The sequence below is a fragment of the Desulfocurvus vexinensis DSM 17965 genome, assembly GCF_000519125.1.
GTDB lineage: Bacteria > Desulfobacterota > Desulfovibrionia > Desulfovibrionales > Desulfovibrionaceae > Desulfocurvus > Desulfocurvus vexinensis.
In genome coordinates this window covers 55764-167287 of the sequence record NZ_JAEX01000006.1, presented here as the reverse complement: position 1 = coordinate 167287, position 111524 = coordinate 55764, and the positions used below count along the sequence as shown (strand labels likewise).

General features: G+C 70.8%; 96 protein-coding genes and 3 tRNA genes (1 of these 99 only partly in view). 48 read left to right on the top strand and 51 right to left on the bottom strand.

The window, feature by feature from the left end:
- The 16 genes from rpmD to G495_RS22805 all read left to right on the top strand — a co-directional run.
- A protein-coding gene (gene rpmD, locus G495_RS0107765; protein ID WP_035251330.1) for a 50S ribosomal protein L30 crosses the window boundary here: on the top strand, positions 1-25 show its end. The gene continues 152 nt to the left of window position 1, outside the view; 25 of the gene's 177 nt are visible here — the last part of the coding sequence; its start codon lies off the left edge, out of view; its stop codon occupies positions 23-25.
- Positions 25-474, top strand: coding sequence for a 50S ribosomal protein L15 (gene rplO, locus G495_RS0107760; RefSeq protein ID WP_028587343.1), 450 nt, complete (start codon positions 25-27; stop codon positions 472-474). Before rpmD ends, rplO begins: the two co-directional genes overlap by 1 nt.
- A 5-nt stretch (positions 475-479) precedes the next feature.
- Complete coding sequence (gene secY / locus G495_RS0107755; RefSeq protein ID WP_028587342.1) at positions 480-1796, top strand: preprotein translocase subunit SecY; 1317 nt, start codon at positions 480-482, stop codon at positions 1794-1796.
- Positions 1797-1799: 3 nt separating this feature from the next.
- Complete coding sequence (map, locus tag G495_RS0107750) at positions 1800-2567, top strand: type I methionyl aminopeptidase (protein ID WP_028587341.1); 768 nt, start codon at positions 1800-1802, stop codon at positions 2565-2567.
- Positions 2568-2646: 79 nt separating this feature from the next.
- Entirely contained in the window at positions 2647-2760 is a 114-nt protein-coding gene (gene rpmJ, locus G495_RS0107745; protein ID WP_028587340.1) for a 50S ribosomal protein L36, read from the top strand.
- A 19-nt stretch (positions 2761-2779) separates the two neighbouring features.
- Positions 2780-3151 carry a 30S ribosomal protein S13 gene (rpsM, locus tag G495_RS0107740; RefSeq protein ID WP_028587339.1) on the top strand — a complete coding sequence of 124 codons (372 nt, stop codon included), beginning with the start codon at positions 2780-2782 and terminating at the stop codon, positions 3149-3151.
- Positions 3152-3193: 42 nt separating this feature from the next.
- Entirely contained in the window at positions 3194-3583 is a 390-nt protein-coding gene (gene rpsK, locus G495_RS0107735; protein ID WP_028587338.1) for a 30S ribosomal protein S11, read from the top strand.
- Between the two features lie 27 nt (positions 3584-3610).
- Positions 3611-4237 carry a 30S ribosomal protein S4 gene (rpsD, locus tag G495_RS0107730; RefSeq protein WP_028587337.1) on the top strand — a complete coding sequence of 209 codons (627 nt, stop codon included), beginning with the start codon at positions 3611-3613 and terminating at the stop codon, positions 4235-4237.
- Positions 4238-4250: 13 nt separating this feature from the next.
- Complete coding sequence (locus tag G495_RS0107725; protein WP_028587336.1) at positions 4251-5294, top strand: DNA-directed RNA polymerase subunit alpha; 1044 nt, start codon at positions 4251-4253, stop codon at positions 5292-5294.
- Positions 5284-5763 (top strand): 50S ribosomal protein L17, encoded by a 480-nt coding sequence (gene rplQ / locus G495_RS18215; RefSeq protein ID WP_035251327.1) that lies wholly within the window; start codon positions 5284-5286, stop codon positions 5761-5763. Before G495_RS0107725 ends, rplQ begins: the two co-directional genes overlap by 11 nt.
- Positions 5764-5872: 109 nt before the next feature.
- Positions 5873-6775, top strand: a complete 903-nt coding sequence (locus tag G495_RS0107710) for a selenium metabolism-associated LysR family transcriptional regulator (protein WP_028587335.1) — start codon at positions 5873-5875, stop codon at positions 6773-6775.
- 43 nt (positions 6776-6818) lie between these two features.
- Positions 6819-7868 carry a selenide, water dikinase SelD gene (gene selD / locus G495_RS0107705; RefSeq protein WP_084458002.1) on the top strand — a complete coding sequence of 350 codons (1050 nt, stop codon included), beginning with the start codon at positions 6819-6821 and terminating at the stop codon, positions 7866-7868.
- 32 nt (positions 7869-7900) lie between these two features.
- Positions 7901-9457, top strand: a complete 1557-nt coding sequence (locus G495_RS0107700) for an ASKHA domain-containing protein (RefSeq protein WP_028587333.1) — start codon at positions 7901-7903, stop codon at positions 9455-9457.
- Positions 9458-9483: 26 nt separating this feature from the next.
- Entirely contained in the window at positions 9484-10161 is a 678-nt protein-coding gene (lipB, locus tag G495_RS0107695) for a lipoyl(octanoyl) transferase LipB (RefSeq protein ID WP_028587332.1), read from the top strand.
- Positions 10106-10972 carry a lipoyl synthase gene (gene lipA, locus G495_RS0107690; RefSeq protein WP_028587331.1) on the top strand — a complete coding sequence of 289 codons (867 nt, stop codon included), beginning with the start codon at positions 10106-10108 and terminating at the stop codon, positions 10970-10972. The genes lipB and lipA overlap by 56 nt, the downstream gene beginning before the upstream one ends.
- Positions 10973-11079: 107 nt before the next feature.
- A complete protein-coding gene (locus G495_RS22805) occupies positions 11080-11622 on the top strand; it encodes a DUF2059 domain-containing protein (protein WP_028587330.1) in 543 nt (180 codons plus the stop codon).
- A gap of 146 nt (positions 11623-11768) precedes the next feature.
- Here G495_RS22805 and recJ read toward each other — a convergent pair whose 3' ends face one another.
- The 16 genes from recJ to rfbB form a co-directional block, all read right to left on the bottom strand.
- Entirely contained in the window at positions 11769-13466 is a 1698-nt protein-coding gene (gene recJ, locus G495_RS0107680) for a single-stranded-DNA-specific exonuclease RecJ (protein WP_028587329.1), read from the bottom strand.
- A gap of 72 nt (positions 13467-13538) precedes the next feature.
- Positions 13539-14495: a tetratricopeptide repeat protein gene (locus tag G495_RS18210; RefSeq protein WP_156939632.1), complete on the bottom strand. Its 957-nt coding sequence runs from the start codon at positions 14493-14495 to the stop codon at positions 13539-13541.
- A gap of 4 nt (positions 14496-14499) precedes the next feature.
- Positions 14500-15204: an orotidine-5'-phosphate decarboxylase gene (gene pyrF / locus G495_RS0107670; RefSeq protein WP_028587328.1), complete on the bottom strand. Its 705-nt coding sequence runs from the start codon at positions 15202-15204 to the stop codon at positions 14500-14502.
- Between the two features lie 8 nt (positions 15205-15212).
- Positions 15213-15830 (bottom strand): guanylate kinase, encoded by a 618-nt coding sequence (gene gmk, locus G495_RS0107665; protein ID WP_028587327.1) that lies wholly within the window; start codon positions 15828-15830, stop codon positions 15213-15215.
- The gene (locus tag G495_RS0107660) at positions 15823-16080 is read right to left on the bottom strand and encodes a DUF370 domain-containing protein (protein WP_028587326.1); all 258 of its coding nucleotides are present in this window, start codon (positions 16078-16080) and stop codon (positions 15823-15825) included. The genes gmk and G495_RS0107660 overlap by 8 nt, the downstream gene beginning before the upstream one ends.
- A 33-nt stretch (positions 16081-16113) precedes the next feature.
- Positions 16114-16995: a YicC/YloC family endoribonuclease gene (locus G495_RS0107655; protein WP_028587325.1), complete on the bottom strand. Its 882-nt coding sequence runs from the start codon at positions 16993-16995 to the stop codon at positions 16114-16116.
- A 72-nt stretch (positions 16996-17067) separates the two neighbouring features.
- Positions 17068-18555, bottom strand: a complete 1488-nt coding sequence (locus G495_RS18205) for a radical SAM protein (protein WP_051445177.1) — start codon at positions 18553-18555, stop codon at positions 17068-17070.
- A gap of 2 nt (positions 18556-18557) precedes the next feature.
- On the bottom strand, positions 18558-19601 hold the full coding sequence (mnmA, locus tag G495_RS0107645; protein WP_028587324.1) for a tRNA 2-thiouridine(34) synthase MnmA: 1044 nt from the start codon (positions 19599-19601) through the stop codon (positions 18558-18560).
- Between the two features lie 72 nt (positions 19602-19673).
- On the bottom strand, positions 19674-21137 hold the full coding sequence (gene gatA, locus G495_RS0107640; protein ID WP_028587323.1) for an Asp-tRNA(Asn)/Glu-tRNA(Gln) amidotransferase subunit GatA: 1464 nt from the start codon (positions 21135-21137) through the stop codon (positions 19674-19676).
- Between the two features lie 15 nt (positions 21138-21152).
- Positions 21153-21437 (bottom strand): Asp-tRNA(Asn)/Glu-tRNA(Gln) amidotransferase subunit GatC, encoded by a 285-nt coding sequence (gene gatC, locus G495_RS0107635; RefSeq protein ID WP_028587322.1) that lies wholly within the window; start codon positions 21435-21437, stop codon positions 21153-21155.
- A gap of 38 nt (positions 21438-21475) precedes the next feature.
- Positions 21476-23584 carry an ABC transporter substrate-binding protein gene (locus tag G495_RS18200; RefSeq protein WP_051445176.1) on the bottom strand — a complete coding sequence of 703 codons (2109 nt, stop codon included), beginning with the start codon at positions 23582-23584 and terminating at the stop codon, positions 21476-21478.
- Positions 23585-23721: 137 nt separating this feature from the next.
- Positions 23722-25620, bottom strand: a complete 1899-nt coding sequence (gene dnaK / locus G495_RS0107625) for a molecular chaperone DnaK (RefSeq protein ID WP_028587321.1) — start codon at positions 25618-25620, stop codon at positions 23722-23724.
- A gap of 214 nt (positions 25621-25834) precedes the next feature.
- Positions 25835-26413 (bottom strand): nucleotide exchange factor GrpE, encoded by a 579-nt coding sequence (grpE, locus tag G495_RS0107620; protein WP_028587320.1) that lies wholly within the window; start codon positions 26411-26413, stop codon positions 25835-25837.
- A gap of 18 nt (positions 26414-26431) precedes the next feature.
- Positions 26432-27463, bottom strand: coding sequence for a heat-inducible transcriptional repressor HrcA (hrcA, locus tag G495_RS0107615; protein WP_028587319.1), 1032 nt, complete (start codon positions 27461-27463; stop codon positions 26432-26434).
- 134 nt (positions 27464-27597) lie between these two features.
- Positions 27598-28485: a dTDP-4-dehydrorhamnose reductase gene (gene rfbD / locus G495_RS0107610; RefSeq protein WP_028587318.1), complete on the bottom strand. Its 888-nt coding sequence runs from the start codon at positions 28483-28485 to the stop codon at positions 27598-27600.
- On the bottom strand, positions 28482-29504 hold the full coding sequence (gene rfbB / locus G495_RS0107605; protein ID WP_028587317.1) for a dTDP-glucose 4,6-dehydratase: 1023 nt from the start codon (positions 29502-29504) through the stop codon (positions 28482-28484). Before rfbB ends, rfbD begins: the two co-directional genes overlap by 4 nt.
- A 253-nt stretch (positions 29505-29757) precedes the next feature.
- Between rfbB and G495_RS0107600 the strand changes: the two genes are divergently transcribed.
- From G495_RS0107600 to G495_RS0107590, 3 genes are all read left to right on the top strand, one after another.
- Positions 29758-29833 (top strand) — tRNA-Val (locus tag G495_RS0107600).
- 350 nt (positions 29834-30183) lie between these two features.
- A complete protein-coding gene (locus G495_RS0107595; protein ID WP_028587316.1) occupies positions 30184-30834 on the top strand; it encodes a hypothetical protein in 651 nt (216 codons plus the stop codon).
- A 74-nt stretch (positions 30835-30908) separates the two neighbouring features.
- The gene (locus G495_RS0107590) at positions 30909-31361 is read left to right on the top strand and encodes a tRNA (cytidine(34)-2'-O)-methyltransferase (RefSeq protein ID WP_028587315.1); all 453 of its coding nucleotides are present in this window, start codon (positions 30909-30911) and stop codon (positions 31359-31361) included.
- Between the two features lie 142 nt (positions 31362-31503).
- On the opposite strand, the gene G495_RS0107585 is transcribed toward G495_RS0107590, so the two are convergent.
- Positions 31504-33876, bottom strand: a complete 2373-nt coding sequence (locus G495_RS0107585; protein WP_028587314.1) for a methyl-accepting chemotaxis protein — start codon at positions 33874-33876, stop codon at positions 31504-31506.
- A gap of 358 nt (positions 33877-34234) precedes the next feature.
- On the opposite strand from G495_RS0107585, the gene cbiB reads away from it, so the two are divergent.
- From cbiB to G495_RS22945, 3 genes are all read left to right on the top strand, one after another.
- Entirely contained in the window at positions 34235-35185 is a 951-nt protein-coding gene (gene cbiB, locus G495_RS0107580; RefSeq protein ID WP_028587313.1) for an adenosylcobinamide-phosphate synthase CbiB, read from the top strand.
- 178 nt (positions 35186-35363) lie between these two features.
- Positions 35364-35690, top strand: coding sequence for a hypothetical protein (locus G495_RS0107575; protein WP_028587312.1), 327 nt, complete (start codon positions 35364-35366; stop codon positions 35688-35690).
- Positions 35691-36099: 409 nt separating this feature from the next.
- Positions 36100-37941 carry a DEAD/DEAH box helicase gene (locus tag G495_RS22945; protein WP_084458000.1) on the top strand — a complete coding sequence of 614 codons (1842 nt, stop codon included), beginning with the start codon at positions 36100-36102 and terminating at the stop codon, positions 37939-37941.
- A 555-nt stretch (positions 37942-38496) separates the two neighbouring features.
- On the opposite strand, the gene G495_RS0107565 is transcribed toward G495_RS22945, so the two are convergent.
- Together G495_RS0107565 and G495_RS0107560 are read right to left on the bottom strand one after the other, a co-directional pair.
- Positions 38497-38826 (bottom strand): carboxymuconolactone decarboxylase family protein, encoded by a 330-nt coding sequence (locus tag G495_RS0107565; RefSeq protein ID WP_028587311.1) that lies wholly within the window; start codon positions 38824-38826, stop codon positions 38497-38499.
- A 247-nt stretch (positions 38827-39073) separates the two neighbouring features.
- Complete coding sequence (locus tag G495_RS0107560) at positions 39074-39553, bottom strand: hypothetical protein (protein WP_028587310.1); 480 nt, start codon at positions 39551-39553, stop codon at positions 39074-39076.
- On the opposite strand from G495_RS0107560, the gene G495_RS21685 reads away from it, so the two are divergent.
- Complete coding sequence (locus G495_RS21685; protein WP_156939631.1) at positions 39527-39775, top strand: hypothetical protein; 249 nt, start codon at positions 39527-39529, stop codon at positions 39773-39775. The genes G495_RS0107560 and G495_RS21685 overlap by 27 nt on opposite strands.
- Here the strand turns inward: G495_RS21685 and G495_RS21680 are convergent.
- Both G495_RS21680 and G495_RS0107555 read right to left on the bottom strand, forming a co-directional pair.
- On the bottom strand, positions 39763-40392 hold the full coding sequence (locus G495_RS21680; protein ID WP_156939630.1) for a pentapeptide repeat-containing protein: 630 nt from the start codon (positions 40390-40392) through the stop codon (positions 39763-39765). The two genes, G495_RS21685 and G495_RS21680, sit on opposite strands and share 13 nt — an antisense overlap.
- 265 nt (positions 40393-40657) lie before the next feature.
- A tRNA-Pro gene (locus G495_RS0107555) sits at positions 40658-40734 on the bottom strand.
- A gap of 652 nt (positions 40735-41386) precedes the next feature.
- Here G495_RS0107555 and G495_RS0107550 point away from each other — a divergent pair.
- The 8 genes from G495_RS0107550 to G495_RS0107515 all read left to right on the top strand — a co-directional run bounded on the left by G495_RS0107550 (position 41387) and on the right by G495_RS0107515 (position 50644).
- The gene (locus tag G495_RS0107550; RefSeq protein ID WP_028587309.1) at positions 41387-42481 is read left to right on the top strand and encodes a protein-glutamate methylesterase/protein-glutamine glutaminase; all 1095 of its coding nucleotides are present in this window, start codon (positions 41387-41389) and stop codon (positions 42479-42481) included.
- 53 nt (positions 42482-42534) lie between these two features.
- On the top strand, positions 42535-44463 hold the full coding sequence (locus G495_RS0107545) for a HEAT repeat domain-containing protein (protein WP_028587308.1): 1929 nt from the start codon (positions 42535-42537) through the stop codon (positions 44461-44463).
- Positions 44464-45342, top strand: coding sequence for a CheR family methyltransferase (locus tag G495_RS0107540; protein WP_028587307.1), 879 nt, complete (start codon positions 44464-44466; stop codon positions 45340-45342). It abuts the gene before it with no gap.
- Between the two features lie 4 nt (positions 45343-45346).
- Entirely contained in the window at positions 45347-45766 is a 420-nt protein-coding gene (locus G495_RS0107535; RefSeq protein ID WP_245588388.1) for a PilZ domain-containing protein, read from the top strand.
- A gap of 30 nt (positions 45767-45796) precedes the next feature.
- The gene (locus tag G495_RS0107530; protein ID WP_035251321.1) at positions 45797-46582 is read left to right on the top strand and encodes a ParA family protein; all 786 of its coding nucleotides are present in this window, start codon (positions 45797-45799) and stop codon (positions 46580-46582) included.
- On the top strand, positions 46569-47282 hold the full coding sequence (locus G495_RS0107525) for a chemotaxis protein CheW (protein WP_028587304.1): 714 nt from the start codon (positions 46569-46571) through the stop codon (positions 47280-47282). Before G495_RS0107530 ends, G495_RS0107525 begins: the two co-directional genes overlap by 14 nt.
- Positions 47283-47293: 11 nt before the next feature.
- Positions 47294-47662: a response regulator gene (locus G495_RS0107520; protein WP_028587303.1), complete on the top strand. Its 369-nt coding sequence runs from the start codon at positions 47294-47296 to the stop codon at positions 47660-47662.
- A gap of 78 nt (positions 47663-47740) precedes the next feature.
- Entirely contained in the window at positions 47741-50644 is a 2904-nt protein-coding gene (locus G495_RS0107515; protein WP_028587302.1) for a chemotaxis protein CheA, read from the top strand.
- Between the two features lie 82 nt (positions 50645-50726).
- On the opposite strand, the gene G495_RS0107510 is transcribed toward G495_RS0107515, so the two are convergent.
- Together G495_RS0107510 and G495_RS20320 are read right to left on the bottom strand one after the other, a co-directional pair.
- A complete protein-coding gene (locus G495_RS0107510; RefSeq protein WP_028587301.1) occupies positions 50727-51206 on the bottom strand; it encodes a DUF3124 domain-containing protein in 480 nt (159 codons plus the stop codon).
- An 81-nt stretch (positions 51207-51287) separates the two neighbouring features.
- A complete protein-coding gene (locus G495_RS20320; RefSeq protein ID WP_051445175.1) occupies positions 51288-52235 on the bottom strand; it encodes a hypothetical protein in 948 nt (315 codons plus the stop codon).
- A gap of 316 nt (positions 52236-52551) precedes the next feature.
- On the opposite strand from G495_RS20320, the gene ybgF reads away from it, so the two are divergent.
- The 6 genes from ybgF to G495_RS0107470 all read left to right on the top strand — a co-directional run bounded on the left by ybgF (position 52552) and on the right by G495_RS0107470 (position 58289).
- Positions 52552-53496, top strand: coding sequence for a tol-pal system protein YbgF (gene ybgF / locus G495_RS20315; protein WP_051445174.1), 945 nt, complete (start codon positions 52552-52554; stop codon positions 53494-53496).
- 11 nt (positions 53497-53507) lie between these two features.
- Positions 53508-54839, top strand: a complete 1332-nt coding sequence (gene dprA, locus G495_RS22800) for a DNA-processing protein DprA (protein WP_028587300.1) — start codon at positions 53508-53510, stop codon at positions 54837-54839.
- Between the two features lie 176 nt (positions 54840-55015).
- Positions 55016-55453 (top strand): hypothetical protein, encoded by a 438-nt coding sequence (locus G495_RS0107485; RefSeq protein ID WP_028587299.1) that lies wholly within the window; start codon positions 55016-55018, stop codon positions 55451-55453.
- Position 55454: 1 nt separating this feature from the next.
- Positions 55455-56303 carry an HDOD domain-containing protein gene (locus G495_RS0107480; RefSeq protein ID WP_028587298.1) on the top strand — a complete coding sequence of 283 codons (849 nt, stop codon included), beginning with the start codon at positions 55455-55457 and terminating at the stop codon, positions 56301-56303.
- Entirely contained in the window at positions 56300-57352 is a 1053-nt protein-coding gene (locus tag G495_RS18175; RefSeq protein ID WP_084457998.1) for a GGDEF domain-containing protein, read from the top strand. The genes G495_RS0107480 and G495_RS18175 overlap by 4 nt, the downstream gene beginning before the upstream one ends.
- Positions 57327-58289: a tyrosine recombinase XerC gene (locus tag G495_RS0107470; RefSeq protein WP_028587297.1), complete on the top strand. Its 963-nt coding sequence runs from the start codon at positions 57327-57329 to the stop codon at positions 58287-58289. The genes G495_RS18175 and G495_RS0107470 overlap by 26 nt, the downstream gene beginning before the upstream one ends.
- Before the next feature lie 122 nt (positions 58290-58411).
- On the opposite strand, the gene G495_RS0107465 is transcribed toward G495_RS0107470, so the two are convergent.
- The 3 genes from G495_RS0107465 to G495_RS0107440 form a co-directional block, all read right to left on the bottom strand.
- Complete coding sequence (locus G495_RS0107465; RefSeq protein ID WP_028587296.1) at positions 58412-59611, bottom strand: RNA-binding domain-containing protein; 1200 nt, start codon at positions 59609-59611, stop codon at positions 58412-58414.
- Positions 59593-62256: a TrlF family AAA-like ATPase gene (locus G495_RS18170; RefSeq protein WP_156939628.1), complete on the bottom strand. Its 2664-nt coding sequence runs from the start codon at positions 62254-62256 to the stop codon at positions 59593-59595. Before G495_RS18170 ends, G495_RS0107465 begins: the two co-directional genes overlap by 19 nt.
- Before the next feature lie 654 nt (positions 62257-62910).
- Positions 62911-63207 carry a hypothetical protein gene (locus tag G495_RS0107440; RefSeq protein ID WP_028587291.1) on the bottom strand — a complete coding sequence of 99 codons (297 nt, stop codon included), beginning with the start codon at positions 63205-63207 and terminating at the stop codon, positions 62911-62913.
- 649 nt (positions 63208-63856) lie between these two features.
- On the opposite strand from G495_RS0107440, the gene G495_RS21675 reads away from it, so the two are divergent.
- Positions 63857-64045: a hypothetical protein gene (locus G495_RS21675; protein WP_169734367.1), complete on the top strand. Its 189-nt coding sequence runs from the start codon at positions 63857-63859 to the stop codon at positions 64043-64045.
- Positions 64046-64086: 41 nt separating this feature from the next.
- Here G495_RS21675 and G495_RS22795 read toward each other — a convergent pair whose 3' ends face one another.
- The 7 genes from G495_RS22795 to G495_RS0107405 all read right to left on the bottom strand — a co-directional run bounded on the left by G495_RS22795 (position 64087) and on the right by G495_RS0107405 (position 76421).
- Positions 64087-67038, bottom strand: coding sequence for a PD-(D/E)XK nuclease family protein (locus G495_RS22795; protein ID WP_035251317.1), 2952 nt, complete (start codon positions 67036-67038; stop codon positions 64087-64089).
- Positions 67035-67523: a 2-thiouracil desulfurase family protein gene (locus G495_RS0107430; protein ID WP_156939626.1), complete on the bottom strand. Its 489-nt coding sequence runs from the start codon at positions 67521-67523 to the stop codon at positions 67035-67037. The genes G495_RS22795 and G495_RS0107430 overlap by 4 nt, the downstream gene beginning before the upstream one ends.
- Positions 67520-70768, bottom strand: a complete 3249-nt coding sequence (locus G495_RS0107425) for a UvrD-helicase domain-containing protein (RefSeq protein WP_028587289.1) — start codon at positions 70766-70768, stop codon at positions 67520-67522. The genes G495_RS0107430 and G495_RS0107425 overlap by 4 nt, the downstream gene beginning before the upstream one ends.
- Entirely contained in the window at positions 70761-71663 is a 903-nt protein-coding gene (locus tag G495_RS0107420; RefSeq protein WP_028587288.1) for a DMT family transporter, read from the bottom strand. The genes G495_RS0107425 and G495_RS0107420 overlap by 8 nt, the downstream gene beginning before the upstream one ends.
- Before the next feature lie 69 nt (positions 71664-71732).
- Positions 71733-73901, bottom strand: a complete 2169-nt coding sequence (locus G495_RS0107415; RefSeq protein WP_028587287.1) for an AsmA family protein — start codon at positions 73899-73901, stop codon at positions 71733-71735.
- A gap of 102 nt (positions 73902-74003) precedes the next feature.
- Positions 74004-74483, bottom strand: coding sequence for a chemotaxis protein CheX (locus G495_RS0107410; protein WP_028587286.1), 480 nt, complete (start codon positions 74481-74483; stop codon positions 74004-74006).
- Between the two features lie 219 nt (positions 74484-74702).
- On the bottom strand, positions 74703-76421 hold the full coding sequence (locus G495_RS0107405) for a glycoside hydrolase family 3 protein (protein WP_035251363.1): 1719 nt from the start codon (positions 76419-76421) through the stop codon (positions 74703-74705).
- Between the two features lie 394 nt (positions 76422-76815).
- On the opposite strand from G495_RS0107405, the gene G495_RS18160 reads away from it, so the two are divergent.
- Entirely contained in the window at positions 76816-79371 is a 2556-nt protein-coding gene (locus G495_RS18160; RefSeq protein ID WP_051445172.1) for a sensor domain-containing protein, read from the top strand.
- 109 nt (positions 79372-79480) lie between these two features.
- Here G495_RS18160 and G495_RS0107395 read toward each other — a convergent pair whose 3' ends face one another.
- Entirely contained in the window at positions 79481-81664 is a 2184-nt protein-coding gene (locus G495_RS0107395; protein ID WP_028587284.1) for a glutamine synthetase III family protein, read from the bottom strand.
- A 470-nt stretch (positions 81665-82134) separates the two neighbouring features.
- Between G495_RS0107395 and G495_RS0107390 the strand changes: the two genes are divergently transcribed.
- The 4 genes from G495_RS0107390 to G495_RS20310 all read left to right on the top strand — a co-directional run bounded on the left by G495_RS0107390 (position 82135) and on the right by G495_RS20310 (position 88403).
- A complete protein-coding gene (locus tag G495_RS0107390) occupies positions 82135-82977 on the top strand; it encodes a sulfide/dihydroorotate dehydrogenase-like FAD/NAD-binding protein (RefSeq protein ID WP_028587283.1) in 843 nt (280 codons plus the stop codon).
- Positions 82970-84397: an NADPH-dependent glutamate synthase gene (gene gltA, locus G495_RS0107385; protein WP_028587282.1), complete on the top strand. Its 1428-nt coding sequence runs from the start codon at positions 82970-82972 to the stop codon at positions 84395-84397. The genes G495_RS0107390 and gltA overlap by 8 nt, the downstream gene beginning before the upstream one ends.
- A 106-nt stretch (positions 84398-84503) precedes the next feature.
- Positions 84504-85304, top strand: a complete 801-nt coding sequence (locus G495_RS0107380) for a substrate-binding domain-containing protein (protein WP_169734366.1) — start codon at positions 84504-84506, stop codon at positions 85302-85304.
- Positions 85305-85319: 15 nt separating this feature from the next.
- On the top strand, positions 85320-88403 hold the full coding sequence (locus G495_RS20310) for an ATP-binding protein (protein ID WP_051445171.1): 3084 nt from the start codon (positions 85320-85322) through the stop codon (positions 88401-88403).
- Here the strand turns inward: G495_RS20310 and G495_RS0107370 are convergent.
- Complete coding sequence (locus G495_RS0107370) at positions 88390-88806, bottom strand: secondary thiamine-phosphate synthase enzyme YjbQ (protein WP_028587280.1); 417 nt, start codon at positions 88804-88806, stop codon at positions 88390-88392. The genes G495_RS20310 and G495_RS0107370 overlap by 14 nt on opposite strands.
- A 220-nt stretch (positions 88807-89026) precedes the next feature.
- Here G495_RS0107370 and G495_RS20305 point away from each other — a divergent pair, with 220 nt between their 5' ends.
- A complete protein-coding gene (locus G495_RS20305) occupies positions 89027-89983 on the top strand; it encodes a PAS domain-containing protein (RefSeq protein WP_051445170.1) in 957 nt (318 codons plus the stop codon).
- A gap of 73 nt (positions 89984-90056) precedes the next feature.
- Here G495_RS20305 and G495_RS0107360 read toward each other — a convergent pair whose 3' ends face one another.
- From G495_RS0107360 to G495_RS18135, 5 genes are all read right to left on the bottom strand, one after another.
- Positions 90057-90566 (bottom strand): hypothetical protein, encoded by a 510-nt coding sequence (locus G495_RS0107360; protein ID WP_028587279.1) that lies wholly within the window; start codon positions 90564-90566, stop codon positions 90057-90059.
- 93 nt (positions 90567-90659) lie between these two features.
- Complete coding sequence (locus G495_RS18145; protein ID WP_051445169.1) at positions 90660-91571, bottom strand: zinc dependent phospholipase C family protein; 912 nt, start codon at positions 91569-91571, stop codon at positions 90660-90662.
- A gap of 77 nt (positions 91572-91648) precedes the next feature.
- Positions 91649-93010 (bottom strand): sensor histidine kinase, encoded by a 1362-nt coding sequence (locus G495_RS0107350; RefSeq protein ID WP_028587278.1) that lies wholly within the window; start codon positions 93008-93010, stop codon positions 91649-91651.
- Positions 93011-93070: 60 nt separating this feature from the next.
- Positions 93071-94657, bottom strand: a complete 1587-nt coding sequence (locus G495_RS18140; RefSeq protein ID WP_051445168.1) for a sialidase family protein — start codon at positions 94655-94657, stop codon at positions 93071-93073.
- Between the two features lie 10 nt (positions 94658-94667).
- A complete protein-coding gene (locus G495_RS18135; RefSeq protein ID WP_084457992.1) occupies positions 94668-96041 on the bottom strand; it encodes an ATP-dependent 6-phosphofructokinase in 1374 nt (457 codons plus the stop codon).
- A gap of 247 nt (positions 96042-96288) precedes the next feature.
- On the opposite strand from G495_RS18135, the gene cbiM reads away from it, so the two are divergent.
- On the top strand, positions 96289-96897 hold the full coding sequence (cbiM, locus tag G495_RS0107335; protein WP_028587277.1) for a cobalt transporter CbiM: 609 nt from the start codon (positions 96289-96291) through the stop codon (positions 96895-96897).
- Positions 96898-96966: 69 nt separating this feature from the next.
- On the opposite strand, the gene ilvN is transcribed toward cbiM, so the two are convergent.
- Entirely contained in the window at positions 96967-97284 is a 318-nt protein-coding gene (ilvN, locus tag G495_RS0107330; protein ID WP_051445167.1) for an acetolactate synthase small subunit, read from the bottom strand.
- The gene (gene ilvB / locus G495_RS0107325) at positions 97271-98956 is read right to left on the bottom strand and encodes an acetolactate synthase large subunit (RefSeq protein ID WP_028587275.1); all 1686 of its coding nucleotides are present in this window, start codon (positions 98954-98956) and stop codon (positions 97271-97273) included. The genes ilvN and ilvB overlap by 14 nt, the downstream gene beginning before the upstream one ends.
- A 613-nt stretch (positions 98957-99569) precedes the next feature.
- Here ilvB and G495_RS0107315 point away from each other — a divergent pair.
- Positions 99570-101978, top strand: a complete 2409-nt coding sequence (locus G495_RS0107315) for an SLC13 family permease (RefSeq protein WP_028587274.1) — start codon at positions 99570-99572, stop codon at positions 101976-101978.
- Between the two features lie 91 nt (positions 101979-102069).
- Here G495_RS0107315 and G495_RS20955 read toward each other — a convergent pair whose 3' ends face one another.
- Together G495_RS20955 and G495_RS0107305 are read right to left on the bottom strand one after the other, a co-directional pair.
- Positions 102070-103446 carry a bacteriohemerythrin gene (locus tag G495_RS20955; RefSeq protein ID WP_084457990.1) on the bottom strand — a complete coding sequence of 459 codons (1377 nt, stop codon included), beginning with the start codon at positions 103444-103446 and terminating at the stop codon, positions 102070-102072.
- Between the two features lie 259 nt (positions 103447-103705).
- On the bottom strand, positions 103706-105910 hold the full coding sequence (locus G495_RS0107305) for a thioredoxin domain-containing protein (protein ID WP_028587272.1): 2205 nt from the start codon (positions 105908-105910) through the stop codon (positions 103706-103708).
- A gap of 285 nt (positions 105911-106195) precedes the next feature.
- On the opposite strand from G495_RS0107305, the gene G495_RS0107300 reads away from it, so the two are divergent.
- Positions 106196-106477: a hypothetical protein gene (locus tag G495_RS0107300; RefSeq protein WP_028587271.1), complete on the top strand. Its 282-nt coding sequence runs from the start codon at positions 106196-106198 to the stop codon at positions 106475-106477.
- Positions 106478-106545: 68 nt separating this feature from the next.
- Here the strand turns inward: G495_RS0107300 and G495_RS0107295 are convergent, their stop codons facing one another.
- Both G495_RS0107295 and G495_RS18130 read right to left on the bottom strand, forming a co-directional pair.
- The gene (locus tag G495_RS0107295; RefSeq protein WP_028587270.1) at positions 106546-106809 is read right to left on the bottom strand and encodes a hypothetical protein; all 264 of its coding nucleotides are present in this window, start codon (positions 106807-106809) and stop codon (positions 106546-106548) included.
- Positions 106810-106985: 176 nt separating this feature from the next.
- Positions 106986-107198: a hypothetical protein gene (locus G495_RS18130; RefSeq protein ID WP_035251314.1), complete on the bottom strand. Its 213-nt coding sequence runs from the start codon at positions 107196-107198 to the stop codon at positions 106986-106988.
- Between the two features lie 215 nt (positions 107199-107413).
- Here G495_RS18130 and G495_RS0107285 point away from each other — a divergent pair, with 215 nt between their 5' ends.
- The gene (locus G495_RS0107285; RefSeq protein WP_028587269.1) at positions 107414-107593 is read left to right on the top strand and encodes a ferredoxin; all 180 of its coding nucleotides are present in this window, start codon (positions 107414-107416) and stop codon (positions 107591-107593) included.
- Positions 107594-107655: 62 nt separating this feature from the next.
- Here the strand turns inward: G495_RS0107285 and G495_RS0107280 are convergent, their stop codons facing one another.
- The 5 genes from G495_RS0107280 to G495_RS0107260 all read right to left on the bottom strand — a co-directional run bounded on the left by G495_RS0107280 (position 107656) and on the right by G495_RS0107260 (position 111396).
- The gene (locus G495_RS0107280; RefSeq protein ID WP_028587268.1) at positions 107656-108804 is read right to left on the bottom strand and encodes a sensor histidine kinase; all 1149 of its coding nucleotides are present in this window, start codon (positions 108802-108804) and stop codon (positions 107656-107658) included.
- Positions 108805-108922: 118 nt separating this feature from the next.
- Positions 108923-109141 (bottom strand): hypothetical protein, encoded by a 219-nt coding sequence (locus tag G495_RS0107275; protein ID WP_028587267.1) that lies wholly within the window; start codon positions 109139-109141, stop codon positions 108923-108925.
- Positions 109142-109323: 182 nt separating this feature from the next.
- Complete coding sequence (locus tag G495_RS0107270) at positions 109324-110154, bottom strand: tetratricopeptide repeat protein (protein ID WP_028587266.1); 831 nt, start codon at positions 110152-110154, stop codon at positions 109324-109326.
- A 215-nt stretch (positions 110155-110369) separates the two neighbouring features.
- Entirely contained in the window at positions 110370-110852 is a 483-nt protein-coding gene (locus G495_RS0107265) for a hypothetical protein (protein WP_028587265.1), read from the bottom strand.
- A gap of 467 nt (positions 110853-111319) precedes the next feature.
- Positions 111320-111396 (bottom strand) — tRNA-Arg (locus G495_RS0107260).
- Positions 111397-111524 lie beyond the last annotated feature (128 nt).

The following is a 111524-nucleotide window of genomic DNA, read 5'->3' as shown; positions in this document are numbered from 1 at the left end:
CCATCTCGTCGAGGTTGTGGAATAATGAGACTGCACGAATTGTACCCGTACCCGGAAGAAAGCCGGGACCGCAAGCGCGTCGGGCGCGGCCATGCCTCCGGGCAGGGCGGCACCTCCGGCAAGGGCCACAAGGGCCAGAACGCCCGCTCCGGCGGCGGCCGGCCCGCCCGTTTCGAGGGCGGCCAGATGCCCCTGGCCCGGCGCCTGCCCAAGCGTGGCTTCAAGAACGCCATGTTCCGCGTGATCTACCAGCCCCTGGCTGTGGGCCGCATCGCCGCCGCCTTCGAGGGCCAGGCCGAGATCTCCCTGGAAGACCTCTACGCCAAGGGATTGGTGCGCCGCGGCAGCCTGGTCAAGGTGCTGGCCGACGGCGAGCTCAAGGCCGCCATCACCGTGGAAGCGCACCGCTTCAGCAAGTCTGCGGCAGAGAAGATCGCTGCCGCCGGTGGAACCGCTAAGGCACTGGAAGGGTAACCGACGTGGCATTATCCGGGGTTGAGAATCTCGCCAGGCTGCCTGAACTGAAGAAACGGCTCCTGTGGACGCTGGGTCTGCTGGCGTTCTACCGCGTGGGCATCCACGTCCCCACCCCTGGTGTGGACACCGCCGCGTTGCAGGACTTCTTCGCCCAGGTTTCCAACACGCTGTTCGGCATCTTCAACATGTTCTCGGGCGGCGGGCTGGAGAATTTCTCCATCTTCGCCCTGGGCATCATGCCGTACATCTCGGCGTCCATCATCATCCAGCTGTTGACGGTGGTCAGCCCCGAGCTCAAGCGCCTGGCCAAGGAAGAGGGCGCTGCGGGCCGCAAGAAGATCACGCAGTACACGCGCTACGGCACGGTGCTGATCACCGTGGTCCAGGGCCTGTTCATCGCCATCGGCCTGGAAAACATGCAAAGCCCCACGGGCGCGCCCGTGGTGCTGGCGGCGGGCTGGGGCTTCCGGCTGACGACCATCATCACCCTCACGGCGGGCACGGTGCTCGTCATGTGGCTGGGCGAGCAGATGACCGAGCGCGGCATCGGCAACGGCATCTCGCTGATCATCTTCGGCGGCATCGTCGCCGGGCTGCCTGCGGGCGTGGGCAACACGTTCCAGCTCCTGGGCGCCGGCGAGCTGACCGTGTTCATTCTGCTGCTCCTGCTGGCCTTCATGGTTGCGGTCATGGTCGGCATCGTGTACATGGAGCGCTCGCAGCGCCGGATTCCCATCCAGTACGCCAAGCGTATGGTGGGCCGGCGCATGTACGGCGGGCAGACCACGCACCTGCCCCTGCGCGTGAACACCGCGGGAGTCATTCCGCCCATCTTCGCGTCGTCGATCCTGATGTTCCCGGCGACCCTGGCCCAGTTCTCCCAGGTGGACTGGCTCCAGGACGCCGCGGCGCTGTTCTCGCCGACGGGGATCTTGTACAACGTGTTCTTCGTGGCGCTGATCATCTTCTTCTGCTTCTTTTACACGGCGATCATCTTCGACCCGAAGGACATCGCCGAGAACATCAAGAAGCAGGGCGGCTTCATTCCGGGCATCCGCCCGGGCGCCAAGACGCACGAGTACATCGACCGGGTGCTGGCCCGCATCACGCTGTGGGGCGCCCTGTACATCTCGGCGGTGTGCGTGCTGCCGGTGCTGTTCGTGAGCAAGCTGGGCGGGCCGTTCTACTTCGGCGGCACCTCGCTGCTCATCGTGGTCGGCGTGTCCATGGATTTCATGTCCCAGATCGAGTCCTACCTCATCAGCCGCCAGTACGAGGGGCTCATGGGCAAGCAGGGCAGAATCAAGGGGCGGCGTTAGGCTTTGAAGAAAGTTCGGGGCATCTACATCAAGAACGGCGCGGAAATCGCGCTCATGCGCGAGGCGAACCGGATCGTATCCGTGATCCTCGACGCCCTGGGCGAAGCCGTGGCGCCTGGTGTCCCCACCATGCGCTTCGAGGAGATCGCCCAGGACATGTGCCGGCGGTTCGGGGTCCAGCCCGCCTTCCAGGGCTACGGTGGCTTCCCCTTCGCGCTGTGCTGCTCTGTGAATGAAGAGATCGTCCATGGTTTCCCGTCGCGCGAGCGCATCCTGCGCGAGGGTGACATCGTCAGCTTTGACATGGGCGTGATCTACCAGGGGTTTTACGGCGACTCGGCGCGGACCTACCCGGTGGGCGCGGTGAGCGCCCTGGCCCGCGACCTGATGGACGTCACCGCGCAATCCCTGGCGCGGGGCATCGAGAAGGCCCTGGCCGGGGGCAACCTGTACGACATCTCCCGGGCCGTGCAGGATTTTGTCGAGGCGCGCGGGTACAGCGTGGTGCGCCGCTTCGTGGGCCACGGTATCGGCCGCAAGCTGCACGAAAAGCCCGAAGTGCCCAATTTCGTGCCTGCGGGCATGGCGGGGCCGCCGCTCAAGCCGGGCATGGTGCTGGCCATCGAGCCCATGGTCTGTGCCGGGAGTTGCGAAGTGGAGATACTCGAAGACAAGTGGACAGCCGTGACGAAAGATCGTAAGTTGTCCGCCCATTTCGAGCATACGGTGGCGGTGACTCCCGAGGGGCCCGTCGTCCTGAGTGTGAGCTAAGCCGCAGGCTTGTGCCTGGGCATCGTCAGTCAAGTGCCGGAGCGTTCCGCCCGGTTGCAAGGTAAGTGGAGAACAGGTCATGAAAGTCAGACCCTCGGTCAAGAAGATGTGCCCCAAGTGCAAGGTGATCCGCCGCAAGGGCGTTCTGCGCGTGATTTGTGAAAACCCCCGGCACAAGCAGCGCCAGGGCTAAGGAATAAGGGGAAACCAAAGTGGCACGCATTGCTGGTATCGAACTGCCCAGGAACAAGCGTCTGGACATCGCCCTGACGTACATCTACGGCATCGGTCGCACCACCGCTCTGCAGATCCTGGACAAGGTCGGCGTGGACTGGAACCAGAGCACCGACGACCTCTCGGCTGAGGCCGCCAACGAGATCCGCAAGGAGATCGAGGACAACCACAAGGTCGAGGGCGACCTGCGCCGCGATGTGCAGGCCAACATCAAGCGGCTGATGGACATCGGCTGCTACCGGGGCCTGCGCCATCGTCGCGGCCTGCCGGTCCACGGCCAGCGCACCCACACCAACGCCCGCACCCGCAAGGGCCCGCGCCGTTCGGTGGTGGGCAAGAAGAAGAAGTAGCTGCGGCACGACACCATTTCAATAGTACGGAGATGAAGGACAATGGCTAGACCCCGCCGTACCGGCAAGAAGAAGGAAAAGAAGAACGTCCCGGTGGGCATCGCCCACGTTCGTGCTTCCTTCAACAACACGATCATCACCTTCACGGACCTGAAGGGCAACGTGATCTCCTGGGGCACCTCGGGCGCCCTGGGCTTCAAGGGCTCGCGCAAGAGCACGCCCTTCGCCGCCCAGGTGGCCGCAGAGGCCGCCGCCAAGAAGGCCATGGAGAACGGCATGCGCACCGTGGGTGTGCTCGTGAAGGGCCCGGGCGCCGGGCGCGAGGCCGCCATGCGCGCCATCAACAACGCGGGCATGAAGGTGTCCTTCATGCGCGACGTGACGCCCATCCCGCACAACGGCTGCCGTCCGCCCAAGCGGCGCCGGGTCTAACCGGCCCAATTTTCGGAGGAACGTGTTTTGGCTAGATATACCGATGCAAAATGCCGCGTCTGCCGCCGCGAGGGGCAGAAGCTGTTTTTGAAGGGTGACCGCTGCTTCACCGACAAGTGCTCCTACGAGCGCCGCCCCTACGTGCCCGGCCAGCATGGCCGTGGCCGCAAGAAGATCAGCGACTACGCGATCCAGCTGCGCGAGAAGCAGAAGGTCCGCCGCATGTACGGCATCCTGGAGAAGCAGTTCCGCAGCTACTTCGAGCAGGCCGACATGCAAAAGGGCGTCACCGGCACCAACCTGCTGGCCCTGCTCGAAATGCGCCTGGACAACGTGATCTACCGCATGGGCTTCGCCAACTCGCGCGACCAGGCCCGCCAGCTGGTGCGTCACGGCGTGTTCCAGCTCAACGGGCGGCGCGTCAACATCCCCTCCATGCAGGTCAGCCAGGCCGACGTGATCACCGTCCGTGAGGAGAGCCGCAAGATCCCCGTGATCCAGGAGGCTCAGGAAGTGATTGCCCGCCGTGGCTGCCCCGATTGGCTCGAAGTTGACGGTCCGAACCTCAAGGGCACCATCAAGGCCCGCCCGGTGCGTGAGGACATCCAGTTCCCCATCAACGAGCAGCTGATCGTCGAGTTGTACTCCAAATAGCTAGGGAGCCAAGATGATCATCCAAGACGGCGACAAACTGATCAACACGCGAAACTGGTCCGAACTGGTGAAGCCGGAGCAGATCCTTCGCGACTCCAAGAGCACGGGAACCTACGCCAGGTTCACCTGCGAGCCCCTGGAGCGCGGTTTCGGCACCACCATCGGCAACGCGCTGCGGCGCGTGCTGCTGTCCTCCCTGCAGGGGGCGGCGGCGGTTTCCGCGAAGATCGAGGGCGTCCAGCACGAGTTCACCACCATCCCCGGCGTGCTCGAGGATGTGACGGACATCGTCCTGAACCTCAAGATGGTGCGCTTCGCCATGAGCTCCGAGGAGCCCCAGCGCCTGGTGCTGGAGGCCTCCAAGCAGGGCAAGGTGACGGCCTCCGCCATCCGCGAGAACCAGCGCGTGACCGTGCTGAACAAGGACCAGCACATCGCGACCCTGACCGAGGACGTGAAGCTGCGCATCGACCTGGAGATCCGCATGGGCAAGGGCTACGTGCCCGCCGACATGCACGAGGATCTCCCCGACGAGATCGGCCTCATCCGGCTGGACGCGAGCTACTCGCCCGTGAAGAAGGTCGCCTACACGGTGGAACAGGCCCGCGTGGGCCAGATGACCAACTACGACAAGCTCGTTCTCGAAGTGTGGACCGACGGGTCCGTCTCGCCCGAGGATGCCGTGGCCTACAGCGCCAAGATCCTCAAGGACCAGCTCACGGTGTTCATCAACTTCGATGAGCAGACCTCCGACGAGGACCGCTCCCAGCCCGGCGGGTGCGACAGCGTCAACCCCAATCTGTTCAAGGGCATCGACGAGCTGGAGCTCTCCGTGCGCGCCACCAACTGCCTCAAGAGCGCCAACATCCGTACCGTTGGCGAGCTGGTGCAGCGCTCCGAGAACGAGATGCTCAAGACCAAGAACTTCGGGCGCAAGTCCCTCGACGAGATCAAGCGCATCCTGGCCGACATGGGCCTGGAATTCGGCATGACCGTTGACGGGTTCCAGGAACACTACGAGGACTGGCTGAAGAGGAAGGAAAGCGATGAGGCATAGAAAAAGCGGAAGAAAGTTCAACCGCACCAGCTCCCACCGGAAGGCCATGTTCCGCAATATGGCCAAGTCGCTGATCGTGTACGGGCGCATCCGCACCACCGAGACGCGAGCCAAGGAACTGCGTGGCGTGGTGGAGCGGCTGGTCCGTTTCGCCCTGCAAAACGATGTCCCGGCCCGCCGCGAGGCCTACAAGGTCCTGGGCAACCACTCCCTGGTCAAGAAGCTGTTCGACGAGATCGGGCCGCTGTTTGCCGGGGTGCCCGGCGGCTACACCCGCGTGCTCAAGCTCGGCCTGCCGCGCACTGGCGACAGCGCGCCCATGGCCGTGATCGAGTTCTCGCGTGCGGCTGGCCAGCCCGAGGCTGCGGAGCAGGCCCCTGCGGCCAAGCCCGCCAAGCCCGCCAAGGCCCCCAAGGCCGAGGCTCCCGCCAAGGCGGAGCCCGCCGCAGAGGAAAAGGCCGCCGAATAGGCTATAGCTTTTTCCGATGGAAGACGATAAGCAAGACAGGCCGCAAGGCCTGTCTTTTTTTCGTCCGGCGTCGTGCGCGGCGCAGTGCCCGCAGGGCAGGAGGGAGCCGATGGACATACGCCGCCTGGAAGCCTTCGCCAAGGTCTACGAGATGCGCAGCTTCTCGCGCGCCGGGCAGGAGCTGTACCTTTCGCAGCCGACCATCTCGGCCCATGTTTCGGCCCTGGAGGCCGAGCTGGAGGTGCGCCTGTTCGACCGCCTGGGTCGCAGCATCCTGCCTACCCAGGCCGCCGACGTGCTCTACCGCCACGCCCAGGACATCTTCGCCCGCGTGGCCTCGGCCCGGGCCGAGATCCAGCTGCTCCAGGAGCGCGTCGCGGGCGAGCTGCTGGTGGGCGGCAGCACCATCCCGGCCCACTACGTGCTGCCCTCGCTGCTGGCGCGCTTTGCCCGGCGCCACCCCGAGGTGCGCATGGAGCTGCGGGTGGGCGACTCCCAGGCCATCGTCCGGCGCATCCTGGCGGGCGAGGAGCTGGTGGCCATGGTCGGCGCCGGGGGCGACCACCCCGAGCTGGCCTTCGAGCCCATCCTGCGCGACGAGCTGGTCATCCTGGGGCCGGTGGAGGGCCCGGCGGCGGCGCAGGCCCAGTGCGACCCCCAGGAGCTGGCGGGGCTGCCCTGGGTCATGCGCGAGGCCGGTTCGGGCACGCGCCGGGCCTTCGAGCAGGGCCTGGGGCGCATCGGCGTGGACCCGCGCGCCCTGTCCGTGGCCCTGGCCGTGGAGAGCACCCAGGCCGCCCTGGCCAGCGTGCGCGCGGGCCTGGGGCTGACGGTGACCTCGCGCCTGGCCGCGCGGCCCCTGCTGGAGGCCGGGCAGGTGCGCGAGGTGCGCGTGTCCGGGCTGGACATGCCGCGCAACTTCTACCTCGTCTACCACGCCCGGCGCCACCAGTTCCCGGTGACGCGCTATTTCATCGACTTTTTGCGCAAGGAGTGCAGCCTGAGCCTGTAGGCAGGCCGCGCCCGCGCCAACGCAACCGAGAAGGAGCCCGGCCATGAGCGACACGCCCCGGCTGGTGGACACCGTCAAAGCGGCCGGTTGAGCCGCCAAGATCGCTCCCGGGGACCTGGAGCGAGTCCTTGCGGCGCTGCCCGTGCGCCCCGACCCCCGGCTCATCGCCGGGCAGGCCGTGGGTGAGGACGCGGCGGTGGTCCGCTTTCCCGCCGGTTGCGCCCTGGTGCAGACCGTGGACTTCTTCACGCCCATCGTCAACGACCCCTACCGCTTCGGGCAGATCGCGGCGGCCAACGCCCTGTCGGACGTGTACGCCATGGGCGGCCAGCCCCTGGCGGCCATGAACATCGTCTGCTTCCCGGCCAAGACCATGCCCCTGGAAATCCTTCAGGACATCCTGCGCGGCGGCTACGACAAGGTGCTGGAGGCCGGGGCCGTTCCGGCGGGCGGGCACAGCGTGGAGGCCGCCGAGATCAAATACGGCCTGGCCGTGTCGGGCACCATCGACCCCGGGCGCGTGGCCACCAACGCGGGCCTGCGCCCCGGCGACCAGCTGGTGCTGACCAAGGCCCTGGGCACGGGCGTGCTGGCCACCGCCGTCAAGGGCCGCTGGGACGGCGCCGACGAGCTGGAGCGCCTGGTCTGGGAGACCGCCGGGCGGCTCAACGCGGGCGGCGCGGCGGTGATCCGCGAGCTGGGCCTGCGCGGCGCCACGGACGTCACCGGCTTCGGCCTGGGCGGGCATCTGCTGGAGATGTGCCGCGCCTCGGAGCTGGACGTGGAACTGGACGTGGCCGCCGTGCCGCTGCTGCCCCAGGCCCTGGAGCTGGCGGGCATGGGGCTGGTGCCCGCCGGAAGCCACGCCAACCGCCATTTCTGCTCCTCGCGGGTCCAGGTCGGGCCGGAGGTGCCCCCGGTGCTGACGGACCTGATCTTCGACGCCCAGACCTCGGGCGGGCTGGTGCTGGCCGTGCCGCCCGGCCAGTTGGAGCGCGCCCGGGCCATGCTCCTGGCCGGGGGCGATCTGGCCGCCGTCATCGGCCGCGTGCGCCCCGCCGCCGGGGCCAAGGGGCGGTTGCACCTGCGCTGATTTTTCGTCTGCCTCCAGGCACCAAGGACGCCATGACCCTCGCCGCGACCATCGCCGTCACCGACGCCTGCGGGCGGACCCTGACCCTGCCCGCCGACCCCGCCCTGACCCTGGCCCAGGCCGCCTACCTGAGCGGGCATTGGAGCGCCCCGGCGCTGTGCTCGGGCCTGGGGCGCTGCGGGCGCTGCCGGGTGCGCTTTCTGGACGCGCCGCCCGCGCCCGTACCCGGCGAAGACGCGGTGCTCAGCGCGCAGGAGCTGGCCGCGGGCTGGCGCCTGGGCTGCCGCCACGCGGCCCTGCCGGGCGCGGCGGTGCTGCTGCCCGCGCGGCCCGTGGCCCCGGCCCCGGCCCCGGCCCCCGGCGGCCCGCCCCTGGCCCTGGCCGTGGATCTGGGCACCACCACCATCCACTGGCAGGCCCTGGGCCCGGACGGCGCGCCCGTGGCCGAGGGCGGCCTGCTGAACCCGCAGATGGGCGCGGGCAGCGAGGTCATGTCGCGCCTGGCCCTGGCCCGGAGCGGGGCGGCGCAGCACCTGCGGGCCCTGGTGCTGGACGCCCTGGCCGGGGTGGCCCGCGCGCTGCCCGGGCCGGTGGCCCGCCTGGCCGTGGCGGGCAATCCGGCCATGACCAGCCTGCTGCTGGGCCTGCCCGTGGACGGGCTGGCCGTGGCGCCGTACCGCCTGGACTACGCGGGCGGGCGCGAGGAGCCCCTGGGCCCCGGGCTGCCCCCGGCCTATGTGCCGCCGCAGCTGGCGCCCTTTGTGGGCGGCGACCTGTCCGCCGGGCTGGCGGCCCTGGCCCTGGGCGCCGCCGGGCCCGTGCCCGCCGCGCCCTTCCTGCTGGCGGACATGGGCACCAACGGCGAATTCCTGCTGGCCCGGGCGGACGGCGCCCTGCTGGCCGCCAGCGTGCCCCTGGGCCCGGCCCTGGAGGGCGTCGGCCTGACCCACGGCAACGTGGCCGGGCCGGGGGCGATCACGCGCTTCGCCCTGACCCCCACCGGGCTGGAAGCCACGACCCTGGACGGCGCCGCGCCCTCGCGTGCGGCCGGGCTCACGGGCACGGCCTACCTGTCCCTGCTGGCGCATCTGCTGCGCCTGGGGCTGGTCAACGCCCAGGGCCAGTTCCGCCCCGGGGCCACGCCCCTGGGCGCGCGGCTGGCCGAGCGCATCGAGGTGCGCGGCGGCGAGCGCGTCTTCACGCTCTTCGACGGCATGGCCCTGTCGGGCGCCGACGTGGAGGAGGTGCTCAAGGTCAAGGCGGCCTTCAACCTCGCCCTGTCGCGGCTGCTGGCCGAGGCGGGCCTGCGGCCCGGGGCGCTGGCCGCCCTGTGTCTGGCCGGGGCCCTGGGCGCCCATGTGGCCGTGGATGACCTGGAAACCCTGGGCTTCATCCCCGCCGGGCTGGGGACGCGGGTGCGCGCCGTGGGCAACACCTCCCTGGCCGGGGCGCGGCTGCTGCTGGCCGACCCGCAGGCCCGGGCCTGGGCCGAGGCCCTGCCCGCGCGGGTGCGCACCCTGGACTTGACGGGCGACCCCGCCTTCGGGCAGGAGTTCGTGGGCCGGATGCGTTTTTCTTTCGTGCCTTGAGGTTGCGAAGCCGTGGAGCCCCTTTGATGGAGATCGTGGATCTGGGCCTTGTGCCCTACCGGCAGGCCCAGGACCGCCAGCTCGAGCGCCACGCCCAGGTGCTGGCCGGGCAGGCGCCGGACACCCTGTTCCTGCTCGAACACCCGCCGGTCATCACCCTGGGCACGGGCGGGGGCCTGGAGAACCTGCATGTGCCTCCGGAGTTCCTGGCCGCCCGGGGCATCGAGCTGGTGCCCGTCTCGCGCGGGGGCAACATCACCTGCCATTTCCCCGGCCAGCTCGTGGCCTACCCCGTGTTCCGGCTGGACCGCCGCCCCGGCGGGGTGCGCAGCTTCTTCCACGACATGGAGGAGGCCGTCATCCGCGCCCTGGCGCGGGTGGGCGTGGCCGCCGGGCGCGCGCCGGGCCGCCCCGGGGTCTGGACGGCCTCGGGCAAGATCTGCTCCATGGGCATCGCCGTGAAGCGTTGGGTGACCTACCACGGCCTGGCCCTCAACGTGGCCCGCGACACGGCCCTGTTCGACCTGATCACCCTGTGCGGGCTGGCCGATGCGCGGCCCGCGTCGGTGCACGGCGAGCTGGAGGCCCGGGGCGGCGCCCCGGACGCCCCGGACGCGCCCCATTTTCCAGACATGCAGGAGATGAAGGATGTCCTCGCCCAGGAGTTCCGCGCGGTGTTCGAGCCGCATTCCCGAGTGGCTTAGGGTCACGCTGCCCAGCGACCCGGCCTTCGCCCGCACCGGGAGCCTGTTGCGCGACCTGGGGCTGAACACCGTGTGCCAGGGCGCCAAATGCCCGAACATCTACGAATGCTTCTCGCGCAACGTGGCCACGTTCCTCATCATGGGCCGCCACTGCACGCGCGCCTGCGCCTTCTGCAACATCGGCCTGGGCCGCGTGGAACCCCTGGACCCCGGCGAGCCCGCCCGCGTGGCCGAGGCCGCCGCGCGCCTGGGCCTGCGCCATGTGGTCATCACCTCCGTGACCCGCGACGACCTGCCCGACGGCGGGGCCGCGCATTTCGCGGCGACCATCGCCGCCGTGCGCGCCCGGATGCCGCGCTGCACCGTGGAGGTGCTCATCCCCGACCTGCGCGGCGATGCGGAGGCCCTGGCCACGGTGGTCGCTGCCGCGCCGCAGATCATCAACCACAACGTGGAGACCGTGCCCGAGCTGTACGCGGCCATCCGGCCCCAGGCCGGGTTCGAGCAGAGCCTGGAGCTGCTTGCGCGGGTCAAGGCCGCCGGGGTGACGTCCAAGAGCGGGCTGATGCTCGGCCTGGGCGAGACCGACGCCCAGGTCCGCCGCCTGCTGGAGCGCCTGGCCGGGGTGGGGGTGGATATCGTGACCATCGGCCAGTACATGCGCCCCAGCGCCGCGCACCCCGAGGTGGCGCGCTGGGTGCCCCCGGCGGAGTTCGAGGCCCTGGCCGCCCTGGGTGCGGAACTGGGCATCCCCCACGTCTACGCCGCCCCGCGCGTGCGCAGCTCGTACAACGCGGCCCTTTTCGCCTGATACCGGTCCGGCCCTGGCGCGCCCGGGCGTTCCGGGCCGCGCCGCCGGAGGTCGTCTGCCCGCGCCGTCTGCCCAGGGGCAACGGGGGGAACCCTGAGGAGGAGTGGATGTTGAGCTGTCGCGTTTCGTGCACGCATTTTTCGGCCCGGGCCGCGTGGGCGGCCCTGGTGCTGCTGGCCGCCCTGGCCCTGGGCCCGGCGCCGCGCGCGGCCCTGGCCGCCCCCGCCAGCCAGGACGACCTGGCCCGGCTGGCAGAACTCTCGGGCGGCGCCCAGATGGCCTCCGAGCTGTTCGGGCTCATGCAGCAGCAGATGGTCGCGGCCCTGCGCAAGAAGCATCCCGAGCTGCCGGACTATGTGTTCACCACGGTCCAGGAGGAGTTCCAGCGCGAGCAGGGTGCCTTCGTGCGCGAGGTGGTCGCGACCATCGGCCAGGTCTGGGGCCGCTACCTGAGCGCCGAGGAGGTCCGGGAGATGATCGCGCTGTACCAGAAGCCGGTGATGCGCAAGACCGTGGGGCTCATCCCCCAGGTCATGCGCGACAGCCAGCAGGTGGGCGCCAAGGTCGGCATGGACATGGCCGGGCGCGTGCTGCCCCGCGTCTTCCAGCGCCTGAAGGACGAGCACGGGCTGGACCTGCGCGGGAAATGACGCTGCGCGGGGGCGCGGCGATACGGCGGGCACGACCCGGCACGGCGCGCGCCGGGGATGCAGAAAGGGCGGCTCTGGCCGCCCTTTTTCGCGCCCTGCGTTCGCCGCTCCCGCGCCCCGGGCGGGGGGGGGGCGCCGCCTGCGCCCTACGCCGGCTGCCAGTCCTTGAGCAGCAGCTCGATGCTGGCCGTGCCCTGGTAGCGGTCGATCTTGGGGCAGAAGGCCACGCGGATGGTCTGGCCGCGCAGGGTCTGGGGCATGTGCGCGGCCTGGCGCCAGGCCTTGGCCTGGAGGATGGTGCCGCTGGTCTGGTCCATGAGCGAGAGCTTGACGTGGTCCTTGCCGAACACGCGCAGGTCGCGGACCTTCACCGGCGGCGAGGTGAACACGGGCTCCGCGTTGGCCGGGCCGAAGGGCTGGAGCATTTCCAGCTCCTTGAGCAGGTCGAAGCTGATGGCGCCAAGGGGCAGCTCGGCGTCCACCAGCAGGGTCGGGGTCAAGGGCGCGGGGCCGCACTGGGCGGTCACGGCCTCGTTGAAGCGCGTGCGCAGGGCGTCCAGGTTGTCCGGCGCCAGGGCCAGCCCGGCGGCCTGCTTGTGGCCGCCGAAGCGCTCCAGCAGCGCGGCGCACTCCCCCAGGCCCCGGTGCAGGTCGAATTCGCGGGTGCTGCGCCCCGAGCCCTTGATCCTGCCGTCCTCCTCGCACAGCACCAGCGTCGGCCTGTAGTGGCGCTCCACCAGCCGCGAGGCCACGATGCCGATGACCCCCGGGTGCCAGTGGGGCGCGAAGAGCACCAGCCCCGGGCTGTCCGGGAAGGTCTCGGCCTGGGCCAGGGCCTCGGCCAGGATGGCGTCCTCCTGGCCCCGGCGCTTGCTGTTCAGGGCGTCCAGGCGCCCGGCCAGGGGGCGGGCGGTCTCGTAGTCCGGCGCCAGGAGCAGGTCCAGGGCGGCCTGGGCGTGGTCCATGCGCCCGGCGGCGTTGATGCGCGGGGCCAGGGAGAAGCCCACCTGCCCGGCGCCCAGCTCCACCCCCGGGGCGTAGCCGCTGGCCTCCTTGAGGGCGGCGATGCCCGGGCGGCGGGCCTCGGCGATGAGCAGCAGCCCGTTCTTGACCAGGATGCGGTTCTCCCCCTGCAGGCGCACCACGTCGGCCACCGTGCCCAGGGCCACCAGGTCCAGCAGGGGGCGCATGTCCACGGGCTCGCCGGGCAGCAGGCGGTTGACGGCGGCCATGAGCAGGAAGGCCACGCCGACCCCGGCCAGGTCCGGGCAGGGGCAGGGCCCCAGGCGCGGGTTGGCCACGGCGTGGGCCGGGGGCGGCCCCTCGGGCCCGGGCAGGTGGTGGTCGGTGACCACCACGGTCATGCCCAGCTCGCGGGCGCGGGCGATCTCGGCGTGGCTGGTGACGCCGCAGTCCACGGTGAGCAGCAGGTCCACGCCCTGGGCGGCCAGGGCCTCGATGCCCTCGCGGCTCAGGCCGTAGCCGTCCTGCACGCGGTGGGGCAGGAAATGGCGGGCGGCAAGGCCCCGCCGGGCCAGGAAATCCGTGACCAGGGCCGTTGCGGTCACGCCGTCCACGTCGTAGTCGCCCCACACGCACAGGGTGCGGCCCTCGGCCAGACCCTGGGCCAGCACGGCGGCGGCCTCGGTCAGCCCGGGCAGGGAGCCCGGGGGGCTCAGGTGGCGCAGGCCCGGGCTCAGATACACGTCCATCTCGGCCAGGGAGGTGAGCCCGCGCCGCCAGAGCAGGCTGGCGATGAGCGGGCTGACCTCCAGGCGCCGGGCCCAGTCGGACAGCTCGGCGGGCTCCGGGGGCGCGGGGCGGGGGGTCCAGTTCTGTTTCATGGCGGCGGGGGGAGGCTGGGGGCCCGGGCGGCGGCCGCAAGCGGGGCCGCCGGGCGGCCCGGGGCACCCGGGCTAGAAGTTCATGTCGTAGCTGGTGGAGGGATTCTTCTTGGCCTTCTTGCGCTGGGCGGGCTGGGGCAGGGTCGCCCCGCTGATCTGGTTGCCGTGCGTGTCCACCAGGCCCTTGTCCAGCAGGAACTTGCGGAACTGCTCGGCCTCGGCGAAGCCGGGGTTCAGCTCCAGGGCCCGGGTCAGGCTCTTGAAGGCCTGGGCGAAGAGTTCCTTCTCGTAGTAGGCGCGGGCCACGTTGTAGTGCAGGTGCTCGTCGCGGTCCGAAAGCTCCATGGCCCGCTCGTAGTATTCCACGGACTGTTCGTACATCTTGTTCTTGCGCAGGTTGATGCCGAACTCGTTGAACAGGTGCTTGTGTTCGGGCTCGAAGGCCGCGTCGAGCTTCACCAGCCGCTCGAAGATGTCGTTGGCCCGCGTGTCGTCGCCGCGGTCGAGGTAGGTCAGGCCCAGGCCGAAGTTGGCGCGGATGTTCTCCTCGTCGATGGTCAGGGCGGTGCTGAACTCCATCTCGGCGCTGAAGGTTTCGCCCTTTTCGCGGTGCTTTTCGCCCTTGGCCACGGTGTCCGACAGCTCCTTCATCTTGGGGTAGACGGTGGAGATGTAGAACTCGGGCTCGGGGGAGAACTTTTCCAGGAAGTCTTCGGTGGGCACGCGGCGCTTGGGGCCGGAGGGCACGTAGTTCATGTTCAGGGGCTGGATCTCGACGTTGCCGTCGTCCAGCTGCTTGACGAACCAGAAGGACTTCTTGACCGTCTTGCGCGAGGTGGTGCCGGTGCCCACGCGCTGCACGATCTGGGTCGAGAACACGCCGGAGATCTTCTCCTTGTGCTCGGCGCCCTCGGCGCGCCGGGGCGCGGGCCCGCCCACGGGTGCGGCGGGGCCGTCGGGTGCGGCGGGGCCCACGGCAGCGGCGGGGCCCACGGGAGGCGGCGTGTCCTTGGTCGTTTCGTCCGTCATGGGCCTACCTTACGCCGGATTGACGCATTTGTTCAAGAAAAGAAAGGGCGGCGGCTTGCGGGTCCGCAGCCTGGGTCACGGGGCGCCCGGCCACCAGGAAATCCGCCCCGGCGGCCACGGCCATGGCCGGGGTCATCACCCGGCGCTGGTCGTCGTCGGCCCCGGCGGGGCGGATGCCGGGGGTCAGGCAGAGGAAGCCCGGTCCGCAGGCGGCCTTCACCGCCCGGGCCTCGTGCCCCGAGCAGACCACCCCGTGCAGCCCGGCCTCGCGCGTGGCCCGGGCCAGGTCGAGCACCAGGTCGGCCACCGTGCGCCCCGGCCCCAGGGGCAGGTCGCGCTCGTCCATGCTGGTCAGCACCGTCACGGCCAGCAGCAGCGGCGCGGCCCCGGGGGCGGAGGCCTCGTCCAGGCCCTGGCGCGCGGCATGCATCATGCGCGCCCCGCCGCTGGCGTGGACGTTGAGCATGTCCGCCCCGGCGCCCACGGCGCTACGCACCGCCCCGCGCACGGTGTTGGGGATGTCCAGGAATTTCAGGTCCAGAAAGACCTTGAAGCCCAGGCCCTTGAGGGCCGCGACCACGTCCGGGCCCTGGGCGGTGTACAGCTCCAGGCCGACCTTGACCCAGGTCACGGTGCCCGCCAGACGGGCGGCCATGGCCAGGGCGCTGGCCTTGTCGGGCAGGTCCAGGGCGACGACGAGCTCGGCCATGGCGCGCCTCATGCCGCCGGGCCGTGGACCACGGCGTCCAGCAGCCCGGGGTTCAGGGCCGGGCGCAGGCCCTCGGCCACGTATACGGCGCGCAGCCGGTCGTAGGCCGCGTCCAGGTCATCGTTGACGATCCAGTAGTCGAAGCCCGGCGCGCAGGCCAGCTCACCCGGGGCGTTGGCCAGGCGCTTCTGGATCACGGCCTGGTCGTCGCTGGCGCGGCCCAGCAGGCGGGCGCGCAGGGCCGCCAGGGACGGGGGCAGCAGGAACACGTGGCAGCCGCCCATGCTGGCCCGCAGCTGGGCCGCGCCCTGCACGTCGATGTCGAAGAGCACGTCGCGCCCGGCGGCGAGCATGTCGGCCAGGGCCTGGCGCGGGGTGCCGTAGCAGTTGCCGTGGACCTCGGCCCACTCGGCGAAGAACCCGGCCTCGCGGCGGCGCAGGAACTCGGCCTGGTCCAGGAAATGGTAGTCGCGCCCGTCCACCTCGCCCGGGCGCGGGGCGCGGGTGGTGCAGGAGACGGAGTAGCCCAGGCGCGGGAACTCGGCGCGCAGCCGCGCGGTCAGCGTGCTTTTGCCCGTGCCCGAAGGCGCGCAGATGACCAGCATCAGCCCCAGGCGGCTACTCATCGTCGCCCTCCTGGCTGAAGCGCTGGCCGATGGTCTCGGCCTGGATGGCCGAGAGCACCACGTGGTTGGAGTCCGAGACGATGATCGAGCGCGTCTTGCGGCCCTGGGTGGCGTCGATGAGCCGCCCGGCCTGGCGGGCATCCTCGCGCAGGCGGCGCATGGGCGAGGACGAGGGGTTGACGATGGCGATGACGCGGTTGGAGACCACGAAGTTGCCGAAGCCGATGTTGAGCAGTCCTGAGCTTTTCATGTCCGTTCCTTGCGGCTTGGCGCGCGGGGCGCGCTATTCGATGTTCTGCACCTGCTCGCGGCACTTTTCCAGTTCGGCCTTGAAGTCCACCACGATGCGGCTGACGGCGGTGTCCTGGGCCTTGTTGCCGCAGGTGTTGATCTCGCGGAAGCACTCCTGGAGCACGAAATCCAGGCGCTTGCCCGCGTCGGCGCCGTCGTCGAGCACCGCGGCCAGGGTTTCCAGGTGCGCGCCCAGGCGCGTCAGCTCCTCGGATACGTCGAGCTTGTCCGAGAGCACGGCGATTTCCTGGAGCAGGCGGTCCTGGTCCAGGTCGATGCGGTAGCGGTCGAGCATCTGCTGGATGCGGCCCTCCAGGGCCTCGAAGCGCTCCAGCTTGACCTGCGGGGTGCGCTCGCGCAGCTGGACCAGCCATTCGCCCAGGCGGATCAGGCGGTGGGCCAAGTCCTTGCGCAGGGCGGCGCCCTCGGCCAGGCGCGACTGGTCCCAGTCGTCCAGGGCGGCGCGCAGGCCGCGCTCCAGGCCCTCGGTCAGCTCGCGGGCGGGCTCGCCGCTGGTGTCGTCCCAGAGAAAGCCCAGGCCCAGCAGGCGCGAGAAGTCGGGCTTGAAGGAGTATTCCATGCGCGTGGCCAGGCGCTCCACCTGCGCGAACATGGCCTCGGCCAGGGGCACGTTGAGCTGCATGCCCAGAAGCTCGGGCCGCGAGATTTGCAGGTTCAGGCCGATGTTGACCCGCCCGCGCGTGGCCACCTCGCGCACCACGCGCTCCAGGCGCGTTTCCAGGGAGCGCACGTTGGCGGGCAGGCGCCATTTAATGTCCAGGTGGCGGCCGTTGACGCTCCTGATCTCCCAGTCCTGGGCCCAGTCCTTGTCTTGCAGGAGGAAGCGGCCAAATCCGGTCATGCTTTTCAACATGGTGGTTCCTGTGGGGTTTCCGCCGTGGGGCGGGTGGTGTGCGTGTCGTTCTCGCCCGGGCCGGGCCGGGGGTCAGGCCTGGTCCACGTCCAGCTCCGCGCCGCGTGCGGCCACGGGCCGGGCGCGGACCAGGTCGCGCGGGGCGGCCCCGGGGGCCGGGCCGGTCAGGCGGCAGGGCGTGAAATGCTCGCTCACGCCGCGTCGCGGGTCGCCGTATTCCAGGACCACGTCCACCCCGGGCAGGGCCGCCGCACGGCGGGCGAAGGCTTCGCTGGCGGCGCAGGCCACGGCGCGCAGGGCCGTTGCCCGTGCGGTCTTCTCCGGGCCGGGCAGCTGCCTGGGCAGGCGGGCCGCCGCCGTGCCTGGCCTGGGAGAATACGGGAAAACGTGCGCGTAGGAAAGGGGGAGTTTCGCGCAGCCCGCCAGCGTCTGGCGGAACTCGTCTTCGGTTTCGCCGGGAAATCCGGTCAGGATGTCCGCTCCCAGGCCGAAAACGGGCCAGATGGACCCCAGGCCCGCCACGGCGTCGGCCACGCCCTCGGGGCCGTAGTGGCCCCGGCCCATGCGCCGCAGCACCGCCGGGGCCAGGCTTTGCAGCGACAGGTGCAGATGCGGGCAGACCAGCCGCGCGGCGCCCAGCACGTCCAGGGCCCTGGGGCCGAGCTGGGCGGGGTCCAGCGAACTCAGGCGCAGCCGCGCGCGCCCGGCCCAGCGCGGGGCCAGGGCGGCGTCCACCGCCGCCAGCAGGTCCCAGAAGTCGCGGCCCTGGCCCAGGCCGTACTGGCGCAGGTTGACCCCCGAGAGCACGGCCTCGCGCCAGCCCGCCGCGAACAGGGCGTCCACCTCGGCGATCACCGCCCCGGGCTCGCGGCTCACCGGCCCGCCGCGCGTCAGCGGCACGATGCAGTAGGCACAGCCCTGGGAGCAGCCGTCCTGGACCATCACTGCGGCCCGGGCCCGGGCCGAGCCGCGCACGGCGAAGGGCGGGAAGGCCCGGGGGGCGGCGGGGGCGGCAAGAAGGCCGGGAGCGGCGTCACCCGGCGCCGGGGCGGCAGGGGCAGCGGCGGGAGCTGCCCCGGCGGGGTCCGGCGGGCGGGCGCCGGGCGGAGCCGGGGCGGGGACGGGGGTGCCGAATGCGCCGGGGGCGGTTGCGGCGGCTCGGGTGGTCGCGGGGAGGGAGGTGCCAGGGCTTGGGGCAGTCAGGGCGGGCGCTCCCGGGGGTCCGGGCGGGCCAGCCAGCAGTTCGGCCTTGCGCGCCTGGGGCACCACGGCCAGCCCCGGGAAGGCCCGGGCCAGCTCGGCGCCGTGGGCCTGGGCCGCGCAGCCCGTGAGCACCAGCCGGGCCCCGGGGCTCTGGCGCGCGAGCCTGCGCAGGGCCGCGCGCAGCCCGGCCACGGCCTTGGCCGTCACCGCGCAGGAGTTGACCAGGATGACTCCGGCCCGGCCCGGGTCGCCGGTTTCGGTGAGCCCCAGGGCGGCCCAGGCTTCGCGCAGGGCCTGGGTTTCGTACTGGTTGATGCGGCAGCCCAGGGTCAGGCAGTGGAAGCGCTCGGCGGGCATGGTCAGGCGATGATCCCGCCCGCGAGCACGGCGCCGTCCGGCGCGTAGACCACGGCCACCTGCCCGGGCGCGGGCAGGGACTGGGGCTCCAGGAAGGTCAGGGCCAGGCCGCCCGCGTGGTGCTCTACGGCCACGGGCTTGGCCTGCTGGCGGTAGCGCGTCTGGGCCGTGAGGGCCGCAGGCCACTCCCCGGGCGGCACCAGGACGTTGGCCCCGCGCGTGGTGCAGCCCCGGGCCTCCAGCAGCGGGCGCGGGCCCACCAGCAGGGTGTTGGCGGCCATGTCCTTGCCGATGACGTAGAGCGGCTCGCTGTGGGCCACGCCGATGCCGCGCCGCTGGCCCAGGGTGTAGCGCCACAGGCCCTGGTGGCGCCCGGCGCGGGCGCCGCCGGGCAGCTCGATGGGCCCCGGGCCGGGCAGGGCCACTCCGGCCCGCGCGGCGGCCCCGGGCAGAAAGGCGCAGTGGTCGTCGCCGGGGATGAAGCAGATGTCCTGGCTTTCTTCCGAATGGGCCGGGGCCAGCCCGCGCGCGGCCAGTTCGGCGCGCACGCGCGCCTTGGTCCAGGCGCCCAGGGGCAGCACGGCCCGGGCCAGGCGCTCCCGGGGCACCAGGGCCAGGAAGTAGCTCTGGTCCTTGGCGGGGTCGGCCCCGCGCAGCAGGCGCACGGCCTCGCCTGCGCCGTCCAGGCGCGCGTAGTGCCCCGTGGCCAGCCGGTCGGCCCCGAGGCCCTGCGCGGCGTCCAGCAGCAGGCCGAATTTCATGGCCGGGTTGCAGCGGGCGCAGGGGTTGGGGGTCAGCCCCGCCGCGTGGTCGCGCACGAAGGGCTCCACCACCAGGCGCCGGAAGGCGTCGGTGAGGTCCACCTCGTGCAGGGGCACGCCCAGGGCACGGCAGGTGGCGCCCAGAGCGCGCACGGCCTCGCGCCGCGCCGGGTCCGGCGGCAGGAAGTGGCCATGCACGGCCACGACCCGCTCCCCGGCCTCGCGCAGCAGGGCCAGGGCGAAGGTGCTGTCCGTGCCGCCGCTGACGGCCACGGCGATGGTCATGGGCGGGCGCCCTCCGGCGCTGGGGTCATGTCCGAAAAAGCGTTTGGCCTGGCGAGGGGGCGCAACAGGGGCCTAGAGCCCCGGGGCGGGCAGGGGGCCCAGGGCGCGTTCCAGCACACCCGCCACGGCCAGGAGCTCGGCCTCGCCGAAGGCCGGGCCCAGCAGTTGCAGGCCCACGGGCAGGCCGCTTTGCGCGCCCAGGCCCACGGGCAGGCTCAGGCCCGGCAGCCCCGCGAGGTTCAGGCTGATGGTGAAGATGTCCATCAGGTACATCTGCACGGGGTCGGCGTCCATGGCGCCCAGGGGCCAGGCCGTGACCGGCGACACCGGGCCGCAGAGCACGTCGCAGTGCTCCAGGGCCGCGGCGAAGTCCTGGCGGATCAGGCGCCGGACCTGGGCGGCCTTGCGGTAGTAGGCGTCGTAGTAGCCCGCCGAGAGCACATAGGTGCCGACCATGATCCGCCGCTGGACCTCCTGGCCGAAGCCCCGGCTGCGCGAGCGCACGTACATGTCCAAGAGCTCGCGGGCGTCCGCGTCGCGCAGGCCGTAGCGCACGCCGTCGAAGCGCGCGAGGTTGGAGCTGGCCTCGGCCATGGCGATGATATAGTAGGCCGCCACGGCGTAGGGCGTGTGCGGCAGGTCCACGGGCACCAGGGTCGCGCCCTGGGCCGTGGCGGCGTCCAGGGCGGCGCGGCAGGCGGCCTCCACCTCGGGGGCCAGCCCCTGGCCCCAATACTCGCGGGGCACGCCGATGCGCAGCCCGGCGAGGTCCGTGCGCGCGGCCATGGCCGCCAGGGCGTCGGGCACGGGGGTGTCCACGCTGGTGGAATCCTGGGCGTCGAACCCGGCGATGGCCTGGTAGAGCAGGGCCGCGTCCGGCACCGTGCGGGCCATGGGCCCGACCTGGTCCAGGCTTGAGCCGTAGGCCACGCAACCCCAGCGCGACACGCGGCCATAGCTGGGCTTGAGGCCCACGCAGCCGCAGAACGACGCGGGCTGGCGGATGGAGCCGCCGGTATCCGTGCCCAGGGCGCCGAAGCACTCCCCGGCGGCCACCGCAGCCGCCGAGCCGCCGCTGGACCCGCCGGGCACCCGCGCGGGGTCCCAGGGGTTGGTGGTCGGGCCGAAGGCCGACTTCTCGGTGCTCGACCCCATGGCGAACTCGTCCATGTTGGTCTTGCCGACGATGACCGCCCCGGCCTCGCGCAGCCTGCGGACCACGAAGGCGTCGTAGCAGGGCGTGAAATGCTCCAGGATGCGCGACCCGCAGGTGGTGGGCGCGCCCTTGACGGCGATGACGTCCTTCACGGCCACGGGCACGCCCCACAGGGGCCGCGCTGGGTCCGGGCCCTGGGCGTCCAGGGCCCGGGCCTCGGCCAGGGCCTGCTGCCCGGTGACGGTGACAAAGGCGTGAACCGTGGGCTCCACGGCGGCGATGCGCTCCAGGGTGGCGGCGGTGGCGGCCTCGGCGCTGACGCGCCCGGCGGCCAGGGCCTCGCGCAGCCCGGTCAGGGTCATGGTGTGCAACTCGGACATGGGCGGCTCCCCGGGCTAGACGATCTTGGGGACGACGAAATGGGCGCCGTCGGTTTCCGGGGCCGAGGCCAGAATCTCCTCGCGGGAGTAGCGGCTCTCGGCCTTGTCCTCGCGCAGGCGGGTGGGGCCGTCCACCGGGGAGTAGAGCGGCTCCACGCCCGTGGTGTCCACCTGGCCGAGCAGGGCCATGTAGTCGAGGATGTCGTTGAACTGCGCGGCGAAGGCGTCCAGGCGGTCCTGGTCGATGCCCAGGCGCGCCAGGGCGGCGATGCGCGCGACCTCTTGGGGGCTGACTTTCATGCGTGTCTCCTTGGGTGCGGGCCGGGCCGGGCTGCGGCTCACTGCGCCCGCTGCCGCTCCAGCAGCTCGTGCAGGCGCTGGTTCACTTCCTGGTTCTCGGGGTCGGCCTGCTGCATGCGGCGCAGGGTCTCGATCTCGTTTCGCTGGCGGATGGAGCTGGCGCGCTCGTCGTGGCGCGCGCGGGTGCGCTCGAGCTGCGTGGCCAGCCGCGCGAGGTCCACGGGCAGGAAGCCGCCCTGGACGGGCTGGAACAGGAACAGCTCCTGGCTGCCCTGGCCTGCGGCGTCCCAGCGCATGGGCGCCATGCTCCACTGCACCTCGCGGGCCCCGGCCAGGGCGTCGTTGACCACGCCCGGGGTCCAGCCAGCGGGCAGGGGCGCGATGGCCTGGGCCAGGTGGATGAAGTCGTAGCCCAGGGCGACCCACAGGTCGGGGGCGCCCAGGCCGTCGGCGCGCAGGGCCTCGTGCAGGGCACGGGCTCCAGGGGCCGGGTTCTCGGCCCACCATGCGCCGGGGAACACCGCCAGCCGGAAGTAGTTCATCTCCACGGCGGGGTCCTGCTCCAGGCCCTGGGCCCACAGGGCCGGGCCCAGCAGCAGCAGGCGGTCTTCGTCGTAGAAGAAGAATTGCGGGGCCAGCACCTTGGCCTGGGACCAGCCGTCGGGCAGGAACACGGCCTGGAACCCCGGGCGCGGCGGCACGCGGCGGTCCTTGGCGGCGCGCGGGTCGGTGCCCAGCAGGGCGGCCACGGCGGCGCCCCAGCGGGTGGGGTCGTCGCCCGGGTAGGTGCCCGTGGTCTTGATTTCGGCCTGATGGGCCGCCGCCTGCTGGGCGAAGGCCTGGGCGTAGCGCTGGCCGAAGGCCGCGTCGGGCGCCAGCACCGCGTGGCTGCGGATGCCCAGCTTCCCGGCGGACAGGTCCAGCAGCGCGCGCGTCTGGTCCTCCACGCTGCTGAAGAAGCGCCAGGCGTCCTTGCCTTCCTGGGGGCCCTCCAGGCGCGGCAGGAAGGCGAACACCGGGCGGCGGGCCAGCAGCGCGCGGCCCTGCATCTCGTGCAGGCGCTCCAGTTGCAGCGGCCCGCCCATGAGCGTGCAATCCGCAGGCAGGGCGGCGATCTCGTCCAGCCAGCCCGGGGTGTCGGTGTTCACGACGTGCACGACCATCTGCCCGCCCTGGGAGACGATGCCCCACTGGGCGGCGCCCGCGCCGCGCAGCACCTTCCAGCCGATTTCCCCGAAGGGGCCCGACAGGGGCAGGGCCAGGGCCACGCCGCCCGAGGGCACGCCGAAGCGCGAGCGCAGCGGGGTCAGCACGCCGCCCACCAGGGTCCGGTCGGCCACCTCGCCCTGGCGCGAGATGCCCGACAGGATGCGCCAGGCCGACGGCCAGTTCTTTTCCTGCAGGCCCAGGCGGCGGGCCTGCTCCAGGCGCACGATGGTGTAGGGGAAATTCCATTGCGACTGGGGCGGGGTCAGGCGCACCAGATCGGCCAGGATGGCGTCGTCCAGGTCCTGGAGTTCGGCCAGCAGCCCGGCTTCGAGCTGCCCGCGCGGCAGGGGCGAGGGCTCGGGGGAGTCGGCGTACAGGCGCTCCAGGGTGCGCATGGCCTCCTCGTAGCGCCGCTCGGTCCACTGGTCGCGGGCCACGGACAGTCCGGCGCGCAGGCGCAGGTCCCACGGGCGGGCGGAGTCGCGCAGCAGGCTGTCGAGGTGGGCCCGGGCCTGCTCGGGCTTGCCCGAGCGCACCAGGACCTCGACCAGGGCGCGGTTGTAGTCCCAGCCGTCGCGGGCGTCGGGGCGCAGGCGCGCGATGTTGTCCAGGGCCTTGCGGGCCAGGTCCAGGTGGCCCAGGGCCGCAGCGCTGTCGGCCAGGCGCTGCCAGGCCTCGGCCTCCTGGTCGGGGTCCAGCCCGCCGCGGTTGAGCAGGCGGCGGTGCAGGTCTTCGCTGGTGGCGTGGTCGCCGTCCTGGTGGGCCTGGAGGGCGCGCGATTCCAGGTCGCGCACGGGCATGCCCGCCTGGGCGTCGGGGGTGCGGGCCACGGGCGGCTTGGGGCCGCAGCCCGCCAGCAGGGTCAGGGCCAGCAGCAGGGCGCACAGGGCGGCGGGAAGCAGGAGGCGCAGGGGCCGGAGGGTCGGGTCGGGTGTCATGGCTTCGCAAAACGTCGGGCGGCAGGTGGCCGCCCGGTTGAGGATGGAAAAATGGCCTGCCCGCCGTATGGGCGGACAGGCCAAGCTATCCATGTTCCGGGCCAAAGGCAAGCCCGCGAGGGCCCGCCGGGCCGGGCTCAGACTTCCTTGTAGTCGGCGTCCACCACGTCGTCGTCCTGCTTGCGCCCGGCCTGGGGGCCCGCGTCGCCGGGCTGGTCGGCCCCGGGCTGCTGGCTCTGCTGCTGGTAGAGCTTCTCGGCCAGCTTGTGCGAGGCCTGGGCCAGCTCGGCTGTGGCCTTTTCGATGGCCTGGGCGTCGCCGCTGTCCATGAGGCCCTTGAGGGCTTCGACCTTGGCCTCGATGTCGGCCTTGGTGGCCGCGTCGAGCTTGTCGCCCAGGTCGCGGATGGACTTCTCGGAGGTGTAGATCAGCGTGTCGGCCTGGTTGCGGACCTCGATGAGCTTCTGCTTCTGCTTGTCCTCGTCGGCGTGGGCCTCGGCCTCCTTGACCAGGCGCTGGATGTCGGCGTCGGTCAGGCCCGAGGAGGCGGTGATGCGGATGGACTGCTCCTTGCCGGTGCCCATGTCCTTGGCCGAGACGTTGACGATGCCGTTGGCGTCGATGTCGAAGCTGACCTCGACCTGCGGCAGGCCGCGCGGCGCCGGGGGGATGCCCGTCAGCTCGAAGCGGCCCAGGGTCATGTTGTCGCCGGCCATGGGGCGCTCGCCCTGGAGCACGTGGATGGACACGCTGGGCTGGTTGTCCGCCGCAGTGGTGAACACCTGGCTCTTCTTGGTGGGGATGGTGGTGTTGCGCTCGATGAGCTTGGTGAACACGCCGCCCAGGGTTTCGATGCCCAGGGAGAGCGGGGTCACGTCGAGCAGCAGCACGTCCTTCACGTCGCCAGCCAGGATGCCGCCCTGGATGGAGGCGCCCATGGCCACCACCTCGTCGGGGTTCACCGAGCGGTTGGGCTCCTTGCCGAAGAGCTGGGCCACCTTCTGCTGCACCAGGGGCATGCGCGTCATGCCGCCCACGAGCACGACCTCGTCGATGTCGGCGGGCGAGAGCCCGGCGTCGGCCAGGGCCTTCTTGCAGGGGCCCACGGTGCGCTCCACCAGGTCTTCCACCAGCTTTTCCAGCTTGCCGCGCGAGATCTTGACCAGCATGTGCTTGGGGCCGGTCTGGTCGGCGGTGATGAAGGGCAGGTTGACCTCGGTCTCCTGCGCGGTGGACAGCTCCTTCTTGGCCTTCTCGGCGGCCTCCTTGAGGCGCTGCAGGGCCATGCGGTCGGCGGACAGGTCGATGCCGTTCTCGCGCTTGAACTCGCCCACGAGGTAGTCGATGACGCGGTGGTCGAAGTCCTCGCCGCCCAGGAAGGTGTCGCCGTTGGTGGCGCGGACCTCGACGACGTTGTCGCCCACCTCGAGGATGGAGATGTCGAAAGTGCCGCCGCCCAGGTCGAACACGGCGATCTTCTCGTTGGCCTTCTTGTCGAAGCCGTAGGCCAGCGAGGCCGCCGTGGGCTCGTTGATGATGCGCTTGACGTCCAGGCCCGCGATGCGGCCCGCGTCCTTGGTGGCCTGGCGCTGGGAGTCGTTGAAGTAGGCCGGGACGGTGATGACCGCCTCGGTGACCTTCTCGCCCAGGTAGGCTTCGGCGTCGGCCTTGAGCTTTTGCAGGATCATGGCCGAAATTTCGGCGGGGCTGTAGGTCTTGCCCGCGATCTCCACGTAGGTGTCGCCGTTGGAGTGCTTGACCAGCTTGTAGGGGCACGAGCCCTTCCACTTGGCGATCTCGGGCTCGTCGAAGGCCCGGCCCATGAGCCGCTTGATGGCGAAGACGGTCTTTTCCGGGTTGGTCACGGCCTGGCGTTTGGCCAGGTCGCCCACCAGGCGTTCCTTGTCCGTGAAGGCCACGATGGACGGCGTGGTGCGCCCGCCCTCGGGGTTGGTGATGCACTTCGGGTCCTTGCCTTCCATGATGTAGACGCAGGAGTTGGTGGTCCCGAGGTCGATGCCGATGATCTTGCCCATGCGTGCTCCTCCTGATGCGAAATATCGTAGGGGGTCAATCGAAAGCGCGGCCTGCGCCGCGCCGCTGTTTGCTGGGAATGGATGTAAGGCCGTGATTGCGGTTGTAAAGAGGCGGGTGCAACTTTTTTCACCTGGGCCGGGCGGGTCGGCGCGGGGCGAAAAAAAGCCGGGCGCGCGCGGCACCCGGCTTTTGGGGCCCAAGGGGCCGTGCGGGCTATTGCCCGGCGTTGACCATGACCTTGGCCGGGCGCAGCAGGCGGCCGCTGAGCTTGTAGCCGCGCTGGAGCACGCGGGTCACGGTGTTGGGGGCCAGGTCGTCGCGCTGGTCCTGACCCACGGCCTCGTGCAGCTCGGGGGTGAACTCGGCCCCGGCCTCGCCCACGGGCACGAGCCCGTTGGCCGCCAGGGCGTCCAGCAGGGCCTTGCGGGTCATGTCCACGCCCAGTACGAAGTTTCTGGCCGCCTCGTCCTTTGGGGCGTGCTCCAGGGCCAGGTCCAGGTTGTCCAGGGCGGGCAGCAGGTCGGCCAGGACCTTCTCGGAGGCGTACTTGCGGTGCTCCTCCTTTTCGCGCTCCAGGCGCTTGCGGGTGTTGTCCAGCTCGGCCAGGGCGCGCAGGCGGTCGTCCTCGGCCTGGGCGGCCACGGGGCAGGCCGGGCAGAGGCGGTCGCGGCACAGGGCCTGCAATTCGTCGGCGGTGAGTTCGAGCTCCACGGCGGCGGAGGCGCCGTCCGCAGCCTCGGGGGCGGCGGGGGCCCCGTCCAGGAGGGGGTCCTGCGTGCTGTCCTTGGTCATGGTCGGGGGATCCTTTGTTCAGTAGCGGGTTTCCAGCAGTTCGGTGAGCATGCGCGCGGTGAAGTCCACCACGGGCACGACCTTGGCGTAGTCCATGCGCAGGGGGCCGATGACCCCGATGACGCCCCGGGCCGCGCCCGCGCCGCCGTAGGGTGCGGACACCAGCCCGTAGTCGCCCGCGCCGGGGCCGGGCTCGGCGGCGGCGAACCTGATGCGCGCGCCCCCGGCCTCCATGGTGCGTTCCAGCAGTTCCAGCAGGCGCTTCTTGTCATCGAGCATGCGCAGCAACTCGCGCAGGGCCTGGGCATCGGAAAATTCGGGCTGGCCCAGCAGGTGCAGGGCGCCGTCGCAGAACAGGTCGCGCTCGCCCAGGGGCGCCACGGCGTCGCGGGCCAGGGTCAGGGCGCGGGTGTACAGCCGCGAGAGCCGCCTGCGGGCCCCGCCCAGTTCGGCCAGGATGCGCGCCCGGGCCTGGGAGAGGGTCTGCCCCGCGTAGTGGTGGTTCAGGTAGTTGCCGTAGGCCGTGAGATCGTCGCGGGTGATGGCCTCGTCCACGTCCACCAGCCGGTTCTGGATCACGCCGCCTTCCAGCACCAGCACGGCCATGGCCGTGCGCGGGCGCACCAGCACGAAGTCGATGCTTTTCCAGCGCACGTCGTTGCCTTCCGGCGCCAGGACCATGCCCATCTGCCGCGCGTGGGCCGAGAGCAGCCGCGAACAGTGGCGCAGCACGGCGGACAGCTCCGCGCCCGCGCTGCCCAGGCCGTCGCGGATGTCGCGCTGCTCGCTGTCGGCCAGCGCGGCCCGGGCCGGGGCGTTGCGGAAATAGTGGGCGAAGGCCTTGGGCGTGGGCACGCGCCCGGCGGAGGTGTGCGGCTGCTCCAGGTAGCCCGCCTCGGCCAGCTCGGCCATGGTGTTGCGCATGCTCGCCGACGACAGGCACAGGCCGCTGGCCTTGGCCACGGCGCGCGAGCCCACAGGCCGGGCCGTGCCGATGTAGGCCTCGACGATGGTCGTCAGGACCGTGTGCTGTCTGGGCGTGAGCTGCATGTCGGGCCCCTCCTTGCTGTGCGGGGCTTTGCCTTTGCGGGTGCGGGTTCCGGCACTGTGACTAATCACGGTCCCGGGGGGTGTCAACCGGACGGGGCGGGTGGAGCGGGCGGCGCGGGTGGGCGCGGGCGCGCTCAGGCCTCGGGGGCCACCTCGCGCAGCACGTAGTCGCGCACGGCCTGGACCCAGGGCCGGGGGGTCAGGCCCGTGGCCCGGGTGAAGCGCGCCGTGGACAGGGCCGAGTAGGCCGGGCGCTTGGCGCGCTGCGGATACTCCGCCGAGGTCACGGGCGCCACCGCGCAGGGCACCCCGGCCATGCGCAGGGCCTCGGAGGCCAGCTCGCACCAGCTGGCCTCGCCGGAGTTGACCACATGGAACAGCCCCTGGGCGCCCTTGTCCACCAGGGCCAGGGTGTAGCGGGCCAGGTCGGGGGTGAAGGTCGGCGAGCCCACCTGGTCGTGGACCACGCTTACGCAGTTGTTGCGGCGGCACAGGTCGAGCATGGTGCGCACGAAGTTCTTCTTGCCCGGGCCGAAGAGCCAGGCCGTGCGCACGATGAGCAGCCCGGGCGGGTCCAGGGCCAGCAGGGCGCGTTCGCCTTCGAGCTTGGTGCGCCCGTAGACGCTCTCCGGGGCGGGCGGGTCGTCCTCGTCGCGCGGGGTGTCGGCCTTGCCGCCGAAGACGAAGTCGGTGCTGAAGTGCACGAGCCCGGCCCCGGCCCTGGCGCAGGCGCGGCCCACGATCTCGGGCAGCACGGCGTTGAGGCGCCGGGCCTCGTCGGGTTCGTCCTCGGCCTTGTCCACCTGGGTGTGGGCCCAGGTGTTGAAGACCGTGCGCGCCCCGCAGTCCCTGACCAGCCCGGCCAGGCGCAGCAGGTCGAAGTCTCCGGCCTCGGGGCGCGCGGTGGCCTCGGCGCGCCAGCCCGCGGCCTCCAGGGCCGCGCACAGGGCCATGCCCAGAAGTCCCGTCCGCCCGCCCAGCACCAGGGCTGCGGGCCGTGTGTCCGCGTCGTTTGCGTTCATGAGCGGTCCTTGTACCAGGAGTCCATGAAGCGGCGGTATTCGCCGCTGTGGATGGCCGCCACCCAGGGCTGGTTGTCGGCGTACCAGGCCAGGGTCTGTTCGATGCCGCGCGCGAAATCGTACTCGGGGGCGAAGCCCAGCTCGCGGGCGGCCAGGGAGTGGTCCATGGCGTAGCGGCGGTCGTGGCCGGGGCGGTCCTTGACGAAGGTGATCAGCGATTCGGGCTTGCCCAGGGCGGCCAGGATGGTGCGCACCACCGTGATGTTGGGCAGCTCGGCGCCGCCGCCGAAGTTGTAGACCGCGCCCGGGCGGCCCTTGAAGAGGGCCAGCTCCACGCCCCGGCAGTGGTCGGCGACGTGGATCCAGTCGCGCACGTTGGTGCCGTCGCCGTACAGGGGCAGGGGCTTGTCCTGGCGCGCCAGGGAGATCATCAGCGGGATGAGCTTCTCGGGGAACTGCCAGGGCCCGTAGTTGTTGGAGCAGCGGGTGATGACGGCGGGGTAGCCGTAGGTCTTCCAGTAGGCGCCGACGAGGAGGTCCGCTGCGGCCTTGGAGGCCGAGTAGGGGCTGCTGGGGTCCAGGGGCGTGGTCTCGGTGAAGGCCGGGTCGTCCGGGCCCAGCGAGCCGTAGACTTCGTCGGTGGAGACGTGGACATAGCGCGGCACCCCGGCCTGCATGGCGCAGTGCACGAGGTTCTGCGCGCCGCGCACGTTGGTGGCGATGAAGGGCTCGGGGTCGGCGATGGAGCGGTCAACATGGGACTCGGCGGCGAAGTTGACCACCGCGTCGATGCGGTACTGGGCGAGGATGGCGGCCATGGCCGCGGGGTCGGCGATGTCGGCGCGCACGAAGTGGTAGCGCCCGTCGCCGCGCGCCTCCAGGGGCGCGAGGTTGGCCCGGTTGCCCGCATAGGTCAGCTTGTCGCAGTTGACCACCGTGAGGTCGTCGTGCCTGCCGAGCATTGCATAGATGAAATTGGTGCCGATGAAGCCGCACCCGCCGGTGACGAGCAGCCGCATGAATGGTCTCCGATGCTTGATATTCCAAATGGTTGCAGCGTGTTTTCCCCCGCTGGCTCGGCCACAGTAGCCTAAAATCCCGTCAGGGCAAAGCCCGGGGGGCGCTGCGGGAAAATTTGCGGGGCGCGGAAAAAAATCCTTGCGTCCGGCCTGCGGGATTGCTAATAGCTTGCCTCCGCGCAGGGCACATCGGCGCCGGGCACCGCCCGGAAGTTCGACACCCGGGCGCGGGGTGCCGCAGGCACCAGACAGTGGGCGATTAACTCAGCGGTTAGAGTGCCATCTTCACACGGTGGAAGTCCCTGGTTCAAATCCTGGATCGCCCACCACCGAACGCACGAGAGGCAAGCCTGGCAAGGCTTGCCTCTCTTCTTTTGCGCGCGGGCCGGGCGCCGGGGCCGGGAACCTTCCGCAGCCGCCAGCCCCGTCCCCTCGCGGGGCGGAGCGCTGATCGGGGGCGCATGCCTGCTTGTTTTATCCACCTGTCGTTCTTTCGCGGGCGCGGGGCGCGCCGGGAAGCCGGGAGCGCCTTCGGGCGCAGCGTCCGCCTTTTCGCGGCCGGGCGTTGACCGGCGGCGGGAAATGCGCCAAGCATGGAGCGTGGTCCCTGCCCGGAAGGCGGCCCGTGCGGGGCTGTCGGCCCAGTCTGCGGGGGCTGGCGCGGCGCGCGGGAGGAGGCATGCTCGTGCGGCGGGTGGAACTGCTCCGCTGTCTGGCGGCGCCCGGCGGGACGCCGGGGCTGGTGCTCGTGCTGCGGCGCGTGGAGGCCGACGCGCAGGGCTGCCGCGTGGCCCTGGCGCCCTTCGTCGTCGCGGCCCGGGAGGCCGGGGCGCCGCAGGCCCTTGGCCCGTCTGGCTGCCTGGCTCTGGCCACCGCATCCGCCTGCGCCGGACCCGGGGTCCGGGCGGATGGCGGGGTGGGGCCCTGGGCCCTGGTCCGGCTGCGGCCCTTCTGCCTGGAGGTGCGCCGGGGCAAGGCCCGCTTCGACCGCGACATCCGCCTGCCCCCGGCGCTGCGCGGGCTGGGCCTGGGCACCTACCTGCTGGCGACCCTGGTGCGCGTGGCCGTGGGCCTGGGCCACGCCGAGGCCCGGGTGCGCGCCCTGCACCTCGTGTCGCGCGACGCCTCGCCCCTGCGCGACGCCTTCTACCGCTCCATGCGCTTCACCCTGACCCTGTGGCCCGACGGCAGCGGCTGGGCCCGGGCCCGGCGCCTGGGCGACCTGCGCGCCGGGCACGACCCGGCCAGGGTCCGCGCCCTGGGGCCCGCCGCAGCCCTGGCGCTGCTGGCCGGGGCCGGGGGCCTGGCCGCGCCGCCCGGCCCGGGCTGACGGGGCTTGCCGCGCCCGCCCCGGGGCGGTACATGGTCCCGGCGCGGCCATGGGCCGCAAGGGAGCAGCGACGCATGGACATAGTGCTTTTCGAGCCCGAGATTCCGCCCAACACGGGCAACGTGGCGCGGCTGTGCGCCGCCGCCGGGGTGCGCCTGCACCTCGTGGAGCCCCTGGGCTTCCTGCTGGACGACAAGCATCTGCGCCGGGCCGGGCTGGACTACTGGCCGCACGTGGACCTGCGCGTGTGGCCCGGCTGGGCAGCCCTGGCGGAGCATGCGGCGGGGCGCAGGCTGGTGCTTTCCAGCGCCCGGCGCGGGGCGCGCTTCGACCGCTTCGCCTACCGCCCCGACGACCTGCTGGTGCTCGGCCCCGAGACGCGCGGCCTGCCCGAGGCCCTGTTCGCGGCCCATCCCGACCACGTGCGCATCCCCATTCGGGACGCGGTGCGCAGCCTGAACATGTCCACCGCCGCCGGGGTGCTGCTCTACACGGCCCTGGCCGCCACCGGGCAACTGCCCGACTGAGGCCGGGCCGGAGGCCGCCCTTTCACCGCTCCCGTGCGCTGGCCCTGCCCGGTGGCCCGCGCGCTGGCCCGCGCGGCGCGAAAAAAGAGCGGCGGCCCGCCAGGGCCGCCGCTCGCGGTGTCTTTCTGCCTGTCCGTCGCGGCTAGGAGGCCAGCTCCTTGAGGCGCGCGGCCAGACGGCTCAGTTCGTCGATGGCCTCGGCGGAGGCGCTCATGCCCTGGGCCGTCTCGCTGGAGATGCGGCTCATATCGTCCACGGCGCGGGTGATCTCCTCGCTGGAGGCCGACTGCTCCTCGGCTGCCGTGGCGATGGACTGCACCTGCCCGGCGGTGGAGTCCACGATGGTCTGGATCTCACGCAGGCGCTCGCCGGACTGGTTGGCCTTCTCGGTGGAATGGGCGATTTCGTCCACGGCCTGCTCGGTGGCCCCGATGGCCTCGCGGGCCCCGCCCTGGATGGCGCCCACGGCCTGCTCCACTTCCTTGGTGGCGGTCATGGTCTTCTCGGCCAGCTTGCGCACCTCGTCGGCCACAACGGCAAACCCGCGCCCGGCGTCGCCCGCCCGCGCGGCCTCGATGGCCGCGTTGAGCGCCAGCAGGTTCGTCTGGTCGGCGATGTCGTTGATGACACCGATGATCTGCCCGATGTTTTCGGCCTGGCGGCCCAGGGTGGCCATGTGCTGTTGCAGGGTCTTGATGCGCTCCTGGACCCCGGTGATGGAGGTCACGGCGTCGGCCACGACCTGCACGCCCAGGGTGGCGGTCTTGGTGGCCGCCGCGGCGTTGCCCGCCGCAGCCGAGGCGTTGCGGGCGACCTCGAGCACCGTGGAGTTCATCTCCTCCATGGCCGTGGCGGTTTCGGCGGCGCGGGCGCTCTGCACGTCGGCCCCGGAGCGGACCTGCTCGATCTGTGCGGCCACCTCGCCGAGCTTCTCGGCCAGGGTGATGCCCGCCGACTGGATGTTGGCGTTCACTTCGCCGATGTGCTCCAGGTTCTTTTGCAGCTCACGCTCCTTGATGACCATGTCGGTGATGTCCTTGGCCAGCTCCACGGCGCCGCCGCCCGCCAGGGGCACGCGCACCAGGCGCATGGAGCGCAGGGCCTGGCCCGCGCCGACCTCCACCACGCGCTGGGCGTCGGCAGTGGCCTCGCGCGCGGCGCGGAAGGAGCCCTCGGGCACGCCGAACACGGCGGAGCAGCGCTGCCCGGTGACCTGCTCGCGGCGCTTGCCCGCGATGCGCAGCGTGGCCTCGTTGGCGATGGTCATGCGCCCGGCGTCGTCCAGGGCGTAGATGGGGTCGGGCACGGCGTTGAGCATCTCCACGTAGCCCGCGTTCTCGCGCATGGACTCCTCGATGCGGTCCATGACCTGGTTGAACGTGGCGCAGAGCTGGCCGATTTCGTCCTGGGAGCGCACGTCGATGCGCGCCGAGAGGTCGCCGTCCGAGGCGCGGCGGGCGGCCTTCACCGCCGCCAGCACCGGGCGGATGGTCGCCAGGGTGAAGATCCAGGCCAGGACCAAGGCCACGGCCAGGGCTGCGCCGCCGCTGGCCAGCCCGTACTTCACCAGCTGGCGGTCGGTGCCGTGGCGCAGGTCCGTGCCCGCCAGGGTGACCATGAGCGACCAGTCCCAGGGCTCGAAGCGCTTGACGTAGCCGTACTTGTGCCCGCCCAGGTCGTATTCCACGAGCTGCTCGTGGGCGCCGAGCAGGGTCTCGCCGAAGGGGAAGTCCTTGAGATTCTTGCCCACGAGGTTCGTGTCCGGGTGGATCAGGATGTTGCCCTGGGCGTTGAAGACCACGCTGTGGCCCTTGCCCGCCACGTTGACGCTGGCCAGGAACTCGGCCAGCTGCGTGGTCAGGATCTTGCGCCCGACATAGGCCACGGCCACGATGGCCCCCGAGGCGTCGCGCAGGGGCTTGTAGGCGGTGATGTACCAGTCGTTGACCACGAAGGCCTTGCCCCGGTACGTCTCGCCGTTCATCACCATCTTGTACACCGGGCTGTCGGAGGGGATGTAGGTGCCCGTGGCGCGCCCGCCGTCGAGCTTGCGCACGTTGGTGGACACGCGCAGCAGCTTGCCGTCCAGCACCTGGAAGAGGGTGGCCGTGCCGCCCACGGTGGCCTGCACGTCGTCCACCACGGTGAAGTCGCCGGTGATGAGCTGGCCGCCGGCCATGAGGGTCGGGATGGTCGCGGTCTCGGTCTGCCCGCTGACCTGGTTGGTGATGGTCATGGTCACGGGCTGGGTGTGGTCCAGGGCCAGTTCGCCGAAGCGCGCCAGCTCCTTTTCCAGGGAAACCAGATCCGCGCTGACCTTCTCCTGGGTGATGTCGTTTTGCATCCGCAGGGTGTGCACGGCCTCGTCGGTGACCGTCTGCAGCGTGGCCTGCCCCAGGTCACGCAGCGTGCCGTCCAGGCCGATGTAGCCCACCGTGCCCATGGTCGCCACCGTGATGGTCACCATGACCAGGCAGCCGAGGATGATCTTCTTGCCGAAGGAAAGTCTGTTCATTGCGCAACCGCCGTGGAGATAAGGGTTCGTCGGGCCCCGGGGGCCCGGTGTGTTCCGCTTGGTCCCTGTTCCCTCGTGCCGTCCCGGGATATCCCTCCTGTAACGGTGTGCACGCACCCGTCATCCGGGTGCTTTGGAAGTGTAACGTAGCAGGGGTTGCGTGTCAGTGTAAAGGGAAAGCACCTATCCTCCGTTGCTTTCAGGGGAATTTTTCTGCCGGGCGTCCGGCGGCGGCCAGGGACGCGCAAGGCCCCGGAACTCCGGCCCCGGGCCCCGGCCGGGCTTGCGCCCGGCAGCCCGCCGCGCTACACGGGCCTTGCGGGCCGCCCGGCCCGCGCAACCCGTTCCGGAAGCGACCATGCCGCCTGTTCCCCTGTATCTGCCGCCCCTGGCCGTGGGGCTGGATCTGGCCCTGGGCGACCCCCAGGGCTGGCCGCACCCCGTGCGGGCCATCGGCGCGCTGGTGGCGCGCCTGGAGGGCCCGGCCCGCCGGGCCCCGGGGCCCGAGCGGCTGCGCGGCGCGCTGTGCGTGCTCGTTGCCGCCGGGGCGGCGGGGGCGGCGGCCTGGGCGGCCACGCGCCTGCCCTGGGTGGGCTGGCTGGCGGGGGTCTATCTGGCCTACGCGGGGCTGGCCCTGGGCGCGCTGCTGGCCGAGGGCCGCGCCGTGCTGGCCCTGCTGGAGGGCGGCGACCTGGAGGGCGCGCGCCGGGCCCTGGCCATGCTCGTCAGCCGCGACACGGCCCACCTGGACGAGGAGGGCGTGTGCCGCGCCCTGGCCGAAACCCTGGCCGAGAACCTGGGCGACGGGTTCGTGGCACCGTTCTTCTACCTCGTGCTTCTGGGGCTGCCCGGGCTGTGGGCCTACAAGGCCGTGAGCACCATGGATTCCATGTGGGGCTACCGCACCGAGCGCTGGCGCGGCCTGGGCTGGGCCTGCGCCCGACTGGACGACGTGCTGGCCTTCGTGCCCTCGCGGCTGGCGGCCCTGGGCGTGGCGGCGGTGTCGCCCCTGGCGGGGGGCGCGGCCGTGCCCCTGAGTCTGGTGCGCCGCGACGCCGCGTGCATGGCCAGCCCCAACGCGGGCTGGCCCATGGCCGCCGCCGCCTGGGCCCTAGGCGCGGGCATGGGCGGGCCCGCCGTGTATTTCGGCCAGCCCGTGGACAAGCCGCGCCTGGGCCCGCAGGGCGGCGCCTGGACTCCGGCCCTTGTGCGGCGGCTCATGGGCCTGCTGCGCGCCGCCGGGCTGGCCGTGGCCGGGGCGCTGTGGCTGTGGCTGGCGGCCTGGACCCTGGCCCGGCCCCTGGCCTGACGGGCCGCCCCGCAGCGTCAGGCGGCTGCCCCGGCGGAAAGGACGCGCGCCTGCGTGGGGACCGCCGGACCCGGGGCAGCCCCGCGAAGGTTGACACGCGCGCCCGGGGGCAATACATCGCAGAGGCCCCGGGGCGGACCGGGCGCCCGCCATTTCTCCCAACAACAGGACAACGGACATGCAGGAATTCGACGAGTACCCCGAGTTCGAGTATCTGGCCTCCATCGAGGGCTTCTTGGTGCCCATCGCGCACATCAAGGCCATCGGCTGGGTGGAGAAGACCTTCCCCATGCCCGACGAGCCCTACGAGGGCGACCAGTGGTATTTCCGCGTCCACCTGGACCAGCCCCTGGGCGACGCGGGCGACGGCGTGGCCCGCGACCTGGCCGCCTTCTACCCCAGCGAGGAGGAGGCCGAGACCGCGCGCATGCAGCTGGCCGGGCGGGTCAACGATTTCTACAAGAACCAGTTCGTGAACAGCATGTTCGGCGGCAAGCTGCACTAGCCGCGCCTGCGTTTTTTCCGCCCGGGCCCCGTGCCGCAAGGCGCGGGGCCCGGACGTTTGCGGGGCCCCCGGGGCCGCGCCGGGCGGGCGGGGCTGCGCCCCGACCCGGGCTGGCGGGGAGGAATACCGGCCCCGTGAACGGGCCCGCCCGTGGACGCTGCGCCCCCCGGCCCGGGCTGGCGGGCAAGAATACCCCTTTACATCCCGGGGAAAGTGCGTAGATAGGACGCACCTCGGCGTGACCGGACATGAGCCTTCCGCCGCCCGCCCCTGGCGCGCGGCCCCTGCGACCCGCCCCCGGCGGGCGCCCCTCTGCGTCCCGGAGATCCATTCTGACCCACGGCCCACGGGCCGCGCGGCCCTCGTCACGCAGGACCGCCCCTCTTCCCTTCAAGCATAGGATATTTTTGTGACCTTCGATTCCTTCGCCTTTGATGCGCGGATCGCCTCGGGCATTCGCGCCGCCGGGTACGCTGTGCCCACGCCCATCCAGACCCAGGCCATTCCCGTAGTGCTTTCCGGACGCGACGTCATGGGCCTGGCCCAGACCGGCACCGGCAAGACCGCCGCCTTCGCCCTGCCCATCCTCCAGCGCCTGCTGGACGCGGGCGCCCCCGTGCGCGGCCCGCTGCGCACCCTGGTGCTGGCGCCCACCCGCGAGCTGGCGCTGCAGATCCACGAAACTTTCGTCACCCTGGGCGCGCAGACCGGCATCCGCAGCGCCGCCGTGTTCGGCGGCGTGGGCCTGACGCCGCAGGTCAAGGCCCTGCGCCAGGCCACCGTGGCCGTGGCCTGCCCCGGGCGGCTCATCGATCTGCTCAACCGCCGCGAGGCCGACATCAGCACCGTGGACACCCTGGTCCTCGACGAGGCCGACCGCATGCTGGACATGGGCTTCATGCCCGACATCAAGCGCATCCTGGCCAAGCTGCCCGCCAAGCGCCAGAACCTGCTCTTTTCGGCCACCATGCCCACGGAGATCGCCACCCTGTGCCGGGGCATCCTGCGCGACCCGGTGCGCGTGGAAGTGGCCAACACCGCCCCGGCGGCCAGCGTCGGCCACACCCTGTTCCCCGTGCGCAAGCATCTCAAGGCCGCGCTGCTCGAAGCCATCCTGCGCGGCACGGAGCACGACTGCGTGCTCGTGTTCACGCGCACCAAGCACCGCGCCAAGACCCTGGCCCAGCAGCTGGAGCGCAAGGGCTGGGCGGCGACCTTCCTGCAGGGCAACCTGTCCCAGAACCGGCGCCAGAAGGCCCTGGACGGCTTCCGCAGCGGTGATTTCCGCATCATGGTCGCCACGGACATCGCCGCGCGCGGCATCGACTGCTCGCGGGTGACCCACGTGGTCAACTTCGACATGCCCGACACCGCCGAGACCTACACCCACCGCATCGGCCGCACGGGCCGCGCCGAGCGCACCGGCGAGGCCCTGAGCCTCGTCACCGCCGAGGACGGCATCATGGTCCGCAGCGTCGAGGGTCTGCTGGGCCGCAAGATCCGCCGCGTGACCCTGGACGGCTTCGACTACGACCGCGAGAGCCAGGGCGCGCCCAGCCCCGTGGACGAGCGCGAGGGCCAGGAGCGCGGACGGCGCGGCGGGCAGCGGCCCGGCCGGGCGCCGCGCCCGGCGGCCAAGGCGGCCCCGGCCTGGGGCGCGGCCAGCGAGCGCGACGACACCTACCGCGACCCCGACGCCGGGGCCTCGCGCCGCGCCCGGGGCGAGAACCCGCGCCAGGACGACCCGCGCGGCAAGGCCCGGGGCGGGCGCAGCGGCGGTGCTGCGGGCGACGGCGCTGCCCGGGGCAACGCCCGGGGCGCCAGGGGCGGGGACGGCGTGTTCCCGGCCCTGGGCACGAGCGGCGGGCGCGGGCAGGACAATGTCCGGCGCGCCGCGCGCCCGGCGGGGGGCGACGATGATTCGCGCGGCAACCGCATCATCGAGCACCGCATCAGCCCCGAAGAGGACGCGCGCGGCAACCGGATTCCCGCCGTGCGCGACGTTGACGGCAACCGCGCCGGGCGCAGCGGGCGGGACGGCCGCGCCAAGGGCACCGGGCGCCCGGACGGCAATGGCCGCCCCGACGCCCGGGGCCAGCGCCCCGGCAAGGCGGCTGCGGGCCGGGGCCGCGACGATGACGCGCGCGGCAACCGCGCCCCGCGCGAGGGCCGTGGCGGCAACGACGCCGGGCGCCCTGGCGCCGAGCGCCGCCGGGGCCGCGGGCGCGGTTCGCGCCCCGCGGCGCGCTAGCCGCGAAGGCAGCGGTGGGGTGTTCGCGGAGGCCCGCGTCCGGCTCCGGCCTTGGGCGTTGCCCGGGTAAGGCCGTGCGGTTCCTGGTGAACGCCTCCTGACGCAACGCAGCGGCAGTGCCCGGCGCGCATGGCCTGCCACACGCGCCGCGCCGGACAGAAAGGGCGGCCCGGGAGCGATCCCGGGCCGCCCTGCGCGTTTTGGCCCGCCGCCCGGCAGCCCCCGGGGCATGGTTTGCCCGCTGCCGAGCAGCCCGGGACAGCGGGCAAGAGCTTGTGGCCTGCCGGGAGTCCGAGACATCGGCCCAAACCGCCCGCCGGATACCCGGAGCCTTGGCCCAAAGCCTTCCGGTTCGCCCGGCGGTCCGGGCCCGGAGCGGAAATCTTTCGGCTCACCCGGTGGCCTGAAGCTTCGGCAAAAAAGCTCCCGGCCCCGCCCGGAGCCCGGAAAATGACGACCCCGGACCACGCGCGTGGTCCGGGGCTGTCCTTTTCCGGGGGCGGACCGGGGAGGGCGGGGGCGCGCTGGGCGGCTCGCCGCCCCTGCGGTCCGGGCCTACTTGCTGTTGGCCGCGATCTCGTCGAGCACGATCTTCATGTAGGTCAGCTTGGGGCCGCCGCCCATGAGCACGGCCAGCCACGCGGCTTCCAGGACTTCCTGGGCCGTGGCGCCGGTCTTGAAGGCGTTGGCCACATGCACGGCGATGCACCAGTCGCACTGGTTGGCCACGGCCAGGGAGACCAGGATGAGGTTCTTGGTCTTGCCGGGAATGGCGCCGTCGGCCTTGGCGGCCTTCATGAACTCCATGAATCCGTCGAGTTGGCCGGGGGTTTCGCTCTTCAGGGCCTTCAGGGTCGCGTTGAATTCATCCAGAAGCTGGCTCATGGGGCCTCCTTGGTTGGGGTGGATGCGTAGGCCCAAGGATACGCCCTTTTGGGGCAGGAAAGCAATAATTCCAGACGCTTGATTCCTAGCAACGCACCCGGAATTGCGCGACGGCCCCCCAGTCCCGGTTTCCCCGCACCCCCCGCCCAAGGCCCCGCCCGGCCCCAGCCCCCGGCCCGGTTTCCGCCACCATCACGCAGCATCACGCGGCACGAAGAAATCCCGCAAAACCGCTCGCGGCGCAGCCTCAGCGCCGGAAACGGTTGCGCAGGGCGAAGGCGAACAGGGCGGCCTGCACCGTGACCAGCAGTTGCCACAGGACCATGAGCGCGTGGCGCCAGCCCGGGACGCTCTCCAGGCCCCGGGTGCTGGTCAGGGGCAGGAAGCGCAGCCAATCCTTGACCACGGCGTCCACCCGCCCCCAGTCCCAGGACCACAACACGAAATGCCCGACGACCTCGGCGGCCCCCAGCGCCAGCAGGGGCAGCACCACGAGCCCCAGCAGGACAAGCCCCGCCCGCCCGGGGTTCTCCCCGAATCCGCTGGCCTGCCTGTACAGCCAGAGCATGGCGAACAGGAACCACGCCCCGGGCTCGCGCCAGAGCATGGCCCAAAGGCGCGGGTATTCTTCCGCGCGGCGCAGCAGCTTGAGTTGCGCCTCCTTTTCGGACACATGCCAGCGCGAGGCTTCGTATTCGTTGTGCTCGTCCTTGTACTTGCGCTTCATGCGCTGATAGAAATCCCGCTTCGCCTGAAGCTGCCCCGGCTCATCCTCTGCGGCAACCTTGATACGCCCCTCCTCCTCGGGCCACTGGCAGTTTTCGAAGTGGAGGCTGGCGACGTTAAGGATGTTGTTGAAATCTATTTTTGCTATCTTTTTGCTCTGAAGGTTTTTGAAAAATACATGATGATTTGCAATGTTTACATCTTTGAATATCAATCCTTGTAGTTCTCCGCAGTCTTCAAAGTTGAATTCCGCAGAATGGTTGAATGTAGAGCCACAAAAGTCGTATAAGATATTGCTTTTCTCTTTGCTGGTATTTTTTTGAAATTATTTAAAGGGCAAAACTTTAGTTCACCATTAAATAGCGCACGTTTAAATTTTGATTTATTGTAGAATTCTGTTTCACGAAAATCTGTGTATCCGTAAAATTTTGTCCAATTGAACGATGCGCTGCCGTTGAACTGAGATCCAAAAAAATCTGCGTCTCCTTTAAAGTGTGCGTTGTCGAATTCTGTTTCTCCAGTGAAAAAAGCATTTATAAAGTCTATATTTGATGTAAATATTGCGTAATTGAATGAAACACTCGGGAATTCTGTGTTTTCTTCAAAAATGATTTCACCGGGGAAAACCACGCCGCTTAGATCACAACGAGAGTTGTTCTGTGCTGAACCCCCAAAGTCCTCTATTCGTCTGAATATTTTCTTATTGAACTCCGCTACAGAAATGCCTTTATGCTCCACCGGAGCATGAAAGACGCAATACTCCCTGCCGTCCGCCGGATCAGTCCAGACCGGAGGTTGCGGGTCGGCCCAGCCGTGTTCCTGGCATTTGCAGCAGCTCATAGAGCCTCCTAGTTTGTGATTCGGAGGGACAATATCAGCTTGCACATGAAGTGGCAAGGTGCATGGTGGGCGAGGGGCAGAGTGTGAGCTTTGGTTGCTGTCGGGTGAAAAGTTCCTGGGCAGGCGGGCTTTTGGGGCGGGCGGCCCCGGAGAGTGCGGCGGCAGAGGGCGTACGGAGAGGGGCGGGGGGCGACCTGTGGTGTATTCCACCCTTGCCCACGAAAAAAGGGCTTGCGGAGCGTCTCCGCAAGCCCTTTTGAGATCGTGGTCGGGATGGAGTGATTTGAACACTCGGTCTCTGCGTCCCGAACGCAGCGCTCTACCAGACTGAGCCACATCCCGTAGCGAGGAGATGCTTCTATCCGAAGCCCGGGGCTTTGGCAACCCTTGGGCGGGGGAATTTTCGCGGGCGGGGGCGCGCGCGGGAATGCGGGCAGGGACGCAGGCGGGAACGCGCGCGGCAGGGGAGTCGGGGACAGGCCGGGGCGTGGGGCGTGGGGCCAGCCGGGAGGGGCCCGGGGGTGCGCGGCAGGCTTCTTGTCAAACATGTTGGCGCAGGGGCGTGAGCCGGGGCGGCGCCTGGCGTGAGCCGGGGGAGCCGTGCGCAGGGCCTGGCTTGGCGGGTGCGCGAGCCGGGGCCCGGCCTCGCCCGGGCTCCGGCGCTGCCCTGGCCGCGCGAGTTCCCTCCTGCCGGGTTGCGGGCAGGAGGCCCCGCGATTTCCTCTCCACCGCCGACCAGGGCGGAACCGCGCGATTTTCCCTCCATCCCCGGCCAGGGCGGGGCGCGGCGGGGTTTTGGGCGCGCGGGGCGGGGCGGGAGGCGCGTGAAAAAATTTAGCCGTTGTTCTTTGAGGGCAATTTCATTAGAAGATGAGGGTGTCGGCGCTCTATCCCTTCGGATACGATTGTGGTAGCCTAGAAAAAATCTAAAGACCCCGCGCCGCACGGGGGCGGACGATGGAAGCGGCCCGAGCGGACCAGAAAGGAGTTGCGAGTGGTAACGGTTGTCGTTGTTGATGATTCGGCCTTCATGCGCAAGGCCATCGCGACGATGCTCGAGAAGGACCCCGGAATCAAGGTCGTGGCCACGGCCCGCAACGGCGAGGAAGGCCTGGAACTGATCCGCAGGCATCAGCCCGATGTGGTGACGCTGGACATCGAGATGCCCAAGATGGACGGCCTGACGGCGCTGCGCCACATCATGATGGAGATGCCGCGCCCGGTGCTCATGGTCAGCTCGCTGACCACCGAGGGCGCCGAGGCCACCCTCAAGGCCATGGAGCTTGGCGCGGTGGACTTCATCCCCAAGCAGCTCTCCCGGGTCTCGCTGGACATCATCAAGATCGAGGAAGACCTGCGCAACAAGATTCGCAGCGTGGCCGGACGCCGGATTCGCCCCATGGGCGCGGCGCGCCCGGCGGCGCCTGCGGCCCACGCCCCGGGCACCGCCCCGGCTGGCGGCCCCGGCGCCGCCCCGGCCCCGCGCGCGGCGGTCACGCGGGCCAAAAGCGGCCAGCGGCGCGACGTGGTGGCCATCGGCGTCTCCACGGGCGGGCCGCCCGCCGTGCAGAAGGTCCTCGCGGCCCTGCCCGCCGATTTTCCGGCGGGCATTCTCATTGCCCAGCACATGCCCGCCGCCTTCACCGGCCCCTTTGCCAAGCGCCTGGACGGCGTGAGCAAGCTCACGGTCAAGGAGGCCGAGAACGGCGAACCCTTCCGCCCCGGCACGGTCTACATTTCGCCCGGCGGCAAGCACCTGCGCATCGCCCAGAAGATCAGCCGCATCGACATCGTGGTCGCCGACGAGCCGCGCGAGGCGCTTTACAAGCCCTCGGCCAACGAGTTGATGGCCTCGGTGGGCGAGGGCGTGGGGCGCCGCGCCCTGGGCGCCATTTTGACCGGCATGGGCAATGATGGCATGGAAGGGATGAAGGTGCTCAAGGCGCGCGGCGGCCGGGCCCTGGCCCAGAGCGACGCCACCTGCGTGGTCTACGGCATGCCCAAGGCCGTCGTGGACGCCGGGCTGGCCGACGAGATCGTGGACATCGACGACATGGCGGGCGCCCTGGTGGACGGCCTGTACATCTGACGCCCGGGTGGCCGCTGGCGCCACGGGGGCACATTCCGGAGGACGGGGAGGCTATGCAGGACTGCAAGAATATCGTCGCGGTGTTGCAGGGCGGCGGGGACGCGTCGGACATCCGCGAGGCCGCGTGGCAGGCCGGGGAAGGCGCCTGCCAGGAAGCCGTTCCCGCCCTGGCGGGGCTGCTGGCCAGCGGCAACCTGGGCATCCAGGAGGCGGCGGACCAGGCCCTGCGGCGCATCGGCGGCAAGGCCACCGTCGAGGCCGTCATCCCGCTGCTGCGCTCCGACGAGGCCCCCGTGCGCAACCTGGCCATGGACATCCTGCGCGAGGTCGGCGCCCAGGACCTGCCCGCCCTGGTCGGCCTGCTGCACGACGACGACGCCGACATCCGCATCTTCGCTTCCGACATCCTGGGCTCCACGGGCAGCGTGGCCGCCGTCGGCCCCCTGGGCGACGCCCTGCTGCGCGACCCCGAGGTCAACGTGCGCTACCAGGCCGCCGTGAGCCTGGGCGAGCTGGGCCTCAAGGACGCCGCCCGCTACCTGAACAAGGCCCTGGGCGACGAGGAGTGGGTGCTGTTCTCGGTCATCGAGGCCCTGGCCAAGATCCGCGACGACAGCTCCATCGGCGCCCTGGCCAAGGCCCTGCACAAGAGCTCGGACCTCGTGGCCTCCATGATCGTCGAGGCCCTTGGCGAGATGGGCAACGTCAAGGCCGTGACCATGCTCATGAAGCACCTGGACGCGGCCTCCACGGCCCTGCGCAACAAGATCTGCAAGGCCATCGTGCAGATCCTGGGCGGCAAATCCCTGAAACTTTTGAGCGAAGCCGAGCGCGAGCGCTTCGGCCAGTACCTGCTGGTGGCCCTCACCGACGAGGACGAGGCCGTGCAGGACGCGGCCATGGCCGGGCTTGGCCACGTGGGCGGCGAAAAGGCCTCGGCGGAGGTGCTGGAGCTGGCCGCCGGGCTGGACCCCGACCGCGACCACGACCGGCTGATGCTGGCCCTGGACGCCCTGGCGGGCATGGGCCCCACCCGGGCCCTGGAGCAGGCCCTGGAGTCGGATTCCACCCGGCGGGTGCAGGTCGCTGCGGAGGTCGGGCGGCGCCTGTGCGCCCCGGCCCTGGGCGCGGCCATGAAGCGCACCTTCTGGGGCAAGGACCGCGACCTCCAGCGCGAGATCGTCCAGGCCCTGTGCGCCTGCGCCGACCCGCAGGACAAGGAGTTTTTCCTCGACGTGCTTGGCCGCCACGAGGACGGCACCGTGCTCAAGGCCGCCCTGGAATACCTGGGCGGGCTGGGCGACGAGGGCATCGGGGAGCTGCTGTTCGGCTACCTGGACCACCCCTACGACGACGTGAAGGAGGCCGCCCTGGAAGCCTGTGTGCGCGTGAGCGGCCAGGCCATGGACGATCGCTTCCGGGCCCTGTTCGCCGACGAGGACCCCGTGCGGCGGCTCATGGCCGTCTACGCCATGGGCAAGCTCGGCGTGGCCGGGCACGCGGACGAGATCCGCGCCGCCCTGGGCGACGAGGTGCCCGACATCCGCAAGGTGGCCCTGGAGGCCTTCGGCGACTCCTGCCTGGACCTGGAGCAGTGGCTGCCCGCCATCCGCGAGCGCTTGCACGACGAGCACCGCGAGGTGCGGCTCACGGTGGTCGAGCTGCTGGGCCACTGCGAGGGCGAGGAACTGCTGCCCTGCCTGGAAGAGGCCCTGAACGACGAGGACGACTGGGTGCGCGTGCGCGCCGTGGAAGCCCTGGGGCGGCGCGGCGCCGACGCCTCCGTGCCCCGGCTGGTGGAGATCGCCACCGGAAGCAGCACCCTGCTGGCCCTCAAGGCCGTGGAGGCCCTGGGAATCATCGGCGGCAAGACGGCCTTCCGCGCCCTGCTCGAAGTGCTCGGCGCCGAGGACCCGGAACTCCAGGCCGCTGCGGAGGACGCCGTGGCGCGCATCCAGGAATCCGGAGAAGGGGACTTGTAGATGACCTCGCTGTTCACCAAGACCATCTCCTTGAAGAAGGAATTCACCATCAGTCCCGAGGAGTTCGCGCAACTGCGGGACTTCATCTATGCGCAAAGCGGCATCTACATCGCCGACAACAGGAAATACCTGCTGGAAAACCGCCTGCGCAACCGCCTGAAGCAGCTCAACCTCAAGTCGTTCGGGGAATACTACTACTATTTGCAGTACGACGCCGGGCGCAAGCAGGAGCTGAACAAGCTCTTCGAGGTGGTGACCACCAACGAGACGAGCTTCTTCCGCAACCCGCCGCAGCTCAAGGTCTTCCAGGACCACGTGCTGCGCGAGGTCGTGGAGGCCCAGCGCAAGGCGGGCGACCGGCGCATCCGCATCTGGTCCGCCGGGTGCTCCACCGGCGAGGAGCCCTACACCATGGCCATCCAGATGAGCGAGGTGCTGGGGGGCGAGCTGCCGGGCTGGAACGTGAAGATCACCGCCAACGACCTCTCCGAGGGCGTGCTGGCCTCGGCGCGGCGCGGTGTCTACACCGAATACGCCCTGCGCACCACCCCGCAGGAGATGATCCGCAAGTATTTCACCGAGGAGGAAGGACGCTACACCATCCGCGAAGACCTCAAGCGCATGATAACATTCGGGCAGATCAACTTGTCCGACCGCATGCAGCTCAAGCGCGTGGAGCGTTCGCACATCATCTTCTGCCGCAACGTGATCATCTATTTCGACGACGAAATGAAGAAAAGGGTCATCAGTTCGTTCTACGACAATCTGCTTCCAGGAGGCTATCTGCTGATCGGGCACTCCGAATCGCTGCACAACATTTCCCGTGCGTTCAAGCCGACGCACTACCCCGGAGCGATCATCTACCGCAAGGAGGAATAGCCCGATGAGCCTGAAAGGAGGATCGTGCGCCATGTCCGCCGACGACCGCAGGAATGATTTCCGGCTGCCCAAGGCCTTCCGGGTCGAGGTCACCGAGTTCAAGTTCCCCCTGGCCCGCCAGCCCCGCTACGAGGTGCTGTGCGCCGACATCAGCGTGGGGGGCATGAAGATCGAGTGCAGCCACAAGTTCGAGCCGGAAACCAAGCTCCAGGTGAAGATCTTCATCCCGAGTTTCAACAAGTACCATGCGGGATTCTTCAAGGTCTTCGAGAGCGACGCGGGGCAGTTCATGCAGGCCATCGCCGAGGTGGTCCGCCTGCGCGACGTGGTGCCCTTCACGCGCTACGAGATGGGCATCCGGTTCCTGGACATCGACCACGACGACTGGCAGGCGCTTCGCAAATTCATCTCGAAGAGCGCGTAGCGGAGCCCGGCGCGCAGCAGGGGGTGGATCTTGGCAGCAGTTCAAGTCATCGCGGTGGCCAACCAGAAGGGCGGGGTCGGCAAGACGACCACGTCCCTGAGCCTTGGCGCCGCCCTGGCGCTGGCAGGACACAAGACGCTGGTCATGGACCTGGACCCGCACGCCTGCGCGTCCATCCATCTGGCCTATTATCCGGAGAACCTCGAATACACGGTCCTGGACATCTTCCAGGCCGAGAAGGCGGACTATGCCGGGCTGTGGGAGAAGATCGTCCACCCGGCGGAGCGCCAGGGGTTCTTCGACTTCGCCGCCGCGCATATCCGCCTCTCCGAGCTGGAGATGGACCTCAAGTCGCGCGTGGGGCGCGGGGCCATCCTCACCGAGGCCCTGGCGCCCCTGCGCGAGCGCTACGACTACATCGTCATCGACTGCCCGCCGCATGTGGGCGTCCTTCTGGTCAACGCGCTGGTGGCGGCGGACCTGGTGATCATCCCCATCCAGACGGATTTTTTGGCCCTGCACGGGCTGCGGCTGATCTTCGACACCATCCGCACCCTGAACCGCGTGCTGCCCCGGCCCATCCACTTCCGGGCCCTGGCTACCATGTTCGACCGCCGGGCGGGCGCCTGCCGCCGCGTGCTCAACCTGTTGCGCAAGAAGCTCGGCCCGCGCCTGTGCGACACCGTCATCAACCTGGACACCAACTTCCGCGAGGCCAGCGCCAAGGGCAAGGTGATCTACGAGATCGACCCGTCCTCCAGGGGGGCCGTGGAATACACGCTGCTAGCCAAAGAGATCGCCGATGAAAACGCCTGAGCAATATTTCCTGGAGAAGGACTTCCTGCCGTCGGGCACGGAAGGGGATGCCCTGTCCGCCGCCGAGCGGGAATTCCTGCGCAAGTACATGGGCCTGGGCGACGACGCCCGGGCGCAGGACGCCGTGGCCATGCCCGGCCCGGCGCGGGTGGAGTCCGCCCCGGGTTTCGGCCCCCGGCCCGAAGCCGGGGACGACGCGGCCCACACGGGCAAGGACCTGGACCAGACCCTGGCCGAGCCGGATATCATCGCCCAGCTCCGCCAGGAGCACGATCTGCAACTGGTCGGCTTCCTGGTGGGCGACCAGGAGTTCACCGTGCCCATCAACGTGGTCCAGGAGGTCATCCGCTACGTTGCGCCCACGCGGCTGCCCGCCGCGCCCCCGTTCATCGCGGGCATCGTCAACCTGCGCGGGCGGGTCACGCCGCTGGTGCGCATGACCTCGCTGGTGGGCGGGCTCGGGGCGTCCGACCGGCCCGGGTTCATCGTGGTCTGCCGGCGCAAGGGTTTGCAGCTGGGGCTGATGATTGATGTGGTCAAGACCATGTACCGCGTGGCACAGGAGAAGATCGACTGGGGTGTGGAGGCCCACCTGGGGGCCAACGTCGAGTATGTGGCCGGGCTGCTCAAGGCCGACGACGGCAAGCTCATCGGCATCCTGTCCATCGACCGCATCGTCGAGAAGGTGCTCAAGGGTTAGGAGGAGACGCCATGTCTAAACATATCCTGATAGTGGACGATTCGAAGACTGTGCGCAATCTCGTGGCGTTCATCATGAAGAAGGAAGGGTTCAAGGTCACCACGGCGGAGGACGGGCTCGACGGCCTGGAAAAGCTCTACTCCCTGGAATCCGTGGACCTGATCATCTCCGACGTGAACATGCCGCGCATGGACGGGTTCACCTTCATCAAGACCGTGCGCGAGCAGGACGCCTACCGCGATGTGCCGATCATCGTGCTGTCCACGGAAGGGCAGGACAAGGACATCCAGAAGGGCCTGGGCCTGGGGGCCAACCTGTACATGGTCAAGCCCGCCCAGCCCGAAAAGATGGTCAAGAATGTCAAAATGTTGCTTGGCTGATCCCGTGGCCACGGGCTGCCGGGCCACGGAACGGGCGGAGTCTGCCGGGCCCGCCGCATACGCTGTTGAGGTGCATCAATGAGCCAGGATTTCATGGATCCTGAAATTTTCGCGGATTTCATCATCGAGGCCCGGGAACATCTGGAGACCATCGAGCCCAACCTGCTCGAACTGGAACAGTCTCCGGAAAACCTGGCGCTGCTCAACGAGATTTTCCGTCCGATGCACTCCCTCAAGGGCGCCTCGGGGTTCCTGGGGCTGAACAAGATCAACAAGCTCGCCCACCGCGCCGAAAACATCATGGACGAGCTGCGCAAGGGCCGCATGGCCGTGACCTCGGAGATCATGGACATCATCTTGTCGTCCACCGACATGCTGCGGACCATGATCGAGAACCTGGAGTCCGAGGGCGGCGAGGGCGAGGTGGACACCGAAAGCCTCATCGCCGCCCTGGACGCCCTGCTGGCGGGCGAGGCCCCGGCGCCCAAGGCCGCCGCCGCGCCCAAGGCCGCCGCCCCGGCCCCCAAGCCCGCGCCTGCGGCCCCGGCCCCCAAGGCCGCCGCCCCCGCGCCCGCAGCCCCGGCGCCCAAACCGGCCCCGGCCCCCAAGCCCGCGCCCGCCGCCCCGGCCTTCGACGCCGCGCCCTACGCCCTGAGCGTGGTGGCCCGCGAGCACCTGGACGATTTCATGGAAGAGGCCAAGGAGATCGTCGAGAACCTGAACGGCGCCCTGGTCAGCCTGGAAAAGGACCCCGGCAAGGGCGGCGAGACGGTCAACGACGTGTTCCGCTACTTCCACAACCTCAAGGGCAACAGCGGCATCATCGGCTACCGCGAGCTCAACGGCCTGACCCACGAGGCCGAGACCCTGCTCAACCGCGTGCGCAAGGGCGAAATGGCCAGTTCCAACGCCATGATCGACCTGCTGCTGGGCGTGGTGGACATGATCGAGACGCTCATCGGCGCCATCGACACCGCCTCGGCCCAGGTCACGCCGCTGGACACTGCGGCCCTGGTGGCCCGCCTCCAGGCGGCGGTGGAGAGCGGCGAGGTCGCCCCTGCGGCCGAGGCCGCGCCCGAGGAGCCCGCCGGGGCCTCAGATGCCCCCGCGCCCGCCCCGGCGCCTGCGGCCGCCGACTCCGGCACCGACTCCGACGATCTCAAGGTCTTCAGCGAGACCGTGGGCCAGCAGCTGGCCAACATCACCTTGGCCTTGGACTCCCTGGAGCAGGACCCCGGGCGCAAGGATTCCGTGGACGGCCTGCACCGCTCCCTGGTCTCGGTGCAGAACTCCGCCCAGTACATGGGCCTGGACGACATCAAGATCAACGCGGAGCGCACGGCGGGCCTTGTGGCCCAGGCCCGCGACGCGGACCTGGACTTCGCGCTGATGGTGGACATCCTGCGCCAGGAGTGTTCCATCCTCGCCGAAATCGTGGCCAAGGAGATCGAGCGCCTGGGCGGCGAGGCCGGGCCGGGCGGCGACGAGCCGCTGGTGTCGGCCATGGACGAGGACGCGCCCGCCCCCGCGCCGCAGCCCGCGCCCGCGCCTGAGCCCGAGCCCGAGCCCGAGCCTGAGCCCGAGGAGGACGAGGACCGGACCGTGGTCCAGGCCCCGGCGCCCGCCCGCGCGGCGTCCGGCCCCCGGGGGGTGGACCGCACCCCCGTCGCCCGGCCCGCCCCGGCGGCCCCGCGCCCCGAGGCCGCGCGCGCCGAGGCCGCTTCCGCCGCCCCCGCCGCCCCCGCCGCCGGTGGCAAGAAGCCCAAGGTCTCCTCGACCATCCGTGTGGACCATGAAAAGCTCGACCACCTGATGAACCTTATCGGCGAGCTGATCATCAACCGCAACCGCTTCGCCATGCTGGCCCGCAACCTGGAAACGGGCGGGCAGGCCATCGACGTGTCCGAGGTGGCCTCCAATCTCACCGAGACGACCTACGCCATGGCCCGCATCTCCGACGACCTGCAGGACACCATCATGAAGGTGCGCATGGTCCCGGTGAACACGGTGTTCTCGCGTTTCCCGCGCCTGGTGCGCGACCTCTCGCGCAAGAGCGGCAAGAAGGTCGAGCTGATCATGGAAGGCGAGGAGACCGAGCTGGACAAGAGCGTCATCGAGGAGATCGGCGACCCGCTGGTGCACATGATCCGCAACTCCGTGGACCACGGCCTGGAGTCCAACGAGGAGCGCCTGGCCAAGGGCAAGCCCGAGACGGGCCGCGTGTGGCTGCGCGCCTATCACCAGGGCAACTCCGTGGCCATCGAGGTCGAGGACGACGGGCGCGGCATCGACCCGGCGAAGATGCGCGAGGTGGGCGTCAAGAAGGGCATGGTCACCCCCGAGGAGGCCAAGGCCCTGGACGACCAGCAGGCCATCGGGCTGATCTTCGAGCCCGGCTTCTCCGGCGCCGAGAAGGTCACGGACATCTCCGGGCGCGGCGTGGGCATGGACGTGGTCAAGACCAACATCAAGAACCTCAAGGGCTCGGTGAACATCAACACCGAGGTCGGCCGGGGCACGCGCTTCACCATCGCCCTGCCCCTGACCCTGGCCATCATCGACGCCCTGATGATCAAGGTCGCCGGAGACACCTACGCCATCCCCCTGGAGGCCGTGTCCGAGACGACCAAGATCGAGGTCCGCCGCTTCACCGAGGTCAACGGGCGCAAGGCCGTGACCCTGCGCGGCGAGGTGCTGGGCATCATGGACCTGTGCGAGGTGCTCGGCCTGCCCGCCAACGCCGAAAAGCGCGACATCGTGCCCATCGTGGTCATCCAGGACAACAACCGCCGCCTGGGGCTGGTGGTGGACACCCTGCTCGAGCGCCAGGAGATCGTCATCAAGCCCCTGGGCGACTACCTGGGCGAGAAGGAAGGCCTGTCCGGCGCGACCATCATGGGCGACGGCTCGGTGGTGCTCATCCTCGACCCGCACGAGATCTACCGCATGACCACCAACCGGGGCGGCAGTTCGGGCATGTAGCCGCCCCGCCCGCGCGAAAAACGACACGGCCCGCCGCGAGCAATCGCGGCGGGCCGTGCTGCGTGCGGCGCAGGCCAGGGCTTCAGGGCAGGATTTCCACCGCCCGCGAGGTGAAGGAGATGCCCTGGTTGGAGCTGGTGCCGATCATCACGGCCTCCACCAGGGGCGGATTCATGGGCGTATCGGCAACCCAGCGGATCACGAAGTTGGCCCCCGAGCCGCCGTCGTTGTCGCTTTCGTCCACGATGAATTCCAGCGTGCCCATGGGCCGCACGGGGCGCGGGCCGTCGATGAGGCCGCGCACCAGCCCGCCGTGGCTGTTGTAGAACTCCACGGCCTCCACGCGGAAGCTGTGGTGCGGGTCGGTGTTGCGGATGGACAGGGTGCAGGTCAGGGGGAAGTCGCGGTTCTTGGGCCCGTGGTAGACGTGGGAGTACACGGGCACGTACAGGGTCTGCCCCGTGCTGGGCGCGGGCCCCGGCGCGGCGGTTCCGGCCAGGGCGGGCAGGGCCAGGGTCAGCAGGGTCAGCAGGGCGGCCAGGGCGGCGCGGGCGGCGGGCATGGGCTCCTCCGGGTTGGGGTGACGGCGCATCCTAGCACCCCGGGCGGGGGACGGCAAATCCCGCCCGGGCCGTGCGCGCCCCTACAGGCCCTGGGCTCCGGGCAGGAACAGCGTGGCGTGCAGCGCCGAGAACGCGCCCGTGGCCGCCAGCAGCGCCAGGGCCGCCAGCCATACGGCGGGCTTCATGCGCAGCGGCGCGCTCGCCCGCCAGACCACGGCCCACAGCACGCAGGCCAGCCCCAGGGCGCAGAAGCCGCAAAGGGCCAGCAGCGCCGGGCCAGCAAGCCCCGGGGGCCACGCCCCGGGCACCACGGTGCAGACCCAGGCCTGGGCCCCGGCGGCGGCAAGCCCCAGCAAGAGCGCCCAGCCCGCCAGCCGCCCCAGCACGTAGCCGTAGTAGTCGCGTCCGAAGTCCTCGCGGTTCCTGCGCGTGAGCAGGTAGGCCAGGCCGAATCCGGCGGCGCAGGTCAGCATCAGCGTTCCGGCGGCGGCCAGCAGCGGCCCGAAGGCCGGAACGAACATGCCGCGCAGCATCATGATGTGCGGCCCGGCGGCCAGGATCCAGGGCAGCAGCGGCGCGAGCTTCATGGCCAGGGACGCCGCCAGCACCAGCGGCCCGCCCAGGGCCGCCAGCAGCCCCAGCACGCGGTGGGTCTTGGGATGCTCGCGGGCCATGCCCCAGCTCAGGCCGTAGGCCAGGCCGAACAGCGTGGCCCAGGCCAGGGCCAGGGCGGCGGGCAGGACCAGTTCGGGGAGTTGCGTCCAGGGCCAGAGCGCCTCGGGAAAGCGCGACCAGAGCACGGCCAGCCCGCCCGTGGCGGCCACCACGGTGTAGCACAGGAACAGGACGCCCAGGGCACTCAACTGCCGGGCCAGCTTCTTGAGGAAGCCCAGCCTGCGCGCGGCGCCCAGCGCCTCGCACCACCAGGCCAGGGCGAAGGCCCCCAGGCCGGTGTACACGGCGCACAGATGCAGGGCCAGGACCAGGAACACGGCGGCCAGGGCCGGGGTCGGTTCGGGTAGCGGCATGGGGCACTCCTCGGGGTTGGTTCGGCCCGCGCGGGCCGCGGGGCGCCTGGGGCGCCGGGCGGGCAGGGCGGCCACAGCGGTCCGGCCCGCTGGGCGGCGGGGCCGCCGGAAACACTGTTTCATCCGGCCTGCGCGGGGATGCGCGGGGCCGCGCCGTGGGCGCCCGGACGGTTGGAGTTGTGCCTCAAAAACGGGTTTTGGGCAAGGGCGCGCAAGGGCGGCTTTCGGGCTCCATGGGCTCGACGGCCTTGAATTTTCCTGGCTGCTGGCCTATGGAAGGAGCGATGCGCAATCAACGTTTTGCCGGGGAGGGCCCATGCTCCATCTGACCCGCCTGGCGCTGGCGACCCTGGTGCTGGCGGCCCTGGCGGGCTGCGCCGGGACGCGCGGCGCGGGCCCGCAGGACTCCGCCCAGGCCACGAGCCAGCGCTGGCGCCTGAGTGCCCTGGAGGCCCGGGCCATGACCCAGCAGACCGCCCAGCAGGAGCTGGACGCCCGGGTGGACGACCTGGAGCGCCGCGTCCTGGCCCTGGAGGCCAGGGCCGAGGCCCCGGCCCCCGCCGCGCCCCCTGCGCCTGCCTCCGCTGCGGCTGCGGCGGGCGCCCCGGGCAAGGCCGACGCTCCGGGCAAGGCCATGGATGCGGAGCCCGCCGCTGCGCCCGCCGCCTCTGCTCCGGCCTCCACCGCACCAGCCGCCCCCGCCGCCCCGGCTCCCGCCGCTGCCGCCCCGGCCAAGGCCGCCCCCGCCGCCCCGGCCAAGCCCTGGGAGGCCTACCCCGAGGTCCGGGCCAAGGGCGCGCCCAAGGCCGCCGCGCCCGCCAAGGCTGGAGCCAAGGCCGCAGCCAAGGCCCCGGCTCCGGCCCCCAGGCCGTCCGCCTCCGCCCCGGCCACGGGCCAGGCCGACTACGACGCCGCCCTGCGGCTGGTGCTGGCTGGCAAGGCCGCCCAGGGCCGCGCGGCCCTGGAGCGTTTCCTGGCCGCCAACCCCGCCAGCGCCCTGGCGCCCAACGCGCGCTACTGGCTGGGCGAAACCTACTACCACGAGCACGACGACGGCGAGGCCATCGTGGCCTTCAAGGCCGTGCACCAGCAGCACCCCGGCCACGACAAGGCCGCCGCCGCGCTGCTCAAGATCGGCTACGCCTACGCCCGCCTGGGCGATACGGCCAACGCCCGCTTCTATCTCCAGGTGCTGGTGCAGGACTATCCGGCTTCCGAGGCCGCAGCCCTGGCCCGCAAGCGTCTGGAAAGCCTGAAATAGCCCGGGCCGACATGCACGAGGACCGGCTTTCGGAATTGCGGGCCAGCCTGGCGCTGCGCCACAGCCCGGGCATCGGCCCGCATACCTGGCGGGCGCTGCTGGAGCATTACGGCAGCGCGTGCGAGGCCGTGGCTGACGCCCGCGCCTGGCGCCGCCTGGGCCTTGTGCGCGCCGACGCCTCGGGGCCCTTCCTCTCCCGCGCCTGGGAGACCGGGGCCGCCCGCGAACTGGACCGCGCCCTGGCCCTGGGTGCCGAGACCGTGCTGTGGGCCGACCCGCAGTACCCGCCGCTGCTGCGCATGATTCCCGACCCGCCGCTTGTGCTCTACTGCCGGGGCGACCTGGGCCTGCTGCGCGGCCCGGCGGTGGCCATCGTCGGCTCGCGCAAGTACGCGCCCGAGGGGATGCTCGCGGCCTCGCGCATCGGGCGCGGGCTCTCCGCCGCCGGGATCACGGTGGTCTCGGGCATGGCCTGGGGCATCGACCGCGAGGCGCACCTGGCCGGGCTCACGGGGCCGGGCTCGTCCGTGGCCGTGCTGGGTACGGGCCTGGACCGCGTCTACCCCTCGCGCAACGTGGACGTGTTCAAGCGCCTGGGCGAGCAGGGCCTCGTGGTCACGGAATTCGCCCCGGGCACGGGCCCCGAGGCGGGCAATTTCCCGGTGCGCAACCGTATCGTCAGCGGCCTGTCCCTGGGGGTGGTGGTGGCCCAGGCCGCCGCGCGCAGCGGCTCGCGCATCACGGCCCGGCTGGCCCTGGAGCAGGGCCGCGAGGTCTACGTTTTCCCCGGGCCCGAGTGCGACTGCGCCTTCGAGGGCTGCCGGGCCCTGGCCGAGGAGGGCGCCCTGCCCGTGGCCGGGGCCGAGGCCATCCTGGCCGACCTCGCCCCGCGCCTGCGCCTGGCCCTGGAGCGGCGCGACCTCCCGCCGCCCGCGCCCCCGGGCCGCGCGCGCCAGATGGCCCTGGACCTGGGCGCCTCCGCCGCCCGGCCCGGCGACGGCGCCGCGCCCCGGCCCGCGCCGCGCCGCGCCGCCCCGGCGCCCCCCGCGCCGCGCCGCCCCGCCCCGGCGCCCCCCGCGCGCGGGGCGGGCCCGCGCCCTCCGGCCCCGGCTCCGTTGCCGCCCTCCGGCGCTGCCGTGCCTCCCGTTTCCGCGCCCGCCCTGCCGGAGGACCCGGACCAGCGGGCCGTGCTCCTGGCCCTGGCCGGAGACAGGCGGCTGCACATCGACGCCCTGGGCCGCGAGCTGGGCTGGGACGCCGCCCGCCTCTCGCGGGTGCTGCTGCTGCTCGAAGTGGACGGGCAGGTCCGCCAATGGCCGGGGATGCAATACAGCCTGGCTTGACGCGACGGCAGGCATGTCCTGCCCCACTGCACGCGGCCCGGACTTTGCAATTCCCAACGCGACAGCCCGCCGCCCGGGTGGTATTTTCCCCCCGCCGCCCGGGGCGCGCCATCTCCGCCCTTGGAATGCGATGGCAAATCCAGTACACTCGGCCCACCCCAGGAGGCCCGTTTCCCATGCAGCGCATCCCCGTAAAACTCGCCAGGCCGGGCATGGTCCTGGCCAAATCCGTGCTCCGCGAGGGGGGCATGGTCCTGCTGGCCGAGGGCACGGAGCTGTCCGAGGCCGCCGTGTCGCGTCTGCCGGGCATGGGCGTGGACAGCATCGTGGTCCAGGGCCACCCCGTGGACCTGGAAGGCCTGGCCGGGGGCACCAGCCACGCCGCCCGCGCCGCGCGCATGGACCACCTCTTCCGCCGCCACGGCGACGACCCCTGGATGATGCAGCTCAAGAAGGTCTTCAAGGGCTACTTCACCATGAAGGCCGCCGCCCAGGCCGAGGCCGAACGCCAGGCCAGCGAAGCCCGGGCCGAGGCCGAGCGCCAGGCCCGCGAGGCCCGCGACGCCGCCCTGCGCGAGGGCCCGGGCGCCGCCCCGGCCCCGGAGGGCCGCTAGCATGGCCGAAGACCTGCGCACCCAACGCAAGGGCCAGATCCTGGCCGTCAAGGATCTGCCGACCCTGCCGCCCGTCCTCGACCAGGTCTCCCGGCTGGTGGAAGACCCCGAATCGTCCACCGACCAGATCGCCAAGGTCATCAGCATGGACCAGGTGCTTTCGGCCAAGATCCTCAAGATGGTCAACTCGCCCATCTACGGCTTTCCCGGGCGCATCTCCTCCATCCAGCACGCCCTGGTGCTGCTGGGCTTCAACGTCATCCGCGGCGTGATCATCTCCACCTCGGTCTTCGACGTGATGAACCAGTCCATGGCCGGGATGTGGGAGCACAGCGTGGGCGCGGCCACGGCGGCGCGCACCATCGCCGAGCGCGCCGGGTTCAAGGACCCCGAAGAGTTCGCCGTGGCCGGGCTGCTGCACGACCTGGGCAAGGTCGTGGCCGCCGTGCAGATGCAGGGCCTCAAGGACGAGCTGGACGCCCTGGTCCGCCAGGAGGACGTGACCTATTTCGAGGCCGAGCGCCGGGTGCTGGGCTTCTCCCACGACATGATCGGCGCCTGGCTGGCCGGGCACTGGAACCTGCCCGTGAACATCAAGGACGCCTTGTCGCACCACCACAAGCCGCTGCTGGCCCGCTTCTATCCGCAATACGCCAGCGTGGCCCATGTGGCCGACTTCTGCGTGCGCCTGCTGGAGTTCGGCGACGGCGGCGACCAGGGCGTGCCCCGGCTGGAAAAGGGCGCCCTCAAGCTCCTGGGCCTCGACGGGCGCGCTCTGCTGGCCTGCGTGCAGGACCTGGAAGACCGCCTCGTGGACGTGGCCGGGTTCAACTTCGGCGGCGCGTCGTGAGCGCAGGCCGGACCCCGCAGCCGCCCGCCCCGCCCGCGCCGCCCGCGCCCGAGGAGTTCCAGGTCTTCCTGGTCAGCCCCGACCCCGAGCTGCGCGACCTGCTCGAAGGCCTGGACCTGCCCTTCGAGGCCCGTTGGCACTGGTTCGACGCGCCCCGGGCCGCCGTGGAGCGGCTGCTCACCGCCCCGCCGGACCTTCTGCTGGTGGACGGCCTGGGCAGCGCGGACGCCACGGGCGCGGGCGCCCTGGACGGACGGCGCCTGGTGGCCATGGTCAAAGGCGAAAACGTCTACCGCCGCACCCCGGTCATCCTCATCCTGGACACCGACGCCCTGGACCACGGCCTGGACTGGGCCAGCGTGCAGGCCGACGACTTCCTGCTGCGCCAGCCCGGGCTGCCCCTGCCCGGCGCCGGGCCCGGGCTCCTGCTGCTGCCCCTGGACCCCGTGGAGACCGCTGCGCGCATCGCCCTGACCATGCAGCGCGCCCGGCGCACCCAGGACACCAACCCCCTGACCCTGCTGCCCGGCAACACCAGCATCATGCAGGCCGTGCAGGCGCGCATCCTGGCCCGCGAACACTTCGCCCTGGGCTACGCCGACCTCGACCACTTCAAGGCCTTCAACGACAAGTACGGCTTCGCGCGCGGCGACGAGGTGCTGCGCATGGCCGCGCGCCTGCTGGTCAACACCGTGCGCGAGGTGGCCGGGGCCGGGGCCTTCGTGGGCCATGTGGGCGGCGACGATTTCGTGTTCGTCGTGCCCGGCGCTGTGGCCCAGGCCGTGTGCGAGCGCTTCATCGCCGCCTTCGACGCCATCGTGCCCGGCTTCTACGACGCCGACGACCGTGCCCGGGGCGCCATCGCCTCCTGCGACCGCGCGGGCACGCCCTGCACCTTCCCGCTCATGGCCGTATCCATCGCCGTGGTCGTCAACCACGACGCCAAGCTCGCCCACTACGGCGAGGCCTCCTCCATCGCCTCGGACCTCAAGAAACGCGCCAAGGCCAAAGCCGGGAGCAACTATGTCCTGGACCGCCGCCGGGCCTGAACCGGCCCTGCCCGACCTGGCCCTGGCCTTCCTGGGCCACCTGGACGTGGAAAAAGGCTACAGCCCCGCCACCGTCGAGGCCTATGGCCGCGACCTGGAACAGTTCGAGCACTTCCTCGCCGCGCGCGGCGCCGGGCTGCACGACCCCGCCGCCCTGACCCGCGACCACGTGCGCGGCTTCATGGCCGAACTGCACCGCGCGGGCACGAGCAAGGCCTCCGTGGCCCGCAAGCTCTCCACCCTGCGCTCGTTCTTCAAATACCTCGCCCGGGCCGGGCTGGTGACGGCAGACCCCACCGCCGGGGTGCGCAACCCCAAGCAGGACGCCCGCCACCCCCGCGCCCTCAACGTGGACCAGGCCCTGGCCCTCATGGAGGCCGAGGCCGGAGCTGACCCCGAAAGCCTGCGCGACCTGGCCCTGGCCGAACTGCTCTACGGCTCGGGGCTGCGCATCAGCGAGGCCCTGAATCTCGATGTGGACGACTTCGACCCCGGCTCGGGCATCGTGCGCGTCATGGGCAAGGGCTCCAAGGAGCGCCTGGCCCCGCTCTCCGAAGCCGGGCGCCAGCGCCTGGCCCAGTACCTGCGCGTGCGCGGCGAATTCACCGCCAGCCTGGCCGAAAAGGCGCTGTTCCTCGGCGTGCGCGGGGCGCGCATGCAGCGCCGCCAGGCCTGCCGCATCCTCGACAAGCTCGCCGCCCTGGCCGGGCTGCCCCAGGGCGTCCATCCGCACATGCTGCGCCACAGCTTCGCCACCCACCTGCTGGAATCCGGCGCCGACCTGCGCAGCGTCCAGGAGTTGCTCGGCCACGCCCGCCTGACCACCACCCAGCGCTACACCCACCTGAGCGTGGACAAGCTCGTGCGCGCCTACGACAAGGCCCACCCCAAAGCCCGCGTGAAAGGCGGCAAAGGCCCGGGCGGCAAGGGCGCGTAGCGCCCGCCGGGGCTGCGCCGGGGCGGGGCGCTGCGCCTGTAAATTCTCCTGTTATGGGTCTGCTCCGAGTAGAGACGCTGTGGAGCACAGCGGTGGAACCAGTGACGGCTTCCTTTTCCCGCTTATTCCGTGTGCTCCTCATCCAAGTCGACCGCCCTCGTTGCTGGCGTCACGGCGGGCCGCGTCACTATGACCTTAAAGAAATTGCCCGTGCGGTCGTCGATGAACTCAATTGCGGGCCAGGCTCGCAAGGCACGCAGCAGGCCGCTGCCCAACCCGCGATAGGGCAGAAGCTTTGCGGCGAAGGAGGCGAGGATGGGATTGCGGATGTTGGAGTTGCCAGCTTTGATGTTTTCGATTGTCAAATTGTTGGGGAGATGACCAGGGCTAACGATCTCGACACGATCCGTGAACACCAGCACCCGCACCGGGGCGCTGATAAAGTAATCGCGATGGATAAGCGCATTGGCGACCAGCTCTTCCCATACGATGCGGGGCACTTCGGGGCGACCCACGGAATTGATGCCTCGATCCTCTTGCAGTGCGCGGGTGTTGGCGCTGATGAATCCCATGGTTTGCTGAAACATATCTGCAAGTTTTCCAGTGATATCCCGGCTATCGATGTAATCCTCGTCCTCAATCTCCGTTCCGTAAAACGCCACCGCCTTGACGATGAAGGCGGGCAGTGCGTAATGCGGTGCCTTGGCAAACAACAGCGCGCCCGCGACATTGAGTTGCCCCTGGTTCATTAGGTTCATGTTGCTCAGCAATTGGGGCAACGGCAGGCTGTGCTGGGCAAGGGATTCGCCAAATTGCTCTTGAAAGAACGTCTCGAAGTAGGGCATGTCCACATCGCCAGCCCCCAGCCTCGACGCCGGGGTTTCATCGGCATGAACCAGGCCGACCTGCTGGAATAGACGCTGGATTTCCTCACGCGACGTGGCTCGGCGTTTATCGGCGCCATTTTTTACCCAGATCACTCCGTCCTTGTCCATGTAGGGCTTGTTGATGCCCTCGGGAATGGTGACCACCAGCACTGTGCCAGAGGGGTGGGGTACGTTTTCAGTCAAAGGATTCACTGCAGGGTGAACGTTTTGTGAAGCCGCATTGGCGATGAGTTGGTTGAGGCGGCCAACATCGGCGTTGGAGAGGCCATGCACCGAACCATCGTCGTTTACGCCGATGAAGATGCGCCCGCCGACTGCGTTGCTGAAAGCAACGATCTCTGCCGCCAATCCACCTGCATTATTTATATTCAATTTAAACTGATGGCCGCTGTCCTCGCCCCGGCTAAGGATGTCGATTAACTCTGCTGTTTCCATAGATTGTAAACCTCTTTGCGACGGTTGAAGGCTTCTTGGCCTCCTTCCATAATGTTGATAATAGCATCTTGCACCTGGCGTGCATCGATGCTGCCGCTAAGGGTGGTGACTTTTTCGTCTTGGTACCGACAGGCATGCACCTGCTCGGCATCGCCCAGCACAGGGAAATTGGCGTTGTGCGTGGCGAAGATGAACTGGGTATGGGGCTTCAGCTCGCGGATCAGCTTGATGACGTCGTCGTAGATCGTCTGGTTATCCAGATCGTCCTCCGGCTGGTCGATAATGATAACATCGTTTAGCCGTTGGCTGAGGACATACAGCAGCAAAGCAGAAGCACGCTGCCCGAGTGAGTGGTGCCTCAGTTCCTTGCCGCGATAGCGGATCACGAAGCGGTTGGGGACCTGCCATATGACGAATTCACCAAGGTTCTGCATGAAGGTCTTTTCGAAGACCTCTGGAGAACTGCCAGCCTTGGTTTTGGCCTCCGGGAGTGCGCGAAAGAGACCGCCAAAATCGGAGTAGTTCTCCATGACAGCACGCAGTGTCGTTTCTCGGATATTGCTGCCGCGAAAAAGTTGTTGCATGAAGCCCACGGCGGCGTCTCTGTCTCCCTTGAATTCAGCCTCAATCTGTAGGGCCGTTTGACTGGCATTTACACGATCAAGCTCTGCCTTGATGGTATTGAATTCGTCCAACCAAAGCTCATTGAGCTTGTCGATTTCCGAAATCAGCGCATCACGGATGGAAGCCTGCTGGGACTCCTGCTTGGTCAACGCCGCAAGCATCTGTTCCGCTTTAGTCTTGCGCTGTTGCTGTGCAAGAAAGTCGTCCGGCTGGATGGCCATCATGCCGGTTTGTTTCAACTCGTGGGCCAGTTGCCGTTCTACTTGCGCAAACTCTTCCTGGAGATTCTTGCTAGCCCCCTCAAAATCGCCCTGTTTGGCGTCGAGGCGGCTGGCAATACTCCGCGCATCCTGTTCGATTTGCTTGAGCTGCTCCACGTGGCGGGAGAGATGAGCAAATTCAGCGTAGTAAGCCGCGAAAAACTCTGGATTCTGCCGTGAAACATAGCTTGACGCATTACGCAATTCGTCCTCGTGTTCGGCGATCAAACTGTTCAGGGCGAGGATGAAGTTTTCCGCCAGTGCGCGCAGGCGTTGGAGCGCAGCGGCATCCTGCTGAAAGCCCACACGTTTCTGGAGTTTGTCCGCAACGCCATATTCTTCGAACTTCTTCAGGCGAAAGTTTGCATCGTCGAGCTGCGCTTTGTAGTCGCGTTTTTGCTCGGCGGTTGTGCTTAACTTGAGCCAACGGTTGGTGGCATCTCTCACTCGCTGACGTTGGATTTCGATCCCTTCGCGCAGAACGCGAAGCTTTTCACCGACCAGCTTTTCAACCAGATCGGTTTCGAATCCTTCTCCCGTGCTGGAAAGGTCTTTCTGTCCGAAGTAAATCGGGCGGCGCAGAACGGTTTCCCGGATCGACACGCCAGGCTGTAATTTGCCGTCCAGATAGACATTCGGGGCTTCACGGAAAATCCTGGAAACCGTGAACTCCTGGCCATATACATCACAAGCAGTAAGTGTGACTTTGCCACCACTCCCCAGTGTGTGCCGGATCAGTTCGTCTTTGTATTTGGTGTCCTGCGCCTTCTCGCCCCGCGGGATGTCGAGGGCGTAGCGCACCGCCTCCAGGATAGAAGACTTGCCGCTACCACGAATGCCGATGAGTGTATTGAGTTCAGGGGAGAAATGCAGCGTCTGCCCGTCGAGGATACCGCCGTCGAAGTGGATGCTGCGAATATGCGAAGCGTTGTGCTTTGGGGGAGCCTGAGCGACACGCGAGGCGTGATCAGTCAAAGCGAACTTGGCCGCTTCGAAGGACAATTCGCCAAGCTTGAGATAGCATTGATTTCCCTGGCCGATCTGTTCGATGCCCTTAGGGTCGCTGCCTTCAAGCTCGGCTGGATACCAATCTTGCAGCCAGCCTTTAACTTTGGTTCGGCAGGGCTTGTCCTTGCCTGAGCCATCGTGGGTGCGCACCTTCTGAAAGCCTAGAGTTCTGCGGCGGAAGAACTCGTTTTGCCCCATCTCGATCAAGCTACCGCCATCCAACTCGGTCCAGAGCCCGCTGCTGGCTTCCACATGGGCAAAGACGAAGAAAAAATCGCGGCAATAGCCTTCCAGCTTCTTGATTGTCTCCAGGAGCGACCAGGAGGTGCGGCCATTTTCCTGCTCGTATTGCGCAGGCGTTTTACCTTCGAATGCGCTGGTTAGAAAAGGATTTATGTAGTCATGGCCATCGGCGAGCCAATCGTTGGAAAACACAATCAAGGTATGGATGCCATTGTCACTCACGGATAGCTCTACGCCAGGCAACAGTGCTATGCCCTGCTTTAGCGCTGTTTTCCGGAGAGCCTTGAATTCTTCTAAATTGAATTTGTTGTGATTTGTAATTACGCCTAACTGGATTTGCGCATCTTTCAGTGCTGTCACGTAGTTGCTGTTGTAATGGTCGTCATCGCCTGTGTACTTGAACTCGCGGTCTGCGCGGGTGTGCAGATGGAAGTCTGCGCGTATCCACTGTGCCCCTTCTGCGAAGACGGGGGCTCGCGAACCTTGCTGCGCTGGCAGAATCTTTCCCATTATATCCCCTCGTTATGCGCGGACAACGCAATCTCACGTCCCGAAGCGAGTTTGGGCTGTGATGTCGTCATATCATCTACCAGCACTAGTGTTTTCTGGGTACGCCCGTTCCAGTCCAAGACCCGGCGTGGTCACCAAGCCGCTTAAGGCTTCTCCGTCGAAGATGCTGCGACATTACACTTCATCGACAAACGCTTGCGATGCATCCGCAGCAATCCGTGCCAGGCTGCGATATCTGCGACCCCGCGCGCCTTCTTCTCCGGCGTGAACGCTCCTGGCCGGACGGATAGCGGCGTTGCTCAACGCCTCACCCACGGACAGGCCAGAAATATTCGCCAATATCCTCTCGCTCGTCAATGAACTTGGCGTCGGACTGGATCAGGCCGATGCGCCGTTCGTGGAGGGATCGTTTGTTCCATGCCGAGCAAGAGGCACCGCATTCCGGCACCCAGCCCAAAGCCCTGCTCCTTGCCTCGACCAAGGGGCACTGTCCCCGCGAGGGCGCGAGGTGATAGCAGAATGGGCAGGGCCGACACGCAGTACAAACAGGAGGCGGCAGGGCGTCGGATGCTGCAGGGGCTGGCGGGGCGCGCACAGGGGCAAGCGTCCCCCCTTCCCCCGCCGGACAGCGCCGCCCTGCCGGGCGGGCTGTGGTCAGTCCTTGGGGGTGTCGTCGTCCACTTCGAGGATGTCGCCGAGTTCCATGCCGAGGATCTTGCCGGGCCATTTGTAGAAGCAGTAGCCCGCTTCGTCCACGACCTCGGCGATGCGCCGCTGGCCGCCCTTGGAGAAGGGCAGGTGCGAGGGCATCAGCGCGCCCTTGATGAGCTTCAGGGTTCCGAAGATGTATAGAATGTTGAAGGGGACGATTTTTTCGGGCTGTTCGTCCCGTTCCATGACGAGATAGGTCTTTGGAAAATTTCCGCCGCTGTAGGTCTTGTACAGCTTCATCCTTCTCCCCGCATCCGCTGCGCCGCCGCGAGGGGCCGCGCCCCGTTTCCCGCCGACCAGCCGTTCCATGGTGTCGCCCGGATGTATCATGTATGGGATACAGGCGCGGCATTGCGAACTGCTGCGTGTGAACATAGCCCAAAAACGGTATACGCGCAATGGGCGTCGGCGGGGGATTTCTGTCCTGCGAGGGGGCGTCCCGGGGGCGGCCCGCTCCGCCTGCCGCCCGCCTGCGGGATGCACGTGCGCGGAGTCCGTGGACCAGGATAAGGGGCGTCGCCTGTCGCCCGCCCGCGGGATGCGCCCCGGCGGCCACGGGGCAGCCCGCAGGGTGCGCGCAGCTCCCCCCGCAGCATCCTGGCCGACGTTGCGAGCCCGGCCAGGGCTGCCCCTGCCGGGCGCGCGCGTGCCCCCGTGGCGGGGTTCCGGCTCTGGGGCCGCGACGCCGGGGCCGCCTGCCCGGGCGCACGAGCGTTCCCCTGTGGGGCTTGGGCCCTGGGTCCGCGATGCCAGGGCCGCTTTGCCCGGGTGGCCATGTTTTCCGGCGGGGCGCGGGCCTTGTGGCGGCTGGGGCCGCGTCCGTCCGCCGTGCGCGCAAACGTTCCCGGCCTGCCACGGGGCTGCCATCCGCCGGGCCTAGGCTGCGGCCATGACGCTGACTGTCCTGCGACCGCATGGGCCTGGCGGTGCCGTGCGCGCGGCCTGTCCTTTCCTGGGCGCCTGCGCCGCCCCCCGGGGGCCGTATTGCCGCGACCGGACCCGGGCGCGGCTGTGCCTGCGCCATCTGGCCCTGCGCAAGGGCCGGGGGTGGCCCGAGCCCGTGCCCGCCCCGGCCTGAGGCGGCGCGGCGCGTTGCGGGGGAGGGTGCGCCGGGCTCCGTCAGCCCCGGGCCCGGGGCCGGGGGCCGGGCAGGGGGCAGGAGAAGCCGAAGGGGCACCACGCACAGTGCGGCCCCGGGGCGGCCTCGAAGCGCTCGTCCTCGCGCATGTGGCGCACCAGCAGGCGCACGGCCAGGGGCGTCAGCTCGGTCAGGGCCGTTTCGCGCTCGTGGGGCACCATGCGCTCGCCGAACAGGGGCTTTTCCGCGCCGCTGTCGCGCAGCTCCACCCAGGCCGCGTTGGCGGGCAGGATGTCGGTGGTCTGCCAGTAGAGCCAGCCGTAGAGCGGCAGCTGCACGCCGCGCAGGGCCGCGTGCAGGTCGGCCAGCAGCCCGGGGTCGCGCCCGGGCTCCCAGGCCTCCACGCGCTCCCACAGCGCCTCGTCGCGCCAGGCCGACAGCGGCGGGGGGGCCAGGGCCCCGGTCTTGTAGTCCAGCACCACGTCGCCGCCCGGGCGGCGGTCCACGCGGTCCAGCGTGCCTTCCAGGCGCACGTCCAGTGCGTCCACGGCCAGGGCGGCCTGCACCGGGTGTTCCAGCAGCACAACGGTGGTCTCGGGCGAGCTGGCCAGGAAGCGGCGCAGCCGTTCGCGGCCCACGGCCCGCAGGCCCAGGCGCAGGTCGTAGGGCATCTGGCGGAAGAAGGGCGCGGCCTCCAGGCGGGCGGAGAACTCGTCCAGCAGGGGGGCCGGGTCCAGGGCCGCGAGGTTCGTGCGTCGCTCGCGCAGCGGGGCCAGGAAATCCTTGAGCACGGCGTGGACCAGGGTGCCCAGCTCGCGGTGGTCGCCGTCCTCGCTGACGGTGTCGGGCTCGCGCAGGGGCGTCAGGCGCTTGTGGAAGAAGCGCAGCGGGCAGGCGAGGTAGTCGTCCAGCAGGCTGGGCGACAGGGCGCGGGTGGTGAGCAGGCGTTGCAGGCGGGCGTGGATGGCCGGGGTCTTGGCCAGCCCCGGGGTGGGCCGGGGCAGGGGCCGCACGGGCAGGGCCAGGGTGTCCAGGGGCCCGCCGTCGTTGCCCCGGACGATGCGGCCCAGGCGTTTTTCCTCTTCCCACAGCAGTTGTTCCACGAAGCGGCTGCGCACGCTGCGCCCGCCCAGGGGCCCGCTGCCGGAGACGCCGGTGTGGTAGAACAGGTGCACCTCGCGGGCCCCGGCCACCAGGCGGTGGAAGTTGTGCGCCGCCACCTGGGCGCGCTGGCGGGCGTCGGGCAGGCCCAGCAGGGCGCGCAGCGGGTCGGGCAGCAGCGGGTCGTGGGCCGGGGAGCCGGGCAGGTGCTCTTCGGTGGCGTCCAGCACGCAGACCCGCGCGAAGCGCAGCAGGCGCGATTCGAGCATGCCCAGCACCTGGAGCCCGGTCAGCGGCTCGGCCTCGAAGGGCACGCGCTCGGCGGCCAGCATCTGGCGCAGGATGGAGAACAGCACGCCCTGCCCGGCGGGGTCGCGGCTGATATGGCTGTCCGTGAGTGCGGGCACGACCACGGCGGTCAGGCGGTAGAGGCATTCGGCGTCCACGGGGAAGCGGTGCCAGGTCTGCTCGCCGCCCTCGGGCACCAGGGCCCGGGCCAGCCCCAGCAGGGCCCGGCCCAGGGCCTCCAGGCTGCCCAGGCCCTCGAAGGCCGTGAGGCAGGCCTCCAGGGCCTCGCGCAGCAGGGCCAGGGCCTGCTCCGGGTCCGCCTCCGGGGGCAGGGTGCCTTCGGGCAGGGCCGCCGGGTCGGGGGCCCAGTCCAGGGGCGCGAACACGGTGCCGCCCCGGCGGATGGCCCGCTCCATCTCGCGCAGCAGCCCGCGCAGGGGCAGCCCGGGCCGGGGTTCGAGCATCTTCACATAGGGGTGGCGGATCAGCGCCACCACCTCGCGCCAGGCGTAGCGCCCTGGGCCGGGCGAGGTCTCCTGGAGCCGCAGCACGGTTTCCACCAGCCGCAGCAGGCTGGAGCGCGCCAGGGGGTAGCCCATGGAGATGTTCACGTCCTTCACGGGCAGGTGATGCAACACGGGCATCAGCGCGCCGGTGTCGGGCAGGATCACGGCGGTGTCGCCGTGGCCCTGCCGGGCGCCGGGGTCGGCCAGCACGGCGCGCAGGGCGCCCAGCTGCGAATGCAGGTCGAAGCCTTCGTGGAAGCGCACTGCGGGCGCGGTGTCCTGGGCCGCGGGGCCCAGGGGTTCGGCCCGGGCGTGCCAGTCGGCCAGCCAGCGGGCGTGCTCGCGGCAGGCCCAGTGGGCGCGGGCGGGGTTCCGGGCCAGGGCCGGGTCGGAGTGCCAGACCACCTGGGCCGTTTCGGCCTCGGCCAGGGCGCGCAGCACGGCCATTTCCGTGCCTGTGGGCGCGTGGAAGCCGACCAGGAAGACCTGCCACCCGGCCAGCAGGGCGGGCAGCTCGTCCGCCCGGCGCGCCACGCGGGCGGCGTCCAGCCCCGGGGTGGTCCAGCCCCGGGCGTCCAGGGCGCGCAGGTAGCCGTCGTGGATGGCCCGCAGGCGTTCGAGCAGGGCGGCGGCGGTGTCGTGGACCTCGCCCTGGAGGTGGTGCAGGTCCTGGGGCGTGGCGCCGTGGCGCAGCAGTTCTTCCATCAGCCCGGCCAGGTGGCGGCCCCAGGGGAAGAAGCGCTCGGGCGCGGCGGCCAGCGCGCGCAGGGGGCCGGGGCGGGGCAGGGCGGCCACGGCCTCGCGCAAAAGGCCCACGCGGTCCAGCAGGCCCGCCGTGCGCAGGGGCGCGGGGTCCAGCTCGCGGGCCAGGGCGGGCAGCCACTGGTCCACCGCCGTCATGCGCGGCAGAAACAGCGGCTTGGGCACGTCGGCGCGGGTGGCCAGATGGTGCATCAGGTGCCGCGCCGGGCGGCGGTGGGGGAAGACCACGAGACAGCGCCGCAGGTCCGCCCCGCCGGGGCCGTTCGGGCCCAGGAGCAGGTCGGCCAGGGCGGCGATGCAGTCCGCGCGCCAGTCCGCCACCAGGATGGGCTTCATGGCGGGCCCGCCCCGAGTTCGCGTGCCAGGTCGTTTTCGTCCAGCACCTCGATGCCTGCGGCCTTGAGGACGGCGGCCAGCACGCCGTCGCCGGGCACGCGCCGTCCGCTGAAGGTGCCGTCGTAGACCTGCCCGCTGCCGCAGGAGGGCGAACCGGCCTTGAGCACGGCGCGGGTGGCGCCGAAGAGCTGGGCCAGGCGCAGGGCCTCCTGGGCGCCGCAGTGGAATTCGGCGCTCTGGTCCACCCCCAGGCGGTTGACCACCCGCGCGGGGCAGCCCGGCGCCCCGGGTACGATCTCGCACGGCGGGCGCGGGGTGGGCAGGCCGCCCAGCTGCTCGGGGCACACGGGCAGGGCCACGCCCTGGCGGATGAGGTCCAGCACGGCGTTCACGGCCTTGCGCTCGCCGTTGTAGCGGCTGTGGATGCCCGCCAGGCAGGCGCTGACCACGTAGCGCACGGGACGGGCGCCGGAAGAATCGTTCATGGCCGCACCTCGCGCACGGTCTTGAGGTCCAGGTAGAGGATCACGGCGCGCATGGCGGGCGCAACGCGCGCCGCGCCGTCCATGGCCGCCAGCAGGGCCATGTAGTCGCGCACCTGGCGCTCGTGGTCCGGGCTGGGCTGGCCGGTCTTGTATTCCACCACCACGGTCTCGTGGGCGTCGGTGACCAGCAGGTCCGGGCGGCGCTCGGTGCCCTCGGGGGTCAGGATGGGGCATTCGGGGTGCCCGCGCTCGGCCCAGCCCGGGAACTCCGGCAGCCCGAGCACCCAGTCCAGGATGCCCCGGACCTCGGCGGCCACGGCCTCGCGCGCGGCCTCGCCCGGGGGCAGCAGGTCGGTGTGCACGGCCACGGCGGCGCGGGCGGCGCGTTCGGGGTCCAGCCCGCCGGGGCGGCGCAGGCGGTCCAGGGCGTCGTGGACCAGGGTGCCCCGGGCCCGGGCGTCGAACACCGGGCCGCCGCCGAAGAGCGCCTCGCGCGGCACGTCGTGGCTGAAATGGCGGTGGATCTTCAGGCGCGGCAGCCAGGCCATGGGCGGCTCGGGGTCGGCCTCGGGCGCCGGGGCGCAGGCCGGGGGCGCGGGGGCGTCGGCCTCGGGCGGCGCGGGGGCCGCTCCTGCCGGGGCCGCCGGGGCCGCGCCGAAGGTGCAGGTCGGCCAGCCATCCGGCCCCGGGTCCCAGGGATACTCCGCCGTCAGCAGCTCCAGGGCGCGCACCAGGGGCCGCTGGCTGCGGTAGTGCGTGGTGGCCGTGAGCAGGCAGTACAGCTCCTCTTCGGCGCGCGTCCAGGCCACATAGAGCAGGTCGAGCTGTTCCAGCAGGGTCCGCGCGGCGTGCTCGTGGTAGGCGGGGCCCATCTCGCGGCGCAGGGGCGCCAGCAGGCGCAGGCCCTGGCAGTCCACAGGCGTGGGCTCGCCGCCGGGCTCGAAGCGCCAGTGGTGGAAGGGCACCACGACCACCGGGAATTCCAGGCCCTTGGCCTGATGGATGGTCATGATGCGCACGGCGTCCACGGACTCGGGCAGGGGCACCTTCTCGCCCGAGGCTCCGGCGTCCCAGAAGTCCAGGAACGCCGCCAGGGACTGGTGGCCCTCGCGTTCGGCCTGGTGCACGATCTCCATGAAGCGGCGCACGTAGGGCGCGCCGTCCGGGTGGCGCTCCAGCACGCGCAGGTCGCGCACGGCCTCGCTCACGGCGTCGTAGGGCGTCATGAACCCGGCCTTGCGCACGCAGCGGGCCAGGAAGCGTTCGGCCACGTCCGGCCAGGCTTCGCGCAGGCGCTGGTAGAGCCCGCCGTGGTCCTGTCCGGCCAGCCAGTCTGTCAGCCCGGTCCGCGTGAGCCCCGCGCAGGGCAGGAAGATCTCCTCGCCGCTGACGAATTCCCACAGGGCCAGGTCGTCCAGGGGGTAGTCCAGGAAGCGCAGCCAGGCCACGAGCTGGCGCACCAGCGGATGCGCGCCCAGGGCCAGGCTGTTCTCGGTGATCACCGGCAGGCCCCAGTCCAGCAGCCAGCCCGCCACCAGGGCGGCCTCGGTATTGTCGCGCACCAGCACGGCCACCTCGCCCGGGGCGCGGCGCGTGCGCAGCTCCGCGAACAGCTCGCGCAGGTGCGCGCGCACGGCCTCCGCCAGGGCGTCCTTGTTGCCGTCCGGCGGCTCCACGCGCGTCAGGCGCACGAAGCCGCCCGCGTTTTCGGGGGGCTTGCGGGACGGGGGCAGGGTCTGGACGCAGCCCGCAAAGGCCTCGGTCATGGCCTGGGCCAGCAGGTCCACGGCGGGGGGCGGGCCGCTTTGGAGCATGGCCGCAGCCACGGCCCGGGCCGTTTCCGGCGTTTCCAGCCGCGTGAAGAAGGCGTTGTTGAAGGCCACCACCTCGGGGCGGCTGCGCCAGTTGTGGGGCAGGCTGGCCCGCACGGGGGGCGCCATGGCCGCCAGCTCCGGCTGGGCGGGCACCTCGTCGAACAGCCGCGCGTCGCCCCCGCGCCAGCCGTAGATGGCCTGCTTCACGTCGCCCACCAGCAGCACGCTGCCGCCCTTGGACAGGCATTCCTCCGCCAGGGGCGAGAGCGCGCGCCACTGGGTGCGGCTGGTGTCCTGGAATTCGTCCACCAGCATGTGGCGCAGGCGCGTGCCCAGGCGGCAGAAGGCGTCGGGCGCGCCGCATTCGGCGAGCATGGTGGCGACCATGGCCTCGCAGCGCGCGGTGGGCAGCACGTTGCGCGTGGCTTGCAGCCCGTCCAGCACCGCGAGCATCAGGTCGGCCAGGGCCACCAGGGCGGCCATGTCGCGCGCGGTGCGCAGGACGGGCCCCTGGCTGGCGCAGGCCGCGTAGGCCTCGCACAGGGCGGCGTAGGCCGCGTCCAGGGCCGCGCTGCCCCGGCCCCGGGAGGCCGCGTTCAGGCAGTCGTCCACGCTGGCCTTGGTGGCGAAGGTGTCGGAGGGCAGCTTGCCGCCGGGGGTGCTGGCTGCGCACTTGTCGAGAAATTTGACGAAATTGGCGTTGGCCTGCAACCCGTCCAGCAGCGGTTGCACGGCCCGGGCGACCCGGGCGAGGTCGGCGTGCAGGGCGGCGAGGGCGGCGTGGATGCGCCGGGGGTCGGTTTCGCAGGGCGCGTCGTTCTTCAGGCGCCAGGCCAGCACCTTGCCCAGGCGTTCGCGGAAGTGCCCGCCCAGCAGGAATCCCGGGCGGCCCTCCAGGTGCAGCATGGTTTCCAGGGCGCTGGCCAGCAGGCGGCGTTCGGGGCCGTCGTGGTCCTCGGCGGCGGCCAGCACGGGGTCCAGCAGGTCGTCGAAGACCTCCTCCAGGCCGAACAGGGCCTGGAAGTCCGGCGCCAGCCCGGCCTCCAGGGCGAACAGGCGCATGACGAGGTGCAGCAGGCTGTCGATGGTGCGGATGTTGAGCTGGTCGTAGCGGCGCAGGATGCGCGCCAGCCACAGGGCGGCCTCGTCGCGGCTCCAGGGGGCGTCGTCGGCGCCGCCCCGGCCCAGGGCGCAGGCCTTGAGGCGGCCCACCACGCGCTCCTTCATCTCGGCGGCGGCCTTGTTGGTGAAGGTCACGGCCATGATTTCGGGCCAGCCGTGGCGCGGGGCGGCGGCCCGGGCGCAGGCCGGGGGCGCGTCGTCGCCCGCGTCGGACCCGGCCAGCAGCTCCAGGAAGCGCCCGGTCAGGGCGTAGGTCTTGCCCGCCCCGGCGGAGGCCTTGAGCTGGATGAACCGCGCGGCGTCAGGCATGGCCGGGCGCGGCCTCCCTGGCGGCGCGCAGGCGCCGCCCGTCCCAGACCACCAGGACCACGGCGCCCAGGATCAGCCCGGCGCCGAGCCAGCCCGCTGCCGTGAAGCGCTCGCCCCACCACAGATAGGCCACCACGGCAGCCACCACCGGCTCCAGGGTCGCCACCACGGCGGCGCGCGTGGCCTCCAGGCGGCGCAGCCCGGCGTAGTACACGGAATAGGCGCCCCAGGTGGAGAGCAGGCTCACGGCGACGATGGCCGCCCAGGCTCCGGCGCCCTTGGGGCTGAATTCCACGAAGGGCAGCAGCAACAGCGCCCCCAGGGGCAGGGCGTGCAGGAAGAGCACCGGGGTGGGGTAGCGCCGCAGGCGGCCTTTGCCGAAAATGTAATACATGGCATAGGTCAGGCCCGAGAGCAGACCCAGGAGCACGGCCTTGGGCGTGGCGCTCACGCCCTGGCCCGCCTCCGGGCCCAGCACGCCGCTGACGCAGGCCACGCCTGCCAGGGTGGCGGCCACGGCGCCGAGTTTGGCGGCGCTCATGCCCTCGCCCAGTAGCCCCCAGGCCGCCAGGGCCACCCAGGCCGGGGCCGTGTACATCAGCACCGAGGCCAGGGCCGCGCCGCCTTCCTGGATGGCCAGCTGGTACACGCCGTAGAAGGCGGCGATGCAGACCACCCCGAATCCGGCCATGGCCAGCCGGTCGGCGGGCTCCACGCGCAGGCTGTCGCCCCGGGCCAGGGCCTGGACGGCGAAGGGCGCGAAGGGGATGACGCAGCGCCAGAAGGCGACCTCCAGGGGCTGCACGCCCAGGGAGAAGGCGTATTTGGCCACGGGGCCCAGGCCGCCCCACAGCACGGCTGCGCAAAGCACGTAGAGATATCCGCGAAAGGCCATCTGTCCCCCCTGCTCCCGGCTGCCTCGGTCCGGGAGCAGGGTGGCAGAGCCGGGGGTGAAAAGCAATGCCTAAGGCTGGCTGTTCTCCTGGCCGTCCTTGGCGTTGCGGCTGCCGCCCAGCAGGTTGCGCAGCCCCGAGCCCAGGCCTTCCAGGGCGCCCTTGCCCGTGTCGATCACCCCCTGGCCCGCCTTGCCCGGCAGGCCGAGCACGCCCTGGGCCAGGCCCTTGACGAACTCGGCGCTGTCCAGGGACACGGAGGGGTCGGTGAGCGGCCCGCGCACGGTGAAGGGGATGCGCGGCACGGCGGTCACGTCCACCACGGCCTTGTAGTCGATGGTTCCGGCCGCGAGGTCCACGGCGCCCTTGCCCAGGCCCTTCAAATTGTCGGCGCTCAGGGCGGTGTCGCCCGTGGTCAGCACGCCCTTGGCGATGGCGAAGGTGGCGCTGATGTCCTTGAAGCGCTGCTGGCGCTCGGCCTTTTCCACACGGCGCTGGGGGTCGCTGGCGGCGGCCTGGGCGCGCACGGCCTCGGGGATGATCTGGAAGCCCTTGAAGGCGCCGTCGGTGAGCGCCAGGGCGCCCTTGCCCGACAGGGAGCGGACCATGGTCTTCCACTGCTCCCCGGTGGCGGCCAGGGTCAGGTCCAGGGCCGTGGTGCCGGTGACCTTGTCCTGGCCGGTGAGGTCGGCCAAAAGCCCGCCCAGGGCCATGCCCGCCAGGCCGAGGTCCAGGCTGGTCCTGGGCTCCTGGCCGCGCACGTCGGCGGTGAGCCCGGCCTTGAGCTGCCCGCCGTACAGCCCGGCGGACAGCGGCGAGACGCGCAGCACGCCGTCCTTGGCCGTGACGGTCAGGTGCACGTCGTTCATGCGGACCTTGGACACGGTCAGGGCGGCCACGTCCAGGGTGCCGTTCACGTCCAGGGCGCGCAACTGCTCCTTGGGCAGGCCGGAGCCGTCCTGGCCGGCGGGCGCCGGAGTGCCCGGCGTGCCCGCGCCGGGGGCGCCGGGGGCGTCCTTGCCGCCGCCCTGGGCCTGGGCCGGAGGCATGTAGCGGTCGGCGTCCAGGGCCGTGGCGGCCAGGGTGAAGCGCAGGGCCGGGCGCGTGAAGCCGTTCACCGCGGCCTGGCCGCTGAGGCTGGTGTCGTCCACGTTCAGGCGCAGGTCGGACAGGGCCAGGGTGTCGCGCGTGGCCTTGGCGCGCACGGCCAGGGCCGCGCTGGTCAGGGCGGCGGGGTCGGCGGTGGCCACGGGGTCGAGGCCCAGGGCGGCCATGAGGGCCTTGGGGTTGAAGGTGTCCAGGGTCAGCACGGCGTCCAGGGCCGGGGCGGTGCTGGCGTGGGCCACGGTGGCCTCGCCCGCAGCCTTGAGGCCGTAGGCCGTCAGGGTCAGGCCCCGGGCGGCGAAGGTGTCGGCGGCCAGATCGGCCAGCAGCTCGCCGCCGAGGGTGATGCGCGCCGCGCCGCCGGGCACGGCCTGCCCCGTGGCGTCGAGGGTCAGGGCCAGGCCGCGCAGGGCCACGGTGGCGAAATCCGGCCCCGGGTCCAGGCGGCCCTTGAGGTCCAGCGTGGCGTCCAGGGCCGGGTCGCTGGCCGAGAGGGCGGCCTTGAGGGTCAGGTCCAGGGGCTGGCTGGGCGCCAGGGGGCCGGTGCTCAGATCGAGGCCCGTGACGGCGTAGCGCGCGCCGGACTGCTGGTCGTCCCAGGTCAGGGTGGCGTCGGCCAGGCGCAGGGCGCCCACTTCCAGGGCCCCCAGGATGCCCAGGGCGGGCGGCCCTTCCGGGGTCCGGGGTTCGGCGGCGGGCTGGGCCGGGGCGGCGCCTTCCGGGGCCGCCAGACGCTCGCGGATGTCATCGAAGCTGGCCCGGCCCGAGGCATCGCGCGCCAAGCGCAGCACCAGCCCCCGCACGAGCACATCGCCCACCTGCACCTGCCCGGAGAGCAGCGGCAGCAGCCGGACCTTCACGTCCACCTCGCCCAGTTCGGCCATGGGCGCCTCGCCGAAGCCCGGGGCGTTGGACAGGGCCACGCGGTCCATCTCCACGCCCAGCCAGGGGAAGAACGACAGGCGCATGTCGCCGCCGAAGGTCAGCTCGCGCCCGGTGCGTTCGCGCACGGCCTTGGCGGCCTCGGCCTTGATGAAGCCGGTGTCCACCACGCTGACCAGGATTATGGCGGCCACGGCCAGCAGGGCCACGGCCAGCCCGGCGGCCAGGGCGGAATACTTGACGATGGGTTTCATGGCGTCTCCGGGGTTGAGGGTCGCGCGGGCGCGAAAAAAGCCCACCCTTGCCGGAATGATACCCGGGAAGGGCGGGCCTTTCAACCGCCGGAGGAAAAGAGGCTACCTGGGGGTTTCCAGCGAGACCTCCAGGGTGAAATCGCCGCTTGGCGTGCTGAAGGGCACGGCCAGGATGGGCTCGCGCGAGATGTGCGAGATGGAGTGGTTCTCGCCGGTGACCACCGAGGGGATGCCCGCCTCCAGGCGCATGCCGAGCATTTCCAGGCCGCGCCGGGTCTGGCCGGAGATCATGTTGGTCAGCTCGCCCACGGCGTCGCGCACGTCCTGGTTCAGCTCCGTGACCGGCTCGCCGAGCATGTTGCCCACCACGGCCAGGATGCAGGCCCGGGTGAAGGTCACGGACATGGTGCCGTTGCGGTCGCCGGTGATGCCGATGACGCCGGTCACGTCGCCGCTGGCCACGGTGTCCTTCTTCATGAAGGGCTTGCCCGGCGTGACCTCGATCATGGCCATGGTGCTGATGACGTTCTTCACGGCGTCCAGGAACGGGCGGACGATCTTGGCGTCTTCCTTGACATTCATGGGGAGGAATCCTTTGCCTTGGGGTTGTGGTGCCTTTGGTCACGATAGCAGCGCCGCAGGGGCGAAGCAACAGGGCGGCCCGAATTTTCGCGCCCTGGCAGGCTGCCTCAACATGGCGAGCTGTTGCGGTGCTCAAAAAATTCAAGCCGCGCGTCTGCCTTGCCACGCGGTGGTCCCGGATTTTTTCGCGCCCCGGGAAAAGGGATGTCCAGCGGTCTCCTAGGGGGCGGCAGGGCCGGGGATGGTCACGGGCAGGCGCCCGGGGGCCGGGGCCAGGCCGAAGACCGCCCGGGCCAGCGCCAGGACCTGGGCCGGAGCGTCGGACCACGCCGCCAGCAGGCACGGGGCGCCGGGGGTCAGGGCCGCGTCGTAGGGCACGTCCAGCGAGGCCGTCACCAGCCGGGGCCCCAGGCCCGCCGCCAGCAGCTCGTTGACCAGGGCGGCCTGGCCGGGGTTCCTGTCCGCCCGGCGGGTCAGCACCACCACCTGGGCGGCGCCGCGCGCGGCGGCCACCGCCTGGGCCCGCTCGGCGGCCTGGGGGTTCTCGGCGGGGCGCAGCACGGCGAAGCGGGGCGCCAGGGCGGTGAAGGCCCCGGCGGCCTGCGGCCCTGCCCCGGGCCAGAGCAGCAGCCCCGGCGCGTCCCGGTCCAGGGGCAGGGCGGCCTCGCGGTCGCGCAGCAGGGTGATGGACGCCTCGGCGAGCTGGCGCACGGCCTCGCGGTCCTCGGGGGTGTCCACTGCGGCGGGGTCGGCGTGCGGCAGCCCGTCGGGCTGGGCCAGGCCGTAGGCCAGCTTCACCAGCAGGATGCGCCGCACGGCCTCGTCCAGCCGGGCCATGGGGATTTCGCCGCTGTCCACGGCCTGGATCATGCGCCGCACGACCCCGGGCTGCTCCGCCGGGCTGTGGCCCTTGTCGGCGCCGAAGCACAGCAGGTCGGCCCCGGCCAGCAGGGCGCGCACGGCGGCCTCGCCCGGGCCGTAGCGGGCGTCGATGGCGCCCATGCCCAGGGAATCGCTGACCACCAGCCCGTCGAAGCCCAGCTCGCCGCGCAGAAGCCCCTCCAGCACCCGGGCGGACATGGTGGCGGGCAGGCCCGGCTCGGGCTCCACGGCGGGCACCTCCACATGGGCCGTCATCACCGCCGGGACCCCGGCCCCGATGGCCGCCGCGAAGGGCACAAGCTCCACGGCGCGCAGGCGCTCCAGGGCGTGCGGCACCGTGGGCAGGCGCACGTGGGAGTCGAAGCCCGTGTCGCCGTGGCCGGGGAAATGCTTGGCGCAGGCGATGACGCCCTCCTCGCGGTAGGCGCGCACGGCGGCGGCCCCGAAGCGGGCGACCAGCCCGGGGTCCTCGCCGTAGGCGCGCACGCCGATGATGGGGTTGGCGGGGTTGGAGTTCACGTCCACCACCGGGGCCAGGTTCATGTTGATGCCCAGGGCCTTGAGCTGGCGGGCGGTGACGCGCGCGGCCAGGGCGGCGGCGTCCGCGCTGCCCGTGGCGCCCAGGGCCATGTTGGGCGGCGTGGCGGCGAACCCCCGACGCAGGCGGGCCACGGGGCCGCCCTCCTGGTCCACGGCCATGAACAGCCCCAGGCGGTGGGGCCCGGCCAGGGCCAGGGCCTGGGCCGCAGTGGTCAGCCGGGCGACCTGGGCCATGTCGTGCACGTTGCCCGCGCTGTCGTAGAGCAGCAGTCCGCCCACGTGGTGCGTGGCGATCATCGTGGCCAGCCCGGGCGAGAGGTCCGGGCCCTCGAAGAAGACCAGCAGGGTCTGGCCGACCTTTTCGGGCACGCTCATGGCCGCGAGCAGGGCCTCGGCGCGGGCAGGGAGGTCGGCCCCGGCGCGGGCCGGGGCGGCGGAGCCCGGCCAGGGCAGCAGGGCCAGGGTGGACAGCAGCAGCAGGGCCAGGGCGCGGCCCGGGAGGAGGAGGATACGCATGGGCGGCAGGGTACGCACTGGCGCGGCGCTGTCAACTGCCGCGATACGGCTTCGGGCACAAGGATTTTTGGGCCGGGCCCGGCGCAAGATTTTCCGGTGTGGTTCCACGGCGCTTCCCGGCATCCGGGGCAAGGCTTCGGTTGACCTGTACCTGGTTCCCTAGCGGCTCCATGTGAAATACGGGACACATCCCCGACCCCCCTTGCGGATGCGGCCCCGGGCGGATAGGTTGTATTGACGGGGAGATTTGGGTATTGCCCCTGCGGGCGGGATACCCTGGCGGCCATGGCCGACAGAACCGTACACTTTCGTTTTTATGTTTTTCATATTTGTCAATCGACCCAGGCGACCCCAGGCGCCCCCGGGTGGCGGGCCGGGTCGGAAGGAACGCAGCGTGACGCGATACGGAGCACCCGAGGCGGGGCAGACCTGCCTGCTCGACCTGGAAAGCCTGACCCAGCTGGTGGGCCACGCGGGCATCGCCCTCTTCGTGCTCGACGGGGCCGGGCGGCTGGCCGAGGCCAACGCGGCCTGGCTGGCCATGCACGGCTACGCCGAGCCCGGGCAGGTGCTGGGCCGCCCCCTGGCGGAGTTCGTGGGCGACGAGGCGCTGGTGCGCGATTGGCTGGGGCAGGCCGAGTCGGCGGACTGCGCCCTGGCCCGCACGGGCGAGCTGGGCTTTCGCCGCGCCGACGGCAGCCTGGGCCGCGCGTTGTATACCGTGTGCCGCCGCGCCGCCGGGCGCCTGGAAGGGCTGCTGGTGGACGTGAGCGCCCGGGCCCTGGCCGAGGAGCGCCTGCGCGAGGCCAACGCGGCCCTGCGCGGCGAGGTCGCCCAGCGCGCTGGCGAACTCAAGGCCGCCGTGCGCGACCTCCTGCGCTCCAAGGGCAGCCTGCGCACCCTGCTGGAAAACACCCGCGAGGCGGTGTTCGTCCATGGCCTGGACGGGCGCATCGTCGAGGTCAACGCCGAGATGCTGCGCATGTACGGGGCCACGCCCGAGCAGGCCCGGGGCGCCGACGTGACGCGCTTCATGGGCCGCGACAACCCCCTGGAAGAGCTGCCCGGGTACTGGGGCCAGGCCATGCGCGGCGAGGTGGTGACTTTCCCCTGGGTCGGACGGCGCCTGGACGATGGGCGCGAGTTCCCGGTAGAGGTGGTCATGCGCGGCATCGTCCTGGAGGACGGGGAGTTCGTGCTGGCCAACGTGCGCGACGTGACCGAGGCGGCCCGGGCCCGCGAGCAGCTCGAACTGTTCGGCAAGGTGTTCGAGAACGCCCTGGAGGGCATCACCATCACCGACGCCAACGGCACCATCCTCTCGGTGAACCCCGCCTTCACCTCCATCACCGGCTACAGCCCCGAGGAGGCCCTGGGCCAGAACCCGCGCATCCTGCGCTCGGACCGCCACGACAGGGAATTCTACCGCGCCATGTGGCAGGCCCTGGTGCGCCGGGGCCGCTGGGAGGGCGAGATATGGAACCGCCGCAAGAGCGGCGAGGTCTACCCGGAGTGGTTGTCCATCAGCAGCATTCCCGGCAAGGGCCAGGCGCGCTACATCGCCGTGTTCCACGACATTACGGAAATGAAGAACAAGGAGAGCCAGATTCTCTACCAGGCCAACCACGACCCGCTCACGGGGCTGCCCAACCGCCTGGCCGTGCGCGAGCGGCTGGAGCTGGCCGCCGCGCGGGCCAGCCGGGCCGGGCACCGGGTGGCCGTGCTGTTCGTGGACCTGGACGATTTCCGCAACGTCAACGACGCCCTGGGCCACGCCGTGGGCGATGAGATCCTGGTGGAAATGGCCCGGCGCCTGCGCCGCCTCGTTTCGGGCGGCGACACCCTGGCCCGGCTGGGCAGCGACGAGTTCGTCCTGCTGCTGGGCGCGGTGCGCGACGAGAGCGAGGCCGCCCAGCTGGCCGAGCGCGTGGCCAAGCGCATGCACCGGCCCTTCCGGGCGCGCGGGCACGAGGTCTTCCTGTCGGCCAGCATCGGCATCGCCTATTTCCCCGACGACGGCACCGACGCCGACGAGGTGCTCAAGAGCGCCGACCTGGCCATGTCGCGGGCCAAGGAGCTGGGCAAGAACACCTACTCCCTGTACACTCCGCAGATGAACGAGCGCGTCAACCGCCGCATCCGCCTGGAGGGCGACATGCGCCGGGGCATGATGCGCCACGAGTTCGAGCCGTTCTACCAGCCCAAGATCGACGTGCGCACGGGCCGGGTCACGGGCATGGAGGCGCTGATCCGCTGGCGGCGCGAGGGCGGAAGCCTGGTGTCCCCCGGGGAGTTCATCCCCCTGGCCGAGGAGACCGGGCTCATCGTGCCCCTGGGCGAGCAGTTCAATTTCTCCGTGGCGGCGCAGATGCGCGAGATGCAGAGCCTGGGGCTGACGGATGCGGGGCTGGTGGTGTCCATCAACGTCTCGCCGCGCCAGTTCCAGCAGCACAATTTCGTGCCCCTGCTGCGGGCGACGCTGGACGCCTCGGGCCTGGCGCCCGCCCGGTTCGAGGTCGAGATCACCGAGACGGCCATCATGACCGACGTGACGCGCACGGCCTCGACCCTGGACGAGCTGCGGGCCATGGGCCTTGCGGTGTCCATCGACGATTTCGGCACGGGGTATTCGTCCCTGGCCTACCTCAAGCGCTTCCCCATCGACACGCTGAAGATCGACCAGTCCTTCGTGCGCGACGTGACGCGCAACGAGGCCGACGCGAGCATCGTGGCCACGGTCATCGCCATGGCCCGGACCATGGGCATGCGCACTGTGGCCGAGGGCGTGGAGACTGCCGAGCAGGCCGAGCTGCTGGCCCGCCTGGGCTGCGACACCCTGCAAGGCTACCTGTTCAGCCGCCCGCTGCCCTACGCGGAGTTCCAGGCCTGGCTTGCGGCCTGGCAGGCCCGCGAGCCCCGGCCCCTGCCCGGGGCCGTGCCCGCGCCGTAGGCCCGGGGGCGCCTGCCGGGGCCAAACCCGGCCGCCCGCGAAAAAACGACGGCCCGCCTTGCGGCGGGCCGTCTTTTTGTGTCGTGTCGTCGCCGCGAGGGCGGCGGGGCTACTTGATGAACAGCATTTCCTGGTAGCTCGGCAGGGCCCACAGGTCGTCGGCCACCACGCCCTCCAGGGCGTCGGCGTAGGCGCGGACCTCGAGCATGGCGGGCAGGACCTTCTCGCAGCGGTGCTTGCACTCGTCGAGCAGCGACTTGAAGTCGTGCTTGGCGATGAGCTTCTCCAGGTCGGCCACGGCCTTCTGGAGCCCGCGCAGCTTGGCGGTCACGTCCTCAAGGGCGCTGGTCACCGGCTCGATGCCCGCGATCTTCATGTTGGCGCAGGTTTCGGCCAGTTCCTTCTGGTAGCGCACGCCGGTGGGGAAGATCTGGGTCTTGGCCATCTTGGCGCACAGGGTGGCCTCGGTCATCACGGTCTTGGCGTACTGCTCGAGGTAGATCTCCTGGCGGCTGTGCAGCTCGCGCTCGGAGAGCACGCCGTAGGTGGTGAACAGCGTGACGACCTCGGGGGAGGTGATGACGGGCAGGGCCTCCACGGAGGTCTTGAAGTTGGGCAGGCCGCGCTTCTTGGCCTCCTTCTGCCAGGCGTCGGCGTAGCCGTCGCCGTTGAAGATGATGGACCCGTGCTCGTTGATGATCTCCTTGAGCAGCTTCTGCACGGCGGCGTTGAGCTTGGAGGGGTCGCCCTTGGTGGCCTTTTCCAGCCTGGTGGCGATGAAGTCCAGGGACTCGGCCATCATGGTGTTCAGCGCCACCTGGGGCCCGGCGATGGACATGTTGGAGCCCACGGCGCGGAACTCGAAGCGGTTGCCGGTGAAGGCGAAGGGGCTGGTGCGGTTGCGGTCGCCGGCGTCCATGGGCAGCGGGGGCAGGGAGTCCACGCCCACTTCCAGCAGGCCCTTGGTCTTGCAGGACTTGCACGAGCCGGTCTTGATCTGCTCGAAGATGTCGGCCAGCTGCTCGCCGAGGTAGATGGACATGATGGCCGGCGGGGCCTCGTTGGCGCCCAGGCGATGGTCGTTGCCCGCCGTGGCGACCACGGAGCGCAAGAGCGCGCCGTACTTGTGCACCGCGCGGATGGCGGCGGCGCAGAAGACCAGGAACTGGGCGTTCTCGTGCGGGGTGTCGCCGGGGTCGAAGAGGCTGCCCAGGGTGGCGTTGCCGATGGAGTAGTTCAGGTGCTTGCCCGAGCCGTTGATGCCCGCGAAGGGCTTCTCGTGCAGCAGGCAGGCCATGCCGTAGCGCTTGGCCACGCTTTTCAGGGTGGTCATGACCATCTGGTTGTGGTCGGTGGCCAGGTTGGAGGTCTCGTAGATGGGCGCGATCTCGAACTGGCCAGGGGCGACCTCGTTGTGGCGGGTCTTGACCGGGACGCCGAGCTTGTACAGCTCGTGCTCGACCTCGAGCATGAAGGCCAGCACGCGGCGCGGGATGGCGCCGAAGTAGTGGTCCTCGAACTCCTGGCCCTTGGCGGACTTGGCGCCGAACAGGGTCCGGCCGCACAGCAGCAGGTCGGGGCGGGCGAAGTAGAAGTTGCGGTCCACCAGGAAGTATTCCTGCTCGGGCCCGGCGTAGGAATTGACGCGCTCGCCGGTGTCCTTGCCGAACAGGGCCAGCACGCGGCGGGCCTGCTTGTTCAGGGCCTGGCCGGAGCGCAACAGCGGGGTCTTCTTGTCCAGGGCCTCACCGGTCCAGGAGACGAACGCGGTGGGGATGCACAGGAAGGTGCCGTTGGGGTTCTCCAGGATGTAGGCGGGGCTGGTCACGTCCCAGGCGGTGTAGCCGCGGGCCTCGAAGGTGGCGCGCAGGCCGCCGGAGGGGAAGCTGGAGGCGTCGGGCTCGCCCTGCACCAGCAGCTTGCCCTCGAACTCGGCGATGGCCCCGCCCTTGCCGTCGGGGGTCAGGAAGCTGTCGTGCTTCTCGGCGGTCAGGCCGGTCAGCGGGAAGAACACGTGGCAGTAGTGGGTGGCGCCCTTGGAAACGGCCCATTCCTTCATGGCGGCGGCCACGGGCCCGGCGATGGAGGGGTCGAGCTTCTCGCCCTTCTCGATGGTCTTGTGCAGGGATTTGTAGACGTCCCTGGGCAGCATCGCGCGCATGACCTTGTCGTTGAAGACGTTGGAGCCGAAAAGGTCGGTCGGCTTGATGGTCGCGAAGCTCAAGGGCTCGGAGAGCGGCTTGTAGCTGTTGATCGCGGCGATGGCGTTCAGGCGGGCCTGGTATCCACTCATGTTCGAATCTCCTTGGTGCGGTATGGGACATTACCTGGGGCGGCCGGGGTGCCTCCGGCCTGGGCCAGCAAAATATCTGCGTTCTTCACGTTACCAAAGAACGGGCCAACTCGGTGTTCACCTGTTATTTCAAGGCGCTGCCTGCCGTCTGACCACCGGGGCATGGTCCGGATTTGCATTTTTGTTACTAAAATGCCCGGCGTTTCAGGCTGTGAGTTACAGAAATGTAATCCTCCTCTGTTTTTCGTGCCCGCCGCCAGGGCCGGGGCGCGGGAAAGTCCTTGACCGTGATAGATTGTTCTGGAATGAACCCGGTTTGGCGCCTTGCCCGGCTTGCGGGCGGTTTCGCGGGCCCCGGGGGTCCGCATTCCGCGCCTGTGGCGGCCCGCTTCCGCCGCCCAGGCTCCCGGCCCGGGCCCGGGGCGCGGCCAGGACCTCGACGCGGCGCGCCGCGCACAGGACGTTTTCCCATGTCCCACCGCATCCTGCACAAGGAACAGCTCATCCCCGGGCAGACCAGCAAGCTCGTGGTGGACGCGCCGCACATCGCGGCCAAGGCCCGGCCCGGCAATTTCGTCATTTTGCGCGTGTGCGACAAGGGCGAGCGCATCCCCCTGACCATCGCCGACGCCGACCCCGACGCCGGAACCATTACCATGGTCTACCTGGTGCTTGGCAAGTCCACCGCCCTGCTCGAAACCCTGGGCGAGGGCGATTGCATTCGCGACCTGTGCGGCCCCCTGGGCCGGGCCACGCGCATCGAACCCTGCGGCACCGTGGTCTGCGTGGGCGGCGGCACGGGGGTGGCTGCCATGCACCATATCGCCAAGGGCCACCACCGCGCGGGCAACCGCGTGGTGGCCGTCATCGGCGCGCGTTCCGCCGGGCTGCTGCTCTTCGAGAAGGAACTGTCCGCCTTCTGCGACGAGGTGCTGGTGGCCACCAACGACGGCAGCCGGGGCCGCCAGGGGCTGGTGACCGAAGTGCTGCGCGCGCGCCTGGAGCAGGACCGCGCCGTGGGCGAGATCGTGGCCGTGGGCCCGGTGCCGATGATGGCCGCCGTGGCCGAGACCACGCGGCCCTTCGGCGTGCGCACCACCGTCAGCCTGAATTCCATCATGCTCGACGGCATCGGCATGTGCGGGGCCTGCCGGGTGACCGTGGCGGGCGGCACGCGCTTTGCCTGCGTGGACGGCCCCGAGTTCGACGGCCACGAGGTGGATTTCGTCGAGCTGGCCCAGCGGCTGGCGGCCTTCAAGGACATGGAGCGCGCGGCCCACGACCACTATTGCAGGTGCCAGGCCGATGCCTAGGGCTGCGGCGCCCGCCGCTCCCCGCGTGGCCATGCCCGTGCAGCCCGCCGCCGAGCGGGTGCGCAATTTCGAGGAGGTGGCCCTGGGCTACACCTTCGACATGGCCGTGGCCGAGGCCCGGCGCTGCCTGCAATGCAAGCGCCCGCTGTGCGTCAAGGGCTGCCCGGTGGAGGTGCCCATCCCGGCCTTCATCGCCCACCTGGCTGCGGGCGACGTGGGCGCGGCCTACCGCGCGGTGAAGACGGCCAACAGCCTGCCCGCCATCTGCGGGCGCGTCTGCCCGCAGGAGACGCAGTGCGTGGGCGCCTGCGTGCTGGGGCGCAAGGGCGAGCCCGTGGCCATCGGCCGCCTGGAGCGCTTCGTGGCCGACCAGTACGTGCACATGGACGCCTGCGACCTGCTCACCGGCGCGCGCGACTGCACGCCCGTGGACCCCGCCCGCCGGGTGGCCTGCATCGGCTCGGGCCCCTCGTCGCTGACCGTGGCGGGCTACCTGTCCACGCGCGGGGTCAAGGTCACGGTGTTCGAGGCCCTGCACGAGGTGGGCGGGGTGCTGGTCTACGGCATCCCCGAGTTCCGCCTGCCCAAGGACCGCATCGTGGCCAAGGAGGTCCGCGCCCTGGGCACGCAGCAGGTGGAGTTCGTCACCAACCGCGTGGGCGGCAAGACCTTCAGCATCCGCGACCTGTTCGAGCAGGGCTTTTCGGCGGTGTTCGTGGGCGTTGGCGCCGGGCTGCCCCGGTTTCTGGGCATCCCCGGCGAGAACCTCAACGGCGTGTTCACGGCCAACGAGTACCTGACCCGCGTGAACCTGGGCCGGGCCTACGATTTTCCCAACCACGACACCCCGGTGATCCTGGGCCGCAACGTCACGGTCTACGGCGCGGGCAACGTGGCCATGGACGCCGCGCGCACGGCCCTGCGCCTGGGCGCGGCCAGCGTGCGCGTGGTCTACCGGCGCACCGTGGCCGACATGCCCGCCCGCCGCGAGGAGATCGAGCACGCCCAGGAAGAGGGCGTCGTCATGCAGACCCTGGTGGCGCCGCTGGCCTTTTCCGGCGACGAGCGCTTCGCCCTGCGCGCGGTGACCCTGCAGCAGATGGAGCTGGGCGAGCCCGACGCCTCGGGGCGCCGCCGCCCGGTGCCCGTGCCCGGCCGGACCATGGAGCTGGAAACCGACCTGGCCATCATCGCCGTGGGCACCCGGGCCAACCCGCTGCTTTTGGCCAGCGAGCCGGGCATCGCCGTGGACCAGCGCGGCTACATCGTCGTGGACGAGGCCACCGGCGAGACGAGCATGCCCAACGTCTTCGCGGGCGGCGACATCGTTACCGGCGCGGCCACGGTGATCCAGGCCATGGGCGCCGGGCGGCGCGCGGCGCGGGTCATCGCCGGGCGCCTGGGCTGCCCGCAGGACTAGTTGGCCTTTGGCCGCCCGGCGCGTTGACTTCCCCGGCTTTTTCCGGCTAAGCTGCTGGTCGGCGGTCTTTTTGTCCAAGTGGTTCAGGGGGTTTTTCGTGCCGCGCGTGATCCTTCCTCTCCTGACCCTGGCCTTGTTCCTTGGCCTGTACCCCGTGGCCGGGGTCTGCCAGGAGCGCGTCGTGCTGGCGGGCACGGGCGACGGCCAGGAGGTCTTCGAGCACCTGGCCAAGGCCTACATGCGCGCCTACCCCGAGCGCGTGGTGGAGCTGCCTCCGACGGTGGGCTCCAGCGGTGGGGTGCGCTGCGCCGCCGCTGGCACCTGCGATCTCGCCCGCCTGGCCAGGCCGCTACGCGACAAGGAGTTGCGCTTCCAGCTCGCCTACGCGCCCCTGGCCCGGGTGCCCGTGGTCTTCGCCTCCCACCCCGGCGTCACGGTTTCGCGCCTTTCCCGGGCCCAGGCCGTGGGCGTGCTCACCGGGGGCCTCACCAACTGGCGCGCCCTGGGCGGGCCGGACCACAGGATATTCGTGGTCCAGCGCGAATCTACCGAGGCACCTCACGCCGCCCTGGCGGGGTACCTCACGGAGCTGGCGGGCCAGGCCCTGGTCGGCAAGGTCGCCTATGACGCCGACGAGGCCCTGGCGGCCATCACCGGCAACGAATTCACCTTCGGCTTCGTCAGCCTTACCGCCGCCCGCGCCCGGGGCCTGAACATCCTGTGGATCGATGGCCTGGAGCCGGGGCCCGACGGAGCCCTGCGTCCGGACTACCCCATGATGATGACCCACGGGCTGGCCTGGCTGCCCGAGCCGTCTTCTGCCGCCAGGCGCTTCCTCGATTTCGCCCTGGGCCCCGAGGGCCGCGCCGCCCTGGCCGACCTGGGCGTCCTGCCCGTGGTCCCCTGAGGGTTTGGCGGCCGCATGCGTTCGCTCAAGAGCCGCTTCCTGCTCACCGTCCTGGCCGTGTCCGTGCTGGCGGCGGGGTTGATGGGCCTGTCGGCCAACATGGTCGTCTCGTCCCTGCTGGAGCGCAACCAGGCCGCCGTGCTCGGCGAAATCCTCGCCCGCATCACCGAAAACCTGGCCCTGCGCAACCGCATGAACCTCGCGGCCTTCGACCGTCTTGTCCGCAGCCGGGAGGTGGGCGAATACCCCCAGACCTTCCGGGAGCACCGGGTGGCCGAGCTGTTCGACTCCGCCACCGGGGCCTTCGCCCTGCTGGGCTACGCCGACGCCGGGGGGATCGAGGCGGTCAAGGTTGCCCGGGGCGGCGGGCGCCCGGCGCCAAACGACATCTCCGGCACCGCGCCCTTTGTCGAGGGCATGCGCCGCCCGGGGCAGGTGCAGGTGCTGGCCCTGGAGCGGGAGCTGTCGGGGCTGCCGCCGGGCGTCTACTACGCCCAGGCGCGCAACGATTATTTCGGCAGGTTCGAGGGCTTCCTCTACGCCCTGGCCCCGGTGGCCGAGTTCTGCCGGACCCTCGAAGCCATGCGCCTGCCTCTGCCCGGCATGCTGACCATCGCCAGCGCCGAGGGGGCCCCCCTGCACAGCCTGCCCCTGGGCTCCGAGCCGCTGCCTGCGCATGTGCTCGCGGCGCTGTTCGACACTCGGGTGGAGGCGTTGCCCCCCATGCCCCGGGCGCACGGAGCCGGGCCCGGCCCCGGGCTGCGTCTGGCCCAGGCGGGCGGGCGGGAGCTGGTGGTGCTGGTGGGCGAGGTGCCCGAGCTGGGCTGGCGCTGCGCGCTGTGGATTCCCCGCGAGGCCTATCTCGCGCCCCTGGCCGACCTGCATCGCAGCATGGTCTGGGTGGGCCTGGCGACCCTGGCGGCTGCGGCCCTGGTGACCTTCCTGCTGGCGCGCTGGATCGACCGCCAGGTGCGCCCCCTGGAGCGGGCCATGGCCGAGGTCGCCGCCGGGGACTTTTCGGCCCGCGTCCCGGGGGCGCTCCAGGCGGAGTTCGGCCATCTGGCACGCAGCTACAACGGCATGCTCGACACCCTGGAGCGCTACGAGGCCAGCCTGGTGGCCGCCAACCGCTACCACGCCGAACTCATCGCCCAGATGGACGAGGGCCTGCTCGTGCTCGACGGCGCGGACCGCGTGACCCTGGCCAACCCGGCGGCCTGCCGCATCCTGGGCCGGGAGCCCGGCGAACTGCTGGGGCGCGAGCTGGGCGCGGTGCTCGGCGCCTATCGCCCCCTGGGCGGGGCCGACGGGACGGGGCTGCCTGTGGAGCGCGACTTCCAGGACCTGGAACTGCTGCGCGACGGCGGCGAGGGCGCGCGCAACTGGCTGGCCCTGTCCTGCGCGCGGCTCAAGGCCGGAGACGGCGTACCCCAGGGGGCGCTGTGCCTGCTGCGCGACATCACCCGGGCCAAGCTGGCCGAGCAGGCCCTGCGCCTGTCGGTGCGCCGCTTCTGCGACATGGCCGGCCAGTTGCCCACGCCCATCCTGGAGGCGGGGGCGGACATGCGCGTGCTCTACGTCAACCAGGCCGGGCGCGAGCTGTTCGGCCTCGGAGCCGGGCCACTGCTGCCCCCGCCGGACCTGCGGGCCCTGGTGGCGGCCCGCAGCCAGGGGTTGTTCTCCTCCGCCGTGCGGCTGGCGGTGTCGGGGCTGCCGTCCGGCCCCTGGGAGCTGGCCATGCTGCCCCTGGGCGGGGGCGAGCGGGTCTGCCTGGCCAATCTGGCCCCGGTGCTGGACGAGGGCGGGCGGGGCGGGGTGCGCATGTCGGTCCACGACATCACCGACCGCAAGCGCGCCGAACGCGCCATGATCGAGGCCCGGGACGCCGCCGAGGCCGCCAACCGCTCCAAGGGCGACTTCGTGGCCACCATGAGCCACGAGCTGCGCAGCCCGCTGCACGGCATCTACGCCGCCCTGCAACTGCTGGAGGACACCGGCCTGGACGAGCACCAGCGCGCCCTGGTGCGGCGCGGCCTGGAGACCTGCCGCAGCCTGGTGGACGTGGTCAACGACGTGCTGGACATATCGAGCCTGGACGCCGGGGCCCTGCGCCTGCACGCGGCGCCCTTCGACCCGCGCGCCACGGCGGCGCTGGTGCTGGACAATTTCCGCCCGGCGGCGGAGGCGCGCGGCCTGGCCCTGGAGGTGCTGGTCCACGACGGGGTTCCGGGCCGCGTGGTGGCCGACGAGGCCCGGCTGCGCCAGGTGCTGTTCAACCTCGTGGCCAACGCGGTGCGCTTCACGGCCAGGGGGAGCGTGCGCGTGGAACTGGCGGCCCTGCCCCACAGGCGCCCGGACGGGCAAGGCCTGCTGCTGTGGTCCGTGGCCGACACGGGCCAGGGCATCCCCGACGACCGGCAGCGTGGGGTCTTCGAGGCCTTCACCCAGGTGGAGGGCGCGCGGGCCCGCGAGTTCCGGGGCTCGGGGCTGGGGCTGGGCATCGTGCGCCGGCTGGTGGGCCTGTGGGGCGGCACCCTGGCCCTGGAGAGCGAGCACGGCGCGGGCACCACGGTCCATTTCACCCTGCCCGCCGGGCTGCCGCAGGCCCAGGGGCGGCCCGCCGCCAAGGCCCCCGGGCCCGTGGCGCGGCCTGCCGCCCCGGCTTCCGGGCGTGCCCTGCGCGTGCTGGTGGTGGACGACGAGCCCCTGAACACCATGACCATCCAGCTCTTTCTCGAGAGCCTGGGGCACCGGATCACCTGCGCCTCCGGCGGGGCCGAAGCCCTGCGGCTGCTGGCGGGCGGCGGGTTCGACTGCGTGCTCATGGACGTGCAGATGGCCGGGCAGGACGGGCTGGAAGTCACCCGTGCCATCCGCAGCGGGGCGCACCCCGGGGTGGACTCCCGCGTTCCCGTGGTGGCCATGACCGCCCACGCCCTGCCCGGCGACCGCGAGCGCATCCTGGCCGCAGGCATGGACGGCTACATTGCCAAGCCCGCCGCCCTGAAGGACCTCGAAGCCCTGCTGCGCAGGGTGGCGGCGGGCGGCGGGCAGGGCGGGGCGCGGCCCGCGGACGCCCCGGCGCCTACTCCCCGATGATCTTGACCAGCACGCGCTTTTTGCGCCGTCCGTCGAACTCCCCGTAGAAGATGCGCTCCCAGGTGCCGAGGTCGAGCCGCCCGTCGGTCACGGCCACCACCACCTCGCGGCCCATGATCTGGCGCTTCATGTGCGCGTCGGCGTTGTCCTCGCCCACGTTGTGGCGGTAGGCGGAGACGGGCTCGTGGGGCGCCAGGCGCTCCAGCCAGGCCTCGTAGTCGTGGTGCAGGCCCGATTCGTCATCGTTGATGAACACGCTGGCGGTGATGTGCATGGCGTTGACCAGGCACAGCCCTTCGCGGATGCCCGACTCGGCCAGACAGCGCTCCACCTCGGGGGTGATGTGCACGAAGGCCCGGCGCGTGGGCACCTGGAACCAGAGTTCCTTGCGGTGGGATTTCATGGTGTCCTCCCGGGCCCGGGGCCCTCGGGGTTGCTGTGTCGGGGCCAGGGTAGCGCGGCGGGGCCGGGGCGTAAACCCCGGGCCCGGGCTTCCCCTGGGGCGGCAATCCGGGGTATGCTCGGGCAGGTTTGACCCGCGTCAAGGCGCGCCGGGCCGCCCGCAGGCAGCCTGGAAGCGGCGGACCACAACCATTCGCCCCCCCGGGCAAAGGAGGACGGACATGGAACAGGGCAGACGCTGGGACACGTTTCTGGTGGAGGAGCACGAACTCATCGAGCGGGCCATGGCCGTCCTGCGGGCCAACCTGGAGCGGGTGCACACCCTGGGCCACGACCCGGTGCAGACCCGCCGGGCCCTGGATTTCCTGCTGGAATTCGGCGACCGCATCCACAACGCCAAGGAGGAGGAATACCTCTTTCCGCTGCTGGAGCAGCGCGGCATCCCCGTGCAGGGCGGGCCGCTGGGCGTGATGCTCGCCGAGCACGAGGCCGAACGCGACCTGCTGGGGCGCATGGTCCGCCAGGTCGGCGGGCTGCCCTCGGCCCCGGCGGTGGAGCGCGAGCGTTTCGTGGACGAGGGCATCGAATACCTGCGCATCCGCGCCGAGCACATCTGGAAGGAGAACGACGTGCTCTACCCCATGGGCCGCAAGGTCATGCAGGAGCGCGACGGCGTGGGCCTGCTGGCGGCCTTCGAGCACCTCGACCAGCAGACCTACGGCCCCGGGGCGCGCGAGAACTACGCGCGCATGGTGGCCGAGATCGAGGACGCCGGGGCGCGCCGCTCCCTGGCCGCGCGGCTTGCGCCCGCCCAGATCCACGCCATCCTCGAAACCCTGCCCGTGGAAGTGACCTTCGTGGACGCCGACGACACGGTGGCCTATTTCAACCGCCTGGACCGGCCCAAGATCTTCCCGCGCACCCGCTCGGTCATCGGGCGCAAGGTCGAGAAGTGCCACCCCGAGGGCAGCGTGCACGTGGTGCGCGAGATCGTGCAGAGCTTCCGCGACGGCACGCGCGACAAGGCCGAGTTCTGGATCGACTTCATGGGCCGCAAGGTCCACATCCGCTACTTCCCCGTGCGCGGGGACGACGGCGCCTACCTCGGCGTGCTGGAAGTGACCCAGGACGTGACGGACATCATGGCCCTCACGGGCCAGAAGCGGCTTCTGGACTGACGGCGGGCGTCCTGGCGGCGCGTGGGGCCCCGCGAGCCTTCGGGCCGCGGGGCCCTTGTGCGTGCGCCGGGGCTCAGGCCCGGCGCCGGGCGCGCAGGGCCTTGCCGGGCAGGAACGAGGTGCGCAGGAAGCGCGGGTGGAAGAAGCGCAGCGGGTTGCGGGTCACGGCGTCGGGGAAGAGGTGGTACCAGCGGTAGCCCAGGGCGCGGAAGAAGCGCCGTGCGCGGTGGCCGTGCCCGGCCTCGTGGGCGGCCTGCAGGGCCGCGTCGCGCTGGCAGCGCGAGCCCGCCACCAGGGCGAAGACCCGGCGGTTCCAGCCGTGGCGCGCGAGCATGGCCTTGATGCGCCGGTATTCGCGGTAGCGCGAGAAGCCGTCCAGCAGGGCGATGCAGGCCAGCCCCAGCCACCCGGCGGCCAGGGCGCCATACACTGTGGCCGCGCGGCGGCTGCCGTCGTCCAGGTGGCCCAGGGCGGCCAGGGCCAGGGCGATGCAGACCGCCGCCGAGGCCAGGGCCGTGGCGTGGGGCAGGGGCGAGGCGCGCAGGTAGCGCAGGGCCAGGGGCGGGGTGGCGGGTGCGGGCATCGCCGTTGGCGCACAGGATGGTGCCGATGTGCAGGATCGGGGGCCGGGGGCTGGCATGGCTGTCGGGTCCTCGGCGGGTGGGCGGCCCGGGCGTCAGCCCGCGCGGCGCAGGGGGATTTCCGTGTTGCCCTGCCTGTCGTGGACCCGGGGCAGGCCCGTAAGCTGGCCCGGCAGGGGGAAGAGCTCGCCCGGGGCGCGCCCGGCGCGGTCCTGGCAGGGGCTGCCCCGGCGCAGCAGGCGCCCGGCGCGGCCCAGGGGCGTGCTGCCGATGGGGTCCAGCTCCATGACCGGGGAATCGCCGGGCCGGGCCAGGAAGTCGCCCACCGCGTCCAGGGTCAGGGTGAACATGTCCCGGAAGTAGCCGCGCCCGTCCAGGGGCAGCACGCGCCCGGCCACGTCCAGGGAGCTGTCCCAGCGGCGGCGCCCGCACAGGGACAGATGGCCCTTGATGACCTGCTTCTTGAGCAGGAACGGCCAGCGCCGGTGGCGCACGGTGGCCAGCAGGGCAGCGTCGGTGTCGTGCTGGGGCCGGGCGAAGAGCTCGCGGGCCTGGCGCGTGTCCCAGGCAACCTGGGCGTCGGCCTGCATCTCGATGTAGACGTGGCCCAGGCGCCCCCCGGCGGGCAGGGCGCAGAGCATGCCCGGCACGTAGTGGTTGTGGGCCACGGTGTCGGCGGCCAGGTGCGCGAGGTAGCCGTAGGCGTAGGCTCGGGTGCGCCCGCTGTCGGCGCGGGCCAGCAGGCTGAGGCCCGTGGCCCAGTTGTGGCTGTGCCCGGGGCGCACGACGCTGCCCTTGCCGATGAAGATGTCCGCCGCCAGGCCGCCGTAGAGGAAGGCCCCGGGATGCAGGGACACGATGCGCGCCACGTCCAGGGCCAGGCAGTCCAGGTTGGCCAGAAACCAGTTGCCCACGGCCATATGCACCCCCGGCCCCCAGGCGTGGGCCTGGGCGTCGGGCAGCAGCAGCAGGATGACGAGGGTCGCGATGGCGATGCAAAAGGGCATTGTTGGCGATCGGTGGGGCCGGTCCCGGCCAGCCCGTCAAGGATTGCGCGCCCGCAGGGGCACTCCCCGAAGATGCCTCAAGCCGGGCCGGAAGGCAAGGGGAACCCGTCGGCATCGCGCTCCAGGGGCAGGCGCATGGTGGCCGTGGTGCCCGGGCCGGGCGAGAACTCAATGCTGCCGTGCAGTTGCAGCGTGACCAGATTGTGCAGCAGGCGCATGCCCATGCCGTCGCCCTGGGCGGCGTCGGCGGCCCCGTCGTCGCTCACGCGCACCAGCATCTGCCCGCCCTGGGCGCGGACCTCCACGGCGATGCGCTGCGCCGCCCCGCTGGCCGCGCGCTTGAAGGCGGCGGTGAGCAGCTCGTTGAGCGCCAGCCCGCAGGGCACGGCGGTGTCGATGTCCAGGGGCACCTCCTGCAGGTCGAGGTCCAGGCGCACCTGCGGGCGGCCATGGATGTCCGCCGCCTGGGCGGCGAGGCTGCGGGCGTAGGCGCCGAAATCGACGTGGCCCTGGGCCGTGTCGGCGCAGAGCTGGGTGTGCACCAGGGCCATGCAGCCGATCTTGGCGTGCAGGTCCTGGCAGGCTTCGAGCACTTCGGGGTCCTTGTCCTTGATGCGGCTTTTGGCCAGCTCCAGCAGCCCAGTGATGACCTGGAGGTTGTTCTTGACCCGGTGGTGCAGCTCGCGCAGCAGGACCTTGTTCTCCTCCAGGGAGCGCAGGGTCCGTTCCTCGGCCAGCTTGCGGGCGGTGATGTCGCGCACGGCGGTGGTCAGCCGCCGCACGGAGGTCCCGGGGTCCTGGCTGGCGCTGGTGGACAGGGCCAGCCACAGGACGCGCCCGTCGCGGGTGCGGGCGCGCAGTTCGCTATTGCGCGGCTGCCCGGCCACGGCGGCGGCGATATGGCTTTCCAGCAGGGGCCGGTCCTCGGGCTCCACCACGCGGTGCCATTGCTCGAAGGTCATGATGTCGTTCGCAGTGTAGCCGCTGTCGGAGTGCAGGGAGCCGGAGATCCATTCCACGCGCAGCGAGCCGTCGGGCTCCACCACGGCGTCGATGTTCAGGTCGGAGGTCATGGCGCTGATGATCCGGTAGCGCTCCTTGAGGCGGAACAGCTCGCGTTCGCCCGCCTGGGTCGCGGCCACCGTGGGCAGCCCGCGCCACAGGCCCCAGCCGATGAGGCAGACCCCGCCCAGGACGCCCACCACTCGTTCCAGCAGCCCGGCCACGGATTCGTTGCCCAGGGTGGCCTGCGGCATGAGCTGCGGGAAGTGCCCCAGGGCGTCCAGGGACGAGCCGAAGGCCAGCAGCCCGAACCCGGCCACGATGGCCCGCCAGCCCGGGAAGCGGCGCATGCCCAGGGAGGTGCCCGAGCGCATCAGGGCGGCGAGGATGCCGACAAGGATCAGGGTGCGCAGGGAGTCCAGCAGGATGTCGCTCATGGTCCTCACCGTGGGATCGGGGTTCGTCGTGCGGGGGGGGCGTCGGAAATCGTTGGGCAATTATACTCGAAGGCCCGCCGGGGACGCAACGCCGGAAAACGCCTCGCCCGGCGCGAAGTCCGTCGTGTCGAAGCGCGTGGCGCGCACATGGGCGCAGGCGCCGGGGGCGTAGTCCTGCGCCTGGGCCTCGGCGTGATGGTAGACGCAGACGAACTGCCCGGGGTGCGGCTCGGCCCAGCCGGAATAGCCGAAATCCGGCCAGGCCACGCCCGGGGCGTCGGCCAGGCGCAATACCTCGCGGCGCACCCGCGCGTCGGGCTGGCCCTTCGCCGGGGTCCAGGCCCAGGCGTGGCCCGGGCCGCCGCCCGGGGGCCGGATGTCCTGGGCTACGGCGCGCCACAGGCTGCGCCCGGCCGCGCCGGGCAGGGCCCCGAAGCACACCGCCCGGCGGCGCACATCGGCGGCGGGCAGGGCCACGGCCAGCCGGGGCTGCCCGTCCACCAGGGCGCGCACCTCGCCGGGGCGCCATTCCAGGCGCAGGCGGTGGACCGCGCCGGGGGCCAGGGCCGTGCGCCCCAGGACTTCGGGCGGCCCGCCATCGTCTGCGGGCGGGCCGAGCAGGGCCAGCTCGCCGGGGGTCACGCGCCACCAGCCGCCCAGGCGCAGGCCCGCCGCGCCCTCCAGGCAGCGCATCTCGGCCTCCAGGGCGGCGTGTTCGGCGTCGGGGTCGGTCAGCGGGTGCAGCAGCCAGGGCGCCGTGGCCGGGGGCGCCTCCAGCAGCAGCCCGGCGGCGGACAGGGGCGGCGGCGGGCCCGGGGCGTGGCTGGCCGGGCCCTGGGGCGCGAAGCCGCGCAGCGCTTCCTCGGGCCCCAGCCAGGCCGAGGTGCCCGGGCTCGGGCCGGTGTCGCGGTAGGTCACCAGCAGCCGCCCGTCGGCGGTCAGCCCCGGGGTGGGGCGGTGGCCCAGCAGGGGCGTGGGCTCCGGGGCGCTCCAGGTGCGCCCGCCGTCATCGCTGTGGCAGCGGCGGATGGGCTCGCCCACGTGGCTGTTCTCGCGCAGCAGGGCCAGGATGCGCCCCGAGGGCAGGCAGACCATGGCCGCCTCGCACAGCACCAGCCGCCCCGGGCCCGCCAGCAGGGAGAGGGGCCGCCAACTGCGACCGGCATCGGTGCTGGCGAAGACCACCTGCTCCGTGGGCCGCTGGCCGCTGGCGGGGTCCTCGGGGCCGTCCAGGTGGCGGTGGGCGGTGGTCAGCCAGGGGCCGCCGGGCAAGGCCAGGATGCGGTCGGCCACGCCGTGGGCCATGCCTGTGCCCCGGGTGGTGGCCCAGGTGCGGCCCGCGTCGCGGCTTTCGTGCAGGGTGGCGTCGTCGTCCAGGGCCAGGATGAGCCCCGGGGCGGGGGCGCTCAGGCGCGGGCAGTGCCCGATGCCCCGGGCGACCTCGCGCGCCGGGCCCCAGGTGGCGCCGCCGTCGGCGCTTTCGCGAGCCAGCAGGGCGCGGCGGGTGGCCACGTGGCGGTCGGCCTCGCGGTAGACGCACAACAGCTGCCCGCCGGGCAGGGCCAGCAGGTCGGGGAAGCACAGGTAGTGCCCGGGCCGGGCGTCCACCACGGCGTGGCGCGCGGCCAGGGCGGACACGGACGGCACGCCCGGGGCCTCAGGACCGCCCGGCGCCCTGGTCGCAGCCCTTGGCGTAGGCCAGCTGCCCGGTGCTCTCCATCACCGCGCGCCAGTAGTCGGAGTCGATGTTCAGCGTGCGCCGCCCGGCGGTGACCAGGGTCAGCGGCAGGTGGATGTAGTGCCCGCGCATCTTGCTGACCACCATGCCCGTGCGTCCGGACATGGCCGCGTGCACCGCGTGCTGGCCCAGGAAGCCGCAGTACACGCGGTCGTTGGCGTTGGCGGGCACCGAGCGGATGATATAGCTCGGGTCGATGAACTTCAGGGTGTGCTGCATGCCGCGCTCGGCCAGGTGGCGGGCGATGCGCTCGCGCAGGATGGTGCAGATGTCGCCGAGCTGCACGTTGCCCGAGGCGTCGGTGCTGCCCGAGGCGCGGCACAGGCCCTGCCCGGCGCCCTCGGCCACCACCACCACGGCGTGGTGGCGCGAGCGCAGGCGGCGCTCCAGGGCGGCCAGGAAACCCTCGGGCCCGTCCAGCTCCAGGGGCGCCTCGGGCACGAGCACGAAGTTGACCTCCTTGAGGGCCAGGGTGGCCTGGGCGGCGATGAAGCCCGACTCGCGGCCCATGAGCTTGACCATGCCGACGCCGTTGTAGGCGCCGGTGGCCTCGGTGTGGGCGCATTGGATGGCCTGGGTCGCGGCCTCCACGGCGGTGTCGAACCCGAAGGACTGGAAGACGAAGTTGATGTCGTTGTCGATGGTCTTGGGGATGCCGATGACGGCAATGCGCGCCCCGCGTCGGGCGGCCTCCAGGTGGACCTTGTGGGCGGCCTTCATGGTGCCGTCGCCGCCGATGAAGAAGACCACGGAGATGTTCATGCGCTCCAGGGCGTCCACTATTTCGTCGGGCGCCTGGGGCCCGCGCGAGGAGCCGAGCACCGTGCCGCCGAAGAGGTGGATGTCGGAGACCGAGGCCGGGGTCAGCTCCCAGACATTGTGCCCGAACTTGGGGATGAAGCCCTCCAGGCCGAAGCGGATGCCCAGGGTGGCGGCCACGCGGTAGTTGTGGTGCGCGTCCATGACGATGGCCCGGATCACGTCGTTGATGCCGGGGCACAGGCCGCCGCAGGTGACGATGGCGCATTTGACCTTGGAGGGGTCGAAGTAGACCTGCTCGCGCGGGCCGGCCAGCTCGAAGTCGTAGCGCCGGGTCTGGCCGCTGGGCAGGTCCAGCTCCTCGTCCAGGTGCACGGCGGCGCGGGCGTCGTCGGGCAGAAAGCGGCTGTAGGGCAGCGGCGAGGGCACCTTGGGCACGCCCACGCGGGCGATGGCGGTGTCGATGTCCGTGGCGGCTGCGGCGGGCGCGGCGGCCTTGGCGCGGGCCTTTGGGGCGTCCTTTTTCGCGGGCATGGCGCTCTCTCCTGTGGTGGCCGGGCTGCGGCGCGCGGCCCGGGCTCAGGTCCTGGTGTAGCAGAAACGCGGGCGAGGGCAAACCGCAATCCGCATGCGGGGGAGCGGCGGCGGCCCGGGCGTGAATTGCCCTGGGGGCCGGGCCGCAGGAGGCATCCTGCCGCTCCCGTCGCCTGTCCCGGTCCACAAGCCCGGTGACACGAAGGCCGCTTTCGTGTACGCCTGCGGCAGGCCAAGGAGGCGCGTGATGCATATTTCCGAAGGAGTGCTTTCCCCGGCGGTGCTGGCCGGAGGCTGGGCCCTGGCGGCAGGGGGGACGGCCCTGGGGCTGCGGCGGCTGGACCACGACCGGCTGATGACCGTGGCCATTCTCTCGGCGGCGTTTTTCGTGGCCTCGCTGATCCATGTGCCCGTGGGCCCGGCCAGCGCGCACCTGATTCTCAACGGTCTGCTGGGGGCCATGCTCGGGCTGGCGGCGTTTCCGGCCATCCTGGTGGCGCTGACGCTCCAGGCCGTGCTCTTCCAGTTCGGCGGGCTCACGGTGCTTGGGGTCAACACCTTCACCATGGCCTTTTCCGCCGCCGCGTGCGGCTGGGCCTTCCGCCCGCTGCTGGCGCGCGGCGGGCGCGCCGGGGGCGTGGGCGCGTTCCTGTGCGGCGCCCTGGGCGTAGGGCTGGCCGGGCTCTTCACGGCCTGCGCCCTGGCCCTGTCGGGCGAGGGCTTCCGGGCCGTGGCCGTGGCGCTGCTGCTGGCGCATCTGCCGGTGATGCTCGTGGAGGGCGTGGTCACGGCCCTGGTGGTGTCCTTCCTGGCCCGGGTGCGGCCCGAGGCCCTGGACTTCGCGCACGTCCGCTAGGGCGGGTCCCTTTGCCCCCCGGGGCTGCCCTGGTTCGCCAGGGCAGCCCCGAGTTTTTTCCACAGGCGGCTACGCCTTGAAGAACCGCCCCAGCTCCGCGAACACCGGGTGGTCGCCGCCGTGGCGCGCCACATGGCGCACGTCTTCCAGCTTGCCCACCTGGGTGATCATCTGCTCCAGGCGGCGCTGGTCTTCCACCAGCAGCCAGATGCGGCTTTTGGCACCATCGCCCACGGGCATGCAGGCGATGCCCTCCACGTTGTAGGCCCGGCGCGAGAACAGCCCGCAGACGTGGGACATGACGCCGGGATGGTTGTTCACCGTGAGTTCGAGCACGACGTGCTGCATGGCCTTCTCCTTGGCGGGGGCGGGGTCAGGGGCGAACATGGGCTGCGTCTCCGATCATTTCGCGGTTGGCGGCGCCGGGGGGCACCATGGGGTACACGCCCTCGGCGGCGGGCACGGGCACGCGGATCAGGCACGGGCCGCGCTCGGCGAAGGCCATGGCCAGGGTCTGGGCCGGGGCCACGCCCGTGGACAGGTCAAAGGCGCGCATGCCGAAGCCCCGGGCGATGGCCGTGAAGTCCGGGCGCATGCGGTAGTCCGAGCCGAAGATGCGCCCGCCGTAGAAGAGCTGCTGCTGCTGCTGCACCAGGCCCAGGGCGTTGTTGTCCAGCAGCACGATCTTGACGTTGGCGCCCTGCTCCACGGCGGTGGCCAGCTCCTGGATGTTCATGAGGATGCTGCCGTCGCCGCTGAAGCAGGCCACGGGCAGGTCGGGCCGGGCCAGGGCCGCGCCGATGGCGGCGGGCACGCCGAAGCCCATGGTGCCCAGGCCCCCGGAGGTCAGCAGGCGGCCCGGGCGGGCGAAGGGGTAGGCCTGGGCCGTGCGCATCTGGTGCTGGCCCACATCGGTGCAGACCACGCCGTCCTCGCCCAGCAGCCGCGCCACGTGCGCGATGACGCCGTAGGCGCTGGCGGGGTCGTCGGCGTACGGCGGCTCGAAGCCGTGGCTCGCGCGCAGCCGGGCCACGCGCCCGGCCCAGGGGGCGCGGTCGCGCCGCTCCACCAGCGGCAGCAGCGCGTCCAGGGCCTGGGCCGCGTCGGCGGTGATGCCCACCTCGGGCGTGCGCAGCTTGTCCATCTCGCCGGGGTCGATGTCGATATGCACCACGCGGGCCCGGGGGCAGAACTGGTCGAGCTTGCCCGTGGCGCGGTCGTCGAAGCGCACGCCCACGGCCACGAGCAGGTCGCATTCCTCCAGCAGGATATTGGTGCACGGCGCGGCGTGCATGCCGAGCATGCCCAGGCACAGCGGATGCGTGGCGGGCAGGGCGCCCAGGCCCATGAGGGTCATGGCCGCAGGGATGGTCGCGCCATCGGCCAGCTCGCGGGCGGCCCGGGCCGCGCCCGAGCGCGCCGCGCCGCCGCCCAGGTAGAGCAGGGGGCGCTCGGCGGCGTTGATGAGCGCGGCGGCCCGGGCCAGGGCGTCCGGGTCCAGGGCAGGCAGGGGGTCGGGGCGGCCCGGGGCGGGCCAGGCCGCGAAGCTCGCCACCTGGGTCTGCACGTCCTTGGGGATGTCGATGAGCACCGGGCCGGGGCGGCCCGAGGCGGCGATGCGGAAGGCGGCGGGGATGACCGTGAGCAGCTCGGCGGCGGAGCGCACCAGGAAGTTGTGCTTGGTCACCGGCAGGCTCATGCCGTAGATGTCCACCTCCTGGAAGGCGTCGGTGCCGATCATGGCGCTGGGCACCTGGCCGGTGATGCAGATGAGCGGCACGGAGTCCAGCCGGGCGTCGGCCAGGGCGGTCAGGGTGTTGGTGGCCCCGGGGCCGGAGGTGGCCCAGAAGACCTGGGGCTGGCCGGTGACGCGGGCCATGCCCTGGGCGATGAACCCGGCGCCCTGCTCGTGGCGCGCGAGCACGTGGCGGATGACGGCGCTTCTGGACAGCGCGTCGTACAGCGGCAGGTTCGCGCCGCCGGGGATGCCGGGGATGATGCGGATGCCTTGGCGTTCCAGGAGCCGGACGACGATTTCGGCTCCGCTTGCACGTTCCATGGGACCAGCCTCCTTGTGTTGCCCGGGGCGGGCGGCGGAGGCTGCCGGAGGCGCATCGCCCCGACGAAAAACCCCCGCCGGCCTGCGCCAGCGGGGGTTGCAATGCTATGAAAAAGTGCGAGCCCGACTACAGCGCAACGGCGTTGCGACGACGTACGACGACCAGCGCTACGACGACCAACGCCTTGGCGGCGAGGAGCAGTAGGGCGAGTCGGGTCGGGGTCATCGGGGCAATCCTTGGGGTTTTGGCCCGTGTCGGGGCCGTGGTGCCTTTTCTGGTTGCGTACACCCGGGGGGCGGGGCCGTCAAGGGGCGGCGCGGCACATTGGGGATGACCCCGGGCGCGCCTTGGCGTATACTGGCCGCTGGGCAGTGGCGCTCTGCCGCGTTGCCCAACAAATCCAAACCCTCGCGTTGTTTCTGCCCGTCGGCCTTGGACTTTTTCGTGCGTCCGCCCTCATGACCGAGCGGCCTGGAAGCAGGGATTTTTCGACTGTCGGACAAGGAAAATGCCGCCCCTGCGGGCGGCCCGGCCCGGTGCGGGGCCGGAGTATGACGTATCACAGGCAGGGGCCGCCCGGCGCGCGGGCGGCCTTTGAATGGAGGACCCGGCGTGCTGCAACTCGTCCTGCTCATGGGCATCACCCTGGCGGCCCTGGTGCTGTTCATCGGCGGCTGGCTGGCCGTGGACCTCGTCGGCCTGCTGGTCTTCTCGGCCCTGGCGCTGACCGGGCTGGTGGGCCCCGAGGAGGCCCTGGCCGGGTTCAGCAGCCCGGCGGTGATCACCGTGCTGGCCATGTTCATCCTTTCCGCCGGGCTGTCGCGCACGGGGGTGGCCTACCGGCTGGGTCAGCCGCTGCAACGCTTCGCCAAAAGCCCCGAGTGGGTGCTCATCGTCGTGCTCATGGCGGCGGCCAGCATTTTTTCGGCGCTCATCAACACCACCACCGTGGCCGTGATCCTGCTGCCCGCGACCATGGACCTGGCCCGGCGCAGCGGGCGGGCGCCCTCGCGGTTGCTGCTGCCCATGGCCCTGGGCTGCCTGCTGGGCGGGCCCTTCACGGGCATCTCCACCCCGCCGAACATCCTGGTCACGGATTCCCTGCGGAATGCCGGGCTTACGCCCTTCGCCATCTTCGACTTCACGCCCATCACCGGGGCCATCGTCCTGGCGGGCATCGTGTTCGTGGTCGTGGCGGGGCGGCGGCTCTTGCCTGCGGCGGCGCGAGGGCAGGTGGCGGCCTCGGGCGGTACCGAGGCGTCCTACCAGTTCGACGCCCACGTCTTTTCCCTGGGCGTCCTCCCGGGCTCGCCCCTGGCGGGGCGGACGCTGATGGAAACCCGCCTGGGCTCGGCGTTGCAACTGACGGTGGTGGCCCTGCGCCGGGGCGAGGACCTGCTTCTGGCCCCCCGGCCCGACGAGCGCCTGCAGGAGGGCGACGTGCTCGTGGTCCACGGGCCGGTGGAGCGGTTCCGGCATTTCCACGGCAGCAAGCACCTGCGTGCCACCCCGGGCCACGTGGCCGAGGGGTTGGCCGAGCGGCGGCTGCTGGTGGCCCGGGGCGTGGTGGCCGAGGGTTCGGCCCTGGTGGGCCAGTCCCTGGCGGAAAGCTCCCTGCGCCGCGAGCACCGGGTCCACGTGCTGGCCCTGGACCCTGCGGGGGCGCCGGGCGCGGCCCAGGGCCCCACCGGCCCCAGTGGCCCGACGGGCCCCAATGGCCCCAATGGCCCCAATGGCAAGGGCATGGCCCACCGGCCCCTGGCCGCAGGCGACGCCCTGACCCTGCTGGCCGAGCCCGCGGCCCTGGCCGAGGTGGCCCGCCTGGGCCTGCTGGCGGGCCTGGAAACGCCCGCCCTGGCGCAGGAGGAACACGCCCCGGCCGTGCCCGCCGCCGGGCCGTACATGTCCCTGCATGTGCCGCCCGAGTCCGCGCTGGTGGGCGTGAGCCTGGCCGAAAGCCACCTGGGCAACAAGTTCGGGCTGACGGTGGTGGGCATCCACCGCGACGGGGCCCTGCTGTGCATGCCCGAGCCCGGCGAGGTCATCCAGGGCGAGGACGTGCTCGTGCTGCACGGCTCGGAGCGCGATTTCGACGTGCTGCGCAGCTTGCAGGACCTGGCGCCCATGCCCACGCCGCCCAGCCTGGCCGCCGAGCTGGAGTCCCAGCGCATCGGGGCCACGGAGATACTGCTCTCGCCGCGCACGACGCTCACGGGCAAGACCCTGGCCGAGCTGCGCTTCCGCGAGCACTACGGCCTGAGCGTGCTGGCCCTGTGGCGCGGGGGCAAGGCCCTGCGCACGGGGCTGCCCGAGCTGCCCTTGCAGTTCGGCGACGCCATGCTCGTCTACGGCTCGCGCAAGAGCCTGGAGGCCGTCTCGCGCGATGCGGATTTCCTGGTGCTGGACCAGGAGGCCGCCCAGGCCCCGCGCCTGGACAAGGCGCCCCTGGCGGCGGCCATCATGTTCGCCGTGGTCCTGTCGGCCATCCTGGGCCTGGCGCCCATCGCCATCACGGCCCTGGCGGGCTCGGCGCTGATGGTCCTGTTCCGTTGCCTGAGCATGGAGGAGGCCTACCGGGCCATCGAGTGGAAGGTCATCTTCCTCATCGCCTGCATGCTGCCCCTGGGCGTGGCCGTGGAGAACACCGGCGCCGCGCGCATGGGCGCGGAGGTGCTCATCTCCACGGTGGGCCACCTGGGCCCGCGCTGGGTGGTGGCGGCGCTGTTCCTGGTTACGGTGCTGGGCACGCAGGTCATCCCCACGGCGGCCCTGGTGGTGCTCATGGCCCCCGTGGCCCTCAGCGCGGCGGCGGACCTGGGCATCTCGCCGCACCTGCTGATGATGACCGTGGCCATGGCCGCCTCGGCCAGCTTCGCCAGCCCCCTGTCCCACCCCGCGCACCTGCTGGTCATGGGCCCGGGCGGCTACCGCTTCACGGACTACCTGCGCGTGGGCATCCCGTTGACGGCGGTGGTCATGGCCGCCAGCGTCTGGCTGCTGCCCATCCTCTGGCCCGCGTAGGGCGGAATGGTGCTCGGAAATATTAAATTTGGCTCTGGACTAGCTGAGAGGGTTCTCTCGGATGGTTTTGAGGATGGTAGCATAGGGCTCGTCACCTCGATGGTTGCTCTTGCCCCTTACCTGGCTCACCGATTTCAAGATAGGGGAAGAATTTCCTATCTTCTTTGAGCATGTGGTCCCTGACGATCTTGATGACCATGATGTTGAACAGGTCTGTTACAGACGCATGTCCATCTTTGAATTTGTCGAGGAGTGCATGCATGTCCTGAATCAGATTACTGTGGGCCCTGCTGTGGGTGTCGGCTCCTGGATATCCAGCTTTGCGGAAAATTTCGTCTTCGGCTCGAAAATGGGCAACCATGTGGCTGGTGAGTTCATCGGCGAAAGCCTCCACCTGCTCGTCGGGAAGACCAGCTATGGTCGCCGCCAGAAGGTTGTTGGACAATACAAACAAGTGCTGGTGCTGCTTGTCGATTGTTTGGCATCCAGATTCGTATTCCTTCTTCCATTCAAGCCGGATGAAGGACGTGAGCATACGTTCTGGGGGCGTTTCAGGAGAGGATTTTCCTGCGGCGTGGTGCGCCACGATTTTGTTTCTCCCGGTTTCTTTCGCTTTGTATAGGGCTTCATCCGCTATCTTTAAAAGTGCTTCCATGGAGAGGTCAGTCTCTGTGAAAGAAACCAATCCTATGCTGATGGTGAACTGGATTGCTTCTCCCGAAGTCTCAACAATGAGCTCCTCAATCCGTTTTCTCATCCGCTCGGCCAGCATTATGGCGATGCTGGCATCGGTATTGAGGATGAGAGCGCCGAATTCTTCGCCCCCCAAGCGCCCAAAGGCGTCCACGACGCGTAACGAGCTGCTGCATTCTTGAGCCATCTTGCGCAACACTTCATCCCCAACATCATGGCCATATGTGTCGTTGATTCTCTTGAAATGATCTATGTCGATCATCATAAGAGCTTGGGGCTCACAAAATCTTCTTCCCCGAATAATTTCCCTTGTTGCGCATTCGATGAAATAGCGTCGGTTGGATACTCCGGTGAGTTCATCTTCCCTTGCCAAGCGGGTAAGCTCAGATTCCAGTCGCTTTTGCTGGGTGATGTCTTGTATTTGGGAGATGAAGAAGCGAGGTGATTCGTCTTCGTTCCTAACAAGCGAGACGCTGAGGAGAATATGAACAATGTGGCCTTGCTTGTGGAAGTAGCGTTTTTCCATCTGGTAGGTATTAATCTCTCCTGCAAGGACTTGATGGACGAATTTTAGGTCGTCATCCAGGTCGTCCGGGTGGGTGACATCTTGAAATGTCTTGGCCATGAGCTCTTGCGAGGTATAGCCGATAATCGAACACAGAGCATCGTTGACCTTAATCCAAGTCCCGTCAGGTGCAACTATGGCCATACCAATGGCGGCATATTTGAATGCACTTTGAAACAAGGCGTCCTGCGTTTCTTTGAATGCGCTCATTTTAGGACCTATATAAAAAAAGGTTCAAAAGCTTTTGGTGATGCCATCGTGTGTGGTCTTCATCGTCTGACGTTTAAATCGGATTTTATCTTGTAATCAAATGCAAGTGATTATCCATATTCTTTGCATAAAGTTGGCTAAATCGCAAGTGATTAGAGAGAAGGCGCGTCGAAGGCCGGAACCCGCATGAAAAAACAAGCCCTCCCCGCCAGCCTGGGCTGGCGGGGAGGTCTGTGTTTGTGCGACCGGTCGCCGGAGGTCAGAACGGCAGGCGCGCGGGGTCCGTGGCCGGGGGGGCGCAGGTCTGGTCGCGGCAGATGTAGGCCGTGGCCTTGCCGCCCTGGGCGGCCATGTCCTGGGTGAACGGCGCAAGGGCGTCCAGGCGCGTGTCCGCCGGGTTCTTGAGCAGGACCAGGGTGTCGGGCGGGGCCTGAGTGCGGATGGCGGCGAGCAGGGCTGCGGTGTCCGGGCTGCCGGGGGTGCCGACCACGACCACGTCCGGGCCCGGGGCCAGCCAGCGGAGCAGGCCGCACAGGAAATGGGCGTGGGCCGAGGGATTTTCGGCGAGGTTGCCCGAAAAGGCCGCCAGCAGCGCCTCGGCGCGGCGGGTGTGCGCCGGGTCGCCCGTGAGCCGCCCCAGGGTCAGCAGGTTGTCCAGGGCCAGGGAGTTGGCCGAGGGGTGCGCCCCGTCGTAGACCTCCTTGGGCCGCGCGGGCAGCCCCGGGGCCTGCCCGGCGGTGAGGAAATAGCCGCTGCCCGTGGGCGCGGCGCCTGCGTCCGGGGCCCCGGGCTGCCGCGCGCCTGTCGCTGCTGGCGCTCCGTGTTCTTTGCCCATTCCCGGAGTCTCCGCTGCCGCCTGCGTCTCTCCTTGCGCCGCCCCCGGGGTCGCCGGGTCCCAGAAGTCCTGGTCCATGCGCCGTTGCAGTTCCAGGGCCCGGGCCAGGCGGTCGGGGTCGTGGTCCGCCGCGTAGAGTTCCAGCAGGGCGCCCACCAGGGCCGCGTAGTCGTCGGCGGTGCCGGGCACGGCGGCCTGCCCGGCGCACCACGAGTGCCACAGCCCGCCGTCGGGGCGGACCATGGCCGTGAGCACGAAATCCGCCGCGCGCCCGGCGGCCTCAAGCAGGTCCGGGCGGTCCAGCAGGCGCGCGGTGCGCGCCAGGGCGGCGATCATCCGCCCGTTCCAGTCGGCGAGGATCTTGGTGTCCATTGCGGGCCGGGGGCGGGCCTCGCGCGCGGCCAGCAGCCGGGGGCGGATGCGCTCCCAGCGGGCGTCCTCGGCGGCGGGCAGGGGGCCGCGCAGGTGCAGGATGTTGGCGCCCGTGGGCTGGCCCGTGGCCTCGTCGCGGTAGTTGCCCCCGGCCTGCATCCCGAAGCGCGTGGTCACGAAGGCGCCGTCGTCGGGCCCCAGCAGGGCCATGATCTCGGCGGTGGTCCAGACGTAGTGGGCGCCTTCGCCGTGGCCGCCCTGGCCGTCCGGGCTGTCGGCGTCCTCGGCGCTGTGGAAGGCGCCGCCGGGCGCGGTGAGCACGCGGGTCACATAGTCGCAGGTTTCCTCGGCGCTGCGCGCGAACAGCGGCGCGCCCGTGGCCGCGAAGGCGTCCAGGCAGGCCAGGGCCAGCCCGGCCTGGTCGCAGAGCATTTTCTCGAAGTGCGGCAGCAGCCATTTTTCGTCGGTGCTGTAGCGGAAAAAGCCCAGGCCCACCTGGTCGAACATGCCGCCCAGGCGCATGGCCGACAGGGTGTGCAGGGCCATGTCGCGCGGGGCGGGCTGCCCGCTGCGCCGGGCCTCGGCCAGCAGGAAGGCCGGGACGTGCGGCGCCGGGAACTTGGGCCCCGGGCCGAAGCCGCCGAAGCGTTGGTCGTAGCGCAGGGCCAGCTCGCGCGCGGCCTCCTCCGGCACCTGCGCGCCGGGCAGGGCCCCGCCCTTGGCCGCGCCCGCAAAGTAGCCCGCCAGGTGTTCGGCCACCTGGGCGGCGGCCTTGGCCAGGGTCGCGCGGTCCTCGCGCCACAGGCGGCCGATGTGCGTGGCCATCTCCACAAGCCCGGGCCGCCCCGGGCGGCCCGGCACGGTGCGCGGGGGCAGGTAGGTGGCGGTGAAGAAGGGCTCGCCGTCCGGGGTGGCGAAGACGGTCAGCGGCCAGCCGCCGCGCCCGGTGGTCATCTGGCAGGCGGTCATGAACACGGCGTCCACGTCGGGGCGTTCCTCGCGGTCCACCTTCACGCAGATGAACTGCGCGTTGAGGGCGGCGGCCACCTCGGCGTCCTCGAAGGATTCGCGCTCCATGACGTGGCACCAGTGGCAGGCCGAGTAGCCGATGGAGATGAACAGCGGCCTGTCCTGCTCGCGGGCGGCGGCCAGGGCGGCCTCGCCCCAGGGGCGCCAGTGCACGGGGTTGTGCGCGTGTTGCAGCAGGTAGGGGCTTTTTTCGGCAGCCAGCAGGTTGGCGGCGGGGGGCTGGGGCATGGTGGCGGCTCCTTGGCGGCGGATTGCCCGGCGGCGTGGCGGCTCACGAGGCACGGGCCGCCGCGCGGGCTCGTGGTGGTTCTTACAGGGCTTGGGGGCGCGGCGTCCAGCCCCGGGCCGCCCCCGGGGGCACCTTGGCGGAAATCCGGCGGCGGCGTGTGGCCCCGCCTCGGGGCACAATGCTTTTGACGCACCCCCGGCGGCAGCGTATGGGGGGAGAGCGGGGCGCCGTGCCCCGCGCCCGGCGGCGAAGGGGGCATGGCCGCATCAAGCAAGAGAGGACGTATGACCGAGGAAACCGCGCCCGACCTGGGCTCCCTGGACGTGGATGAACTGCTGGGGCGCATGGAGGGCGGCATCTACGCCCTGCTGAACTCGTCCGAGGACTACGCCGACTTGTTCAAGGTCGCCGCCGCCCTGGGCATCAAGGATTTCGTGACCAGCAGGCTCGGCCACCTGGACAAGGACCGGCTGATGGTTCTCTTCGAGGACGGCGAGCAGGTGTTGTCGCTGTTCATCCGCCACGCGGTGGACAAGAACCTGCTGGAGCCCGAGGACCAGGACTGAGCCCCGGGCGCGCCTGTTTCTGGCCGGGCCGCCGGGGTCCTGGCGCCTGCGCCGGGCCGGGCGGCCCGTCAGTCGTCGATGGGGCCCCAGGTGTAGCCCTGGCCCTGCATGCAGCGGCCGACCCGCGTCTCGATCTCCTCGTCGGAGCGCTCCACGGGGGCGTAGGTGCCGTCGCCCTGAAGCTCGTGGGTCGCCTCCCAGGTGCAGTTGTCCTCGTCGATGCTCCAGGCCGAGGGGTGCAGGCCTTTCTTGGACCAGCCAAGGGTCGGCCCGCAGGCGGCCAGCAGGGCGGCGGCGGCCAGCGCGGCGGCCAGGGATGCGATGCGGTTCATGGCGCCTCCGTGACGGGTTGGGATTGCTGCTGCGGCCCTTGGGCCACCGCAGTGGTGTGACACAAGCGCGCCCCGAGGTCAAAGGCCCGGGCGCGCACAAGGAAAACCCCGCCCCTGCAGGCGTGCAGGAGCGGGGTTCCGCTGTCGAAGGCGTCCGGTCCGGCGGCGCGGCGGCGTTAGATCATCATGTCGAGCATGGTCCCGGAGCCGTTGTACGCGGCGCCGAGCACGCTGGTCTGGAAGTCGTAGTCGGCGTTGGAGCCGAAGGACGACTGGTTCGAGTTCATGTAGTCCAGAGTCTTGGATACCACCTGGGCGCCGAATTCCTGCTTGCTCATGCCCATGGACATGGTCGTCGTGGACATGTCCGAGCTGATGCTGAAATCCATAGGCCTCCCCTCCTTGCCGCAGGCCGAACAAAACGCCTTGTCCCCGTCATATCGGCAGGGCTTGAGGGAACTTTAGGGCCCGGGGCGAAAAAAGACCGCCCCGGGGCGGGAAATGCTGGTGGCACACTCGGTATTGTTGAAAAAGCCCTGGAAAAAGCGGGCCGGATGCCCTATGGTCCGGGCAAGCCTTTCAACCCAATACGGAGGTCCGAGCAATGGGTATCGTCATCAATGAGGATTGCATGGGCTGCGAATCCTGCGTCGAGCTGTGCCCCGACGTCTTCGAGATGAACGCCGACGGGGACTTGGCCGTGGTCAAGGACCCGGACAGCACCCTGGACTGTGTGGGCGAGGCCATTGACGCCTGCCCGGCGCAGGCCATCTCGCGGGAGTGACCCGGCGGGACGAACGAGGCAAGGACAACGGGACCGGACCGCAAGGCCGGTCCCGCCGTTTTTTACGGGGCGGCGGGGCGGCGGGGCAGCTCCACGCAGAAGACGGTGCCCTCCTGCTCCGTGGACGTGAACCAGACCCGGCCCCCCAGGTGGTTCTGGGCCAGCAGGCGCATGCTGAAGGTGCCCAGGCCCCGGTCGTCGCCTTTGGACGAGAAGGAGCGGCGGAATATCTGGCGCTGGACGCGGGCCGGGATGCGGCCCTGGTTGTGGACGAAAAAGCCCACCGTCTCGCCCTGGGCGCGGCACCAGGCGCGCACGGCGCCCCCGGGGGGCGTGGCCTCCAGGGCGTTCTTGAGCATGTTGCCCAGCACGCGGCCCAGCAGGGCCGGATCGGTGACCAGCTCCACCGCGTCGCTGGCCTGCTCCACGGCGATGGTCCGGCCCTCGGCCCGGGGGTGGTTGGCGTACTGCGCGGCCAGGGCGTCCAGCAGCTCGGCGGAGCGCACCGGGGCGTTGCGCACCACCAGCTCCTGGCTTTCTGCGGCCAGGAGGGTCTTCTGGCTCTGGATCTCGTCCACCAGGTGGGTCAGCGTGCGCAGCAACAGGCCCAGCTCGTGGCGCTGCTCGCCCTCGGCCTGCTCGTGGAGCAGCTCCACCAGCCCGGTGGCGTTGCCCGCGCTGTTGATGATGTCGTGGAAGAAGATGCGCTCTAAGTAGCGGCGGCGCTTGGCGTGGCTCACGTCGTGGATGGTGAAGATGGTCAGCGGGCGGCCCAGGGTGACGTAGGGCGCGGCGTGGACGAGCAGGTCCAGGGCCGTGATCTCGCCGCCTGCCTCGCGCAGCATGTTGCACTCGCGGGTGGCGGCCAGGCCGCGGATGCTGGAGAGGATGGCGCCCACGGCCCCGCATTCGCGGCAGAACTCGGTGGTCCCGCAGCCGCCGGGGGTCTGGCGGGCGTAGGTGCAGTCGAACAGCTCGCCGGGCCTGCGGCCCAGGGCGTCGCCGGGGCCGTCCTTGTCCAGGTACAGCCACAGGGCCTGGTTGCCGTGCACCAGCTGGCGGCAGGGGTTGAGCACCAGCACCGGCGCGGGCATGGCGTCCAGCACCTCGGAGGCGGTGGACGTCTGGAACAGGCGGGCGTCGGCGAGGATTTCCGCTTCGGGGGAGCGCTCCGCCGGGGCGAAGGCCGTGGGCAGGGGGGACGTGCTCATGGGCGTGCCTGTCTCGCGTGTCCTTGTCTTGCAAGTGCTTGCCGCCGCTCAGGCTTTCCCACGTTTCGGGCCGCGCGGCAAGGGGGGCGGCTCCGGGTGGCGCTGCGGGCGGCGGCCTTCAGCGGCCCCGGGCCATGAGGCCCACGGCCTGTTCGTGGTCCTCGGGGTAGCGCAGGCCCTGGGGGCCGACGATGAACCCCGGGCGCAGGGCGTCGGAGCGCGGGTCGGCCAGGGGCATGATGACCCACGCGCCCGAGCCGTCGTCGCCCACGACCATGTCGTGGCCCTGCTCGCGGGCGAGGCTGGTGGCGCGTTTGATGCTGGCCTTGAGGTCCATGGGGGCTCCGGGGCTGGGGGTGGCGCGGGGCGCGCTGTCCGGGGCGCGCGCTACGGGGATACCCGCGCCCGGGGCGGGGGTCAAGTCGCGCTGTGCGCCTAGTCGCGTTGCGTCCCGTGCAGCGGGGGCCGGGGGCCTTGTGGCCCTGTGTCGAAGGCTGTCGCGCGGGCGGCGGGGCGGGGTCAGCCCGTGCGGCGCATGATCTCGCGGGCCTCGGTCAGGGCGGGGTCGGCGTCCAGGGCCTTGCGGGCGAATTCGTAGGCCTTGTCGCGCTTGCGCCAGGTCATGTAGTGCCGGGCCAGGTTCAGGTAGGTTTGCGGGTGGCCGCCGAACTGGCGGATGGCCGCCAGGTAGACCGCCTCGGCCTTGGCCATCTCGCCCAGGCCCTGGTAGGCCTGGATGGCCATGGTGTAGATGGCGGGGTCGCGGGGGTCGGCGGCCCGGGCCTGGGCCAGGATGTCGGCGGCCTCGGGCAGCAGATCCTTGTCCAGCAGGCGCGCGGCGATGTCGGCCAGCACGCCGGGCTCGTGGCCGAACTCGTCCACCACGCGGCGCAGCCAGGCCTTGCCGCGCGGGTAGCGGCCCTCGTCCAGGGCCCGCTGGCCGCGCTCCAGCCAGGTGGCCTTCTTTTCCTGGAGGGCGGCCAGACGCCGGGCCTCGGCCTCGCGCTCCTTGGCGTCCATGCGCTCGCCGATGATGTCGAGCTTGGTGCGCACGCGCTCCTCGCAGCCGGGGCCGTAGGCCAGAAAGGGCCGGGCGCGGATCTTGATGCCGTGCATGAAGGCGATGACGCCGGGGTTGGAATTGAAGTTGTCGCAGAACTCGATGCACAAAAATTCCAGCTCGTGCTTGTGTTTGCCCACGAGCTGGGCGCAGTCGGGCTTGATGGCGAAGGCCGTGGTCGCGGCCTGGACGGCCTTGCGGTATTCCTTGCGGCGCAGGTAGCCGTTGGCCCGGGCCAGGTTGCGCTTGACGCGGTGATAGGGCGAGTCGGTGCCAGGTCCGGGTCCCATGCAGGTGGCGCTCCAGGTCGGTCCGGTGGTGTGGGCGGTTGGCAGACCGCCGGGGAACCATGGCATGAAACGGCGTTTGAATCAAGGCCCTTGCGGGCGGCGCTGCGGCGGGTTCGGGCCGCCGGGGCGTGGCGCGCGGGCGGTGCGGGCAGGGCGGAGGACGCGGCGCGAAGTGATGCCGGGCGCGGAACGGCCCGCAGGGCGCGGGGCGGGCCTCAGCGCAGCCGCTGGGTCAGGGGGATGGCGGGCGGGAGCACGGCCAGGGCGGGCGTTGCGGGCAGCGGGCGCGTCGTGGCGCCGGGGCCCCGGGCCCAGGCGGCGGTGAGGGCCTCGGCGATGGCGCGCAGCTCGCGCCGGTCGGGGTACCAGAACAGGGGGTCGCGGCTGTGCTTGTCGGGGACGGGCTCGGGCGCGGCGCCGGGGCCCAGGGGGCAGGGCGGGGCGAACATCACGGCGGACAGCAGCCATTTGGAGGCCAGCCCGGCCTGGTCGAAGAACACGCGCAGGCATTGCAGCCCGGCCAGGCGCGGCGCGCGCCCCGGGGCCACGGTCAGCAGCGCGCGGGCCGCGCTCACCGTGCGCCCGGCGTGGAAAGGGTGCGGCCCCCGGCGCGCCAGCAGCTCGTCCCACATGGCGGCAGGCACGCACAGCGGGGCGCCCGCCGGGCCGATGACGATGGTCTTGCACTGCATGCTCATGGCGTGACTCCTGCCGGGATGCGTTGTTGCGCGCGGGAGCGGGGAGCGGGGCGGGAACGGGGCGAAGGAGGATGCGCGAGTCTTCCTTGTTAGCAGCTTCGCCGCCCCGGTGCAACCCCGGGCACGGAAAAAGGCGGCTGCCGGCGCGGCCGAGGGGGCGTGCGCGAGGGGAGACCGCTGGCGGGTCACGGAGGTTTTTGTCTTGGCGGGGCGGTGCTGGCGCGGGCGGTGGCGTTCGCAGGCCGTGCCCCTGGCCCGCTCGCCACGGCAGGGCGCGCGGGCGCGGGCTGGGCGCCGCGTTGCGCGCCAGTCGGGGAGGCATGCAGGCGCAGGCGGGGTGCTCCGAAGGCCGCCTCCTGGACTGTCGGCCGCAGGCGGGGCGCTTTCTGCTGCCTGCCGCAGGCGCGGCGGGAAAGGAAAAAGGGTTTCAGGATGGCTGTTGCACCCTGAAACCCTTGTTCGTATCGTGGTGGGCCCGGCAGGATTCGAACCTGCGACCTACTGGTTCGTAGCCAGGCACTCTATCCGACTGAGCTACGAGCCCACGCTGTCGAGAGGTCGGTTTTTAGGCTCCTTTGGCGTGGCCGTCAAGGAGGAATTTTCGTCGGGGCGCATTTTTTTGCTCCGGGGTGCGGGAAGGGGCTGCCAATGCGCTTTCGGGGAGGGCGGCGT

What these genes read in the sequence shown, in the direction of transcription:
- rplO (WP_028587343.1), top strand. Translation starts at nt 25, where the DNA reads ATGAGACTGCACGAATTGTACCCGTACCCGGAAGAAAGCCGGGACCGC.
- rpmJ (WP_028587340.1), top strand. Translation starts at nt 2,647, where the DNA reads ATGAAAGTCAGACCCTCGGTCAAGAAGATGTGCCCCAAGTGCAAGGTG.
- rpsK (WP_028587338.1), top strand. Translation starts at nt 3,194, where the DNA reads ATGGCTAGACCCCGCCGTACCGGCAAGAAGAAGGAAAAGAAGAACGTC.
- G495_RS0107725 (WP_028587336.1), top strand. Translation starts at nt 4,251, where the DNA reads ATGATCATCCAAGACGGCGACAAACTGATCAACACGCGAAACTGGTCC.
- rplQ (WP_035251327.1), top strand. Translation starts at nt 5,284, where the DNA reads ATGAGGCATAGAAAAAGCGGAAGAAAGTTCAACCGCACCAGCTCCCAC.
- G495_RS0107710 (WP_028587335.1), top strand. Translation starts at nt 5,873, where the DNA reads ATGGACATACGCCGCCTGGAAGCCTTCGCCAAGGTCTACGAGATGCGC.
- G495_RS0107700 (WP_028587333.1), top strand. Translation starts at nt 7,901, where the DNA reads ATGACCCTCGCCGCGACCATCGCCGTCACCGACGCCTGCGGGCGGACC.
- lipB (WP_028587332.1), top strand. Translation starts at nt 9,484, where the DNA reads ATGGAGATCGTGGATCTGGGCCTTGTGCCCTACCGGCAGGCCCAGGAC.
- lipA (WP_028587331.1), top strand. Translation starts at nt 10,106, where the DNA reads ATGTCCTCGCCCAGGAGTTCCGCGCGGTGTTCGAGCCGCATTCCCGAG.
- G495_RS22805 (WP_028587330.1), top strand. Translation starts at nt 11,080, where the DNA reads ATGTTGAGCTGTCGCGTTTCGTGCACGCATTTTTCGGCCCGGGCCGCG.
- recJ (WP_028587329.1), bottom strand. Translation starts at nt 13,466, where the DNA reads ATGAAACAGAACTGGACCCCCCGCCCCGCGCCCCCGGAGCCCGCCGAG.
- G495_RS18210 (WP_156939632.1), bottom strand. Translation starts at nt 14,495, where the DNA reads ATGACGGACGAAACGACCAAGGACACGCCGCCTCCCGTGGGCCCCGCC.
- pyrF (WP_028587328.1), bottom strand. Translation starts at nt 15,204, where the DNA reads ATGGCCGAGCTCGTCGTCGCCCTGGACCTGCCCGACAAGGCCAGCGCC.
- gmk (WP_028587327.1), bottom strand. Translation starts at nt 15,830, where the DNA reads ATGAGTAGCCGCCTGGGGCTGATGCTGGTCATCTGCGCGCCTTCGGGC.
- G495_RS0107660 (WP_028587326.1), bottom strand. Translation starts at nt 16,080, where the DNA reads ATGAAAAGCTCAGGACTGCTCAACATCGGCTTCGGCAACTTCGTGGTC.
- G495_RS0107655 (WP_028587325.1), bottom strand. Translation starts at nt 16,995, where the DNA reads ATGTTGAAAAGCATGACCGGATTTGGCCGCTTCCTCCTGCAAGACAAG.
- G495_RS18205 (WP_051445177.1), bottom strand. Translation starts at nt 18,555, where the DNA reads ATGCCCGCCGAGCGCTTCCACTGCCTGACCCTGGGCTGCCGCATCAAC.
- mnmA (WP_028587324.1), bottom strand. Translation starts at nt 19,601, where the DNA reads ATGACCATCGCCGTGGCCGTCAGCGGCGGCACGGACAGCACCTTCGCC.
- gatA (WP_028587323.1), bottom strand. Translation starts at nt 21,137, where the DNA reads ATGTCCGAGTTGCACACCATGACCCTGACCGGGCTGCGCGAGGCCCTG.
- gatC (WP_028587322.1), bottom strand. Translation starts at nt 21,437, where the DNA reads ATGAAAGTCAGCCCCCAAGAGGTCGCGCGCATCGCCGCCCTGGCGCGC.
- G495_RS18200 (WP_051445176.1), bottom strand. Translation starts at nt 23,584, where the DNA reads ATGACACCCGACCCGACCCTCCGGCCCCTGCGCCTCCTGCTTCCCGCC.
- dnaK (WP_028587321.1), bottom strand. Translation starts at nt 25,620, where the DNA reads ATGGGCAAGATCATCGGCATCGACCTCGGGACCACCAACTCCTGCGTC.
- grpE (WP_028587320.1), bottom strand. Translation starts at nt 26,413, where the DNA reads ATGACCAAGGACAGCACGCAGGACCCCCTCCTGGACGGGGCCCCCGCC.
- hrcA (WP_028587319.1), bottom strand. Translation starts at nt 27,463, where the DNA reads ATGCAGCTCACGCCCAGACAGCACACGGTCCTGACGACCATCGTCGAG.
- rfbD (WP_028587318.1), bottom strand. Translation starts at nt 28,485, where the DNA reads ATGAACGCAAACGACGCGGACACACGGCCCGCAGCCCTGGTGCTGGGC.
- rfbB (WP_028587317.1), bottom strand. Translation starts at nt 29,504, where the DNA reads ATGCGGCTGCTCGTCACCGGCGGGTGCGGCTTCATCGGCACCAATTTC.
- G495_RS0107595 (WP_028587316.1), top strand. Translation starts at nt 30,184, where the DNA reads ATGCTCGTGCGGCGGGTGGAACTGCTCCGCTGTCTGGCGGCGCCCGGC.
- G495_RS0107590 (WP_028587315.1), top strand. Translation starts at nt 30,909, where the DNA reads ATGGACATAGTGCTTTTCGAGCCCGAGATTCCGCCCAACACGGGCAAC.
- G495_RS0107585 (WP_028587314.1), bottom strand. Translation starts at nt 33,876, where the DNA reads ATGAACAGACTTTCCTTCGGCAAGAAGATCATCCTCGGCTGCCTGGTC.
- cbiB (WP_028587313.1), top strand. Translation starts at nt 34,235, where the DNA reads ATGCCGCCTGTTCCCCTGTATCTGCCGCCCCTGGCCGTGGGGCTGGAT.
- G495_RS0107575 (WP_028587312.1), top strand. Translation starts at nt 35,364, where the DNA reads ATGCAGGAATTCGACGAGTACCCCGAGTTCGAGTATCTGGCCTCCATC.
- G495_RS0107565 (WP_028587311.1), bottom strand. Translation starts at nt 38,826, where the DNA reads ATGAGCCAGCTTCTGGATGAATTCAACGCGACCCTGAAGGCCCTGAAG.
- G495_RS0107560 (WP_028587310.1), bottom strand. Translation starts at nt 39,553, where the DNA reads ATGAAGCGCAAGTACAAGGACGAGCACAACGAATACGAAGCCTCGCGC.
- G495_RS21680 (WP_156939630.1), bottom strand. Translation starts at nt 40,392, where the DNA reads ATGAGCTGCTGCAAATGCCAGGAACACGGCTGGGCCGACCCGCAACCT.
- G495_RS0107545 (WP_028587308.1), top strand. Translation starts at nt 42,535, where the DNA reads ATGCAGGACTGCAAGAATATCGTCGCGGTGTTGCAGGGCGGCGGGGAC.
- G495_RS0107540 (WP_028587307.1), top strand. Translation starts at nt 44,464, where the DNA reads ATGACCTCGCTGTTCACCAAGACCATCTCCTTGAAGAAGGAATTCACC.
- G495_RS0107535 (WP_245588388.1), top strand. Translation starts at nt 45,347, where the DNA reads ATGAGCCTGAAAGGAGGATCGTGCGCCATGTCCGCCGACGACCGCAGG.
- G495_RS0107525 (WP_028587304.1), top strand. Translation starts at nt 46,569, where the DNA reads ATGAAAACGCCTGAGCAATATTTCCTGGAGAAGGACTTCCTGCCGTCG.
- G495_RS0107520 (WP_028587303.1), top strand. Translation starts at nt 47,294, where the DNA reads ATGTCTAAACATATCCTGATAGTGGACGATTCGAAGACTGTGCGCAAT.
- G495_RS0107515 (WP_028587302.1), top strand. Translation starts at nt 47,741, where the DNA reads ATGAGCCAGGATTTCATGGATCCTGAAATTTTCGCGGATTTCATCATC.
- G495_RS0107510 (WP_028587301.1), bottom strand. Translation starts at nt 51,206, where the DNA reads ATGCCCGCCGCCCGCGCCGCCCTGGCCGCCCTGCTGACCCTGCTGACC.
- G495_RS20320 (WP_051445175.1), bottom strand. Translation starts at nt 52,235, where the DNA reads ATGCCGCTACCCGAACCGACCCCGGCCCTGGCCGCCGTGTTCCTGGTC.
- ybgF (WP_051445174.1), top strand. Translation starts at nt 52,552, where the DNA reads ATGCTCCATCTGACCCGCCTGGCGCTGGCGACCCTGGTGCTGGCGGCC.
- dprA (WP_028587300.1), top strand. Translation starts at nt 53,508, where the DNA reads ATGCACGAGGACCGGCTTTCGGAATTGCGGGCCAGCCTGGCGCTGCGC.
- G495_RS0107485 (WP_028587299.1), top strand. Translation starts at nt 55,016, where the DNA reads ATGCAGCGCATCCCCGTAAAACTCGCCAGGCCGGGCATGGTCCTGGCC.
- G495_RS0107480 (WP_028587298.1), top strand. Translation starts at nt 55,455, where the DNA reads ATGGCCGAAGACCTGCGCACCCAACGCAAGGGCCAGATCCTGGCCGTC.
- G495_RS0107470 (WP_028587297.1), top strand. Translation starts at nt 57,327, where the DNA reads ATGTCCTGGACCGCCGCCGGGCCTGAACCGGCCCTGCCCGACCTGGCC.
- G495_RS0107465 (WP_028587296.1), bottom strand. Translation starts at nt 59,611, where the DNA reads ATGGAAACAGCAGAGTTAATCGACATCCTTAGCCGGGGCGAGGACAGC.
- G495_RS18170 (WP_156939628.1), bottom strand. Translation starts at nt 62,256, where the DNA reads ATGGGAAAGATTCTGCCAGCGCAGCAAGGTTCGCGAGCCCCCGTCTTC.
- G495_RS0107440 (WP_028587291.1), bottom strand. Translation starts at nt 63,207, where the DNA reads ATGAAGCTGTACAAGACCTACAGCGGCGGAAATTTTCCAAAGACCTAT.
- G495_RS21675 (WP_169734367.1), top strand. Translation starts at nt 63,857, where the DNA reads ATGACGCTGACTGTCCTGCGACCGCATGGGCCTGGCGGTGCCGTGCGC.
- G495_RS22795 (WP_035251317.1), bottom strand. Translation starts at nt 67,038, where the DNA reads ATGAAGCCCATCCTGGTGGCGGACTGGCGCGCGGACTGCATCGCCGCC.
- G495_RS0107430 (WP_156939626.1), bottom strand. Translation starts at nt 67,523, where the DNA reads ATGAACGATTCTTCCGGCGCCCGTCCCGTGCGCTACGTGGTCAGCGCC.
- G495_RS0107425 (WP_028587289.1), bottom strand. Translation starts at nt 70,768, where the DNA reads ATGCCTGACGCCGCGCGGTTCATCCAGCTCAAGGCCTCCGCCGGGGCG.
- G495_RS0107420 (WP_028587288.1), bottom strand. Translation starts at nt 71,663, where the DNA reads ATGGCCTTTCGCGGATATCTCTACGTGCTTTGCGCAGCCGTGCTGTGG.
- G495_RS0107415 (WP_028587287.1), bottom strand. Translation starts at nt 73,901, where the DNA reads ATGAAACCCATCGTCAAGTATTCCGCCCTGGCCGCCGGGCTGGCCGTG.
- G495_RS0107410 (WP_028587286.1), bottom strand. Translation starts at nt 74,483, where the DNA reads ATGAATGTCAAGGAAGACGCCAAGATCGTCCGCCCGTTCCTGGACGCC.
- G495_RS0107405 (WP_035251363.1), bottom strand. Translation starts at nt 76,421, where the DNA reads ATGCGTATCCTCCTCCTCCCGGGCCGCGCCCTGGCCCTGCTGCTGCTG.
- G495_RS0107395 (WP_028587284.1), bottom strand. Translation starts at nt 81,664, where the DNA reads ATGAGTGGATACCAGGCCCGCCTGAACGCCATCGCCGCGATCAACAGC.
- G495_RS0107390 (WP_028587283.1), top strand. Translation starts at nt 82,135, where the DNA reads ATGTCCCACCGCATCCTGCACAAGGAACAGCTCATCCCCGGGCAGACC.
- gltA (WP_028587282.1), top strand. Translation starts at nt 82,970, where the DNA reads ATGCCTAGGGCTGCGGCGCCCGCCGCTCCCCGCGTGGCCATGCCCGTG.
- G495_RS20310 (WP_051445171.1), top strand. Translation starts at nt 85,320, where the DNA reads ATGCGTTCGCTCAAGAGCCGCTTCCTGCTCACCGTCCTGGCCGTGTCC.
- G495_RS0107370 (WP_028587280.1), bottom strand. Translation starts at nt 88,806, where the DNA reads ATGAAATCCCACCGCAAGGAACTCTGGTTCCAGGTGCCCACGCGCCGG.
- G495_RS20305 (WP_051445170.1), top strand. Translation starts at nt 89,027, where the DNA reads ATGGAACAGGGCAGACGCTGGGACACGTTTCTGGTGGAGGAGCACGAA.
- G495_RS0107360 (WP_028587279.1), bottom strand. Translation starts at nt 90,566, where the DNA reads ATGCCCGCACCCGCCACCCCGCCCCTGGCCCTGCGCTACCTGCGCGCC.
- G495_RS18145 (WP_051445169.1), bottom strand. Translation starts at nt 91,571, where the DNA reads ATGCCCTTTTGCATCGCCATCGCGACCCTCGTCATCCTGCTGCTGCTG.
- G495_RS0107350 (WP_028587278.1), bottom strand. Translation starts at nt 93,010, where the DNA reads ATGAGCGACATCCTGCTGGACTCCCTGCGCACCCTGATCCTTGTCGGC.
- G495_RS18135 (WP_084457992.1), bottom strand. Translation starts at nt 96,041, where the DNA reads ATGCCCGCGAAAAAGGACGCCCCAAAGGCCCGCGCCAAGGCCGCCGCG.
- cbiM (WP_028587277.1), top strand. Translation starts at nt 96,289, where the DNA reads ATGCATATTTCCGAAGGAGTGCTTTCCCCGGCGGTGCTGGCCGGAGGC.
- ilvN (WP_051445167.1), bottom strand. Translation starts at nt 97,284, where the DNA reads ATGTTCGCCCCTGACCCCGCCCCCGCCAAGGAGAAGGCCATGCAGCAC.
- ilvB (WP_028587275.1), bottom strand. Translation starts at nt 98,956, where the DNA reads ATGGAACGTGCAAGCGGAGCCGAAATCGTCGTCCGGCTCCTGGAACGC.
- G495_RS20955 (WP_084457990.1), bottom strand. Translation starts at nt 103,446, where the DNA reads ATGAGCGCATTCAAAGAAACGCAGGACGCCTTGTTTCAAAGTGCATTC.
- G495_RS0107305 (WP_028587272.1), bottom strand. Translation starts at nt 105,910, where the DNA reads ATGCCCCAGCCCCCCGCCGCCAACCTGCTGGCTGCCGAAAAAAGCCCC.
- G495_RS0107300 (WP_028587271.1), top strand. Translation starts at nt 106,196, where the DNA reads ATGACCGAGGAAACCGCGCCCGACCTGGGCTCCCTGGACGTGGATGAA.
- G495_RS0107295 (WP_028587270.1), bottom strand. Translation starts at nt 106,809, where the DNA reads ATGAACCGCATCGCATCCCTGGCCGCCGCGCTGGCCGCCGCCGCCCTG.
- G495_RS18130 (WP_035251314.1), bottom strand. Translation starts at nt 107,198, where the DNA reads ATGGATTTCAGCATCAGCTCGGACATGTCCACGACGACCATGTCCATG.
- G495_RS0107285 (WP_028587269.1), top strand. Translation starts at nt 107,414, where the DNA reads ATGGGTATCGTCATCAATGAGGATTGCATGGGCTGCGAATCCTGCGTC.
- G495_RS0107280 (WP_028587268.1), bottom strand. Translation starts at nt 108,804, where the DNA reads ATGAGCACGTCCCCCCTGCCCACGGCCTTCGCCCCGGCGGAGCGCTCC.
- G495_RS0107275 (WP_028587267.1), bottom strand. Translation starts at nt 109,141, where the DNA reads ATGGACCTCAAGGCCAGCATCAAACGCGCCACCAGCCTCGCCCGCGAG.
- G495_RS0107270 (WP_028587266.1), bottom strand. Translation starts at nt 110,154, where the DNA reads ATGGGACCCGGACCTGGCACCGACTCGCCCTATCACCGCGTCAAGCGC.
- G495_RS0107265 (WP_028587265.1), bottom strand. Translation starts at nt 110,852, where the DNA reads ATGAGCATGCAGTGCAAGACCATCGTCATCGGCCCGGCGGGCGCCCCG.